This is a genomic window from Cystobacter fuscus (assembly GCF_002305875.1).
Taxonomy (GTDB): domain Bacteria; phylum Myxococcota; class Myxococcia; order Myxococcales; family Myxococcaceae; genus Cystobacter; species Cystobacter fuscus_A.
The window spans coordinates 6,199,441-6,311,201 of sequence record NZ_CP022098.1 but is presented as its reverse complement, the minus strand read 5'-3'; the positions used below and the strand labels follow the sequence as shown (position 1 = coordinate 6,311,201).

The 111,761-nt window shown below is 67.8% G+C and carries 108 protein-coding genes (2 of these 108 only partly in view); 46 read left to right on the top strand and 62 right to left on the bottom strand.

Going from position 1 to position 111,761, the window contains the following annotated elements; all coding sequences use genetic code 11:
• The 8 genes from rnc to CYFUS_RS25690 all read left to right on the top strand — a co-directional run.
• Positions 1 to 511, top strand: partial view of a ribonuclease III gene (gene rnc, locus CYFUS_RS25725; protein ID WP_095987633.1) — the 3' portion only. The gene continues 257 nt to the left of window position 1, outside the view; the window shows 511 of its 768 coding nt (coding positions 258-768); its start codon lies beyond the left edge, outside the window; the stop codon is at positions 509 to 511.
• Positions 512 to 691: 180 nt separating this feature from the next.
• Positions 692 to 1,633 (top strand): GTPase Era, encoded by a 942-nt coding sequence (gene era, locus CYFUS_RS25720; protein WP_095987632.1) that lies wholly within the window; start codon positions 692 to 694, stop codon positions 1,631 to 1,633.
• Positions 1,634 to 1,641: 8 nt separating this feature from the next.
• A complete protein-coding gene (gene der, locus CYFUS_RS25715) occupies positions 1,642 to 3,186 on the top strand; it encodes a ribosome biogenesis GTPase Der (RefSeq protein WP_095987631.1) in 1,545 nt (514 codons plus the stop codon).
• 78 nt (positions 3,187 to 3,264) lie between these two features.
• Positions 3,265 to 4,068, top strand: a complete 804-nt coding sequence (locus tag CYFUS_RS25710) for a tetratricopeptide repeat protein (RefSeq protein WP_332468287.1) — start codon at positions 3,265 to 3,267, stop codon at positions 4,066 to 4,068.
• A 40-nt stretch (positions 4,069 to 4,108) separates the two neighbouring features.
• Positions 4,109 to 5,239, top strand: coding sequence for a PQQ-binding-like beta-propeller repeat protein (locus tag CYFUS_RS25705; protein ID WP_232536791.1), 1,131 nt, complete (start codon positions 4,109 to 4,111; stop codon positions 5,237 to 5,239).
• Positions 5,236 to 5,667, top strand: coding sequence for a (deoxy)nucleoside triphosphate pyrophosphohydrolase (locus CYFUS_RS25700; protein WP_232536790.1), 432 nt, complete (start codon positions 5,236 to 5,238; stop codon positions 5,665 to 5,667). Before CYFUS_RS25705 ends, CYFUS_RS25700 begins: the two co-directional genes overlap by 4 nt.
• Positions 5,667 to 6,551 (top strand): ribonuclease H-like domain-containing protein, encoded by an 885-nt coding sequence (locus CYFUS_RS25695; RefSeq protein WP_095987629.1) that lies wholly within the window; start codon positions 5,667 to 5,669, stop codon positions 6,549 to 6,551. Before CYFUS_RS25700 ends, CYFUS_RS25695 begins: the two co-directional genes overlap by 1 nt.
• Before the next feature lie 139 nt (positions 6,552 to 6,690).
• Positions 6,691 to 7,821: a serine/threonine protein kinase gene (locus tag CYFUS_RS25690; RefSeq protein WP_095987628.1), complete on the top strand. Its 1,131-nt coding sequence runs from the start codon at positions 6,691 to 6,693 to the stop codon at positions 7,819 to 7,821.
• A gap of 9 nt (positions 7,822 to 7,830) precedes the next feature.
• Here the strand turns inward: CYFUS_RS25690 and CYFUS_RS25685 are convergent, their stop codons facing one another.
• On the bottom strand, positions 7,831 to 8,361 hold the full coding sequence (locus CYFUS_RS25685) for a hypothetical protein (RefSeq protein ID WP_332468286.1): 531 nt from the start codon (positions 8,359 to 8,361) through the stop codon (positions 7,831 to 7,833).
• Positions 8,362 to 8,680: 319 nt separating this feature from the next.
• Here CYFUS_RS25685 and CYFUS_RS25680 point away from each other — a divergent pair, with 319 nt between their 5' ends.
• Positions 8,681 to 10,765: a S46 family peptidase gene (locus CYFUS_RS25680; RefSeq protein ID WP_095987626.1), complete on the top strand. Its 2,085-nt coding sequence runs from the start codon at positions 8,681 to 8,683 to the stop codon at positions 10,763 to 10,765.
• A 116-nt stretch (positions 10,766 to 10,881) separates the two neighbouring features.
• On the opposite strand, the gene guaA is transcribed toward CYFUS_RS25680, so the two are convergent.
• The gene (gene guaA, locus CYFUS_RS25675; RefSeq protein ID WP_095987625.1) at positions 10,882 to 12,435 is read right to left on the bottom strand and encodes a glutamine-hydrolyzing GMP synthase; all 1,554 of its coding nucleotides are present in this window, start codon (positions 12,433 to 12,435) and stop codon (positions 10,882 to 10,884) included.
• A 96-nt stretch (positions 12,436 to 12,531) separates the two neighbouring features.
• Between guaA and CYFUS_RS25670 the strand changes: the two genes are divergently transcribed.
• Positions 12,532 to 13,131 carry a hypothetical protein gene (locus tag CYFUS_RS25670; RefSeq protein WP_095987624.1) on the top strand — a complete coding sequence of 200 codons (600 nt, stop codon included), beginning with the start codon at positions 12,532 to 12,534 and terminating at the stop codon, positions 13,129 to 13,131.
• A gap of 129 nt (positions 13,132 to 13,260) precedes the next feature.
• On the opposite strand, the gene CYFUS_RS25665 is transcribed toward CYFUS_RS25670, so the two are convergent.
• The 13 genes from CYFUS_RS25665 to CYFUS_RS25605 form a co-directional block, all read right to left on the bottom strand.
• Positions 13,261 to 14,013 carry a DedA family protein gene (locus CYFUS_RS25665; protein ID WP_232536789.1) on the bottom strand — a complete coding sequence of 251 codons (753 nt, stop codon included), beginning with the start codon at positions 14,011 to 14,013 and terminating at the stop codon, positions 13,261 to 13,263.
• 347 nt (positions 14,014 to 14,360) lie between these two features.
• Positions 14,361 to 14,816, bottom strand: a complete 456-nt coding sequence (locus tag CYFUS_RS25660) for a Crp/Fnr family transcriptional regulator (RefSeq protein WP_002621068.1) — start codon at positions 14,814 to 14,816, stop codon at positions 14,361 to 14,363.
• 41 nt (positions 14,817 to 14,857) lie between these two features.
• Complete coding sequence (locus CYFUS_RS25655) at positions 14,858 to 15,370, bottom strand: gamma carbonic anhydrase family protein (protein ID WP_071895914.1); 513 nt, start codon at positions 15,368 to 15,370, stop codon at positions 14,858 to 14,860.
• A gap of 32 nt (positions 15,371 to 15,402) precedes the next feature.
• The gene (miaB, locus tag CYFUS_RS25650) at positions 15,403 to 16,785 is read right to left on the bottom strand and encodes a tRNA (N6-isopentenyl adenosine(37)-C2)-methylthiotransferase MiaB (protein WP_095987623.1); all 1,383 of its coding nucleotides are present in this window, start codon (positions 16,783 to 16,785) and stop codon (positions 15,403 to 15,405) included.
• An 83-nt stretch (positions 16,786 to 16,868) separates the two neighbouring features.
• Positions 16,869 to 17,372, bottom strand: coding sequence for a hypothetical protein (locus CYFUS_RS25645; RefSeq protein WP_095987622.1), 504 nt, complete (start codon positions 17,370 to 17,372; stop codon positions 16,869 to 16,871).
• Positions 17,373 to 17,387: 15 nt separating this feature from the next.
• The gene (locus CYFUS_RS25640; RefSeq protein ID WP_095987621.1) at positions 17,388 to 18,785 is read right to left on the bottom strand and encodes a VWA domain-containing protein; all 1,398 of its coding nucleotides are present in this window, start codon (positions 18,783 to 18,785) and stop codon (positions 17,388 to 17,390) included.
• Positions 18,786 to 18,841: 56 nt separating this feature from the next.
• The gene (locus CYFUS_RS25635; RefSeq protein ID WP_095987620.1) at positions 18,842 to 19,636 is read right to left on the bottom strand and encodes a DUF3050 domain-containing protein; all 795 of its coding nucleotides are present in this window, start codon (positions 19,634 to 19,636) and stop codon (positions 18,842 to 18,844) included.
• 106 nt (positions 19,637 to 19,742) lie between these two features.
• Positions 19,743 to 20,831 carry a DUF2855 family protein gene (locus CYFUS_RS25630; RefSeq protein ID WP_198316064.1) on the bottom strand — a complete coding sequence of 363 codons (1,089 nt, stop codon included), beginning with the start codon at positions 20,829 to 20,831 and terminating at the stop codon, positions 19,743 to 19,745.
• 55 nt (positions 20,832 to 20,886) lie between these two features.
• Complete coding sequence (locus tag CYFUS_RS25625; protein WP_095987619.1) at positions 20,887 to 22,176, bottom strand: class I SAM-dependent RNA methyltransferase; 1,290 nt, start codon at positions 22,174 to 22,176, stop codon at positions 20,887 to 20,889.
• Between the two features lie 17 nt (positions 22,177 to 22,193).
• Complete coding sequence (locus tag CYFUS_RS25620; RefSeq protein ID WP_095987618.1) at positions 22,194 to 22,850, bottom strand: CoA transferase subunit B; 657 nt, start codon at positions 22,848 to 22,850, stop codon at positions 22,194 to 22,196.
• Positions 22,851 to 22,859: 9 nt separating this feature from the next.
• Positions 22,860 to 23,558 (bottom strand): CoA transferase subunit A, encoded by a 699-nt coding sequence (locus CYFUS_RS25615; RefSeq protein ID WP_095987617.1) that lies wholly within the window; start codon positions 23,556 to 23,558, stop codon positions 22,860 to 22,862.
• 95 nt (positions 23,559 to 23,653) lie between these two features.
• Positions 23,654 to 24,832, bottom strand: coding sequence for a thiolase family protein (locus tag CYFUS_RS25610; protein ID WP_095987616.1), 1,179 nt, complete (start codon positions 24,830 to 24,832; stop codon positions 23,654 to 23,656).
• A gap of 225 nt (positions 24,833 to 25,057) precedes the next feature.
• Positions 25,058 to 26,767, bottom strand: a complete 1,710-nt coding sequence (locus CYFUS_RS25605; protein WP_002621058.1) for a 30S ribosomal protein S1 — start codon at positions 26,765 to 26,767, stop codon at positions 25,058 to 25,060.
• Positions 26,768 to 27,223: 456 nt separating this feature from the next.
• On the opposite strand from CYFUS_RS25605, the gene CYFUS_RS25600 reads away from it, so the two are divergent.
• Positions 27,224 to 27,916 carry a TetR/AcrR family transcriptional regulator gene (locus CYFUS_RS25600; RefSeq protein ID WP_095987615.1) on the top strand — a complete coding sequence of 231 codons (693 nt, stop codon included), beginning with the start codon at positions 27,224 to 27,226 and terminating at the stop codon, positions 27,914 to 27,916.
• A 10-nt stretch (positions 27,917 to 27,926) separates the two neighbouring features.
• On the opposite strand, the gene CYFUS_RS25595 is transcribed toward CYFUS_RS25600, so the two are convergent.
• From CYFUS_RS25595 to sppA, 18 genes are all read right to left on the bottom strand, one after another.
• Positions 27,927 to 31,157, bottom strand: coding sequence for a lantibiotic dehydratase (locus CYFUS_RS25595; protein WP_095992222.1), 3,231 nt, complete (start codon positions 31,155 to 31,157; stop codon positions 27,927 to 27,929).
• 69 nt (positions 31,158 to 31,226) lie between these two features.
• On the bottom strand, positions 31,227 to 31,385 hold the full coding sequence (locus CYFUS_RS50920; protein WP_157758653.1) for a hypothetical protein: 159 nt from the start codon (positions 31,383 to 31,385) through the stop codon (positions 31,227 to 31,229).
• 142 nt (positions 31,386 to 31,527) lie between these two features.
• Positions 31,528 to 32,673, bottom strand: a complete 1,146-nt coding sequence (locus tag CYFUS_RS25590) for an acyl-CoA dehydrogenase family protein (protein WP_095987614.1) — start codon at positions 32,671 to 32,673, stop codon at positions 31,528 to 31,530.
• A gap of 10 nt (positions 32,674 to 32,683) precedes the next feature.
• Positions 32,684 to 33,175 (bottom strand): AgmX/PglI C-terminal domain-containing protein, encoded by a 492-nt coding sequence (locus tag CYFUS_RS25585; RefSeq protein ID WP_095987613.1) that lies wholly within the window; start codon positions 33,173 to 33,175, stop codon positions 32,684 to 32,686.
• A gap of 14 nt (positions 33,176 to 33,189) precedes the next feature.
• Complete coding sequence (locus CYFUS_RS25580) at positions 33,190 to 34,332, bottom strand: acyl-CoA dehydrogenase (protein WP_095987612.1); 1,143 nt, start codon at positions 34,330 to 34,332, stop codon at positions 33,190 to 33,192.
• A 101-nt stretch (positions 34,333 to 34,433) separates the two neighbouring features.
• Complete coding sequence (locus CYFUS_RS25575; protein ID WP_095987611.1) at positions 34,434 to 35,210, bottom strand: enoyl-CoA hydratase-related protein; 777 nt, start codon at positions 35,208 to 35,210, stop codon at positions 34,434 to 34,436.
• A gap of 14 nt (positions 35,211 to 35,224) precedes the next feature.
• Positions 35,225 to 36,073: a 3-hydroxyacyl-CoA dehydrogenase family protein gene (locus CYFUS_RS25570; protein ID WP_095987610.1), complete on the bottom strand. Its 849-nt coding sequence runs from the start codon at positions 36,071 to 36,073 to the stop codon at positions 35,225 to 35,227.
• Between the two features lie 65 nt (positions 36,074 to 36,138).
• Entirely contained in the window at positions 36,139 to 36,546 is a 408-nt protein-coding gene (locus tag CYFUS_RS25565; protein ID WP_095987609.1) for a hypothetical protein, read from the bottom strand.
• A gap of 5 nt (positions 36,547 to 36,551) precedes the next feature.
• Positions 36,552 to 37,019, bottom strand: a complete 468-nt coding sequence (locus CYFUS_RS25560) for a hypothetical protein (protein WP_095987608.1) — start codon at positions 37,017 to 37,019, stop codon at positions 36,552 to 36,554.
• Between the two features lie 31 nt (positions 37,020 to 37,050).
• Entirely contained in the window at positions 37,051 to 38,139 is a 1,089-nt protein-coding gene (locus CYFUS_RS25555; RefSeq protein ID WP_095987607.1) for an Mrp/NBP35 family ATP-binding protein, read from the bottom strand.
• Positions 38,140 to 38,266: 127 nt separating this feature from the next.
• Positions 38,267 to 38,893, bottom strand: a complete 627-nt coding sequence (locus CYFUS_RS25550; protein WP_232537828.1) for a hypothetical protein — start codon at positions 38,891 to 38,893, stop codon at positions 38,267 to 38,269.
• 954 nt (positions 38,894 to 39,847) lie between these two features.
• Positions 39,848 to 41,221 carry a GH1 family beta-glucosidase gene (locus CYFUS_RS25540; protein WP_095987604.1) on the bottom strand — a complete coding sequence of 458 codons (1,374 nt, stop codon included), beginning with the start codon at positions 41,219 to 41,221 and terminating at the stop codon, positions 39,848 to 39,850.
• Between the two features lie 42 nt (positions 41,222 to 41,263).
• A complete protein-coding gene (locus CYFUS_RS25535) occupies positions 41,264 to 42,289 on the bottom strand; it encodes an ABC transporter ATP-binding protein (protein ID WP_095987603.1) in 1,026 nt (341 codons plus the stop codon).
• On the bottom strand, positions 42,286 to 43,275 hold the full coding sequence (locus CYFUS_RS25530) for an ABC transporter ATP-binding protein (RefSeq protein WP_232536788.1): 990 nt from the start codon (positions 43,273 to 43,275) through the stop codon (positions 42,286 to 42,288). Before CYFUS_RS25530 ends, CYFUS_RS25535 begins: the two co-directional genes overlap by 4 nt.
• The gene (locus CYFUS_RS25525; protein WP_095987602.1) at positions 43,265 to 44,254 is read right to left on the bottom strand and encodes an ABC transporter permease; all 990 of its coding nucleotides are present in this window, start codon (positions 44,252 to 44,254) and stop codon (positions 43,265 to 43,267) included. Before CYFUS_RS25525 ends, CYFUS_RS25530 begins: the two co-directional genes overlap by 11 nt.
• Positions 44,255 to 44,279: 25 nt before the next feature.
• Positions 44,280 to 45,257 carry an ABC transporter permease gene (locus CYFUS_RS25520; RefSeq protein WP_095987601.1) on the bottom strand — a complete coding sequence of 326 codons (978 nt, stop codon included), beginning with the start codon at positions 45,255 to 45,257 and terminating at the stop codon, positions 44,280 to 44,282.
• A gap of 280 nt (positions 45,258 to 45,537) precedes the next feature.
• Entirely contained in the window at positions 45,538 to 46,068 is a 531-nt protein-coding gene (locus tag CYFUS_RS25515; RefSeq protein WP_198316061.1) for a zf-TFIIB domain-containing protein, read from the bottom strand.
• Between the two features lie 13 nt (positions 46,069 to 46,081).
• Positions 46,082 to 47,791 (bottom strand): signal peptide peptidase SppA, encoded by a 1,710-nt coding sequence (sppA, locus tag CYFUS_RS25510; protein WP_095987599.1) that lies wholly within the window; start codon positions 47,789 to 47,791, stop codon positions 46,082 to 46,084.
• Between the two features lie 81 nt (positions 47,792 to 47,872).
• Here sppA and CYFUS_RS25505 point away from each other — a divergent pair, with 81 nt between their 5' ends.
• Positions 47,873 to 48,232, top strand: a complete 360-nt coding sequence (locus CYFUS_RS25505) for a hypothetical protein (protein ID WP_232536787.1) — start codon at positions 47,873 to 47,875, stop codon at positions 48,230 to 48,232.
• Positions 48,233 to 48,241: 9 nt separating this feature from the next.
• Positions 48,242 to 48,550 (top strand): hypothetical protein, encoded by a 309-nt coding sequence (locus CYFUS_RS25500; RefSeq protein WP_095987598.1) that lies wholly within the window; start codon positions 48,242 to 48,244, stop codon positions 48,548 to 48,550.
• A 1-nt stretch (position 48,551) separates the two neighbouring features.
• Here CYFUS_RS25500 and CYFUS_RS52935 read toward each other — a convergent pair whose 3' ends face one another.
• The 3 genes from CYFUS_RS52935 to CYFUS_RS25490 are packed head-to-tail and all read right to left on the bottom strand — an operon-like array spanning position 48,552 to position 51,051.
• A complete protein-coding gene (locus CYFUS_RS52935; protein WP_232536786.1) occupies positions 48,552 to 48,920 on the bottom strand; it encodes a hypothetical protein in 369 nt (122 codons plus the stop codon).
• Positions 48,899 to 50,281, bottom strand: a complete 1,383-nt coding sequence (locus CYFUS_RS25495) for a putative ABC exporter domain-containing protein (protein WP_232536785.1) — start codon at positions 50,279 to 50,281, stop codon at positions 48,899 to 48,901. Before CYFUS_RS25495 ends, CYFUS_RS52935 begins: the two co-directional genes overlap by 22 nt.
• A complete protein-coding gene (locus CYFUS_RS25490; RefSeq protein ID WP_095987597.1) occupies positions 50,278 to 51,051 on the bottom strand; it encodes an ABC transporter ATP-binding protein in 774 nt (257 codons plus the stop codon). The genes CYFUS_RS25495 and CYFUS_RS25490 overlap by 4 nt, the downstream gene beginning before the upstream one ends.
• Before the next feature lie 134 nt (positions 51,052 to 51,185).
• On the opposite strand from CYFUS_RS25490, the gene nth reads away from it, so the two are divergent.
• Positions 51,186 to 51,848 (top strand): endonuclease III, encoded by a 663-nt coding sequence (gene nth, locus CYFUS_RS25485; RefSeq protein WP_232537827.1) that lies wholly within the window; start codon positions 51,186 to 51,188, stop codon positions 51,846 to 51,848.
• Positions 51,849 to 51,955: 107 nt separating this feature from the next.
• On the opposite strand, the gene CYFUS_RS25480 is transcribed toward nth, so the two are convergent.
• Positions 51,956 to 52,663 carry a glutamine amidotransferase-related protein gene (locus CYFUS_RS25480; RefSeq protein ID WP_095987596.1) on the bottom strand — a complete coding sequence of 236 codons (708 nt, stop codon included), beginning with the start codon at positions 52,661 to 52,663 and terminating at the stop codon, positions 51,956 to 51,958.
• Positions 52,664 to 52,791: 128 nt separating this feature from the next.
• Between CYFUS_RS25480 and CYFUS_RS25475 the strand changes: the two genes are divergently transcribed.
• Positions 52,792 to 53,244: a hypothetical protein gene (locus CYFUS_RS25475; RefSeq protein WP_095987595.1), complete on the top strand. Its 453-nt coding sequence runs from the start codon at positions 52,792 to 52,794 to the stop codon at positions 53,242 to 53,244.
• A 12-nt stretch (positions 53,245 to 53,256) separates the two neighbouring features.
• On the opposite strand, the gene CYFUS_RS25470 is transcribed toward CYFUS_RS25475, so the two are convergent.
• The 3 genes from CYFUS_RS25470 to CYFUS_RS51815 form a co-directional block, all read right to left on the bottom strand.
• On the bottom strand, positions 53,257 to 54,048 hold the full coding sequence (locus tag CYFUS_RS25470; RefSeq protein ID WP_095987594.1) for a hypothetical protein: 792 nt from the start codon (positions 54,046 to 54,048) through the stop codon (positions 53,257 to 53,259).
• Between the two features lie 11 nt (positions 54,049 to 54,059).
• Positions 54,060 to 55,316 carry a hypothetical protein gene (locus CYFUS_RS25465; protein WP_095987593.1) on the bottom strand — a complete coding sequence of 419 codons (1,257 nt, stop codon included), beginning with the start codon at positions 55,314 to 55,316 and terminating at the stop codon, positions 54,060 to 54,062.
• 71 nt (positions 55,317 to 55,387) lie between these two features.
• Positions 55,388 to 55,534, bottom strand: coding sequence for a hypothetical protein (locus CYFUS_RS51815; protein WP_198316058.1), 147 nt, complete (start codon positions 55,532 to 55,534; stop codon positions 55,388 to 55,390).
• Between the two features lie 350 nt (positions 55,535 to 55,884).
• Between CYFUS_RS51815 and CYFUS_RS25460 the strand changes: the two genes are divergently transcribed.
• From CYFUS_RS25460 to CYFUS_RS25445, 4 genes are read left to right on the top strand one after another with little or no spacing between them, the layout of a single operon-like run.
• Complete coding sequence (locus tag CYFUS_RS25460; RefSeq protein ID WP_232536784.1) at positions 55,885 to 57,156, top strand: cytochrome-c peroxidase; 1,272 nt, start codon at positions 55,885 to 55,887, stop codon at positions 57,154 to 57,156.
• Positions 57,157 to 57,159: 3 nt separating this feature from the next.
• Positions 57,160 to 58,278: a metallophosphoesterase family protein gene (locus CYFUS_RS25455; RefSeq protein WP_095987592.1), complete on the top strand. Its 1,119-nt coding sequence runs from the start codon at positions 57,160 to 57,162 to the stop codon at positions 58,276 to 58,278.
• Positions 58,279 to 58,289: 11 nt separating this feature from the next.
• Positions 58,290 to 59,075, top strand: coding sequence for a c-type cytochrome (locus CYFUS_RS52930; RefSeq protein ID WP_232536783.1), 786 nt, complete (start codon positions 58,290 to 58,292; stop codon positions 59,073 to 59,075).
• A gap of 36 nt (positions 59,076 to 59,111) precedes the next feature.
• Positions 59,112 to 59,801 (top strand): hypothetical protein, encoded by a 690-nt coding sequence (locus CYFUS_RS25445; RefSeq protein WP_157758652.1) that lies wholly within the window; start codon positions 59,112 to 59,114, stop codon positions 59,799 to 59,801.
• Between the two features lie 27 nt (positions 59,802 to 59,828).
• Here CYFUS_RS25445 and CYFUS_RS25440 read toward each other — a convergent pair whose 3' ends face one another.
• Together CYFUS_RS25440 and CYFUS_RS25435 are read right to left on the bottom strand one after the other, a co-directional pair.
• Positions 59,829 to 60,455 carry a pentapeptide repeat-containing protein gene (locus CYFUS_RS25440; RefSeq protein WP_095987590.1) on the bottom strand — a complete coding sequence of 209 codons (627 nt, stop codon included), beginning with the start codon at positions 60,453 to 60,455 and terminating at the stop codon, positions 59,829 to 59,831.
• 11 nt (positions 60,456 to 60,466) lie between these two features.
• Positions 60,467 to 62,146 carry a hypothetical protein gene (locus CYFUS_RS25435; protein ID WP_095987589.1) on the bottom strand — a complete coding sequence of 560 codons (1,680 nt, stop codon included), beginning with the start codon at positions 62,144 to 62,146 and terminating at the stop codon, positions 60,467 to 60,469.
• Positions 62,147 to 62,300: 154 nt separating this feature from the next.
• Between CYFUS_RS25435 and CYFUS_RS25430 the strand changes: the two genes are divergently transcribed.
• From CYFUS_RS25430 to CYFUS_RS25405, 4 genes are all read left to right on the top strand, one after another.
• Positions 62,301 to 63,242 (top strand): DUF2381 family protein, encoded by a 942-nt coding sequence (locus CYFUS_RS25430; RefSeq protein WP_332468437.1) that lies wholly within the window; start codon positions 62,301 to 62,303, stop codon positions 63,240 to 63,242.
• A gap of 576 nt (positions 63,243 to 63,818) precedes the next feature.
• A complete protein-coding gene (locus CYFUS_RS25420) occupies positions 63,819 to 64,070 on the top strand; it encodes a DUSAM domain-containing protein (RefSeq protein WP_095987586.1) in 252 nt (83 codons plus the stop codon).
• A gap of 284 nt (positions 64,071 to 64,354) precedes the next feature.
• Entirely contained in the window at positions 64,355 to 65,668 is a 1,314-nt protein-coding gene (locus tag CYFUS_RS25410) for a transposase (RefSeq protein WP_095987584.1), read from the top strand.
• Positions 65,669 to 65,705: 37 nt separating this feature from the next.
• Positions 65,706 to 66,260 carry a DUSAM domain-containing protein gene (locus CYFUS_RS25405; protein ID WP_198316056.1) on the top strand — a complete coding sequence of 185 codons (555 nt, stop codon included), beginning with the start codon at positions 65,706 to 65,708 and terminating at the stop codon, positions 66,258 to 66,260.
• Positions 66,261 to 66,335: 75 nt separating this feature from the next.
• Here CYFUS_RS25405 and CYFUS_RS25400 read toward each other — a convergent pair whose 3' ends face one another.
• Positions 66,336 to 66,968, bottom strand: coding sequence for a hypothetical protein (locus CYFUS_RS25400; RefSeq protein WP_095987582.1), 633 nt, complete (start codon positions 66,966 to 66,968; stop codon positions 66,336 to 66,338).
• Between the two features lie 11 nt (positions 66,969 to 66,979).
• Positions 66,980 to 67,315 carry a hypothetical protein gene (locus tag CYFUS_RS25395; RefSeq protein WP_232536782.1) on the bottom strand — a complete coding sequence of 112 codons (336 nt, stop codon included), beginning with the start codon at positions 67,313 to 67,315 and terminating at the stop codon, positions 66,980 to 66,982.
• A gap of 898 nt (positions 67,316 to 68,213) precedes the next feature.
• On the opposite strand from CYFUS_RS25395, the gene CYFUS_RS25390 reads away from it, so the two are divergent.
• Positions 68,214 to 69,035: a hypothetical protein gene (locus tag CYFUS_RS25390; RefSeq protein ID WP_095987581.1), complete on the top strand. Its 822-nt coding sequence runs from the start codon at positions 68,214 to 68,216 to the stop codon at positions 69,033 to 69,035.
• A 195-nt stretch (positions 69,036 to 69,230) separates the two neighbouring features.
• On the opposite strand, the gene CYFUS_RS25385 is transcribed toward CYFUS_RS25390, so the two are convergent.
• The gene (locus tag CYFUS_RS25385) at positions 69,231 to 69,821 is read right to left on the bottom strand and encodes a malonic semialdehyde reductase (protein ID WP_095987580.1); all 591 of its coding nucleotides are present in this window, start codon (positions 69,819 to 69,821) and stop codon (positions 69,231 to 69,233) included.
• 104 nt (positions 69,822 to 69,925) lie between these two features.
• Between CYFUS_RS25385 and CYFUS_RS25380 the strand changes: the two genes are divergently transcribed.
• From CYFUS_RS25380 to CYFUS_RS52925, 3 genes are all read left to right on the top strand, one after another.
• The gene (locus CYFUS_RS25380; protein ID WP_232536781.1) at positions 69,926 to 70,864 is read left to right on the top strand and encodes a LysR family transcriptional regulator; all 939 of its coding nucleotides are present in this window, start codon (positions 69,926 to 69,928) and stop codon (positions 70,862 to 70,864) included.
• Between the two features lie 123 nt (positions 70,865 to 70,987).
• Positions 70,988 to 71,413: a DUSAM domain-containing protein gene (locus tag CYFUS_RS25375; RefSeq protein WP_332468436.1), complete on the top strand. Its 426-nt coding sequence runs from the start codon at positions 70,988 to 70,990 to the stop codon at positions 71,411 to 71,413.
• Positions 71,414 to 71,696: 283 nt separating this feature from the next.
• The gene (locus tag CYFUS_RS52925; RefSeq protein WP_095987577.1) at positions 71,697 to 72,488 is read left to right on the top strand and encodes an IPT/TIG domain-containing protein; all 792 of its coding nucleotides are present in this window, start codon (positions 71,697 to 71,699) and stop codon (positions 72,486 to 72,488) included.
• 204 nt (positions 72,489 to 72,692) lie between these two features.
• Here the strand turns inward: CYFUS_RS52925 and CYFUS_RS25365 are convergent, their stop codons facing one another.
• The 3 genes from CYFUS_RS25365 to CYFUS_RS25355 all read right to left on the bottom strand — a co-directional run bounded on the left by CYFUS_RS25365 (position 72,693) and on the right by CYFUS_RS25355 (position 77,476).
• The gene (locus tag CYFUS_RS25365) at positions 72,693 to 72,869 is read right to left on the bottom strand and encodes a GNAT family N-acetyltransferase (RefSeq protein ID WP_269770278.1); all 177 of its coding nucleotides are present in this window, start codon (positions 72,867 to 72,869) and stop codon (positions 72,693 to 72,695) included.
• A gap of 56 nt (positions 72,870 to 72,925) precedes the next feature.
• Complete coding sequence (locus tag CYFUS_RS25360) at positions 72,926 to 76,327, bottom strand: Dauer Up-regulated (RefSeq protein ID WP_095987576.1); 3,402 nt, start codon at positions 76,325 to 76,327, stop codon at positions 72,926 to 72,928.
• Positions 76,328 to 76,576: 249 nt separating this feature from the next.
• Entirely contained in the window at positions 76,577 to 77,476 is a 900-nt protein-coding gene (locus tag CYFUS_RS25355; RefSeq protein ID WP_095987575.1) for a glycoside hydrolase family 16 protein, read from the bottom strand.
• A 234-nt stretch (positions 77,477 to 77,710) separates the two neighbouring features.
• Here CYFUS_RS25355 and CYFUS_RS25350 point away from each other — a divergent pair, with 234 nt between their 5' ends.
• Positions 77,711 to 79,069, top strand: a complete 1,359-nt coding sequence (locus CYFUS_RS25350) for a hypothetical protein (RefSeq protein WP_232536780.1) — start codon at positions 77,711 to 77,713, stop codon at positions 79,067 to 79,069.
• Between the two features lie 43 nt (positions 79,070 to 79,112).
• On the opposite strand, the gene CYFUS_RS25345 is transcribed toward CYFUS_RS25350, so the two are convergent.
• Positions 79,113 to 79,997 carry a LysR substrate-binding domain-containing protein gene (locus CYFUS_RS25345; protein WP_232536779.1) on the bottom strand — a complete coding sequence of 295 codons (885 nt, stop codon included), beginning with the start codon at positions 79,995 to 79,997 and terminating at the stop codon, positions 79,113 to 79,115.
• A 117-nt stretch (positions 79,998 to 80,114) separates the two neighbouring features.
• On the opposite strand from CYFUS_RS25345, the gene CYFUS_RS25340 reads away from it, so the two are divergent.
• The 4 genes from CYFUS_RS25340 (at position 80,115) to tcmP (ending at position 84,755) form a co-directional block, all read left to right on the top strand.
• On the top strand, positions 80,115 to 81,131 hold the full coding sequence (locus CYFUS_RS25340; RefSeq protein WP_095987573.1) for a zinc-binding alcohol dehydrogenase family protein: 1,017 nt from the start codon (positions 80,115 to 80,117) through the stop codon (positions 81,129 to 81,131).
• A 59-nt stretch (positions 81,132 to 81,190) separates the two neighbouring features.
• Positions 81,191 to 82,552, top strand: coding sequence for a hypothetical protein (locus CYFUS_RS25335; protein WP_198316054.1), 1,362 nt, complete (start codon positions 81,191 to 81,193; stop codon positions 82,550 to 82,552).
• Positions 82,553 to 82,745: 193 nt separating this feature from the next.
• The gene (locus CYFUS_RS25330) at positions 82,746 to 83,549 is read left to right on the top strand and encodes a DUF5131 family protein (RefSeq protein WP_095987572.1); all 804 of its coding nucleotides are present in this window, start codon (positions 82,746 to 82,748) and stop codon (positions 83,547 to 83,549) included.
• Between the two features lie 3 nt (positions 83,550 to 83,552).
• Complete coding sequence (tcmP, locus tag CYFUS_RS25325; RefSeq protein ID WP_095987571.1) at positions 83,553 to 84,755, top strand: three-Cys-motif partner protein TcmP; 1,203 nt, start codon at positions 83,553 to 83,555, stop codon at positions 84,753 to 84,755.
• Between the two features lie 244 nt (positions 84,756 to 84,999).
• Here the strand turns inward: tcmP and CYFUS_RS25320 are convergent, their stop codons facing one another.
• Together CYFUS_RS25320 and CYFUS_RS25315 are read right to left on the bottom strand one after the other, a co-directional pair.
• Positions 85,000 to 86,301, bottom strand: coding sequence for a transporter substrate-binding domain-containing protein (locus CYFUS_RS25320; RefSeq protein WP_095987570.1), 1,302 nt, complete (start codon positions 86,299 to 86,301; stop codon positions 85,000 to 85,002).
• A 96-nt stretch (positions 86,302 to 86,397) separates the two neighbouring features.
• Entirely contained in the window at positions 86,398 to 88,029 is a 1,632-nt protein-coding gene (locus CYFUS_RS25315) for a trypsin-like serine peptidase (protein ID WP_095987569.1), read from the bottom strand.
• Between the two features lie 242 nt (positions 88,030 to 88,271).
• Between CYFUS_RS25315 and CYFUS_RS25310 the strand changes: the two genes are divergently transcribed.
• The 3 genes from CYFUS_RS25310 to CYFUS_RS25300 all read left to right on the top strand — a co-directional run bounded on the left by CYFUS_RS25310 (position 88,272) and on the right by CYFUS_RS25300 (position 90,878).
• Complete coding sequence (locus CYFUS_RS25310) at positions 88,272 to 88,682, top strand: RidA family protein (RefSeq protein ID WP_095987568.1); 411 nt, start codon at positions 88,272 to 88,274, stop codon at positions 88,680 to 88,682.
• Between the two features lie 113 nt (positions 88,683 to 88,795).
• Positions 88,796 to 89,911 carry a mannan-binding protein gene (locus CYFUS_RS25305; RefSeq protein ID WP_095987567.1) on the top strand — a complete coding sequence of 372 codons (1,116 nt, stop codon included), beginning with the start codon at positions 88,796 to 88,798 and terminating at the stop codon, positions 89,909 to 89,911.
• A 43-nt stretch (positions 89,912 to 89,954) separates the two neighbouring features.
• Positions 89,955 to 90,878 carry a LysR family transcriptional regulator gene (locus tag CYFUS_RS25300; RefSeq protein ID WP_095987566.1) on the top strand — a complete coding sequence of 308 codons (924 nt, stop codon included), beginning with the start codon at positions 89,955 to 89,957 and terminating at the stop codon, positions 90,876 to 90,878.
• 16 nt (positions 90,879 to 90,894) lie between these two features.
• On the opposite strand, the gene CYFUS_RS25295 is transcribed toward CYFUS_RS25300, so the two are convergent.
• Complete coding sequence (locus CYFUS_RS25295; protein WP_095987565.1) at positions 90,895 to 91,785, bottom strand: alpha/beta fold hydrolase; 891 nt, start codon at positions 91,783 to 91,785, stop codon at positions 90,895 to 90,897.
• A gap of 149 nt (positions 91,786 to 91,934) precedes the next feature.
• Here CYFUS_RS25295 and CYFUS_RS25290 point away from each other — a divergent pair, with 149 nt between their 5' ends.
• Positions 91,935 to 92,414, top strand: coding sequence for a GNAT family N-acetyltransferase (locus CYFUS_RS25290; protein ID WP_095987564.1), 480 nt, complete (start codon positions 91,935 to 91,937; stop codon positions 92,412 to 92,414).
• Positions 92,415 to 92,422: 8 nt separating this feature from the next.
• Here the strand turns inward: CYFUS_RS25290 and CYFUS_RS25285 are convergent, their stop codons facing one another.
• Complete coding sequence (locus tag CYFUS_RS25285; RefSeq protein ID WP_232536778.1) at positions 92,423 to 92,833, bottom strand: YbaN family protein; 411 nt, start codon at positions 92,831 to 92,833, stop codon at positions 92,423 to 92,425.
• Positions 92,834 to 92,996: 163 nt separating this feature from the next.
• Between CYFUS_RS25285 and CYFUS_RS50915 the strand changes: the two genes are divergently transcribed.
• The 4 genes from CYFUS_RS50915 (at position 92,997) to CYFUS_RS25275 (ending at position 96,499) form a co-directional block, all read left to right on the top strand.
• Positions 92,997 to 93,158 carry a hypothetical protein gene (locus CYFUS_RS50915; RefSeq protein ID WP_157758648.1) on the top strand — a complete coding sequence of 54 codons (162 nt, stop codon included), beginning with the start codon at positions 92,997 to 92,999 and terminating at the stop codon, positions 93,156 to 93,158.
• Positions 93,159 to 93,493: 335 nt separating this feature from the next.
• Positions 93,494 to 93,655, top strand: a complete 162-nt coding sequence (locus CYFUS_RS50910; protein ID WP_157758647.1) for a hypothetical protein — start codon at positions 93,494 to 93,496, stop codon at positions 93,653 to 93,655.
• Between the two features lie 121 nt (positions 93,656 to 93,776).
• Positions 93,777 to 94,964, top strand: coding sequence for a hypothetical protein (locus CYFUS_RS25280; RefSeq protein ID WP_095987563.1), 1,188 nt, complete (start codon positions 93,777 to 93,779; stop codon positions 94,962 to 94,964).
• Between the two features lie 32 nt (positions 94,965 to 94,996).
• The gene (locus CYFUS_RS25275; protein ID WP_157758646.1) at positions 94,997 to 96,499 is read left to right on the top strand and encodes a hypothetical protein; all 1,503 of its coding nucleotides are present in this window, start codon (positions 94,997 to 94,999) and stop codon (positions 96,497 to 96,499) included.
• Here CYFUS_RS25275 and CYFUS_RS25270 read toward each other — a convergent pair.
• The 3 genes from CYFUS_RS25270 to CYFUS_RS25260 all read right to left on the bottom strand — a co-directional run bounded on the left by CYFUS_RS25270 (position 96,486) and on the right by CYFUS_RS25260 (position 100,341).
• Entirely contained in the window at positions 96,486 to 98,921 is a 2,436-nt protein-coding gene (locus tag CYFUS_RS25270; RefSeq protein WP_095987561.1) for a GxGYxYP domain-containing protein, read from the bottom strand. The two genes, CYFUS_RS25275 and CYFUS_RS25270, sit on opposite strands and share 14 nt — an antisense overlap.
• 178 nt (positions 98,922 to 99,099) lie before the next feature.
• Positions 99,100 to 99,558, bottom strand: a complete 459-nt coding sequence (locus CYFUS_RS25265) for an Imm26 family immunity protein (protein WP_095987560.1) — start codon at positions 99,556 to 99,558, stop codon at positions 99,100 to 99,102.
• 3 nt (positions 99,559 to 99,561) lie between these two features.
• A complete protein-coding gene (locus CYFUS_RS25260) occupies positions 99,562 to 100,341 on the bottom strand; it encodes a hypothetical protein (RefSeq protein ID WP_157758645.1) in 780 nt (259 codons plus the stop codon).
• 614 nt (positions 100,342 to 100,955) lie between these two features.
• On the opposite strand from CYFUS_RS25260, the gene CYFUS_RS25255 reads away from it, so the two are divergent.
• The 4 genes from CYFUS_RS25255 (at position 100,956) to CYFUS_RS25240 (ending at position 105,128) form a co-directional block, all read left to right on the top strand.
• A complete protein-coding gene (locus tag CYFUS_RS25255; RefSeq protein ID WP_095987558.1) occupies positions 100,956 to 102,260 on the top strand; it encodes a hypothetical protein in 1,305 nt (434 codons plus the stop codon).
• Positions 102,261 to 102,269: 9 nt separating this feature from the next.
• Positions 102,270 to 103,430 (top strand): hypothetical protein, encoded by a 1,161-nt coding sequence (locus CYFUS_RS25250; RefSeq protein ID WP_232536777.1) that lies wholly within the window; start codon positions 102,270 to 102,272, stop codon positions 103,428 to 103,430.
• Positions 103,431 to 103,515: 85 nt separating this feature from the next.
• Positions 103,516 to 103,968 (top strand): tetratricopeptide repeat protein, encoded by a 453-nt coding sequence (locus CYFUS_RS25245; RefSeq protein WP_198316053.1) that lies wholly within the window; start codon positions 103,516 to 103,518, stop codon positions 103,966 to 103,968.
• Between the two features lie 17 nt (positions 103,969 to 103,985).
• The gene (locus tag CYFUS_RS25240; RefSeq protein ID WP_095987555.1) at positions 103,986 to 105,128 is read left to right on the top strand and encodes a polysaccharide deacetylase family protein; all 1,143 of its coding nucleotides are present in this window, start codon (positions 103,986 to 103,988) and stop codon (positions 105,126 to 105,128) included.
• A 9-nt stretch (positions 105,129 to 105,137) separates the two neighbouring features.
• Here the strand turns inward: CYFUS_RS25240 and CYFUS_RS25235 are convergent, their stop codons facing one another.
• Positions 105,138 to 106,796 (bottom strand): methyl-accepting chemotaxis protein, encoded by a 1,659-nt coding sequence (locus tag CYFUS_RS25235; RefSeq protein ID WP_095987554.1) that lies wholly within the window; start codon positions 106,794 to 106,796, stop codon positions 105,138 to 105,140.
• A 270-nt stretch (positions 106,797 to 107,066) separates the two neighbouring features.
• On the opposite strand from CYFUS_RS25235, the gene CYFUS_RS52920 reads away from it, so the two are divergent.
• Both CYFUS_RS52920 and CYFUS_RS54350 read left to right on the top strand, forming a co-directional pair.
• Positions 107,067 to 107,351 (top strand): hypothetical protein, encoded by a 285-nt coding sequence (locus CYFUS_RS52920; protein ID WP_232536776.1) that lies wholly within the window; start codon positions 107,067 to 107,069, stop codon positions 107,349 to 107,351.
• Positions 107,243 to 107,551, top strand: a complete 309-nt coding sequence (locus CYFUS_RS54350) for a DnaA N-terminal domain-containing protein (RefSeq protein WP_332468284.1) — start codon at positions 107,243 to 107,245, stop codon at positions 107,549 to 107,551. Before CYFUS_RS52920 ends, CYFUS_RS54350 begins: the two co-directional genes overlap by 109 nt.
• 13 nt (positions 107,552 to 107,564) lie before the next feature.
• Here the strand turns inward: CYFUS_RS54350 and CYFUS_RS25225 are convergent, their stop codons facing one another.
• The 5 genes in view from CYFUS_RS25225 to CYFUS_RS25205 are tightly spaced (at most 38 nt apart) and all read right to left on the bottom strand, a layout consistent with a single transcriptional unit that may run on beyond the window.
• Entirely contained in the window at positions 107,565 to 107,783 is a 219-nt protein-coding gene (locus CYFUS_RS25225) for a hypothetical protein (RefSeq protein ID WP_095987553.1), read from the bottom strand.
• 30 nt (positions 107,784 to 107,813) lie between these two features.
• A complete protein-coding gene (locus tag CYFUS_RS25220) occupies positions 107,814 to 109,469 on the bottom strand; it encodes a sensor histidine kinase (protein WP_232536774.1) in 1,656 nt (551 codons plus the stop codon).
• Positions 109,444 to 110,139, bottom strand: a complete 696-nt coding sequence (locus tag CYFUS_RS25215) for a response regulator transcription factor (protein ID WP_095987552.1) — start codon at positions 110,137 to 110,139, stop codon at positions 109,444 to 109,446. Before CYFUS_RS25215 ends, CYFUS_RS25220 begins: the two co-directional genes overlap by 26 nt.
• On the bottom strand, positions 110,136 to 111,008 hold the full coding sequence (locus tag CYFUS_RS25210; protein ID WP_095987551.1) for an oxygenase MpaB family protein: 873 nt from the start codon (positions 111,006 to 111,008) through the stop codon (positions 110,136 to 110,138). The genes CYFUS_RS25215 and CYFUS_RS25210 overlap by 4 nt, the downstream gene beginning before the upstream one ends.
• A 38-nt stretch (positions 111,009 to 111,046) precedes the next feature.
• Positions 111,047 to 111,761 carry the 3' portion of a hypothetical protein gene (locus CYFUS_RS25205; protein WP_157758644.1) on the bottom strand. Its footprint extends 17 nt past the window's final position, so the window shows 715 of its 732 coding nt (coding positions 18-732); its start codon lies beyond the right edge, outside the window — the gene reads right to left on this strand; it ends in the stop codon at positions 111,047 to 111,049.

Here is a 111,761-nt window from a genome sequence, read left to right as displayed (position 1 = left end):
CAACGAGGATGGCCTGTCGCGCATCGCGCGCCGCCTGGCGCTGGGTGAGCTGCTGCTGCTCGGACGGGGTGAGGAGCTCAGTGGGGGCCGGGACAAGAGCTCGCTCCTGGCCAACGCGCTGGAGGCGATCTTCGCCGCGCTCTACCTCGAGGCGGGCCTGGCGCCGGTGATGGGGCTGGTGGATCGGCACTTCGCCGAGGCCCTGGATGGCGTGGCCCAGGCGCTCAGCCGGCTGGACTACAAGACGAAGCTGCAGGAGACGGCCCAGGAGCAGCTCAAGGTCACGCCCCGCTATCAGTGCATCTCGGAGGCGGGCCCCGACCACGAGAAGGTCTTCGAGGTGCAGGTGTCGCTGGGGCCGGACGTGTACGCGCGCGCCACGGGCCGTAGCAAGAAGGAGGCCGAGCAGAACGCCGCCCATGCCGCCCTGAAGTGGCTGGCACGGGGGGAAAAGCCGGAACCTCCGGATTCCCCGGCGAATTCCGGTCCGAAGGAGGACAGACCGGGTTGAAACTACTTGGTCCCACTGGACGAGACGAATAAGGTCGCGCGTCGGCCCACGTTCCACCGTTGGCTCGGATGCCCGGCCGCCCGCAATGACGCGCGGCGGGCCGTTGTTCTCGCGCTGTCCTGGGGAAATCCTCTCGTGAGAGGGGGTTTGCCTGATCACCTTCGACCTTCGACGCTTCAGATGCCTCCTCCCACCCACCGCAGCGGCTTCGCCGCGCTCATCGGCCGTCCCAATGTGGGCAAGAGCACGCTGCTCAATCAGCTGACGGGCGAGAAGCTCGCCATCGTCTCGCCCAAGCCGCAGACCACCCGCAACCGCATCCTGGGCGTGGTGACGCGACCGGAGGGCCAGGTGGCCTTCCTCGACACCCCGGGCATCCACCAGGCCAAGGGGGAGCTCAACCGGTACATGGTGGAGGTGGCCCTGCAGGCCGCGGACGAGGTGGACCTGGTCCTCTTCGTCATCGAGCCCACGGGCACGGAGAAGCAGGAGGTGAGTCCGGGCAACCGCCACATCCTCGAGCGGCTGCAGAAGACGGGCAAGCCCACCTTCCTCGTCATCAACAAGATCGACACCATTCCCAAGCCGGTGCTCCTGCCGCTCATCGACCTGTACCGCCGGGAGTTCCCCTTCGCCGAGGTGATTCCCATCTCCGCCAAGGAGGACGACGGGGTGGAGGGCCTGTTCCAGACGGTGCTGCGGCACATGCCCGAGGGTGAGCCCTTGTTTCCCGAGGACGTGCTCACGGACCAGGCGGAGAAGACGCTGGTGGCCGAGTACATCCGCGAGCAGGTGTTGCGGCATTGCCGCCAGGAGATTCCCTATTCCACGGCGGTGCTGGTGGACTTCTTCGACGAGTCCGAGCGCGAGCCGCCACCGGGCACGCCGCCGGGCAAGCTCGCGGGGCTCATCCGGATTTCGGGCTCCATCTACGTGGAGCGGGACAGTCAGAAGGCCATCATCATCGGCAAGCAGGGCCAGATGTTGAAGACGATCGGTACGGACGCGCGCAAGGCCATCCAGCGGCTCTTGGGGGCGCATGTGTACCTCTCGCTCCGGGTGCGCGTGGAGCCCCGGTGGAGCGAGCGGCCCGAGGGCCTCAAGAAGCTGGGTTACGAGTAGAAAGCCACATGAAGCCTCTGGTCGCCATCGTGGGACGCCCCAACGTGGGCAAGTCCACGCTCTTCAATCGCCTCGCCCGGCGCCGCATCGCCCTGGTGGAGGACATCCCCGGAGTCACCCGCGACCGGCATTACTGGGACGTGGAGTGCGAGGGCCGGTTCATCACCATCATCGACACGGGCGGCTTCGTGCCCGGGGAGAAGGACTCGCTCCTGCAGCAGGTGCGCGAGCAGGCGCAGCTCGCGGTGGAGGAGTGTGACGCCATCGTCTTCGTGACGGACGCGCGCGCGGGCCTGACCACGGCGGACCAGGAGGTGGCCGCCTACCTGCGCCAGAGCGGCAAGCCCGTGGTGGTGGCCGCCAACAAGCTCGACAGCGAGTCACAGCTCGTCCAGGCGCACGCCTCGGAGTTCTTCCGGCTGGGCCTGGGCGAGGTGTTCCCCATCTCCGCCGAGCATGGCCTGGGCGTGGGCACGATGATGGAGGCCGTCGTGGGCAAGCTGCCGCCCATGGACGACGAGGAACTGGCCGCCAAGGCCTTCGCCGAGACGGCGCTCGACGAGCCGGCGACGGAAGCCGACGAGGCGGCGTTCGGGTACGTGCCGGAAGGGGAGGAAGGCGAGGACGGGGAAGGGGACGAGGACGGGGAGGAGGGCGAGGCCCCGGCGGCGACCCCCCTCGGGGCGAAGCAGGAGGAGGACGAGGAGGAGGAGCGGCCCATCCGGATCGCCATCATCGGCCGGCCCAACGTGGGCAAGAGCACCCTGGTCAACGCGCTGCTCAAGGAGAAGCGCGTGGTGGCCAGCGAGGTGCCGGGGACGACGCGGGATCCCATCGACTCGGAGCTCAAGTACAAGGACCGGCAGGTCATCCTGACGGACACCGCGGGCATCCGGCGCAAGAAGACGATCGCCCACCGGCTGGAGAAGTTCTCGGTGGTGGCGGCGCTCAAGTCCATGGAGCGCAGCGACGTGGCGGTGCTGCTGATGGACGCCACCGAGCCCGCGGTGGACCAGGACGCCAAGCTGGCGGGCCTGGCCGAGGAGAAGGGCCGCGCGCTGGTCATCGTGGTGAACAAGTGGGATCTCATCAGCACGGATCAGCGCAAGCAGGAGATCTTCCGCGAGGAGCTCAAGTACGCGCTGAAGTTCGTGCACTACGCGCCCATTGTCTTCACCTCGGCGCTCACCGGCTCCAAGGTGGAGAAGGTGTTGGAGCTGGCGGTGGAACTGGCCGACCAGTTCCGCTACCGCTCGCCCACCCCCCAGCTCAACCGGCTGCTCAAGCACATCGAGGAGAGCCACCCGGCGCCCATCGTGGGGCGGGGGCCGCTGCGGGTGTACTACATGGCCCAGGTGGGCACGGCACCGCCCACCTTCGCCATCACCTGCAACCGGCCGGAAGGGGTGCCGGACATGTACCGGCGCTACATCACCAACCAGTTGCGCAAGACGTTCGACTTGCGCGTCCCCATCCGCCTGCTTTTCCGCGAGCGGCCGGGGCAAGAGAAGCGAGCGGCCCGCAAGAGGCCGAAGCAGACCGGGAAGCGATAGCCGGTCCGCGTTGACACTCCGGGTGCGCGCTCCGTAGATTGCGCGCCCTTCGACCCCCGAGCAGAGGTGCGCACCACCGTGGCCGAAAAGTCCGAGAAGATGACGAAGCAGGAGCTGACCGCGCAGGACGCCTTCCAGCTCTATGGCGCCGAGGCGAGTGACTGGCTGATGAAGCGGCAGCAACTCATCGGCGCCACGCTGGGCGTGCTGCTGGTGGGAGGGCTCATCGCCGCGACGGTGCATTACTTCTCCAGCCGCGGCGAGGAGAAGGCCTCCAAGCAACTGGGCCAGGCACTGACGGTGCTCGAGCGGCCGGTGGTGACCGGGGTGGATCTCCAACCGGCGGAGGCGGGGCAGGAGCCGCCCTTCAAGTCGGAGAAGGAGAAGGACGAGGCGATCGTCAAGGCGCTGAGCGACTTCCGCGCGGAGCACGGGAGTTCGGACGCGGCGGTGACGGCGGCGCTGCCCCTGGGCAAGGCGCAGTACCGGCTGGGCAACTACGACGGGGCGCTCGCCTCCTTCGACGAGTACATCGCCAAGGGCGAGAAGAACGAGCCGCTGATGGTGTCGGCGCGCGAGGGCCAGGGCTATGCCCACGAGGCCAAGGGGCAGCTCGACCAGGCGCTCGCGTCGTTCCAGGAGATGGCGAAGCTGGACGCGGGGGGCTTCCTGCAGGGCATGGGGCAGTACCACCAGGCGCGCATCCTCGTGGCCCAGGGCAAGAAGGACGAGGCGGCGCAGTTGCTGGCGGACCTGAAGTCGACCCAGACGAACACGGCGGCGGGACGGCTCGCCACCGAGCGGCTGGCGGTGCTCGCGGCCGAGGGCGTGAAGATTCCCGAGCCGAAGGCTGCTCCGGCCGCGACCCAGGACGCGGGGTAGACGCGGGCCCATGAGGATTTCGCGCTGGTGGAAGTCTTGGGTGGGTGGGCTCGGGGCGGTGGGCCTTCTGGGGGCCTGCCAGACGGTGCCGGTGTACGGCAACCCGGTGACCTCCGCCCCCGTGCAGCCGCCCCGTCACTACTTCTCGGTGGACTGGTGGAAGCCGCTGGTCGAGCCCACGCTGCTCGAGTACGCCCCGCGAGAGCAGGCCCGGCCCGCCTATGACGAGCAGAACGAGCGGGTGATCGCGCTCACCCGGGACGGGTATGTGCGCAGCCTCGGAGCCGGGGGCCAGGAGGCTTGGAGCTACCAGGTGGGCACGCTCTTCTACGCGGGCGCCACGGTGGACGACGGCACGGTGTACGTGCCGGGCACGGACGGCGGACTGCACGCCCTGGACGCGCGCACGGGTCAGTTGAAGTGGAGGTACGCGGCGGAAGAGGCACTGGCGACGGTCCCGGTGATCGCCGGCGATCTGGTGCTGGTGGCCTCGCAGAGCGACACGCTGTTCGCGGTGAAGCGCGCCACGGGAGAGCTCGCGTGGCTGTACCGGAGGGATCCTCCGGCGGGCTTCACCATCCACCGGACGTCCGCGCCGGCCGTGCGGGGTCAGACGGCCTGGGTGGGCTTCTCCGACGGCTCGCTCGTGTCGTTGGACCTGGCCGATGGCGGCGTGCGCTGGGACAAGTTGCTCGCACAGGCGGGCACCCGGCAGTTCATGGACGTGGACACCTCGCCCGTGCTGGATGCCTCGGGCCGGGTCTACGCCGCGTCGTACACCGGAGGCCTGTACGCCCTCGATGCCGAGACGGGCGACGTGGTGTGGACCACGGTGGCGCAGGGCATTACCTCGCTGATGATCCACGGAGACGTGGTGATCGCCACCGGGGATGACCGCCTGGATGCGTACCTGGCGGACAATGGGAAGCTCATCTGGTCGCGCACCCTGGAGGAAAGGGCCGGACTGGAGACGGTGTTGGTCAAGGGCATGCTCCTGGTGCCCGCCCAGCGCTCGCTGCTCTTCGTGGATCCCCGCACGGGCCACTCGCGCATCGCGTGGAACCCGGGCAAGGGGATCTCGGCCCCGCCGCGGGTGGTGGGGAGCAAGGCGTACGTGCTGTCCAACAACGGCTACCTGTACGCCCTGCGCCTGGATGGGAGGAGTGGTTGACCTCGGGGGCGGTGAAGAAGGCGGTCCGGGTGGTGGCCGCCCTCATCTCCCGGCCCGGGGATGACACCCGGTTCCTCGTCCAGCAGCGCCTGCCAGGGGGAAGCCGTGGGCTGCTCTGGGAGTTTCCAGGCGGCAAGGTGGAGCCCGGGGAGTCCGAGCCCGAAGCGCTCGTTCGCGAGTGCCGGGAGGAGCTGGATGTGACGCTCCACGTGGGAAGGCAGCTATGGGCGGGCAGACACGAGTACCCGGATCTGACGGTGGACCTGACGCTGTACGCGGCCCGGCTGGAGTCGGGGGAGCCGAAGGCCCTGGGAGCCCAGGCGCTGGCGTTCCTGACGCCGGAGCAGATGCGGACGCTGCCGTTCTGCGAGGCGGATCTCCCGCCCCTGGAGGCGCTGGTGGCGGGCAGGATGGGTCCGCTGCGCTGATGGTGCGACGCACCTTCCAGCTCATTCCCGGCGTGGGCCCCTGGAAGGAGAAGGATCTCTGGGCCCGTGGCATCCACACCTGGGAGGACTTTCCGGAGAGTGGCGTGGTGCTCGGGCAGAAGCTGGATGGACTGGCGCGCCAGCGTCTGGCCATGGCCCGTGAGGCCCTGGAGCGCGGGGATCTGGCGGCGCTGGCGGCCATGATTCCCCCTCGCGAACACTGGCGGCTGTACCCCGAGTTCGCGCGCGACGCGCTGTACTTCGACATCGAGACGAATGGAAACCAGGAGCAGGAGCCCACGGTGGTGGCCCTGTTCGACGCGGACGGCCTGCGCGTCTTCATCCTCGGACGCAACATGGACGAGCTGCCCGAGGCCATGGCGCAGCGGCGCTTGTGGGTGACGTTCAACGGCTCGTGCTTCGACGTGCCCGTGCTGCGGCAGTACTTCGGCAAGCGCTTTCCCACGCCCGAGGCACACATCGATCTGCGTTTCGTGTGCCGCCGGCTGGGCATGGGGGGCGGGCTGAAGGAGCTCGAGGACAAGCTGGGCTTGGGGCGGCCTCCCCATATGAAGGGCGTGAACGGGTGGGACGCGGTGCTGCTGTGGCGCGCCTACCTCGCCCGGGGCGACGTGGAAGCCCTGCGCTTCCTGGTGGAGTACAACCTCTATGACTCCTTCCAACTGCGCGCGTTGATGGACACGGCCTACAACCGCGCCCTGGACGATCTGAACATGGACGCCGTCGCGCGGCTGCCCGTGTTCGAGCGGGGCGAGGTCCTCTATGACGTGAGCCGGCTCATCCTGGAGCTCGGGCCCACGCAACGCGACCTGAAGGTGCTCGAGCGGGTGCGCGCCCAGGATCGGGATCTGCGCCAGGACTGAGGCCGACAGCTCGGGGAGGTCGGGCGGCCGTGTCAGTCCGGGCTGGTAGGGTGGTTGACGCTGGAGGTTCGGCGCTCGAGCCCTACCTCTGGCATTCCCCGGCGCGGCGTTGGCGTGCAGCACAAAGGAGAGCCCGAAGATGTCCATCGACAGGCCCGAGTCCTCGACCCCTCCCAAACTTCTCTTTTCCGTGGATGGAACCCGGTACGAACTCGTTCGGAAACTGGGACGCCGCCATTCAGGAGATCTGCTGTTGGCCCGGCGCCGCCACGCGATGGGACCGGCCGGATGCGTCGTTCTCAAGCGGTTGTCGCGCCCGGTCAGTGAGAAACAGAAGCAGCGCCTGGTACAGGAGGTCCAACTGGCGTACCGGCTCGACCATCCCGGCATCGCCAAGGTGTACCAGTGGATGTTGCATGGGGGACGGCCCTACGTGGTGATGGAGTACGTGGAGGGACATTCCCTCGAGACCGTGCTGAGCGTCGCGGCCATGCGGCAGCGGCCCATGTCCGAGGCCTTCGTCTGCCACGTGGCCTCCGAGATCGCGGATGCATTGCATTATGCGCATACCCGGACGGATGAGCGGGGACGGTTCCTGGGGATCGTCCACCGGGACATCCAGCCGGAGAACATTCGGGTGGGCATCAGTGGCGAGGTGAAGCTGGTGGATTTCGGAGTCGCGTACTCGCTGTTGCCAGGACGGGATGCCACCACGGCCTCGGTCTTGCGCGGGGACATCGCCTACGCGTCCCCCGAGCGCATGCGCATGGAGCAGGTGGATCACCGCTCGGATTTGTTCTCGTTGGGCCTGGTCATGCTGGAGCTGCTCACGGGCAAGCACCTGTTCGACCTGGAGGACGTGGAGCAGGCGGCACGCGCAGCGGGCCCTGTGACGGCGACCGTCCCCGTACGGGACGAGCTTCGCTGTGAGGAACCCAGCTGGGTGCCGGTGGCGGAGATGGCCGCGCGCATCGAGCGGTTTGGCCCCGCGGATGTGGAGCGAGCCACCCAAGGGCTCTCCGAGCCCCTGAGGGCCGTGGTGCACCGGGCCCTCCAGCGCGAGCCGTCCGCCCGTTATGCGTCGGGACTGGAACTGCGTGACGCGCTCCGGGCCTTGCTCGTGGTGAAGGGGCGGCCCTACGGACGGCCGGAAGCGGCGCGCGAGGTGCTGGTGGCCGTGAAGGAGGCGGAGTTGCTGCGCGAGTCCGCGGATGTCCTCGAAGCGGATGTCTTCCCGGAGCCCTCGCGCCGGACGACGATCGAACACTGACGTCAGGCCTCAGCGAGAGCGTCGTTTCTTCGCGGGTGGCGGCGGCGGTTTTTCCTTTTCCCCGGAGACCTGGAAGGGCATCCGGATGTCGGCGATCTCCCGGCCCTGGGCGTCGGTCATCGAGGAGCCAGTTTGCGCGTCGATGACCAGGACGTAGCCATGGCCGGACTTGAGCGGTGTGGGTAGGGAGATCCGGTAGAGCAATCCGTCGGAAGACTCCTCGGCAGTGTCATCCGAGACCAGGGCGCGATCGGCCTCATCGAACAAACGGACACGGTAGTTGCGCAGCACCTGCGAGCTGCGCAGTTCGAGCGCTGACGTGGGCTCCACGATCGGACGTCCTTCTTCCTCGCCAACCACGGGAATGGACTCCGTACCGGCATCCGCCAGGGTGTAGCGGAGCGTGAAGGTCGCAGGTCCAGGTTGTGCGAGTGCCGCGTCCGGCGGGGAGATGACGGCCGTGCCGGCATCCTCGGTGGGGGCGGAGGGCTTCGAACATCCGGCCAAGTCCAACGCGGCGACAGCGCCAACGACGCTCAAGGAGAGGAGTCGCATAGAGGCGGGAGACCCTATGTCCCCAAGCAGGACCCGAGAAGCGCGAACATGCACCGGGTACGGAGCCGCCCGCTGGCCCTAGGCGCACACCTATCGTTGGGTCTGATAAGATGCGTTATGTAAACTAAGCGATTGGGCCTGGCGGGCCTCGGGTCCGGCGCTCGCCAGGGCCCTCCCCACCTCCGCCCGTGGAATCAACGTCCTGCTCGTGTGTTCGGAGGCCCGGAATTTTCGGGCGCTTGACGGCGACCCTCGATTCCCGGAACAACTCCGCGCCCCTGCCGCCCCGACCGAAAGGAAACCCATGAAGCGCCTGCTTCTCACCGCCTCTTTGCTCGGCGTCGCTCCCGCGCTCGCCGACGAGGGCATGTGGACGTACAACAACTTCCCCTCCGCCACGGTCAAGGCGAAGTACGGCTTCGAGCCCTCCCAGGACTGGCTCGACACCGTCCGTTTGTCCTCGGCCCGCTTTGGCTACGGGTGCTCGGCGAGCTTCGTCTCCGCGGATGGCCTGGTGATGACGAACCATCACTGTGCTCGTGGCTGCATCCAGCAGCTGTCCACCGCCAAGAAGGATCTCATCGCCAACGGCTTCTACGCCAAGACGCCCGCCGAGGAGATTCAATGTCCGGCGCTGGAGATCAACCAGCTCCAGGAAATCACCGACGTCACCGAGCAGCTCAACACCGCCACCCGGGGTCTCACCGGCAAGGCCTACGCCGACAGCCTCAAGGCCGAGATGGCCAATCTGGAGAAGGCCTGCACCACGAGTGAAGAGGTCCGCTGCGACGTGGTGACCCTGTACCAGGGCGGCCGTTACAACCTCTACAAGTACCAGCGTTTCCAGGACGCGCGGCTCGTGTTCGCGCCCGAGCACACGATCGCCTTCTTCGGCGGCGATCCGGACAACTTCGAGTTCCCCCGGTACGACCTGGACGTGGCGTTCGTGCGCGTCTACGGCAAGGACGGCAAGCCCGCCCGGCCCAGCCACTACTTCAAGTGGTCCGAGCACGGCGCCAAGGAAGGCGAACTCACCTTCATCTCGGGCCACCCGGGTAGGACATCGCGTGGCCTCACCATCTCCCAGCTCGAGTTCCTCCGGGACGTGTCGCTGCCCCGACATCTCTTCCGGCTCTCGGAGCTTCGCGGACTCGTCACCGAGTACCAGAACCGCGGCGCCGAGCAGAAGCGCACCTCCAACAACCTGCTCTTCGGCGTGGAGAACGGCCTCAAGGCCGGCAAGGGCAAGCTCGAGCAGCTCGCCGACAAGAACTTCTTCGCCCAGAAGCTCGCCGCCGAGCAGGAGCTGCGCTCGAAGGTCAACGCGGATCCGAAGATGAAGGCCAGGTACGGCATGGCCTGGGACGAGATCGCCCGCGCCCAGCAGACCTACCGGAACATCTTCAAGGAGTACGAGGCCCAGGAAGGCGGCCCGAACTCGCAGTTGTTCAACCTGGCGCGCACCCTGGTGCGGGCCTCCGAGGAGCTGCCCAAGCCGGATGCCGAGCGGCTGCGGGGCTACAACGACGCCAGCCTGTCCACCCTCAAACTCCAGATGATGAGCAAGGCGCCCATCTACCCGGAGCTGGAGGTGGCCCAGCTGACGTTCTCGCTCACCAAGATGCGTGAGGACCTCGGGCCGGATCACCCCTTCGTGAAGAAGGTGCTCGGCAAGGAGTCTCCGCGGACCCTGGCCACCCGGCTCGTCAATGGCTCGAAGCTGGCCGACCTCAAGGTGCGCGAGCAGCTGTTCTCCGGTGGCAAGGCGGCCATCGCGGCCTCGAAGGATCCGATGATCCAGCTGGCGCTCCTGGTGGACCCCGATGCCCGCGCCATCCGCACCCGTTATGAGACCGAGGTCGAGGCCGTCGTCCGCAAGAACAGCGAGCTGGTGGCCCAGGCCCGCTTCGACATCTACGGCACCAAGATCTACCCGGACGCCACGGGCACCCTGCGCCTGTCCTTCGGCGCCGTGAAGGGCTACCCGGAGGACGGCAAGCAGGTGGCGCCCTTCACCTTCGTGAGCGGCACCTTCGAGCACGCCACCGGCGAGGATCCGTTCGCCCTGCCCAAGAGCTGGCTCGCCGCGCAGAAGCAGCTGTCGCCCAACACCCCGATGAACTTCGTCACCACCAACGACATCATCGGCGGCAACTCGGGCTCGCCCGTCATCAACCAGAACGCGGAGATCGTCGGCCTCGTCTTCGACGGCAACATCCAGTCGCTCGGCGGAGACTACGGTTACGACGAGACCGCCAACCGCGCCGTCTCCGTCCACAGCGACGCCCTCATCGAGGCGCTCCAGAAGGTCTACAAGGCCGATCGCATCGTCCAGGAGCTGCGCCCCGGCACCGCGTCCACCGGCAAGGGCGGCTCGGGGCCGCAGTAACCCCACTGCGTCCTCGCGGACAAAAGAAGACAAAAACAAAGGGGCTGCCCAGCGTGAACGGGCAGCCCCTTTTTGTTTTGTCCTCTTTGTTTTGTCCTCGTCTTTTGTCTTCCGCCCTACTCCCACTCGATCGTCGCGGGCGGTTTGGAGGACACGTCGTAGACGACGCGGTTGATGCCGCGCACCTCGTTGGTGATGCGCGTGGAGATGCGCTCGAGCACCGGGTACGGCAGCCGCGCCCAGTCCGCCGTCATGCCGTCCACGCTCGTCACCGCGCGCAGCACGCACGTGGACTCGTAGGTGCGCTCGTCGCCCATGACGCCCACGCTCTGCACCGGCAGCAGCACCGCGAACGCCTGCCACAGCTCCCGGTACAACCCCGCGTCCCGGATCTCCTGCTGGACGATGGCGTCCGCGCGGCGCACCAGCGCCAGACGCTCCTCGGTGATTTCCCCCAGCACCCGAATGGCCAGACCCGGCCCCGGGAACGGCTGCCGGGACACCATCTCCTCCGGCAACCCCAGCTCGCGGCCCAGCACGCGCACTTCGTCCTTGAACAGCTCGCGCAAGGGCTCCACCAGCTTGAGGTTCATCTTCTCCGGCAGGCCGCCCACGTTGTGGTGGCTCTTGATGGTGACGGAGGGCCCCTTGTACGACACGGACTCGATCACGTCCGGGTACAGCGTGCCCTGCGCGAGGAACTCCGCGCCCCGCACCTCCTGCGCCGCCTCCTCGAACACCGCGATGAACTCGCGGCCGATCGTCTTGCGCTTCTTCTCGGGATCCGTGACGCCCGCGAGCTTGCCGAGGAAGCGCTCGCGCGCGTCCACCGTCTTGAGCGGCACGTGGAAGCGGTCCACGAAGAGCGCCTCCACCTGCGCGCGCTCGTCCTGCCGGAGCAGTCCGTTGTCCACGAAGATGCACTGCAGCCGCGCGCCGATGGCCCGGTGCAACAGCAGCGCCGCCACCGAGCTGTCCACGCCACCCGACAGGCCACAGATGACCCGGCCGTGCTCGCCCACCTGCCGACGGATGGCCTCCTGCGCCTCCTCGATGAAGCCCTTCATCGTCCAGCTCCCGCTCACCTTGCAGTCGGTGAACAGGAAGGCGCGCAGCATCTCCTTGCCCGCGGGTGTGTGCACCACCTCGGGGTGGAACTGCAGCCCGTAGATGGGACGGGTGCGGTGCGCCGCCGCCGCGAAGGGCGAGTTGCCGCTGCGGCCAATGGACTCGAAGTCCGGCGGCAGCGCGTCCACCCGATCGCCATGGCTCATCCACACCTTCACCCGCTCGCCCACGCCGAACGCCGCCAGGGGCCCGCGCGACGTGAGCACCTCCACCTCCGCCGCCCCGTATTCGCGGTGCGCCGAGCGATCCACCCTGCCGCCCAACAGCTTGGACAACAATTGGAGCCCGTAGCAGATGCCCAGCACCGGCACCCCGGCTTCGAAGACGAAGGCGTCACACCGCGGCGAGCCCTCCGCCTCCACCGAGGCCGGGCCTCCCGACAGGATGATGCCGCGCGGGGCGAAGCGGCGGATCTCCTCGGCCGGCAGGTCCGGCCGGTGAATCTCACAATACACACCGAGCTCTCTCACCCGGCGCGCGATGAGCTGCGTGTACTGACTGCCGAAGTCGAGGATGAGAATCTTCTCTGCGTGGATGTCCACCACACTCTCCCTGGGATGCGCGCGTTGACGGATGCGGCCCTTACCGCTAGAAACTTTCGGAAATCAACCTTTAAGTCCCGCTCGAAGAGGTCCTGGATGCGCCTGCCCGCCGTTGCAACCGTCTTGTTGCTGTCCTCCGCCGGTTGCGTGAAGGAAATCTCCTCGGATGAGCGCCTGGATCGCGAGACGGAGTTCCTGCAGGCCCGTGGCACGCCGGACGCCGCCGAGCTGGGCAAGGTGCACTGCGACGACACGGGGGATGCCCTCAACCAGGCGCGCAACGTCAACCGCCCCGAGACCGATCGGGTGATCAGCTACATCGAGCTCTACAGCTCGCTGCTCAAGCGCAAGGCCACCTTCGATGCGGCGATGACGCGCAACCCGGACCTGAACTACACCGAGGGCAGCCAGAAGCTCGTGGCCGCCCGGGACAACTGCATCCAGCAGGCCGCGGACGTGAAGGTGGAGTTCGAGACCTACGTGCGCGAGCTCGTGAGCGTGCCCACCGTGCAGGAAATCAAGGGCGGCAACACCGTCACGGTGGCCCGGCTGGACTTCAACACCCTGCGCCAGGCCATCGACACGCTCAACCCCGAGGACAAGGAGCAGCTGCTCGCCCGGGTGCTCACCACCGAGAAGCAGGTGGCGCCCTCGGGCGGTGACGAAGAGCCCGCCCCGCGCAAGCGTGGCAAGTAGTCGCCGCGCCGCACGGCTCCCCTCCGCGCCCTACTCCACCCGGTAGTCGGGCGCGCTTCCGGTGTGATGCGCACGAACCGGGCCTTGGCACGCAGCTCGTCGATGAAAGGGGGCGCCTTCGCGCCCGGCTCAATCGCGGATGCGCAGGCCCTCGGTGCTCGAGGACTTCTCGAAAACGGAGGCGCTGGCCGAGGGAGCCTCGGACGCCATACCCGTGAGCAGGTGGGCCGACAGAGACGAGGGCTTCACGGCGGCCTTGAGTGCCTCGGCGCGCAGGGCGCCCAGACGCTTGCGCCACAGGAACGCACCCAGGCCCACCACCACGAGCCCGCCCACCACCACGAGCTGCCCTTCCTTCATCCGCTCGATGGCGTAGTCGAGCTTGTCGCCGAAGTGGAAGCCCAGCCACACGAAGAAGGGCGCGGACAGGAGCGCCGCGAGCCCATCCCAGAAGATGAAGCGGGCATAGGACATGCCCGCCGAGCCGGCGGTGAAGTACGTCACCGCGCGCACGCCAGGCAGGAAGCGGGCGATCATCACGATCTTCTGCCCGTGCAGGGCGAAGAGCCCCTCCACCCGGGCGCGCTTGTCGGGCGTGACGACGCGGGCCAGGAAGCCCGTGGGCGAACGGCCCACCTTCGAGCCCAACCGGCGGCCCGCCAGGAAGATGAGGCTGTCGCCCACCAGGATGCCGCCGAAGCCAATCAACATCATGCCGGCCAGGCTGGCCGCGCCCTTGTGGGCGAGGAAACCACCCAGGATGAGCGAGATGTCCTCGGGCAGGGGCACCCCCAGGCCACACGCCACCAGGATTCCGAACACGGTGACGTAGGCGAGGACGCCGTGAGTACTGCCCAGCAAGTTGGTGAGGAATTCTTGCACGCTCGTCTCTCTTCGCTTCCGTGGAGGCCCCGCCCGGACACTACCCGGCGCCGCCCTTGAAACGCCCACGCATCAACCACGCCTGCTTCGCGAAAACTCCGGGGCCGCCTCCAGGATAGCGCTCATGCCTGTCCGCTCGCTCTTCCATGGAGACGCCCTGCTTCCCTGCGTAGGAGCAACCAGGCACCCGCGCCAGGGAAAAGGACTCGATGAGGTAGGTCCAGGTGGCAACCCACCCTCCACCCTGTACGCCAGGAACTTCCCGTCACGCACACGCTCCGCTCCGCCCTCGGCGTTGGGGCATCGCCGCGGGCGGAAGGTAGCACGGAGCCACGACAAGGAGCGGATCACGGTTTGCCCACGAGCGACTTCATGGCGCCCTGGTTGTCGCGGACCTTCTGGCTGAAGTGGAGGATGACGCCCATCAGGAGCTTCACACAGGCCTGGGGCTTCTGGGTGGTGAGCTTCTGGAAGTCCGCGTGGCGGATCTCCACGGCGAGCACATCGGTGAGGGCGGTGGCGGTGCACAGCCGCTCTCCCTTCTGGATGAGGGCGAGCTCGCCCAGGGGCTCGCCCTCTCCCACCTCGGCGAGCGCCACCTCTCCGCCCGCGGGGCTCCTGGCGCTCAAGCGCACCGAGCCCTCGTGGACGATGAAGAGCGATTCTCCGGCACGCCCTTCCTGAAAGAGGGCCGAGCCCTTGGGAAAGGCCCGGGAGACCCCGATGGCGGCGAAAATCTGGATGCCGACGTCGGAAAAGTCCTTGAAGAGCGGGCAGGCCCTGAGTGCGGCTGCGACCTCCATGAGGGGGGGTCCTAGCACGCGGGGGAGCGCACGTCACTTCGTTAGCGGCTGGCGCGGTGCTCGCCGGCGGTCTCCACGTAGTGCCGGGCGGACTCGAGCAGGAAGGTGCGCTCCTCGGGGGTGAGCGGCCGCTTGACCTTGCCGGGCGAGCCCACCACGAGCGAGCCCGGGGGAATCTTCGTCCCGGGCGTCAGCAGCGTCCCCGCGCCGATGATGCAGTCCTCGCCGATCTCCACGTCGTCCATGACGATGGCGCCCATGCCCACCAGCACGCGGTGGCCCACCCGGCAGCCATGCAAAATCACCCGGTGCCCCACCGTCACGTCGTCCCCGATGACCGTCTCGGTCTGGCCGGTGACGTGGATCATCGTGAGATCCTGGATGTTGGTGCGCTGGCCAATGCGGATGCCGTTCACGTCTCCGCGCAGCACCGAGTTGAACCACACCGAGCTGTCCTCCCCCAGCTCCACGTCGCCGATGACCTGCGCCGACTCCTCGATGAAGCAGCTCGGGTGGATGCGCGGGGACTGATCACGAAAGCGGCGCAGGGCCATGGCGGAACACCTCGAGAGGGGGGAACGGGCTTTCAGGCGACGACGCAGGACTCGGCGGGCTGGGGCAGCTCGGCGGGCGGCATCACCGTGGGCGGGCTGAGCACCTCGAGCTGCTTGCCGGCGAGCTGGTTGGGCGTGGCGCTCTCCACCTTCACCTTCACGAAGGCACCCGCCGGAGCGTCCCCGTCGAAGTTCACCGTGCGGTTCTCCGCCGTGCGGCCAAAACGCTTGAGCGGGTTGTAGCGCGAGGGGCCCTCCACCAGCACCTCCACCTCCTGCCCCACCAGCGCCTGGGTGATCTCCCCGCTGATGCGCCGCTGGATCTTCTGCAGCCGCTCCAGCCGCTCGATCTTCACCTCGTGGGGCACCGGCCCCCACTCGTTCTCGCGCAGCGCCGCGCCCGTCTTCGGCCGGGGGCTGTAGATGAAGGAGAACTGGTTGTCGTAGCGCACCTGCTCGGTGAGCGCGAGCGTGAGGGCGAAGTCCTCCTCCGTCTCCCCGGGAAAGCCCACGATGATGTCCGTGGTCATCGCGATGCCCGGACGCGCCGCGCGCAGCTTGCCCAGCCGCTCGAGGTACTCCGCCACCGTGTAGTCGCGCCGCATCCGCTTGAGCACCGGATTGGAGCCGCTCTGCACCGGCAGGTGGAAGTGCGGGCAGATCTTCGGCTGGGTGCGGAACGCCTCGATCAGCTCGTCGGACAGGTCGTGCGGGTGGCTCGTGGTGAAGCGCACGCGCTCGATGCCGGGCACCTCCGCGCAGCGCAGGAGCAGCTGCGCGAAGCTCACCCCGCCCTGGTACGAGTTCACGTTCTGCCCGATGAGCGTCACCTCGCGCACGCCCACCTGGGCCAGGCTCGCCACCTCGGTGAGCACGTCCGGGAAGGGCCGGCTCACCTCGCGGCCGCGCGTGTGCGGCACCACGCAGAAGGAGCACACGTTGTCGCAGCCCTTCATCACCGTGACGAACTCCGTCACCTTGCCCCGGCTCGTCTCGGGGTCCGCGCGCGGGAAGACGTACTCCTCGGAGTCCACCCAGGCCGTCTCCACCACGCGCTCGCGCTCGCCCTTCACCCGGCCGATGATGTCCGGCAGCTTGGGGATGGAGTCCGGGCCGAAGACGAAGTCCAGGTAGGGCACCTTCTTGAGCAGCTTCTCCTTCTCCTGCTGCGCCACGCACCCGCCCACGCCCAGGAGCGTGCCGCGCGCGAGCTTCACCGTGCGGTAGCGGCCCAGCGCGGAGAGCATCTTGTCCTCGGCCTTCTCGCGGATGGAGCAGGTGTTGAGGATGATGAGGTCCGCCTCCTCCGCCACCGGCGTCGGGCGGTAGTCGAGCGAACCCAACACCTCGCCCATCCGCATCGAGTCGTTGACGTTCATCTGGCAGCCGAAGGTGTGGATGAAGTAGCGCTTCATGGGTCTTTCCGTATGAAGAACGGGCCCTTATCCGACGGGGCCCGGCGGATTGCAACACCCGGGCGGGCGGGCACGCGGGCGCTTCAGGCCCGGGTCAGTGCCCGCTGCATCCGGGCATGCAGGGCGACGAGGCGCTCCTCGTGGGGGGCGAGCAGCTCCAACGACTCCTGGCCATGGCGCCGGGCCAGGGGCTCCAGGTCCTCGATCCGACGCAGCTCGGTGCGCGCCTTGGCCGCCTTCTCCGCGGACGCGGCGTCCGCTTGGGTCTCCAGCTCCACGAGCCGGGTGCGCAGCCGGCGCGCCGTCCAGCGCTGGCCACAATAGGCGCGCAGCAGCACCGTGCCCAGCTCCACCCGCTTCACGTCCAGTCCCGAGGCCTCCAGGCCCGCCTGGTGGGCGTCGGCCACCGCTCCCGGGCCCCCCGAGGGGCCCTCGACCCGGGCGAGGAAGGCTTCCTGGTAGCGGATGAGCCCCTGGAGCTCCTCCTCGGTGAGGGGGTGGGCGGACAGCCGCAGCGTGCGCGAATCGATCGCCTCCATGGCACCGGAGGGGGTCGCGTCGAGGTCATCGAACATGGAAGGGGACATGGGGCCTTTCCTGGGTCAGACGGGGACGAGCTGCTCGGCGATGCGGGACAGCGCGGCCACGGAGTTGACCACCACGGCGTGGTGGCAGTGCTTCGAATAGGTGAGCATCTCGCTGTCGCCAAGGCCCCAGTTGTCGCGCCCCTCGGGACAGACCCAGAGCAGACGCTTGCACCTGCGCTTGAGCTCCTCGAGCGCCCAGGCATTGGCGGCGTTGTGGTTGTTGCGGCCGTCCCCGATGACCAACACCGTGGTGCGGCGCGTGATGCTCCCGAGCTGATGGCGCGTGAAGGTGGCCAGCGCCCGGCCATAGTCGGAGTTGGCGGTGAGCGAGACGGCTCCCCCCAGCGTGGCCAGATCGATCGCCCGATCCACGTCCCGCTCCTTGAAGTGCCGCGTCACCTCGCCCACGTCCGCCACGAAGACGAACGAGCGCACGCGCGCGAAGAGCGACTGGAGCGTGTGGGTGAAGAGCAACATCATCCGCGAGGCGTTGCGCACCGAGTCCGAGACGTCACAGAGGACGACGAGCTCGGGGCGCTCGGGGCGGCGGGAGCGGAACCAGGGCACCATCGGCACCCCACCCCACGGCAGGTTGTGGCGCAGGGTGCGGCTCACGTGGAGCGTGCCCTCGCGCCGCGAGCGCCGCTTGCGCATGAGCCGGGCCTTGAGCTTCTCCGCCAGGGCGCGGACCGCCGCCTGCATCTGCTTCACCTCGGCCTGGCTGAGCCGGTGCAACGGCTTGTCCTCCAGTCCGCCCGAGGGCTTGCCGATGCGCGCGTCCGCCTGGCGCTTCACCTCGCGCCGCGCCGCGTCCTCCACCTGGCGCAGGGCCCCGTCCATGTGGCGCGAGACGATCTCCACGCCGTCCGGCCCCAGGCCCTGCTCGCGCAGCGTGTCCGCGAAGGACTGGAGCTCCGAGCGGGCCCTCTCCAACCCCGCCGCCACCATCAGCCGCCGCGAGAAGAAGCCCATCTGCAGCGGACCCCTCATCCGGGAGAAGTCCAACTGGAGCTGGGCCGTGCGGAACAGCCGCGCCAGCACCGCCGGGTTCCCCTCGAGCACCGCCTGGGAGAGCGGGGACATTCCGGGAAGGCGCCGGTGCAGCTCGTCGAGCACCGTCCTCAACGACTCGCCCTCGAGCAGCCCCTGCTCCTGGAGCCGCCCGGCGAGCGACGGCTCGAGCGCCTCGAAGGGCCTGGACGTCCCCGAGAAGAAGAAGTCGAAGGCACGCTGGAACACGTCCCCGTCCTGCTCCCGCTTGATCAACGTGGTGCGCAAGACGGCGCGGAAGACGGCCTTGTCCTGGAGCCCCACCTCCGCGGCGGCCCGGGTCGCATCCGCTACCTCGGACGTGCTCACCCGCACACCGTTCTGGCGGAGGACCTCGGCGAACTCGACGATGCGGGCGTCCATCGGGGCTTTGTAACCTCCACCCCGCCCCACTTCCAGAGACCCGGAGGGCCCCGGGCTCACCCCACGTTCATCCGGCCTCTCGAGGGCACCGTGGCGTCCAGGGCTCCCAACACGCCGTCCCACAGCTCCGCCCGGGCGCGCAGGGCGGACAGGGCCGCCTCCCGTGCTTCCCTCCACCGCTCGGGGTCCTCTCCGCACAGCCGGCACAGGAGCTGCTCCGCCCGGACGCCATGCTCCTCGCCGTCGAGCTGGATGTGCCGCTCCAGGTACAGCCGCAGCGAGGCGCACCCGGTGCCCAGCGGCTTCACGGCCGTGAGGATGCGCTCGAAGACCGCGGGCAGCAGGGACTCCCGGCCGAGGAGGAAGGCCGCGGCCACCTGATGGGGGCGCAGCCGGGTCGTCGCCAGGGTGTGACTCACGAAGGCGCGTGCCGCCACGGGCGCGTGCTCCAACGCCCTCTCCAGCGAGTGACCGGAGCGCAGGGACTCGACGAAGCGCAGCACCGCGTCCTCGTCCGCGCCCACCTCGCGCATGGCCTCCCGGTACAGCTCGAAGTGGCTCTGGTACACCCCGGGCCGGACCTCGTCCGTCTCCTCGCCCAGGACGATCTCGTTGATCATCCGCGCGCACTCGATGTCCGCCGGGGGCGCCCAGGGAACCTCCACACACGTGAGCTGGCGCTGGAGCGTCTTGAGCAGGCTCATGAAGTCCCACACGGCGAACACGTGGGCGCCCATGAAGGTGTGCAGGGCGTTCAAGTCCGAGAGCCGCTCGTACACGGGATGCCGCAGGAGCGCCTGGCGCGGCGCGTCCGTGGCGGACAGGAGCCTGGAGAGAGGAGCTGGGTTCATGGCCGGGGCGTGTAGACGCCCACGCGGGGGCGGCGCTACCCACCCCGGGCCGGATGTCTCCTCAGACGTGCTGACGCGGAGAAGGTCTCCTTCTCGCGTGCGCGTTTCACCGGGAGGCGGGGTCCGGCCAGATGATGTGCCCGGCCTCGGGACGGGCCTGGCCCGTCACGACGTCGCGATAGACGGCCTTCAGTGCCTCGGGGCCCCGATGGTGTTCGATCCGCAGCCAGGAGCTGGCGGCCACGAAGGCCTTCATGGCCTCCGCCAGCCGGGACTCGAAGGTCTCCAGTCCCCAGTCCGTCACCCGCTTGCGCAGCCGATCCGGTGCGAAGAAGAAGGTGGGCGTGGGCCCCGGCAGGGGGTCGCCCTTCGCTGGGGGAGGCGTCCGCTGATGCGTGCCTCCCACGAGGGTGCTCTGGCGCAGCCCGTCCTTGAGCTGCCGATGGATGCCCCGCACCACGGCCGGGTCCCCGGCGAAGTCGACGAAGACCGCGGGCGTCTCGACCCACAGCCCGGCCATCGCGTCATAGGGGACGAGCTGCTGGTACAGGCCCAGGCCGCCGAGCAGGGCGAGGTTCTTGCGCGACGTGAGGCCCACCACCTTCATCCCGTGCCGCGAGAGCAACCACGCCAGGCCCATGGCGGTCTTGCTCGAGGCGCTCGACAGGATGACGGTCCGCGTCCCGGCATGCTCCGCCTCGTACAGCATGTCATCCAGCAGGAACGAGGTCGTGAAGAGCGGCCGCAGCAGCGCGCGATGATTGTCGAAGGACTCGTCCACCTCGACGCGCGTGTAGCGATTGTAGAAAGGCGACAGGCCCGCCCGGTGCGTCGCCGCATCCAGATAGCCACTGCCGGTGCGCTGCAGCCGGGCCACGAAGTGCGTCGACATGGGCACGAGGCCGAAGAACCTCAGTCCCACGGGGGCCTCCGGGGAGGAGGAGCGCGAGACCCGCGCGTAGCCCCAGGCGGGAATCCGGCCCCGCCAGTCGGGAGCGGTGGGAAAGCAGCGCCAGTAGCCCAGCGCCTCGCCCATCACCCCGTAGGTGATGTTGTTGGCCGTCAACGCGAAGCGCTCGACCGTGAGCACCGCCTCTCCCGGCGCGAGGGGCTGCTCCACCGGATCCGACGAGGGCTCGAGGAAGACCCGCTCCAGATTGTCTCGCGCGACCAGGAAGTCCCAACCCATCGACATGCAGACACACCCTTCTCTGATTGCTCGTGGGGAGCGTGAAGTCCGAAGGGTGACTCTACGCCGCCCGCTCGAAAGACATCACGGATTCCACGTGGTGCGTCTGGGGGAACATGTCCACCACCTGGAGCGCCCGGGGTGCATAGCCCGCCTGCGCGAGGGCCGCCGCGTCCCGCGCCAGCGCGCCGGGATCACACGCCACGTACACCACGCGCTTCACCCCCAGTGCGGTGAGCCACTTCGCGAGCCCCGGCGCACCGGTGCGGGGAGGATCCACCAGGGCCAGATCGAAGCGCTTGCCCTCGCGGATGAGCCCCTCGCACACCTTGCGGGAGTCCCCCTGGACGAAGCGTACGTTGGCCACCCCGCCCTCGCGCGCGCTGCGCTGGGCCAGGTCCACCGAGACCGAGGACGACTCCACCCCGAGCACACTCGCCGCGCTCGCCGCGAGCGGGAAGGTGAAGTTGCCATTGCCCGAGTACAGCTCCAGCACCGAGTCCGTCTCGCGCGGGGCCAGCTCGTGCACGGCCGCCGTGACGAGCCCCACGTTGGCCTCGCCATGCGCCTGGGAGAACGCGTCCGGACGCAGGAACAGCGGCACCTCGGGCACCAGCGGCGACAGCGAGCGCAGCACGGGCTTGCCGATGATCCGCGGCGAGCCTTCCTTCGGCACCAGCACCGCGCCCTCCAGCCGCAGCGCACGCACCGCGGCCTCGCACGCCTCGACGTACCGGGGCGCCACCTGCCCCTTGAGCAGCACCGCGAAGGCGGCCTTGCTCCCCTCGGCCAGCAGGTGCACCTCCTCGGCCTCGCGGGACAAGGGCTTGAGCAGCGGCCCGAGCTTGCCGGGCAACTCGGCGAGCGCCGGCATCAACGCGGGGCACACCTCCACCGGCACCCGGTCATGACTGCGCCGCCCGAAATACGTCAGCTCGTCCTTGAGTGGATGCAGCACCGCGCGCCGCCGGTAGCCGAAGTCCCACGGCGCCACGAGCAGCGGCCGCACGGCGAAGGCATCCCGCTTCAGGTGGCCCAGGTGCTCGAGCGCGGAGAGGACGATCTCCTGCTTCGCGGCGCGCTGGGCGGACTCGTTCAGCTCCAGCCAGTCACAGCCCCCGCACCGCGCGCTGATCGCGCAGGGCGAGGGCTTGCGATCGGGTGACGGCACCAGCACCTCGCCCACGAGGTGCCCGCGCATCACCTTTCCCTCCTGCTCCAGGCGCACGCGCACCCGGTCTCCGGGAAACGCCCCGGGCACGAAGACGGTGCGGCCCTCGTAGGAGGCCACACCCTCGCCCAGTTGCCCGAGGCGCTCGATGGTCAACTCGATGGGAGTGTCCGGCAGCACGGGAGCGGGGAGCGTCTTCAGATCTTCATCTCGCGAAGATCCGGAGCGGTCTTGAACGAGGCCTCGGTGAGCGAGCGCACCTGCTCCACCGTCACACCGGGGGCCACCTCGCGCAGCACGAGCCCCTCGGAGGTGACATCCAGGAAGGCGTACTCGGTGACGATGTGGTTGACGCACTTGAGGCCGGTGAGGGGCAGCGTGCACTGCTTGAGGATCTTCGACTTGCCCTCCTTGTTGGCGTGCTCCATGGCCACGAAGACGCGCTTGGCGCCCACCGCCAGATCCATGGCGCCCCCCGGGCCCTTCACCATCTTGCCGGGGATCATCCAGTTGGCCAGGTCACCCTGCTCGCTCACCTCCATGGCGCCGAGCACGGCCATGTCGATGTGGCCTCCGCGGATCATCCCGAAGGACAGCGCCGAGTCGAAGTAGGCGGCGCCCTTGACCACGGTCACCGTCTCCTTGCCGGCGTTGATGAGGTCCGGATCCTCTTCACCCTCCAGGGGCCAGGGGCCCATGCCGAGGATGCCGTTCTCCGAGTGGAGCATGATGTCCATGCCCTTCGGGACGTAGTTGGCCACCAGGGTCGGCATGCCGATTCCCAGGTTCACGTAATAGCCATCGCGCAGCTCCTGGGCGATGCGCTGGGCGATCTGCTCACGGTTCAGGGGCATGGCGTCCTCTCAAGCCTTCTTCTGCACGGTACGGCGCTCGATCCACTTCTGCAGGCCCTTGGCCTGGATGATGCGGTGCACGAAGATGCCGGGCAGGTGCACCTCATCCGGGCCGATCTCCCCGGCCGGCACGATGTGCTCGGCCTCGACGATCGTCGTCCTGCCCGCCATGCACATCATCGGCGAGAAGTTACGGGCGGTCTTGTTGAACACCAGGTTGCCCCAGGTGTCCGCCTTCCACGCGCGCACGATGGTGAAGTCCGCCTTGAGCGGCGTCTCCAGCACGTGCAGGCGCCCGTCGATCATCCGGGTCTCCTTGCCCTTGGACAGCTCGGTGCCCGCGCCCGACGGCGTGAAGAAGCCGCCGATGCCGCAGCCTCCGGCGCGGATGCGCTCGGCGAGCGTGCCCTGGGGGTTGAGCTCCACCTCCAGCTCCTTGGAGATGAACTGCCGCTCGAACTCCTTGTTCTCCCCCACGTAGCTGGCGACGATCTTCTTCACCTGCTTCGCGTTGAGGAGGATCCCCAACCCCAGCTCGGTGGTGCCGCAGTTGTTGGAGATGATGGTCAACCCCTTGGTGCCCTTGCGGTGGATGGCCGCGATCAGGTTCTCGGGATTGCCACACAGGCCGAAGCCGCCACTCATCAGCGTACAGCCATCCGGGATGTCGCGAACGGCCTCGTCCGCGCTCGGGATGATCTTGTTCATGAAACCCCTCCTTCATGAGAACGGGGCCAGGGCCTTGCTCACGTCGGGCCCCCGCCCCGCCCTCCTCTCCCCGTGGGAGAGCGAGTCCGTATGGATTAGCGCTCCACCATCAGCGCGATGCCCTCGCCGCCACCAATGCACAGCGACGCCACGCCCCGCTTCTTGTCCAGGTCCTTCATCTCGTGCAGCAGCGTCACCAGCACGCGCGCGCCCGAGGCGCCAATGGGGTGGCCGAGCACCACCGCGCCGCCGCGGGGATTGACCTTGGCGGGATCCAGGCCGAGCAGCTTGTTGTTGGCGATGGCCACCACGGCGAAGGCCTCGTTGATCTCCCACAGGTCCACGTCGCTGGCCTTGAGCTGGGCGCGCTTGAGCAGGGAGTTGATGGCGTCCGCGGGGGCGATGGTGAACTCCACCGGCTTGCGCGCGGCCCCGGCATAGCCGGTGATGCGGCCGAGCACCGTGCGGCCCTCGGCCTTGGCGCGCTCGGCGCTCATGAGCACCAGCGCCGCGGCGCCGTCGTTGATGGACGAGGCGTTGGCGGCCGTCACCGTGCCGTCCTTCTTGAACACGGGCTTGAGCGTGGGGATCTTCTCCGGCCGGGCGCTCTTGGGGCCGTCGTCCTCGCTCACCACCACGTCGCCGCCCTTGCCGCCGGGCACGGTGACGGGAACGATTTCACGCGTGAACAGGCCGGCCTTCTGGGCCTCGATGGCGCGCCGGGTGGACTCGAGCGCGTACTCGTCCTGGGCCGAGCGGGGAATGCCCTGGCTGGTCGAGCACTCCTCGGCGCAGCTACCCATGTGCACGTTGCCGTACACGTCCCACAGGCCGTCATGGATGAGCGCGTCCTTGAACTCCACGTGGCCCATGCGGGCGCCGCCGCGCAGGGCGTGGCTCAGGTAGGGCGCGTTGCTCATGGACTCCATGCCGCCGGCCACCACCACCTCGGCGTCACCGAGCGCGATGGCCTGGGCGCCGGCGATCACCGCCTTGAGGCCCGAGCCGCACACCTTGTTGAGGGTGACCGCGGGGACGCTCTCCGGGATGCCCGCGAAGATGGCGGCCTGACGCGCGGGAGCCTGCCCCACGCCCGCCTGGAGCACGCAGCCCATGATGGTCTCGCTCACCTGGTCGGGCGACACGCCCGAGCGCTCCAGGGCGGCCTTGATGGCGATCGCGCCGAGCTGCGGTGCGGTCAGTTTGGCGAGGGAGCCCTGAAACGTCCCAATGGGAGTTCGCGCCGCGCCCACGATGACCACTTCACGTGCCATGATCCGCCTCCGGGGAGAGTGCTGAGAAAAGCTGAAAAAGGACGAGGTTCAATAACCTCGGGCACGGCCCTTATCACCGTGCCTCCCGAGGGGGTCAAGCCCACTTCCCCCCTCTCCGTCATGACGCACGAGGTCAGCCTCGCACGAGTGCGTGAAAACAAACGGCCGGGCTCCCGCTGGGGAACCCGGCCGCCGTGCCATCCCTCGTGCGAGGGATGAAGCCGACTACTTCTTGAGCTTGCTCGCCATGACGTCGCCGAGGCGCGCCTTGGATCCCTCGGCCTGGCGGCGGAGGTACTCGCGGTAGTCCTCACCCTCGCCGATGAGGGCCTTCATCGACAGGGCGACCTTCCGGTCCTGGGTGTTGATGTCGATGATCTTCACCTCGACATCCTGGGCCTCCTGCACCACGTCACGCGGGTTCTCGACACGCTCCTCCTTCAGCTCGGAGACGTGCACGAGGCCCTCGATGCCGGGCTCGATCTCCACGAAGGCGCCGAAGTCCGTCACCTTGGTGACCTTGCCCTTCACGCGGCTGCCCACCGGGGTGCGCTCGCTGAGCGTGTCCCAGGGGTCCGGCTGGAGCTGCTTGATGCCCAGGCTGAAGCGCTCGTTCTCGACGTCGATGTTGAGCACCACCGCCTCGACCTCGTCGCCCTTCTTGAACATCTCGCCCGGGTGCTTGATGCGCTGGGTCCACGAGATGTCGGACACGTGCACCAGGCCGTCCACGCCCTCCTCGACGCCGACGAACACGCCGAAGTCGGTGACGTTGCGGATCTGACCCTTGATGACCGAGCCGATCGGGTACTTGTCCTCGAGCAGCGTCCAGGGGTTCTGCTCGATCTGCTTCATGCCGAGCGCGATGCGCTTGGCCTTGGGATCGATGTCGAGGACGACGGCCTCGACCTCCTGGCCGACCTCCAGCATCTTGCTCGGGTGCTTGAGGCGCTTGGTCCAGGACATCTCGGACACGTGCACCAGACCCTCGACGCCCTGCTCGATCTCGATGAACGCGCCGTAGTCGGTGATGGAGACGACCTTGCCCTTGACGCGCGTGCCGACCGGGTACTTCTCGTCGGCGCGGTGCCACGGATCCTCCTGGATCTGCTTCAGGCCCAGGCTGACGCGCTCCTGCGCGGGGTCGAACTTGAGGACGACGACGCGGACCTCATCGCCCACGTTGAACATCTCGGAGGGGTGACCGATGCGGCCCCACGACATGTCGGTGATGTGGAGCAGGCCGTCGATGCCGCCCAGGTCGATGAAGGCGCCGTAGTCGGTGAGGTTCTTGACCACGCCCTTGAGGACCGCACCCTCCTTGAGGTTCTTGAGGGTCTCCTTCTTCATCTCCTCGCGCTGCTTCTCGAGCAGCACGCGGCGGGAGAGCACGATGTTGCCGCGCTTCTTGTTGAACTTGATGACCTTGAACTCGAATTCCTTCGAGATGTACTGGTCGAGGTTGCGCACCGGGCGGATATCCACCTGGCTGCCGGGCAGGAACGCCTTGACGCCGATGTCGACCGAGAGGCCACCCTTCACGCGGCCCACGATGGTGCCCTTGACGATCTCATCGCGCTCGCACGCGGCGCTGATCTCGTCCCAGATACGCATCTTGTCGGCCTTCTCCTTGGAGAGGACGACCATGCCGGTGTCGTTCTCGCGGCTCTCCAGGAGGACCTCGACCGGGTCGCCCGCCTTGACGGAGACCTCGCCACGAGGGCTGGTGAACTCGGAGATCGGAACCTGGCCCTCGGACTTGTAGCCGATGTCGACGATGGCATAGTCCTTGGTCACCTGAACGACGGTGCCCTTGACGATCTCGCCTTCCTTGAGGATGCCTTCGCCCCCTCGCTCCTTGAGCGAGGCCTCGAACATCGCGGCAAAATCCTCGTCGCCGACCTCTCCGATCTGCTGGTTCACATTCTGCTGCATTTGGTAGGGAATCCTTGGGAAACGGTGCTACTGCCCCCGGTTGTTGGACGTCGGCCACTCGCGGGGAGCTACGAGTGGCCCGCGATCAGCACCACAGTGGAGCTGACTCGAAGCCGCGCACCCTAGACACCGGTTGGACCGGCAGTCAAGGGAGCACGCGGCCAGGCTTCTGGATCTGTCAATACCGTCGCGGCGCCAAGCGTCCTTCGTGACCCACGAAGAGGCTCATAAGGAGGTTTCGTGCCTTGGCGGGACTGTAGGTCCTGGTGGGTCTCGATGCATGCGGATCATTGGTCCCTGGTCGCAGGGCGATCAGCCGAGCGGCTCGGATCCAGAGCGGACCCCGGGTTTTTCGCGCGCATTCGCTGTCACGGCTGCCAACAAGCGTCGGCTCGTTGTCATCCCCGCCAATGAGGGACGCATGGCGGGAGGGGGCGGAAGGTAGGTTCGTGCGCGATGGCCACCAGGCGCCCCACCCGCCGCGAGAAGACTCCGCGTGCTCCCCGCTCCCCCTCCCCCGCGTCCTCGCGGCGCCGCTCCCCGGAGCAGGCGCGGGAGGCCATCCTCGAGGCGGCCGAGCCGCTGCTGAGTGAACGGGGGCCGGACGGGGTGGGACTGCAAGCGGTGGCGCGCGCCGCGGGGGTGAGCCATGCGCTCGTCACGCACTACTTCGGCACCTACGAGGCGCTGGTGCGCGAGGTGTTCCAGCGTCGGGCCCGGCTGCTGGCGGATGGCTTCTGGCAACGGATGCTCGAGTCCAGGGAGCCCCCCGACATCGGCCAGTGGTTGGAGCTCTTCTCGCCGATCCTCCAGGACGAGGGGAACGTCCGGCTGATGGCGTGGGCGCTGCTCACCGGGCGCGGCGAGCACCTGTCCCTGGACCAGGGTCCGCGCCGGGTGATGGATGTGCTGGAGGCGCAGGTGGGCCGGGTCGCTGCCGTGCAAGGGCAGCCGCCCCCCTCTCGCGAGGCCCTGGAGATGACGCTGCTCGTGGGACTGTGCGCGGCGCAGGGGTACACGCTCGCCCGGCACGTGCTGCTGCCGGGGCTCGGGCGAACCGAGGACGCTCAGGCCGACGCGCGCTTTCGCGCCGTGCTCGCCGCGCTCCTCGATGCCGCCCTCGGATTGGAACCTCCCCGAGGGCGCTGAAGGTCCTCGCTCAGGAGTCCTTCTTCATCCGCGCCAGACGGGAACGGTACAGCCGCACCAGGAAATCATGGAGGATGAGTTCCTGGGCGCGTTGATCCTCCGACAGCAGGCGGTTGACGTGCATGTGGAGGAAGCTCTCCGCCAGCCGTTCCACCGCGACGGTGAGACGGCCCTCCCGCTCGGTCTGGCGCAGTCGTTCCACCACGGGCCGCAGCCGCTCGCCGCGGCGCCGCAACGCCAGCAACCCCGGCCGCGCTGGACCGCGTACATCCGGGGAAGCCGCCATCAGGGCCTCCAATTCCCGGCTCTCCCGGCGGTAGCGCTGAGCAAGCTGCTCCTCGAAACGCTTGTCCACCCGGAACTCGGCATGGAAGGCCGCGCGGGCCCGCTCTTCCACACGCAACTTGTCCTCCAAGCTCAGTCCCAGGTCCTCCAGCAGCGCATCCATGCCCTTGAGGGCCATGCGCCAGCGCACTTCCGCCCCTTCATCCCCGGGGTAGGCCTGGAGCAATGCCAGCACGGCCTCGCTGTCGGCGCTGAAGATTTCCTCGGCCAGTTCGATGCCGACCGGTCCGCCATAGCGCTCCACTTCGCGCTCGTAGGTGTCGAGCTGCACACGCCAACCCGTCCCCTCCTCCAGACTGGCCTCGCACGCGGCGCGCAGCGCGGGCCACACCTCCGACTCCAGGCGCGCGGGCGTCCCGTGGAAGCGCAGCCGCAGGTGCACGTTCGGATCCTCGTAGCGCAGGAAGAACCAGCGATCCACCGCCCCCGAATCCAGCACATGGCGCAGGGTGTCTCCCAGCACGCCGCTCATCAACCGATCCAGCGTGGCCGAGCCGCCGTACAGCTTGAGATACAGCCACTCGGAGCCCGGAGGAAAGCGGCGGGGCACGGCGTGGGGAATGAGCGCCGATGAAGCGGAGCCCCTGGAGGAGGCCTGGCGGACGAAGGGCACCACCACCTCATGCACGTAGTGGCCATCCCCGCCCTCCACGCAGAGCGCGTCGGGACCCGGGAAGAGCTCCTCCAGTTGGAGGAAGGAGCGGTCCTTCACCAGATGCACGAACGTCTCCACGCTCAGGACATTGTCCAGATCCACGGGCAACCGGTTGTCCTCGTCCACCAGACGCACCCAGCGCGGCAGTCGGAGCCGAGCCCGCAGGTGCTGGACGGCGGCGAAGCGCTCGGCGCCCCGCGTCTTCCTCCACTGCCGCAGGGTCTCTTCGTCCACGCGCCACGTCGCCAGCGAGAGCACGGTTCGACCATGGACCACCCGAGGCAGGAAACGCGCCTGTCCCAGGGGACCCCATTGGAAGCGAAGCCCCATGCGGTGGGGGTTCTGCATCATGCACAAGAAGCGGTACACGCCCAGACCATAGGACGCGTAGTTGTGGGCGTTGCTCAGCCGGGGGATGACCTCCTTGCCCAGGCGCCGCGAGCGCAGGACGACGCGCTCCCCCTCCACGGAGACCCAGAGATCCGCCACGGAGATGCATTCGGCTCTCTCGGCGCCCGACTGCCCGAGGAAGGCGATGTCGTGGCGCCGCAGCTGGGGCCTGCAGATGACGTTGCCCATGCGGCCCTGCGGCAGATGGACGATCTCCGCGAAGACGGCGTCCGGCCGCAGGGCCTCCTCGGCGCGCAGGTGCTCGCGCACGCAGCGCTCCAGCTGTGGATCTCCGTGGCAGAAGCGTCCCAGGTACAGGGCACCCGAGGGACCATGAAGTTGCTCGAGGGTTACCTGGAACTCGCCCTGGTCCACCGCCTGGGCGGAGCGGGCCACCACCGTGCCCACCACCCCGAAGGCATCCGGCAGGGGGCTGGTCACCGGAGCCTTCATGGCCTCCAGATCCTCTGGAGTGAGCACCAGTTCCTGGAGCCCCGAGGCCCAGAGCGCCTCCAGTCGGCGCAGCAGGTACTGATGGCGGGACTCCCAACGGCTCCGCGCGCCGCCGCTCGCGTCCTCCCCGGGAAAGAGGAAGCCCGCCAGCAAGGGGCCGGTCCCCGTCCCCCGTCCCCGGGAGAGCGCGAAGCCGATGCCACCCTCCTCGTCCAGCGCCTCCATCAGCGGCACCGCGCGGTTCTCATAGCGCTCGAGGAAGAGGGTGCGGAAGCGGTTGAGCAGGTGTTCGTCGCCCTCGGGCGGAGTGATGGACTGGAGCACCTGGACGCCGCGCAGCATCTCCTCCACCACCTGCGCACCCAGGGTGGCCTCGGACACTGGCCGGAAGGTGTCCACCTGGAAGAGGCGGGGCAGCTCGATGGGAGTGGGCAGGACCTCCAGGCCACGTGCCAGCTCGCGATAGAGCTCGGGCGCATGCCCCGGGGCTCCGGCATCCATCCGGGACAGGGTCTCGTGGACGGCGGACAAGCACTGCCTCAGGGGGGCCAGACCGGGCACGTCCCGCGCGCCCTCGAGCAGGTAGGGCACGGGCTCGGGGCCAGTCAGAGGGGGCGCCCAGGTGGGAACCAGGAGCTGCTCGGCCACCAACGTCTCGAGGTAGGTCAGGGCCTCCTCGAGCGACACCTCGGGATCACTCGCCACCAGCCCGGCCGCCAGTGCCTCCAGCTTCGCGCCGTCCCGGGCCGCCTCCAGCGTGGCATCCAGATAGGGCGTGGGCTCCACGCCAACCAGGTGATAGGAGCGCTCGCGCCCGCGCACCCGCATCTCCAGATAGCGCCACCGTCCCGCGGCACGGTAGAGACTGGTGTTGGGCACGTAGAGCAAGGCATCGCGGACCTCGGGGAGGACGCGTACCTGCTCTACCAGGGCACAGACGTAGTCCATGTCCAGCCGGGTGTGGCGGCGAAGAGTGGAGCGCTCGGAGACACACAACCGGGTCCGTGAATCCATCCGGCCCACGGAGAGGCCCGCGAACAATCCGAAGGGGGTGGCGCGGCCCGCCATGCGCGCGAAATAGCGCACCAGGGAGCGCTCCACCTTCTGTCCGCGCTCCGACTCCGGCTCGGACGCCCACACGCCCAGGCTCTCGTCGAGCACCGGTGAGGCGAGGAAGAGGGCCTCGCGCACCACGGGATCCGCGACCCAGCGCATCAGCCGCTCACGCAGCACGCGCCGGTCCCGCTTCAGTGCATCTTCCAGGGTGATTCCAGAGACCGCGTCGGCCGACTCCACTCCCCGGGCCCACTCCACGAGGGCGTCAAAGGCAAGCAGGGGGGTGCGGAGGGCGAAGAATCCCGAAGCGGTAAAGCTCGGCAGTGGCCGGGATTCAGTCATGGACGCGGTCACGAGGGGCAACAGCCGAGGAGCAGGAGTGCTCACTCAGGCTGTTCCCACCACTTCAGCTCACCACGTCGGAGGACGAGACCACGTCGGAGGACGAGTAAAGCTCATCGCCTTCGCGCCTTCGCGCACCGAGACCTCGGAATCGGCGAGAGCGCGCAGCGTCTCCTTCTTGAGCGACAGCTTCGAGTCCGGCTTGGGCGTCTTCTTGTCGTGGTCCATGACTTCCTCCGGGAGAACAACGGGGAACTCAGGAAAGAGTAAAAAACCCTTCACACCCTGTCAACAGTTACAATACCGATGCAATGACTGACGAGGAGCCGTTCCCCGATGGGCTCGACGAGTGACGTGTCACCTCCGCGCTTCAGCCGAACAGCTTGAACGTCTCGCGGGCGATGACGAGGCGCTGCACCTCGCTGGTGCCCTCGTAGATGGTCTGCACGCGGGCGTCGCGGAAGTAGCGCTCCACGGGGAACTCGTCGATGTAGCCGTAGCCGCCGTGGATCTGCACCGCCTTGTCCACCGCGCGGTTGGACATCTCGCTGGCGAACAGCTTCGCCATGGACGCCTCGCGGGTGAACGGCTTGCCCTCCTCCTTGAGGGTCGCCGCGCGCAGCGTGAGCAGCTCCGCCGCCTGAAGCTCCGTGGCCATGTTCGCCATCATGAAGCTCAGGCCCTGGAACCCTCCAATCGCCTGGCCGAACGCCTTGCGGTCCTTCGCGTAGCGCACGCTCGCGTCCAGCGCCGCCCGGGCCACGCCACACGCCTGCGAGGCGATTCCAATCCGCCCACCGTCCAGGGCGATCATCGCCAGCTTGAAGCCATCCCCCTCCTTGCCCAGGAGGTTGTCCGCGGGAATGGCGCAGTCCTCGAAGGTGAGGCTCACCGTGTTGGACGCGCGCAGGCCCATCTTGTCCTCGTGCTTGCCCACGTGCAGCCCCGGCGTGCCGCCCTCCACGATGAAGGCGGAGATGCCCTTGCCCCCCTGCCCTCCCGTCTGCGCCCACACCACCATCACCCCCGCGAACTCACCCGAGGTGATCCACTGCTTGCTGCCGTTGAGCACCCACGTGTCCCCACGCCGCACCGCCGTGGTGCGCATGGCGCGCGGATCCGAGCCCGCGTGCGGCTCGGAGAGCGCGAACGAGCCCGCCACCGCCTCGCCCGACGTCAGCCGCGTCACGAACTTCTCGCGCTGCGCGTCGGTGCCGTACGTGTGGATGAGCTCGGCGCACATGTTGGTGACGGCCATGGTCACCGACGTCGACGCGCACGCCGCCGACATCTCCATCATCGCCAGCGAGTACGCCACGACGCCCGCCTCGGCGCCCCCATACTTCGCGGAGATGTTCACCCCCATGAGCCCCAGCGAGGCCAGCTCCCGGTACAGCTCCGTGGCGAAGGTCTCCTCCCGATCGAAGGTGCGCGCCTGGGGCGCCACCCGCTCGCGCGCGAACTTGCGCGCGGTGTCCCGGATGAGCGTCTGGGTCTCGGTGAGTTCGAGGTTCACGGGGGGCTTCCTACTTGATGGCCTTGAGGTTGAACGGGTACTCGATCGGGTGCTCTTTCTTGTCCGAGGGCTCGGGGAACGTGATGCTGGTGAGCACGTTCACCACGCACTCGTTGAGCCGCTCGTTCTTGATCGTCGTGCCCGCCTTGGCCACCTGGGCGTTGCGCACGAAGCCGTCGGGAGAAATGGTGAAGGTCGTCAGGATGCGGCCCTCCTCCACATTGCTGCCCTTCCTCGCGAGGATCTCCTCGTAGCACTCCTGGATGTCCCGCGAGTAGTAGTTCATCACCATGCGGATGGAGTCCGGGGTGAAGGGCAGCTTGGTGACGTCCGGCGGCTGCGGCCGGGCCGGCGGCGCGGCCTTCTTCCCCGAGCCACCCGGCTCGGCGGCCGGGGTTCCCGCGTCCGTGGCCACGGATGCGCTCTTCTTGCCCGCCGCGCCCTGCGCCAGCGCCAGGCCGGCCGACAACACCACCGCCATCGTGATCAACGGTCGCTTCATGGGTCGTCGACTCCCTAGTCCTTGAGCAGGTTGGCCGAGATGACGATGCGCTGGATCTCGCTCGTCCCCTCGTAGATTTCGGTGATGCGCGCGTCGCGCACGTGGCGCTCCACGTCCATCTCCTTCGAGTAGCCCATGCCGCCGTGCACCTGCAGGGCCTTGTTCGCCACGCGGCTGGCCATCTCGCTCGCGTAGAGCTTGGCCATGGCGCTCTCGGCGGAGTGGCGCACGCCCTGATCCTTGAGCAGCGCCGCGCGCAGCACCAGCAGGCGCGCCGCGTCGATCTCCGTGGCCATGTCGGCGATCATGAACTGGATGGCCTGGTGCTCGCGGATGGGCTTGCCGAAGCTCTTGCGCTCGCCCGAGTAGCGCACCGCCTCCTCGAAGGCCGCACGCGCAATGCCCAGCGCCTGCGCCGCGATGCCGATGCGCCCGCCGTCCAGCGTGCTCATCGCCACCTTGAAGCCATCGCCCTCCTTGCCCAGCATGTTCCGGGCCGGCACGCGCATGTCCTCGAAGAACATGCTGCACGAGTGCGCCGCGCTGATGCCCATCTTCTTGTCGGGCTCGGCCCGGATGAAGCCCGGGGTGTTGGTGGGCACCAGGAACGCGGTGATGCCCCGGTTGCCCGCTTCCTTGTTCGTCATCGTGAACAGCACGATGGCGTCGGCCTTGGGGCCGTTGGTGATCCAGTTCTTCGAGCCGTTGATGATGTACTCGTCACCCTTGCGCACCGCCGTGGTCTTCTGGGCGGCAGCGTCGCTGCCCGCCTCGGGCTCGGTGAGGCCGAAGCAGCCGAGCTTCTCGCCCCGGGCGAACGGCGTGAGGAACTCCTTCTTCTGCTCCTCGGTGCCGTAGCGCTTGACCGGATCGCAGTAGAGCGAGTTGTTCACGCTCATGATGACGCCCGTGGAGGCGCAGCCGCGGCTGATCTCCTCCATGGCCATGGCGTAGCAGACGTTGTCCAGGCCCGCGCCGCCGTACTCCTCGGGCACCGCCACGCCCATCAGGGACAGTTCCGCGAGCTTCTTCACCGCCTCGGTGGGCCACTGGTGGTGCTCGTCCCACTTGCGGGCGTTGGGGGTCAGCTCGCGCGCGGCGAACTCGCGGCATACCCGCTGGATCTCACGCTGGATGTCGCTCGGCTCGAAGTTCATGGCACTCCTGGGGAGAAAGACGCCGGGTACATAGTATGGGCCATGTGTCCCGGATACAGGGTTGGCTGAAAGGCGGGGCGCCCGAGCACCCGCCGGGCCGTCTACCGGCCGGAGAAGACCGCCGGGCGCTTCTCGAGGAAGGCCTTCATGCCTTCCTTCTGGTCCTCGGAGCCGAAGAGCACTCCGAACGCCTGGCTCTCCAGCTCGTTGGCCGTGCGGAGATCCTGATCGGCGCCCAGCTCGATGACGCGCTTGGCCTGGGAGAGGGCCATCGGGCCGTTCTTGATGAGCTTGGCCGCCACCGCCTTGCAGTGCGCGAGGAGCTGGTCGGCCGGGAGCACCTCGAGCACGAGGCCAATCTCCTTGGCCTTGGCCGCGTCCAGCCGGTCGGCGGTGAAGATGAGCTCCTTCGCGCGCATCTTGCCCACCGCGCGCGCCAGGCGCTGGGTGCCGCCAAAGCCCGGGATGACGCCGAGGGTGGCCTCGGGCAGCCCCAGCTTCGCCTTGTCCGACGCGTAGATGAGGTCGCACGCGAGCGCGAGCTCACACCCGCCGCCGAGCGCGAAGCCGTTCACCGCGGCGATCGTCGGGATGGTGAGCCGCTCGAGCAGGTGCATGACGCGGTGGCCGAGCGCGGAGAACTCCCGCGCCTGTGCCGAGCCGATGGTGGCCATCTCCGCGATGTCCGCCCCCGCCACGAAGGCCTTGTCGCCCCCGCCGGTGACGATGAGCGCGCGCACCTGCGAGGGCAGGAGCAGCAGCGCCGACTCCATCTCGAGGAACGTCTGGGTGTTGAGGGCGTTGAGCGCCTTGGGGCGGTCGATGGTGAGGACGGCGACGGCGCCCTCGGTGTCCAGCCGGATGTTCTCGTAGGCCATGGTGTTGTCCCGTCCTAGTACTTGTAGAAACCGCGGCCGCTCTTCTTGCCGTACCAGCCCGCGTCCACGTACTGACGCAGCAGGGGGCTCGGGCGGTACTTGTCGTCGCCCAGGCCCTCGTGGAGCACCTCGGCGATGTAGAGCACGGTGTCCAGGCCGATGAAGTCCGCGAGCTGCAGCGGGCCCATGGGCTGGTTGGTGCCCAGCTTCATCGCCGTGTCGATGTCCTCCACCGAGCCCACACCCTCCATCAGCGCGAAGCACGCCTCGTTGAGCATGGGGATGAGGATGCGGTTGACGATGAAGCCCGGGAAGTCCTTGGACACCACCGTCGTCTTGCCCATCTTCTCCGCGAGCGCCCGCGTCGTCTGGTACGTCTCCTCGGAGGTGGCCGCGCCCCGGATGATCTCCACCAGCTGCATGATCGGCACCGGGTTCATGAAGTGCATGCCGATGACGTTCTCGGGGCGCTTGGTCGCCGCGGCGATGCGGGTGATGGAGATGGACGAGGTGTTGGTGGCGATGATGCCCCCCGGCTTCACCACGCCGTCCAGCTCCACGAAGATGCGGCGCTTGAGCTCCTCGTTCTCCGTCACCGCCTCGACGGCGAAGTCCACGTCCCGCACCTCGGTGGCGCGCTCGGCGGTGGCCAGGTTCGCGTACGCCGCCTGGAGCCGGGCCTCGTCCAGCTTGCCCTTCTCCGCGAGCTTCTTGAGGCCCGCGCGGATGCGATCGGCCCCCTTGGCGAGACCCTCCTTCGACACATCCACCAGCGTGACGCGCAGGCCCGCCTGCAACGCCACCTGGGCGATGCCCGACCCCATCTGTCCTGCCCCGACGACGACGACGTGCTCCGTTGCCATGGCGTTCGCGACCTCTTTCGAGCGGTTTGGAACCGGGCGGGCTATAGCCCCCGCCCCCCCACCGGTCAACGACTCCCGGCCATCCTCAGGTTCCGCTCCACCCGGAGATCCTCGGTTCCAAGTGTCAGGCGCTCCACTCGGGGCGGCAGGGACGGTCCGTGCTGTCCCCGGGGAAACACCCAGACCTCGTACGTCCCGGCGGCCAGTTCCGCCTTCACGGTGAGTGACGCCGGGGGGCCGCTCGGGAAGGTGAGCATCACGCGCTTGAGCAGGTCGCCCTCCGCGTCCTTCACCTGCACGTCGAGCGCGCGGACGTCACTCCAACCCGGGCCCTCCAGCCGCCACACCAGCTCGCGCTCGGGCACGTCCGAGCCCTTCCACCACCACAGGCCCAGCGCCAGCAGCAGCAGCAACGGCAGCCGCCGCACGAGGGGATGCCGACGCCAGTCCCTCCGCCCCGCCTCGTCCTCCACCCGCCCTACTCCTTCTTCACGGCGGCCTTCTTGCCGCCGCGGCGCGTGCCCAGCTCGGAGATGGCGATCTTGGTGCGCAGGGGCTCGGCCTGCTCCTTGTCGTCCTTGTCCGCGGGCACCAGGCGGATCTGCGCCTTCACCTCGATGGTCATCCCCGACAGGAGCTTGAGCACCTCGTCGCGCAGCTTCTCCGACTGGAGGAAGCGCCGCAGCTCCTCGGAGACGACCCGACCCACCTCGTCCTTCGTCTTCTCCGCCTGCCCGAGCACGTAGCCGAGCACCTCCTTGGGCAGCTTGAGCTGGCCGGCCATCGCGCGCAGCCCCTCCTCCGTCATGAAGAGGGCGCCCAGCCCCGCCACGGCCACCTTGCGCATGAACTCGGGCACGAAACTCGCGCGAGACCCCTCTCCCCGCTCCTGCCCTTCGTCGAGCAGCGGATCGAAGTCCTTGTCGGGTTCCTTGCCGGTCGTCATCGGGGGGCCTCGTGGGGGGACGGGGAGGCGACTAGCGTACCACCGGGAGCTTCACCGCCACGCGCATGTTCTCGGTGGAGACGCGGCCGGCGATGTTGCGCGCCATCGTCCGGAAGGCCAGGGCCTCGGGGCTGTCCGGCGCGCTGAGCACCACGGGCACGCCCGCGTCACCCGACTCGCGGATCTTCAAGTCCAGGGGAATCTCTCCCAGGAAGGGGATGCTGAACATCTGCGCCGCCTTCTGGCCGCCACCCCGGTTGAAGATGTGCGTGGCGTGCGAGCAGTTCGGGCAGATGAACTGGCTCATGTTCTCCACGATGCCCAGCACGGGAATGTGAACCTTGTCGAACATCTGCTTGGCACGCACCACGTCCGCGAGTGCCACGTCCTGCGGCGTCGTCACCAGCACCGCGCCCGCGGCCCGCACCGACTGGGACAGCGTCAGCGCCACGTCGCCCGTGCCCGGGGGCAGGTCCAGGATGAGGTAGTCCAGCTCGCCCCAGCGCACGTCGCGGATGAGCTGCATCAGCGCCCCGTGCAGCATGGGCCCACGCCAGATGAGCGCCTGCTCCGCCTCCACGAGGAAGCCGATCGACATCACCTTGAGGCCGTGCTTCTCCATGGGCAGCAGCGTCTTGCCGTCCGGGCTCGTGGGCTTCTCGGTGATGCCCGTCATCAGGGGCACCGACGGGCCGTAGAAGTCCGCGTCGAGCAGGCCCACCGTGGCGCCATCGCGCGCCAGGGCCGTGGCCAGGTTCACCGACACCGTGCTCTTGCCCACCCCACCCTTGCCCGCGCCCACCAGGATGACGTTCTTCACCTGGGGCAGCAGCGCCTGGCCCTGGGGACCGCCCATGCCGGCGGGCGCCGAGCGCACCTGCGCGCCCCACTCGATGTCGAACGTCTTGAGGCCCGGCACCTGCTTGAGCGCCGCTTCCGCGTCCGCCTGGATCTTCCCCTTCATCGGGCAGGCGGGCGTGGTCAGCTCGATCTTCAGCTTCGCCTTGTCGCCCTCCACGCGGACGTCCTTGACCATCCCGGCCTTCACGAGGTCGATGTGCAGCTCGGGATCCATCACCTTCGACATCGCCGCGAGGATGTCGCGCTCGGAAACGCTCATCTGGAGTACCTGAATCCTTGTGGAACCCCGAGGGCGGGGGACGGCCCTCGGATGGGGCGCGCAATAGCCAGCGGGCCCGGTGGTGTCAACCTCCTCTAATCTTCCACCGGCCCGGATGCACGCCGCCTCATTCGAGCGCCTCCACCCGGTACTCGCCCGCTTCCCGCGTGAGCCGCACCGCCCGTTGCTCTCCCAGGGGGAACGCCGCCCCCTCCTCCGTCACCTCCACCGGGCCCTTCACCGAGAGTCGCGCCCGGCGCACCCGTTCGGCCGCCAGGGGCTCGCGCTGGAAGTCCTCCCGCAGCCGCTCCGGGGTGTACCGGGCCCGCAGAGAGGAGGACAGGAGCGACCAGGCGGTCTCCCAGTCGGCGGCCTCCGTCGCGTCGAGGAACCGCGACAGACAGGCCCGGGGCGCGTCCTGGGGGGACTCCTCGACGACCCGCCAGCCATCCTTCGACTCGATGAGGGACAGCGAGGGGCCCTGGGCCCGGAGCGCGGGAAGGGCCGCGAGCACCTGGGCGATCCGGGCGCGCCGTGCCTCCGTGTCCGCGTAGTGCGTGAGGAACGTGGCGCGCTCCTCGGGGGAGAGGCTCGTCAGGGCGGAAGCGGCCTCCAGCCGGTTCTCCTCCAGGGCCCGGACATAGGCCGTGGCCACCTCGCGGGGGCCCGGAGCATGGGCACAGCCCACGAGGGACGACACCAGCGCGAGGCCGACGGTGAGCGGAAAGCAGCGGAGGGGAAGCTGGCGGAGCATGGGCACGAGGGACCTCCGAGGTTAGCGGAAACCCCCGTGCCGCGCCGCTGGAGAGACGACGCCCGAGCTCAAGGGGAAAGACCCCCACGACGCGCGACGCAGCGCGGCCATGTAGGGCCGCCCGGTTCAAGGCCCCTCGAAGTGGGTTGCGGTGCCTGCTTCGCCAGGTGTCTTTTGTCGGTTCTGTCCAGAATGAAGGACTCGAACATGACAGATGCCATCTTCCCCCATCTGCCACCCGGGACGGATCTCTCGGACCCAAGGCAGTTGCGTCTGAGCGCGGCCCTGCCAGAACTGCCGACCAACGAGGAGCCGCCCCCTCACTGCCCCATCTGTGGTTCAGCTCCGATCGCGCCCGAGAACTCGGGGATGGACTTTCCGGAAGGCACGGTGGTCTACGCCTGCCTGGGCGCCTACGCCCCTCCAGAGCCGGAGGAGCAGGAGAAGCCCAGGGGGTGGGAGGCTGTTCCCCCTTGTTGGAACGTGTCCGCCGAGAGGGCGCTAGAACTCGTGGGCAGTTGGTGCCTCCGCCATCCAGAGTGGGTCCCCGTCGGTAGGCTGTTGCAAGGGGTGAGCAACCGACCCGCCCCCAAGTTGCCCGAGTCTGGAATCGGAGTGTGGTTGCGGTTACGAGAGCTGAAGGCGGAGCGACTCCCTGGCTCCTGCCCCATCTGCGGGTCGGGCGCGGCGCACCAGGACGACTCCTTTACCCGTTATGAATGCGGTGCATTGTTCGGCTTGACGAGTCGCGTCCCCGACGCTCAGGGGAATCTTGTTCCGGAGCAATGGGACGGAGAGTTGCCCTGTGGGAAGCCCTCCCTCCTCCAACTCCTGACGGTGCTCGGCAAGAGATTTCCCCCCAACAGCTGGGCCGCGGATACCTGCAGGAGAGCCCTTCAACTCGTCCGTGCATGAAGGATGGGCCCAGCGTCTTCTCGGGCGCTTGACGGCATCTCAGGGCACCTGCACGCCGTTGGCCTTGATGACGTCCCGGTACCAGAGCGCGCTGTCCTTGGGGATGCGCTGCTGGGTCTTGTAGTCCACCCAGACGATGCCGAAGCGCTGCAGGTAGCCGCGATCCCACTCGAAGTTGTCCATGAAGGACCAGACGAAGTAGCCGGCCAGCGGCGCGCCCGCGTCCATGGCCTTGCGGGCCGCGAGGAAGTGGTCGCGCAGGAAGTTGAGCCGCTTCACGTCGGGCACCCGGCCCTGGGCATCCGGCGGGGTCGAGAAGCTTGCCCCGTTCTCCGTCACGTACAACTTGCGCGGCCCGTAGTCGACGTGCAGCCGCGTGAGCAGCTTGCGCAGGCTGTCCGGGTGGACCTCCCAGCCCATCTCCGTCCACTCCGACTCGGGCGCGAGGTGCACCGTGCGCGGGTGGTTCCTCTCCTCGGACACCTTGTCGCTGCGCAGCACCGCGCGGTTGTAGTAGTTGACGCCCAGGAAGTCGGTGTCCACCGCGATCGCCTCGAGGTCCCCCGGCTGCACCACCGTGAAGCCCTCGGACGGCAGGTGTCCGGCCTTGATGTAGTCCGCGATCATGTCCGCCGGGTAGTGACGCCCGTACAGCGGATCCAGGAACCAGCGGTTGAAGTAGCCGTCGTGGTGGCGGAACGCGTCGTAGTCGGCGGCGCTCGGCGAGGCGGGCTCCGCGGGCGACAGGTTCAGCGTGATGCCCACCTGGGCGCCCGGGCTCGCGGCGCGGATGACGGGCACCGCCCAGCCGTGCGACAGCAGCACGTGGTGGCTCGCCGCGAGTGCCAGCCGGAAGTCCTTGATGCCCGGCGCGTGCAGGCCCTTCTCGTGGCTGAGCAGGCTGATGCACCAGGGCTCGTTGTGGGTGATCCAGTTCTTCACCCGATCCCCGAGCGCGCGCGCGACGACTTCCGTGTACTCGACGAACGCCTCGGCGGTGGAGCGCCGGGGCCAGCCGCCCTGATCCTGCAGCGTCTGGGGGAGATCCCAGTGGTAGAGCGTCACGAACGGGGTGATGCCCGCCTCGAGCAACCCGTCCACCAGGCGGTTGTAGAAGTCGAGCCCCTTCTGATTCACCTTGCCCCGGCCCGTGGGCAGGATGCGCGGCCACGCCACCGAGAAGCGGTAGGCCTGCATCCCCAGGCTCTTCATCAGGGCGATGTCCTCGCGATAGCGGTGATAGTGATCACACGCCACGTCGCCGTTCGTCCCGTCACCCACCTTGCCGGGCGTCTTGGAGAAGCGATCCCAGATCGACTCGCCCCGCCCGTCCTCCGTCGCGGCGCCTTCGATCTGGTACGACGAGGTGGCGGTACCCCAGAGGAAATCCTTCGGGAAGCTGATGAGTGACATACGTGTGCTGGAGCCTCTTGAACGAGGGAAGAAGGAGGGGCGCTACGCCTCGGCGGTCTTCTCCGGAGCGGCCGCGGTGCCCTGGCCGTGGAGGTGGCAGCTCACCCAACGGTTCGCGTCCAGTTGTGTTCTGCCCGGCATCTGCTCGCGGCAGACGGGCAGGACGTGGGGGCAGCGCGCGGCGAACGGGCAGCCCGGAGGCGGATCGATGAGCACGGGCGCGCCCGGCTTGCCCTTGAACTCCCCCGTCATGGGATTGGTCGGATCCGGCACCGCCGACAACAGCAACTGGGTGTAGGGGTGCGCCGGGCGCTGCATCAACTCCTCGCTCGGAGCGCTCTCCACCAGGTGCCCCGCGTACAGCACCATGGTGCGGTCCGCGAAGTAGCGCGCGCTCGCGAGGTCGTGCGTGATGTACAGGTAGGAGATGCCCCGCTCCTCCTTGAGGCGCTCCATCAGGTTGAGCACGCCCACCCGGATGGAGACGTCCAACATGGAGATGGGCTCGTCGGCCAGGATGACGGAGGGCTCGGGCGCCAGGGCACGCGCGATCGCCACGCGCTGGCGCTGTCCACCCGAGAGCTGGTGCGGATGCTTCTCCGCGACCTCCGCGGCCGGGTTGAGGTCGACCGTCGTGAGCAGCTCGTGCACGCGCGCCCGGAGCTCCTCGTCGGTTCTCGCCTTGTTGTGCAGCATCAGCGGCCGCTCGAGGTGGTAGCCGAGCGTGTGCACCGGGTTCAACGAGCCGAACGGATCCTGGAAGATCATCTGCACGAGCGAGCGGTAGTCACGCGACGCGTGCTTCGGCTCCTCGGCGAGGACGTCCCGTCCCTTGAAGACGATCTTCCCGCCCGACACGGGCATGAGCCGCGCGATCAACCGCGCGATGGTGCTCTTGCCACTGCCCGACTCCCCCACCAGCGCGATGACCTCGCGCTCATGGAGGGAGAAGGAGATGTCGTTGAGGGCGCGCAGGCGCTTCGGTTTGAAGCCACCGCCCACGTTGAAGTACTTGGTGAGGTTCTTGACCTCGAGGAGCGGCTGACGCTCGGGAGCGGGGGTCGTCATGGGGCGTGGAGGTGGCAGACGCTGAGGTGGTGGGAGCCGAACGTGCTCACCTTGGGCTCTTCGGTCCGGCAGTGAGCCATCACCTGCGGGCAGCGGGGGTTGAAGCGGCAGCCCGGGGGAGGAACGCGCATGTCCGGCGGCGAGCCCGGAATGCCCACGAGCTTGCCACGCGGCCCACGCAGCGAGGGCGCGGAGCTCAACAGCCCCTTGGTGTACGGGTGCTTGGGCGTGTGGAACAGCTCGCTCGAGGTGGCCGTCTCCACCACCCGCCCCGCGTAGAGGATGGCGATGCGCGTGGAGAACTCGAGCAGCAGCGACAGGTCGTGCGTGATGAACAGGATGGAGAAGCCCAGCTTGTTCTTCAGCTCGGTGATCTGCTGGAGGATCTCCTTCTGCACCACCACGTCGAGCGCCGTCGTGGGCTCGTCCATGATCATCAGCGGCGGATCCAACGCGAGCGCGATGGCGATCACCACGCGCTGGCGCATGCCGCCCGAGAGCTGGTGCGGGTAGCTCGACAGGCGCGAGCTGTCGATGCCCACGAGCTTGAGCAGCGAGGCGGCCTTCTCCATCGCCTGGGCCTGCTTCATCGGCACGTGCGCCTGGATGGCGTCCGCGATCTGCTCGCCGATCGAGAGGATCGGGTTGAGGGCGTTCATCGCGCTCTGGAACACGAACGACATCTTGCTCCAGCGGAACTGGCGCAGCTGCTCGTTGTTCATCGCGAGCACGTCCTGGCCGTCGAAGAGCACCTCGCCGCCGGTGATCATCGCGGGCGGGCGCAACAGCCGCAGCAACGCCTGGGCCGCGGTGGACTTGCCACTGCCCGACTCGCCCGCGAGCCCGAGCACCTCGCCGCGGCCGATCTCGAAGGACACCCCGTCCACGGCGCACACGGGCCCGGAGGGCGTCATGTACTCCACGCGCAGATCCCTCACCGAGAGCAGTGGCTGCGCGGGGGCAGTCGCGATTGCGTTAGCGGCCATGACGCTTCACCACCGGGGTCGACAGACCCTCTTCCAGTTTGTTGAGCTTGAGCATGCGCGTCCAACCGCGATCCGTGCGCAGCCGGGGGTTGGTCATCTCGTCGATCGCGAAGTTGATGAGCACGAGCGCGAAGCCGACGAGCGCCACACACACGCCCGTGGGCACCACCGTCCACCACGCGCCCGTCAAGAGCGCCGCGTTGTTGCTCGCCCAGTACAGGTTCGTCCCCCAGGTGACCACGCCCACGTCGCCGATGCCCAGGAACTCCAGGCCCACCTGGGCGCCAATGGCGTAGATGGTCGCGGAGATGAAGCCGCTCATCAGCAGCGACGTCATGTTGGGGAGGATCTCCCGGAAGATGATGCGCAGGTGGCCCTCGCCACTCACGAGCGCGGCGGACACGAAGTCCTTCTCGCGCAACGCCAGCATCTGCGAGCGCAGCACGCGCGCGTTCCAGGCCCACCCGGTGACCACCAGCACCACGCCGATGGTGACGGGCCCGGGCCGCAGGTAGGCCGCGATGACCACGGCCATGGGCATGCCGGGGATGATGAGGAACACGTTGGTGAGCAGCGACAGGGCGCTGTCCACCCAGCCTCCGAAGTAGCCCGCCGTCATGCCGATGATGGCGCCAATCACCATCACCGTCAGGCCCACGATGAAGCCCACCGTGAGCGACGTGCGCGCGCCCGCCACCGTCTGCGCGAGCACGTCCTGGCCCTGCCCCGTCGTCCCCAAGGGGAACTCGGCCGAGGGCGCCTCGTGCGGCGCCCCCACGAACGCGCCCGGGTCATGCGACACGAGCAGGGGCCCGAAGAGCGCCATCGCGATGAAGAAGAGCACCAGGCCCACCCCCACCGACGCCTTGCGGTTGCCCAGCAACTGCCAGAGCAGTCCCGTGCGCGGACTCCTCCGGGCCACCGGCTTCACGCCACCCGCCTCGCCCATTTGCGCAACACTTTGATTCGCGACTTGCATTGTAGGCTCCCGCCCTCGACTCCCGTTAGCGCGCACGCGTCCGGGGATCGAGCCATACATAGAGGATGTCCACGAGGAGATTGGCGCCCAGCACCGCCAGGGTGATCGTCAGGAAGATGCCCTGCATGAGCGGGTAGTCCTGGTTGCGCACCGCCTGGATGAGCAGGTAGCCCTGCCCGGGGTACGAGAACACGATCTCGGTGAGCAGCGAGCCGGACAGCACGAAGCCGATCGCCATGCCGAACCCGGTGATGTTGGGCAGCAGGGCGTTGCGCGCGGCGTAGTGGAACATGATGCGCCCCTGCGACAGGCCCTTGGCGTTGGCCAGCGAGATGTAGTCCTCGGCCAGCACACCCACCATCGTGCTGCGCATGCCGAGCATCCACCCGCCCAGCGAGGCGACGACGATCGACGTGGCGGGCAGCACCATGTGCTCGGCGACGCTCGCGATGAACTCACCGCTCAGCGACGGCGCGATCATGTCGCTGTAGGCGTGGCGCAGCGGGAAGGCGCCCAGCGAGTAGCCCAGCCCGTAGAGCACCACCATCGCCAGCCAGAAGTAGGGAAAGGCGCCCAGGAAGCTGAGCAGCGGGGGCAGCGTCGAGTCGAGCCAGCCCCCGCGCCGCCAAGTGGCGATCACCCCAAGCAGCGAGCCCAGCGCGAAGCTGATCATCACCGCGGTGCCCGACAGCAGCAGCGTCCACCCCAACCCCGTGCCGATGACCTCCGTCACCGACGCCGGGAAATAAGCCACGGAGATGCCCAGATCTCCCTGGAACATATGGGACAGATATGTGAAGTATTGCTGCAGCAGCGGCTCGTTGGTGAAACCAAACGCGGCGCGCAGGGCCTCGATGGCCTCGGGCTGGAGTTGACCCGCGAAGCGCGCGAACATCGCCGACGCGGGGTCTCCCGGCATCATCCGGGGGATGATGAAATTGAGCGTGAGCGAGGCCCACGCGGCGAGGGCATAGAGCCCCAGGTTCTTCAATAGATGACGCACGGCGCTTGACTCTCCGCGATGAAGATGTCTCGGGCTTGAGCCCGCTCCGGGACGGAGCGGGTGGGTCTGCTGGGGCTGTGGGGGATCCGCTTCACGAGGGAGTGCCCTTTCGGACCTCCTTCACGCATCGTTGATTACCACGAATCTCCAGCGGAAAAAGCCCTCCAATCGATTTCCGCAAACGTTTCGATTCCCCCAGAGGGTGTTGCGGCGCGTCAATTGCTGCAATGCGTCGAGCAAAGTGTCTGCATTTGAACGGCGACGCGCTCCGAGGCGCCTTCTACCGCTGCCGGGGGACGGCGCCCGGAGGCCGGCAGCGGGAACAATAGACATCTCCCTCATACACGAACATGTCTGACTGAATCGTGTCAGCGCATGCCGAGCATGTCTGGATGGAAGTCTTCCCCGCGCTGGCGGGAGCCGCCTGGAGATCCGTCACGCCCTCCAGCCGCGCGTAGCCGCCCGCGTCCAACCAGAGCCCCTCGCAGTGCGGGCAGACCTCCACGGGGCCGGCGCGCGTCACCACCCGGGCGAGCCGCTGGCCACAGTCCGGACAGGCCAGGGGGGCGCTGGCGCAGGTGGCGCACGTGCCGCGCTCCGGGGGAATCAGGTGGCCCTTCTTCCGGCAGCGCGAGGGGGCCCGGCGCGCCGCTCCGAGGAAGGCCCGCAGGGGAGGACGATCCGGCACGCGCGCCCACGCCCCCCGGGGAAACCACAGCCCGTGGCACTGGACGCACGTGCCCACCTCCACGTGGGAGACACGCAGGGGCCGAAGCTGCTCGTTCGCGCACAGGGGACAGGGTCGCGCCATGCGAGGCACGAGGCTACTCGAAGCGCTCCCCTCTTCCGAAGCCCTCCAGGCTCCACGCCGTCGGGCAGAAGGCATACGTGCCCGTCTGGGCGCCGCCCCCCAACAACAGCCGCAGCAGCGAGAAGCGCCGGCCGCCACCTCCGAACGTCTTCAGCTCGAAGGGCCCCGGCACCTTCGCCAGCTCCATGGCCCGCGCGCACGCCTCCTCGAAGCCGCCCTCCGTCCGGTCCACCAGCCCCGCCGCGCGCGCCCGCTGCCCGCTGTACACCCGCCCCTCCGCCAGCGCGTGGATCTCCTCCGTGGTGCGCCCCCGCGCCCGGGCCACCCGCTCCAGGAAGGCCTGGTAGGTCTCCTCCATCTCCGCCTCCATCAGCTCCCGCTCGCGCTCGGTGAAGCCGCGCGAGGAGGAGAACATGCCCGCGCTCTCGCCCCGGGTGATGAGCGTGCGGTGCACCCCCAGCTTCGCCAGCAGCCCGGAGACGTCGAACTTCCCTCCGAACACGCCAATGGAGCCCACGATGGCGTGCGGCGTGGCCCAGATCTCCCGCGCGCCCAGCGCCGCCATGTAGCCGCCGCTGGCCGCCACCCGGTCCACGAAGGCGATGACGGGCTTCTTCCGGGCCACCCGCTGCACCGCCTCCAGGATGATCTCCGAGGCCACCGCCGAGCCCCCCGAGCTCGCCACGTACAACACCACCGCGCGCGAGCGCCGATCCCTCCCCGCCGCGCGCAGCGCCTTCACCACCGTCTCCGAGCCCGACAGCTCCGGACCCACGCCCGTGCCGCCCTTGCCCGTGACGATCATCCCCGACACCGGCACCACCGCGAGCCGGGGCTTGCGCTTCAGCTTCCGCCACCGCACCGGCGGCCACGGCAGCCGCGCCCGGTACAGCTCCATGGACTCCACCCCCTCCCCCTCCTCGTCCTCGCCGGTGCTCAGGCCCAGCCGTTTCGGCAGGTCCATCTCGTCGCACAGCCCGTCGACGAGCCCCTCGGCCGCCGCGCGCCGGGCACTGTAGGGCCCCACGTCGATCCACCGCCGCACCTCCTCGGGCGTGCGGCGCCGGCCCCTCGCCACGGTATCCACCAGCTCCCCGTAGCGCTCATCCAGGAAGGCCTCCAGCGTGCGCCGCTGGATGTCCGACACCTGGGGGTGCGTGAAGAGCTCGGGCGCCGTCTTGTACTCGCCGCGCCGGAAGAAGTGCGCCTGGATGCCCAGCCGGCCCAGGCCCTCGCCCAGCGCGGTGGCCTCCGCCGCGTAGCCCACCAGCTCCAGCCGCCCCGCGGGGCTGAGCAGCACCTCGTCCGCCGAGCACATCACCTGATAGCCCAGGCTGTCCGTGCTCACCGCCCAGGCCACCACCCGCTTGCCCGCCGCCCGGAAGTCCGCGAGCAGCTTCACCAGCACGTCCCGCTTGGCCGGCGGCACCGCCAGCTCGCCCATCTCCAGGAGGATGCCCTTGATCGCCGGATCCCTCGCCAGGAGGGCGAGGTCCTCGCGCAGGCGCTCCAGGGACGTCACCGTGGCGGGCTCCGGACGCCCCTGGGTACCGAGCAGACCCAGGCGGGGCGCGCGCCCCGGCTCGCGGTAGGCGGGGTCTCCCGACAACCGGAAGCGCACGTAGGAGGGGCGACTCCGGGCCCCCAACAGGCGCAGCGGCAGGCCCAGCAGGGCACGGAGCAACAACAACAGGTTGACCAGGGGAACGAAGAGCAGGCGCACGGCAGCCGCGCCTAGTGGAGCCCGGGAGGCGAAGCAAGCCCTGTTCTTGGCTGCTGTCAGGTCGTGATAGGCTGCCCGCCCATGCACTTGTCCCGCTTCTCGCGTCTGTTGGCCGTCCTCGTGCTCGTCTCGGGAGGCGCCGCCCTCTCCCAGCCCCAGCAGCGCCGGCAGCTCAACTCCTACCAGGACACGGAGATGACCCTGGAGGAGCGCAACGCCGCGCGCGCCCGGCCGAAGTCCAACATCAACGCCTACACCAAGGACATCAAGGTCAAGGAAGAGCCCATTCCCTGGAAGGCCATCGGACTGGCCGTCATCGCCTTCGCCGTCACCGCGCCCTTCGCCTGGCGCGCCTACAAGGGCACCACCCGCGACATCGCCGCGGCCAACACCTTCGGCGTCTCCAGCAGCCGCGGGAGCGAGGACGCCAGCGAGCAGTAGTCCCGCGCCATGCCCGGCCCCCGCTCCAAGACGTGCGCCGCTTGCGGGCGCGTCATCGCCCCGGTCGAGCTGTACTATCGCTTCACCCTCGTGCTCGAGGGGGAGCAGGACGTGATCGGCACCGCCGCGCGGCCGGGCACCCCGGACGCGGAGGATGAGCTCGCCACGTTGCTCAAGCGGCTCGAGAACGGCTCCGAGTCCCCCCAGGAGCTGGAGGAGCAGGTGCACTGGGAACGAGGCGGCAGCGTGTGCGGGGCCTGCCGCGCGGTGGTGGTGCGCACGTTGTCCGCGCCCCCGGACGTGGCCGGGCCCCACTGACTCAGGACGTCACGCCCGTGCCTTCCACCGACACGTCGAGCTGATCGAAGGCATGGCCCAGGGCCACGATGCCCAGGGCCACCTCGGTCACCAGCACCAGCGCCGCGGTGAAGCCCGCGAAGGGCAGTGCCCACACCCCGGCGTCCAGGAGCTGGTACAGCCCGAAGCCCACCACCGCCGCCAGGAACGCCGCGGGCAGCATCCCCACGAGCAACACCACCATCGTGCCCACCAGCGTCAACAGCCGCTGGCCGATGGCCTCCAGCCCCCGCGCCCGCTCGCCCTCGGGCGGCAGCCAGGCCGGAAAGAGCACCACCGCCGCGTTCTGCACGAAGAGCCCACCCAGCGTCACCGCGGGCAGGAGCCACACCGCCCCAGCCCCAGCGCCACCCACAGCTCGTCCCACCCCTCCGCGCGCCACACCGAGCCGCCCACCGCCACCGCCAGCAGCCCCACCTGCGCGACTCCGAGCACCAGCGCGGGCGCGGCCAGCTCCGCGGCCACCACCTGCCGGCCCGTGAGCGGCAGCGCGCGCAGCTGCTCCAACCGGGGGAGATCCATCCGCAGATCCATCCGCACGGCCGACGGGCCGAAGAAGCACAGCAGCACCGCGAAGCCCCCACACAGGGGCGACAGGAAGCCGCTGAGCTGGGCGAGCGCCTCGCCCGGGCTCTCGCCCGAGGCCGCCACGGCCACCCCCCCACCCAGCAGCGCCGCGACGACGAGCCGTCCCACGCTCCCCGTCCGTCTGCCGGCGATGAGGTTCTTCCAGAGGATCGCCACCTCCGGCCGGCCCACCGCCGCGAGCCGGAAGGGCGGCGCGCTCGCCCGCGGGGGCATGCTCCGGCCCCCGCGCTGGGCCAGCTGCTCCCGGATCCGGGCCCGCTCCTCGGCGCGCCCCACCACCGACTCCTCGAAGGGCACCGCCGCCTTCATCACCCACGCGTAGTGCACGGCGAGCAGGCCGAGCCCCAGTGGCAGGCGCCGCAGGAAGGCGCCCACGTCCTGTGCGAGCGGCAGGGCCACCAGCGCGCGCCCCGGCCACAGCGCCGGCGACGTGCTCAACGCGAGCACCCACTGCCGCAACATCAGGGGATTCCACCCCTCCTCCGGAAAGGGATGGTGGCTCAACGCCTCCATGGCCGCGCCAATCAGCACGGCGCACACGGCCGTGAGCAGCACCCAGCGCACCACCGTGCCGGACGTGCCGCGCCGGGCGAGCCGCGTGCGCATGAAGGAGGCCGCCGTCACGTGCAGGCTCACCGTGGCGAGCGTCACCGTGGTGCCCAGGAAGAAGAGCACGGGGTGCGGCGTGAGCACGCGGCTGACGAACACGGTGGCGGCGAGCGCTCCCACGGCCGCGCCCCCGAGCCCCCGCGCGAGCTTGAAGTGCAGCAGCTCCCGCCTCGACACGGGCGCGGGGAAGAGGTGCTGGACTTCCGTCTCGCTGAAGGACAGCGCGGGCCGATCGGGCCCCAGCGCCCAGGCCGACAGCAGCGTGCCCAGCATGGCCGTGCCGAGCATGAACTCGCTGAAGAGCCGGGCCATGGGGGACACCACGCCCCACTCCTGCTGGTAGCCCAGGCGCCGCAGGAACAGCGAATAGACATACAGCGCGCCGACCAATGCCCCCACGAGGTACTTCGGCTGGCGCAGCCGCCGTACCTGGTGCAGCACGCGGTTGCGCGCCGAGGCCGCCCAGAGGAACACCACCGCGCGCGCGAAGCTCATGTCGCCTCGCGCTCCGGCCCGGGCGCCGCGCTGGTGATGCGGATGAAGAGCTCCTCCAGGGACGCGCCCGCGGCCTCGGGCCCGCTCAGCCGCGCGCGGATCTCCGGCAGCGACCCCAGCGCCACCACCCGCCCCCCGGCGATGATGAGCAGGCGGTGGCACAGCTCCTCCACCAGCGGCAACAGGTGCGAGGAGAGCACCAGCGCCGTGCCCTCCTCCGCGCGCCGGCGCAGCGAGGCCTTCATCCGGCGGATGGCCAGGGGATCCAACCCCGTGAGCGGCTCGTCCAGGATGATGAGCCGCGGCGTGTGCAGGAAGCCGCACGCGATGGACAGCTTCTGCTTCATCCCGCGCGACAGCTCGCCCGGCAGGGCCTTCTCCTTGCCCGTGAGCTCCATCTCGTCCAGCAGCGCCCGGGCGCGCGGCTCCCAGTCCTCCACGCCATACAACCGGGCCACGAAGTTCAGGTGCTCCCAGACGGTGAGGTACTCGAAGAGGCGCGGCTCGTCCGGCAGGAACGCCAGGGAGCGCTTGGCCTCCACCGGATGCTGCGCCAAGTCATACCCCGCCACCGTGATGCGTCCGGCCGACGGAGGCAGGATGCCCGCCAGGCAGCGCAGCGTGGTCGTCTTCCCCGCGCCATTGGGCCCCACCAGGCCGAGCACTTCGCCCGGAGCGAGCTGGAACGTCACGCCCTGTACCGCCTTCACCTCGCCGTAGGTCTTCTCCAGCCCACCGACCCGCAGCACCGGCGCCGTCACCTCGCTCATAGGGGTGACAAAATACGCGCCCCCCCAGGGGGTTTCCACTGCGGGCGGCGGGCTCGAACCATTAGGGTACGTCCCCCCTTCGGAGCAAAGCTGCCCGGTGCGCACGAGCTGGTGAGCCCTTTTCCATGACGCCCATGACACCCATGACGCCCGCGAAGACCGTGAAGACACTGCTCACCCGCCTCCACACCGCGTACCCGGAGGCCCGCTACGAGCTGAACTGGACGACGCCGTATGAGCTGCTCGTGGCCACCGTGCTCGCCGCGCAGTGCACGGACGAGCGCGTCAACCGCGTGACGGCCACCCTCTTCCAGAAATACCCCGGAGGCCCCCAGGCGCTCGCCGACGCGGCGACGGCCGAGCTCGAGGAGGACCTGCGCCCCACGGGCTTCTACAAGCAGAAGACGAAGGCGGTGCAGGCACTCAGCCGCGCACTGCTCGCGGACTTCGGCGGCGAAGTGCCCCGCACCGTCGAGCAGCTCACCACCCTGCCGGGCGTGGCGCGCAAGACGGCCAACGTCGTGCTCAACACCGCCTTCAACCTGCCCTCGGGCATCATCGTCGACACCCACGTGGTGCGCGTGAGCCAGCGGCTCGGACTCACCAAGAAGAAGAAGCCCGAGGAGATTGAACAGGAGCTGATGAAGCTCGTCCCCAAGGAGGAGTGGACCTTCCTCGGGCCCGCCACCGTCCTGCACGGCCGCTACACCTGCATGGCGCGCAAGCCCAAGTGCGACGCCTGCCCCATGGCCGACTTCTGTCCGAAGCTCGGGGTGGAGGAGGCGCCGCCCGGGTAGCACGCGCCTACGGCTGGGGGAGGACGCCCTCGATTTCCCGCACCTCGTCCGCCGAGATGTTGTTGCGCTCGCAGAACGGGAGGATGTCCTTCTCGAGGCGAGGCACTTCAGCGGGCGGCGCGGGCCACCCGGGCGAAGTGGTGGGCGAGCCGCTCGAGCCACTCCCGGTTCTCGCCCTCCGCCGCGCGCAGCTTCGGAAGCTGGGCGCGCAGCTCGTCCACGTTCTTTTCGTACAACTCCACCAGCTCCTCCGCGCCCTGGGTGAGCCAGCGATCGAGCTCGTCCGCGGTGAGCTCCAGGTGGAACTGGAGTCCATACGAGTCACCGAGCCGGAAGGCCTGCTGGGTGTAGCGATCCGTCGAGGCCAGGAGCGTGGCGCCCGGCACCGGCTTGAAGGTGTCCTGGTGCCAGTGCGCCACGGTGGCTCGCGGGCGCACGCCACCGAGCACCGGATCCGCCAGGCCCTCCTTCGTCCAGCGCACCGGGGCCACCCCCACCTCCAGGCCGTTCTTTCCCACGAAGACCTCGGAGCCCGCCGCGGCCGCCAGCAGTTGCGCGCCCAGGCACAGGCCCAGCACGGGCCGCGAGAACGCGAGCCGCTCGGTCAACAGCGCGAGCTCCTCCGAGAGGAAGGGGTGACGCTCGGCCTCGTAGACACCCATGGGGCCTCCAAGCACCACCACCAGCTCCGCCTCCACGTCCTCGCGCTTGACGCTCCGGAAGCGCTTGACGAGCGTGAACCCCGCCGCCTCCAGCGCTGGACCGAGCATTCCCGGGCCCTCGTGCTCCTCGTGCTGCATGACCACCGCGCGCATGGCTCTCCCCCTCGATGGATGGGCAAGGTCGTCCGTGCAATCTACCCATTTGGCGCTACAGTGGGGGGCTGGTTTCCCCCGAACCCACCCGAGTCCCCTCACGAGATCCGTCCCCCGCCGGAGCTGTCATGAGTGCCCGCCTCACCTTCGATGATTCGCTCTGGCCCCTGGTCATCTTCCGCCCCACGGGCGTGATGACGAACGCCCAGTTCGAGGAGTTCCTCACCCGCTCCGCGTCCTACCTGGAGCGGGGCGAGCCGTACGTCAGCATCACCGACGCGCGCCAGACGGGAATGCCCCCGCGCGATCAGTCCCGGAGGCTATCGGAGTGGCTCGACGCGAACGCGGACCGGCTGCGCGAGCGCGTGCTCTGCAACGCCATCGTCGTGACCTCCGCGGCCGTGCGCCTGTCGATGAGCCTCGTCTTCCACCTCAAGCCCCAACCAATGCCCCACCGGGCCATGTCCGACATGGAGTCGGCCCTCGAGTACGCGCTCGACAAGCTCCGGGAGGCGGGGCGCGTCGCCGACGCCGAGCGCATCCAGCGGCACTTCGCCACGTCCAACACCCACGTGGGCTGACGCCCGTCCACCTCAGTCTCCCGGCGCCTCGTCCGGTGCCCGCGCGCAGTCCTCGTGACGCAGCGGCTTCTTCACCTGCTTCGTCACCAGCTCGCCCCTGGGCGCGGAGAAGGTCCAGGTGCGGGCGTGCAGCTCGGCGCGCGGCCCCGTGTCGCACGTCGGGTCCGTCAGCCACTCCTCCAGCACCACTTCGTTGCGGCCCCCCTTCAGGCGCTTCGCCTCCGACGAGATACCTTCCTCCGGAGGCTCGACCACCGTCGTCGTGACATCCTCCTTGCCCAGCAGCCCGAGCACGAGCAGCCAGCCGTGCCGCGCCCCCGCGCCCTCCCCTTCGATGGAGCGGAAGAGGGTCGCCACGAGGCTGCCCCCCTTGGCCCACACCCGGGCGCTCCCTCCCAGCGACCAGCCCGGCACCATCGCCGGACACGCGCGCGGCTCCCCCTCCTCCCACATCACCCAGCGCGTGGTCGCCAGCGGCTCCAGGGCCTTGAACACCTTCGCCATCTCCGCGCCCGAGGCCCGATCACACACGCCCAGCACCACGGCATGGGTGCCGGGCCGCAAGCCGGGGACCTCCGAGCCCTCGATGATTCGGGGGAAGCCGGGCCCGAGCTCCACCACGCGCGCCCAGCTCTCCGCGCGCTCCTGGTAGGACGACAGGACGGACTCCGCCTCCTCGCGCGTGCGGCCGCCTCCCCACATCAGCAGCGTCCGCTCGCCGAGCGAGCCGATCGGCGGAAGCTCGGGCTGGGCCGCGGCCCGCGGGGACAACAGCCACACGACGACGAGGAACAGGAGGCGCATGCGGCCGGGCATCATACGGCCCGCGCGGACCCCAGGGGATGGTCCGCGAGCGCGCTCGGGGACCAGGCCAGTTGCTCGACCCGGAGCCCGGGCAGGGCGCGGAACAGCAACCAGTCCCCGCTGCCCGCGAGCGGCCCCTTCACCAGGTGCCCGGTGTCGAGCACCTGCCGGCCAATGGGCGTGGAGGAGTCCTCGAGCGCGAGCTGGAAGCGCACCCGCTCGTGCCGCCCATCCTCCAGCACCACGCCGCCCTCCACGCACACGCTGTCGTCGCGCAGGAACACCCGCGAGGCCTCCTCCACCCGGCCATAGGAGTTGTCCGCGAGGATGAGCTCGAAGCGCCCCTCGCGCAGCACCGAGGGACAATCCCCGCTCGGGGTATGCCCCACCACGAGCCGGTGGATGCCCTCGTGGGCGAGCGCCGCGATGAGGCCGGCGGAAGGCAGGCCGGGATGGTTGTTCGCGTCGGCCATGCGCCCGTACACCACGCTCGCGGGGTTGACGCGCTGGCCCGGAATGGGGGCCTGGTAGGCGATGAGCGGCTCCCAGCCCGGAACGCCGCCCTCCAGACGGCCCTCGGCGAACGCCGCGAGCTGCTCGGCATACCAGCCGTTGAGCGCCTCCCGCCACGCATCCACCCCCTCCACCCGGCCCCGCGAGGGCACGAAGCCAAGGCTCTCCTCGCGCACGCCGCCGTGCACGAACAAGGTGTTGCCGATGCGGTGGGCCAACTGGCACACGGTGAGGTAGTCGCGCAGCACGCCCCCGGGACCCAGGTCCTCGAGGAAGCTGTCCACCACGTCCTCCTCGCTCACGGCGCTGTCTTCCCGGGCCAGCTCGGCCTGGCGGAACTCGAAGGCCCCGCGCGCGCCCATGGTGTTCGCGAAAATCCACCGCAGGAGCTCGGGCCGGGGCGCGCGGCGCATGTCCTCGGGCGTGCGCGCCAGGGGGTGTCCGTTCAACTCGCGCACCAGGCGCAGCTTGTTGATGTCCCGGTTGCCCGCCAGCAGCACCACCTGCGTGGGAAACTCGCGCCAGGCGTTGAGCAGCGTGCGCACCACCCGGCGCCCGTCGGGACCCCGGTCGAGCGCGTCGCCGCCATAGACGAAGGTGGCGCCCGGCCGGACGACGAGCCGCCCCCCATGCTCGAGCGACACGTGGGGGTTGTCCCGGCAGAAACTGGCCAGCTTCTCCCAGAGCCCCTCCACGTCCGTGAGGTAGGCAACGGGATGAGCGGCGGGGGATTTCTCTGGCAGGGAACTCGCCATGTGGGGAGCGTGCCCTGCCGCGAGGGCTTCGTCACCCCTCTTCGTGGGGGCAACGAAGCCCCATGTCCGCTCTACGGGCAGGGCGTTCCGCAGATGATCTTTCCGGTGACGGGATCCTTCCAGCACGGCGGCTGGCAGTCATCCGCCTGCACGGACGAGGAAGCAAAGCCCATTCCCAGGGCGAGCACGGCGGCGGCGAGGGCGATGATGCGCTTCATGAGGAAGCTCCTGGAGTGGAGGGGTTCACTGCTCTTCCCATTCTACCCAGGGAAACCGGGATGTTGTCGGAAAAATGCCAACACCGCGCGGCGTCACGCGAGGTCCCGGTTCAGGGAAACCTCGCGTGTACCCCCTGGAATTGTTGTCTGGCGAAAACCAGGACCGTGGGAATTGACCTCCCGAAGACAATCAACTGTCCAAGGGAACAGGGGCGAGGCCCGCGCACATGCGGAAATAAAAGGACTTGTTACCCAGACTCCGGGCCGAGACGACACGGACCCCGGAGCGAGGGCGCCCCTTCCCTCCCCGAACGATGCACGCGATCCGATTCATCCCGAGCGAGGTGTTCATGAAAGCACTCACGTGTGTGGCGGTGCTCGCGCTGGGCGGCACCGTCCTGGCGCAACCCCCACCACCCCCGAAGTCGTTTCCCCTGGGCGTCTCCCCGGTGCTGTACGAGCTCTCCGTGCCTCCGGAGCGGCGACCCACCGCGTCACAGATCGCCCTGGGCGAGAAGCTCTTCAATGACAAACGCCTGTCCGCGGACGACTCGGTGAGTTGCGCGACGTGTCATGACCCCAAACGCGCCTTCACGGATGGGCTCCCCCGGTCCGAGGGCATCAAGAAGCAGAGGGGCCAGCGCAACAGCCCCACGGTGCTCAACGCCCTCTTCAACGCCACCCAGTTCTGGGACGGGCGCGCGGGCTCGCTCGAGGATCAGGCGCTGCTGCCCATCATCAACCCCATCGAGATGGGCATGCCCGACGTGGAGGCCGTGGTGGCCAAGGTGAAGGGGCTGCCCGAGTACCCGCCCGAGTTCCAGAAGGTGTTCGGCCGCGAGCCCACCTCCGAGGATCTCGCCACGGCCATCGCCGCGTTCGAGCGCACGCAGTTCTCCGGCAACGCCCGCTTCGACCGCTTCCTGGCGGGTGACTCCAAGGCGCTCAGCGCGGCGGAGAAGCGCGGGTGGGCGCTCTTCAACGGCAAGGCGCGCTGCAACAGCTGCCACGCGGGCAACGCCGTGTCCCCCCTGTTCTCCGACCAGAAGTTCCACAACATCGGCATCGCCGCGCACCAGCACGACTTCACCCAGCTCGCCGCCGAGGCCCTGCGCGTGGTGCGCACCGGAGACGCCAGGCAGATCGACGAGCTGGCCATCCAGACCAACCTGTCGGAGATGGGCCGCTTCCTCGTCACCAAGAACGAGAACGACATCGGCAGCTTCAAGACGCCCACCCTGCGCAACGTGGGCGTCACCGGCCCCTACATGCACGACGGCTCGCTCGCCACCCTGTGGGACGTGATGGACCACTACAACAAGGGCGGCATCCCCAACCCCTTCCTCGATGGAGGCATGCAGCGGCTGGGCCTCACCGAGCCGGAGATCGACGACCTGGTGGCCTTCCTCTTCGCGCTCACGTCGGAGGACCTCGCGGCGCTGGAGAAGAAGGAGCTGGCGAGCCAGCGCGCCCGGAAGAACAAACGCCCCGAGCGCGATACCGCCGTGGCCCTGGGCAAGAAGGGCAACCTCGGCGACCTCGGGCCCAACCCGGATCTCTCCATCTCCAACCCCGCCGATCGCGGCTTCTATGGGCCCGTGGGCCCGTCCTCGGAGAAGTGACCCATGAAGCACATCAAGAGCATCGAGACGAAACACCACGAGGAGCGCGACGCCTTCTTCGAGGGCCTGCGCCGGTTGGATCGCCGCGGCTTCATGAAGCTCGCCGGCCTGTCCGCGGGCATCGTGGCCGCCAAGAGCCTCATCACCCCGCACAGCTTCCAGCTCGTCAGCGTGGCCGACGCGGCCCCCTCGGCCCGGCCCCGCTTCACCTTCGCGTACATCTCCGACACGCACCTGTACAAGAAGGAGCTCAACGATCGCTTCGTGCGCTCCATCCTGCGCGCGGTGGATGACGTGAACCGGTTGGATCCCCAGCCGGACTTCGTCCTCTTCGGCGGAGACCTGGCGCAGCTGGGCAAGAAGGAGGAGCTGGACCTGGGCCGGGAGATCCTCAAGTCGGTCAAGGCCCCCGTGCGCATGATGGTGGGCGAGCACGACTGGTTCCTCGACATGGGCGAGCACTGGCGCACCAACTTCGGCGAGCCCCAGTACTCGTTCGATCACAAGGGCGTGCACTTCGTCACGCTCCTGAGCGTGAACGAGAAGGACTTCTGGACCGAGCGCGGCATGACGCCCGAGGAGCGCATGCAGACGGTGGCGGGGCTCGACAACGGCGTGCAGTCGCGCTTCGAGGTGGGCGCGGCGGGCCGCGAGTGGCTCAAGCAGGACCTGGCCCGCGTGGACAAGAAGACGCCCCTCATCGTCTTCAGCCACTCGCCGCTCTACAAATACTACCGGCCGTGGAACTTCTGGACCGAGGACGCGGACGAGATCCAGGCACTGCTCAAGCCCTTCGAGAACGTGACGGTCATCCACGGCCACACGCACCAGATGCTCAGCAACCAGATCGGCAACATCCAGTTCCACGGGATGCTGTCCACCGCGTGGCCGTGGCCCTACGCGCCCGAGGGGCTGCCCTCGCTCACGGTGCAGATGAACCGCGCGGATCCCTTCAGCAACTTCGACGGGTGCGGCGACGGCCGCTTCGACGTGACCGCCGAGGGGCTGGCGGACAAGCTCTACAACCTCTGGGACCGGGATCCCGTCACGGTCCGCTCCAGCTACCTCGCGTCCAAGGGCAAGAAGGACCGCCCGGCCGCGACGAAACTGCCGTCCTACTAGGAGCCCACACCATGAACGCACGCAAGACATCCGGCATCGTGGCGCTCGGCGCCCTCGGTCTGCTGTCGCTCGGAGCCGCGTCCGCGAAGGACGCGTCCACCCCGGGCACCTCCCCCGCTCCCGCGACACATCAGGTTCCCCGCTCGGCGGAGGGCAACGTGGTGATCGCCCTGTGCGACGGCGAGACGACGCTCGAGGTCAAGGGCGTGAAGGATCCGGCGCAAATCGACAAGAAGCAGGCCCAGGACATCTCCGATCAACTCATGGCCGAGTGGCATCGCAAGAACCCCCAGGCGAACTGGGATCCGGTGCCCCCTCGCGTGGCCCTGGCCCAGCCGCCCACGCCCCCGCCGGCCGCGAAGTCTGACGTGAAGAAGCAGGGGGAGAGCGCCGCCTCGGACGCGGCCGCGGTCGCCAGGCAGAAGGGCGACCAGGAACAGGCGGGCCATACGTACGGAGCCTTCGGCGCCCGGGACGAGGCGCTGTGGAAGGCCTCGGCCGAGCAGATGGTGAAGGAGGGGCACCGGGTGTTCCATGACTCCAAGGAGCTGGGCAGCACCGTGGCCATCTCCTGTGACATGTGCCACCCGGACGGGGCGAACACGCACCCGGAGACCTATCCGAAATACCAGGTGCAGCTCGGCCGTGTGGCGCTGCTGCGCGACATGGTGAACTGGTGCATCGAGAACCCCGTGCGCGGCAAGCCACTCGCCGAGGATGACCCGAGGATGAAGGCCATGGAGGCCTATATCTTCGCCCAGCGCAAGGGCGTGAAGCTGGAGTACGGCAAGCACTGAGCGGCGGGGAGCGTGCCGCCTCTGTGGGGGGTGACCATGGCTTGGAACGAGGTGCTGGAAGGCTCGGGGGTGTGGGTCCACGCGTATGAGGTCCGGCACTTCGGGCCCACCAACGCGTTCGCCGTCCAGCTCCACCCGGGAGAACTCGCGGTGGTCAGCCCGCCGCCGGTTCTGTCGGACGCGGACCACGCCGCGCTCGGGGTCCACGGCCGGGTCACGGCGATTGTCGCCCCCCACTCCGGGCATGATCTGGGTCTGCCCGCGTGGCAGGCCCGTTATCCCGAGGCCCGCTCCTACGCGCCCTCGGCGGCGCTCGCCGCCCTGACCCGGCCCGGCCTGAAGTCCTTCACGGACCTCTCGGGCCTGCCCACCCCTCCCGAGGTCATCTTCCGCGAGCTGCTCGGATCCAAGAATGGAGGCACCCTGGTGCGCGTGCTCCGGGGAGCGCGGCCCGTGCTCTATATCGACGAGCTGCTGGGCAACCAGGCCGCGCCTCCACCCCACCCCTTCTGGAAGTTCGCCTTCTGGGTGAGCGGCAGCGCTCCGGGGTTGCGCATCAATCGCATCTTCAAGACGGTATTGTGCACCGAGCCCGGGCGGATCGCGCGGACCCTGCTGGAGGCCTTGGAGGGTGAGCCCATCCTCGTGCCCGCCCACGGGGCGCCGCTGCGCCGGGCCGAGGATGTCATCCGCGCCCGGGCCCTGCTTCAATCAATTGCATCATGAGAGGAAATCAAGATCCTCATAGCCCAGTTAGTAGGCGATGCAGTCGAACTTCTCGATGACGGACCTGAACGCTTCCTCGGTGGTCTTGCGGCGCCTGGCGAGGGCCGGGGCGTAGAACGTTACGGCCGTTGTGCGGGGAGGATCCCTGTATTGTCCCTCCACGATGATCGGTCGAAAACCTCCCGGCCACAGGACGCTATTGAGTTCGCGGGCTCGCCCAATGGGGTCCAAAATGGTGAAGCAGGGCCACTTCGGGAAGCGGATGGCGGCAGGGTCGCAGCCCATGATGCGGCAGCCATCCAGGCGGGCCTCGGTGAAGTCGCAGTCCTCGATGGAGCCGTGTCCCGCCTTCTCTGAGTAGTCAGGCCAGTGCCCGAAGTCGCAGCCCGACAGGCGTCCCTTGAACCGACACCCCGTCAAGGAGGCGAACACCCACTGTTGGTGGTTTTTCAGTTCCTGCTTCACCTCGAAGGTGCAGTCGATGAACCGCGTGCCTTCGTCGAAGAGCAGATTTCTGCCGGAGACCTTGAGGACCAGGGCGCATTTCCTGAAGGTGACATTGGAGCCAAGGAAATAGAGCGACCCCTTGTCCGTCAGCTCCAGCCGCTCGTTTTCAATCTCTCGGTCCTCGTAGAAGACCTTGTTGTAGAGCATCCGTCAGCCTTTCAGAAGGTGATCATCCGGAAGAACTCGCCCGCCATGCGTCGGCCATGCCGCGCCAGGTTCGAGTCCGTGCCAGAGAGAATCTCGTACTTGTAGCCCCCAGGGACTTCCACATCGACCCCCTTGTTCCGGCTGAAGTTGTAGAGATGTTTGAACTGCTTGCTGACTTCGTCCTCCACGAAGCGTCCCCGAGCCTCTCGCTCCAGCAGTCGCGCCAGCCAGTATTCGCCCTGCTTCAGAGCCTCGTCGATGGCGTCTCGCTCATTGCGCGAGAGCCTGTGGGGCCCCCACTTCCTGGCGGCCTGGGTGACGGCCTCCTGGAGCGTGTTGCCCACCTTGTCCTCGGCGGGAATGTCGGCGGCTGATTTTCCGCGAGGAAGGTGCCAGCGCTGCCCATCGCTGAGTTCCACCTGCCGGTTGCCGCCCCGGTGGCGAATGACGGTTTCGGCGGAGCGGCCCCCAGGGGCCTGCCCTGCTCCACGGCCCTGCCCCTTCTTGAGCATCACCACGGCGATGGGGCCCTGCGGGGAGGTGGCCACCGTGTCCACCGCCGCCACCGCCTGGGCCAGGGCGCCCTCCGTCGCGAGCGCCGCCTCCGTCACCTCCAGGCGCCCCATGACAGCGGCGCCGCCCTGGGCCTCGAACTGCTTCCCCGCGAGGTTGAAGCGCGGAAGCGACTTCACCCGCGGCAACACCTGCCCCAGCGTATGCCCACCGAGCGTGGCCACGGCGAGAATCATGGCCCGGGCCGCGTCCTCGCCCAGCACCTTGCCGAAGTCCTCGCCTGCCGCGTGCAACTCCTCGAAGGTGGTGGCGTGGTGCGCCGTGTCCGCCATGCGGGCCCAGCCATCCATCAGCCCGTACAGCGTCTCGAGGCCCACGTAGCCCATCAGCAGGAGGGTCATGCCGGCAGCCAGTGCCTTGCTCGTGGGCTCGGGCACCACCCACATCATGCAGTAGAGCGCTACCGTCCAGACGACCGTGGAAACGAGCATCCGCACGTCCAGCAGCTCGTGCACCAGGGCCCCGCGCGTCTCATCGAGGACGTGGCCGAAAGCCAGCGCCAGGGCGAACGCCCGCCGGTCGTCGGTGCGCAGATAGGGCCCGTCGTCCAGAAGACCCAGGCAGTCACCGCCTCCTCGGGACACGCACCACTGGAGGTACCTGGCCCTCAGGGCTTCATCCGCCTCGGAGGTGAGCACCACCGGGCCCTCCTGGCGCTCGGGTACCAGGGTGTAGGCCTGGTCACGGTACACCTCCAGCAGCCAGTCTCCCTGGCTGTCCACGGTCTCAACGCCCTGGGGTGGCGGCAGCAGGTGGAGCAGTTCCCGGGCTGCCGCTTGTGGAGTCTTCGTCCCCAGCCGCACGTCGCGCGAGAGGCGCAGGAAGGCTCGTTGGAACTCGGCCTTGGGGATGGGCACCGCCCGGGTGGCGACGGCGCCGGGTTGCAGGAAGTCCACGTCGTACACGGTGGCGGACTCGAGGCCAGGCTCCGCCATAGCGGCCACATGCTCCTGGGGCGCCGGTGGGGGCGTCAGCGAGGTGGAGCCGTGGGCCACGAAGTTGCCCCGTGGGGTGTCCGTGGCACATGCCAACTGGGAGAGGACGAGGAGAGCCCAGGTGCTAACGCAGGGGCCCAGCCGCGCGCCCATGGGGCGAGCGCCAGGAAGACGGGTGGACACGGCGCACCTCCGGAAGCGACGCAGCCAACAACCGTCGCTCCGGAACTACACGAAAATGCGGTTGTGCCCGTCAAGAACTGAGCCGGGCATAGGTCCTCGTGGAGTCGGTCGAGCCCACTTTTAAGGTTCGACCGTGCTATACTACCTGCTTCCAATGATGACGTACTTGGTCCACTGGATGCGAACGCTCGGCCTGCTCACGCTGCTGGCCGGGTCCATGACGGCAAGAGCCCGACCCAACCTGCCCCATCTTCGAGAAGCTCCGGTGTACAGGAGCATCCATCTCATGGAGAGTTCCGAGTCCGCGCCACCGGAGGTGTACGTGTCGCGAGAAGGGGTGACGACGCTTCGATTCGAGCAGCCCTGTGATCCGAGCAAGACCAGGCTCTTGGCATGGGAAGGTCACTTCGAGCCCCTTCTCGTTGGCGGAAGATCCGTGGTCATTGTTCCGCTCAAGGATCTAACTCCGGGAGACCGTTTCTTGCTGATGGTCACGCTCATGGATGGCACGGAACTGTCCTTCACCGTCATAAACAGCAAGACCTCCTGGGATGGCCAGGTGGATGTCTACGCGGATGCGAATTCTCCCGAGACCATCCGGGTGCTGCTCGAAGAGAATCAGAGGCTTCAAGACGAAAACCGCCGTCATCATGAGCAAGGGACATCGATTGATCATGCCCTCGCAGCTCTCATTGCGAGGAATGAGGTTTCGATGACCCCGTTCAAGGAATTGGAAAAGACGCTGTTGCATGAGGACGGAGCAGAAATCCTGATCTCTTTGCTCATGACGAAAGAGAAGATGCCGAAGAGGAAGGTAGCCATGGTCTTCACTGTGACGAACAAGGATCCCGAGAGGCCGTGGGAATTGATGGACGCTCGCCTCTCGGCGCTGGCTACTCAGGAGGCCAAGGCATTTGCCCTGCGAGAATTCCCAGACTCAATCGCTCCGGGTAGAACAGGCCGTATTGTCATGGTCATCGACTTGTCTGAATTGGACCCCAAGAAGGACGGCGACCAACTGGTGTTCGAGCTTTTCAGAAACGGCGGGCGTCAGCAGAGTCGCGTCGTCATGAATTACAACGGCCTACTGCGCTGACCTGCGTACCCATTTCCTGCTTTGTGGATACAGCCGGGAAGGTTAAGACACCTCCATGCGTCCTACGACAGCAGTACTATTCTCGACAATCACCCTCGCCGCATACCTCTGTCTCGGCTGCGCGGGCTCAGGTGTTTCGCGCAGACCGGATGGGAGCCCCGGACCGCAGAAATGCCCAGACAAGGCGCTCGAAGCCATGCGGTACCTACAACTCCGGCCTGGGGACAGTTCAACTGCCGAAATCGATGCGAACCAAAGCAGCCAGAGCCCTATCTCGCTCAATGATGGCCCCGTTGAGAGTTACTTGACCGAAGACCTTGGGCCGTTTCCTCCTGTGACTCGTTTGTACGGGCAAATCTGGACCGGTGGGCCCAACGTGGTCATCCGGTATTATGAAGCGCGTCCTCCAGACGGTGAGCCGGTGCCCATCTGCGCCGTCGCCCGATTGGGTCACGGTGGACTTTTGAAGAAACCGGGTTCACTTCCTGGAAACGCCGTACTCGAATTTTCTCGTGCAGGGATTTACATCGTCGACAACTTTCGTTGAGCGCGCATCTGAACGTACGAGCCCTCACCGTGACGGACCAAGAACAGCTTGTTTGGCGGCGACTCGAGCAACTGGAGCAGCGTTTACTGAATCAGGGCGAGGCGCTCGAACTGAGTGAGGAGACCCGTGCCCTGCTGAGTGGAGGCGCCCGACTCGTGAATCCTAGCCCCGAGGATACGGAGGACGCCCTGCGTGGTGTCTCGACGGCGACCACCCTCCTGCGGGAGATCGGTCGTCGTATCCGGGACGGCTCCGTGCGCTTAGGCACTGTAAAAGAATAAATTGACCACCTTCATTCAGCGGCCTACTCGGAGGCCAATCATAGACATTGGCAACATTATTTATTTACGGCGCCTTAGTTCGAGTTTCGCACTTTTGATGCGCTGAGAGAGGAAGAGAAGAAGGGGCTGAAGAGTGGGCTGCTCCTCATGCGAGCTGGCGGCAGGAGGGCGAGCAGGAGGGGCGAGAGGCGCCGCAGGACGTTAGAAGTCATCCACTGCAAGCTGATGGCGGAGGTGGGGAGCGTCGAGTCGAGCTGGCTGTCCCCTCTCGCCAAGGGGACACCATGTTCTTGCCGGATTCCTTCCTCCAATTGCTCCTGGCGCTGGGCGCCACCATGAACGCGCCCACGCGGGCCTCGTGGGTGACGGTGGTCAAAGGCTGGCTGTTCGCTGGACGCCGCACTCTGACGGGGGTCCTGGTGGCCGCTGGAGCCGTGGGCGACAAGCACCACTCGGCCTATTACCGGGTTTTCGCCACCGCCCGCTGGAGCCTGGATGCATTGGGCCTGGCGCTCTTCGCCCTGGCCAGGCCCTTGCTTGAACCGGGCGCAGTGCCCCTCACTCTGGACGATACCCTGGCGCGCAAGCGGGGCGTGAAGATGTTTGGCACGGGCATGCACCATGACCCGTTGGCCAGCAGTCGCCAGTGCGCTGTCCTCAGCTGGGGGCACTCGTGGGTCGTGCTGGCCGTGCGCGTGCAACTGCCTTGTGTTCCAGGCCGCTATTTCAGCCTGCCGCTCCTCTTCCGCCTTTATCTCAATCGCAAATCCGCAGCGCGCTGGCGCCTGACTTATCGCACGCGGCCCCAGCTGGCTGTCGAAATGCTCAAGTGCTTGAGCAAGGGAGTGCCCGAGCGACGCTTTCACGTGTATGCCGACTCGGCCTACGGCGGACAGAGTGTTCTGGCCCATCTCCCTGACCGGTTTGACCTCACCAGCCGAATGCCATTGGATGCCCGGTTGCACGCCCCTGTCCCCGCGCGCCGGACGACGACTCGGGGTCGGCCTCGCCGGCGTGGGCCTCGCTTGCCCAACCCGGAACAAATGTTGGAAAAGCAGAAGGCGCGGCACCTGACGCTGCGACTGTATGGACGTCAAGACAAGGTGCGTGTCGTCGAGGGGCTGGTGTATTGGTACAGCGTTCCCAACCGTCTGCTCAAGGTCGTCGTCGTCGAGCCCCTGACGGGAAATCGACCCGTGCAAGCTTTCTACTCCACCGTCTCCACACAGACGGCGGAGGAGGTGTTGCAGGGGTACGCCGGACGATGGTCCATTGAGGAAGCCTTCCAAGGAAGCAAGAGCCACCTGGGTTTCGAGGAGCCGCAGGGTTGGAGCCGCTTGGCGGTGCGGAGAACCGCTCCTATGGCCATGCTGCTCTACAGCCTGACCGTGCTGTGGTTCGCCAGAGAAGGGCACACCCACTACGAGCCTCCCTTCCGCCCCTGGTACCGCCACAAGGTGCGCCCTTCCTTCGCCGACATGCTCACCACCTTGCGCTACGCCTGTTTGCGCTCGGCATTTTCTGCGACCCCGCGCGATGAGCAGGGTCAACAAAAACCGCTCCTCCTCCTCCCGGGCTCCTCCCAAGCGGCGGCTTGAGCCTCGCCAGAAAGTGCGAAACTCGAACTTAGGGAAGGTGGATTCCCAAGTCGATGCCCTGCGCGACAATGGCGACTTCGCTGACGCGCGGAAGGTGATCGAGGATGCTCTCACGGCCGAGGTCGTTCCCCACTACCAGGAACAGCTCGAGATCCGGCTCGATTATCTGGCGACATTCGAGACGATCTTCCTGACCGGGCAGGTCGAACAGGACTTTCACCCGTGGGGACAGATCCGAGCTTTGGCACTTCGGGTTCAGCGAGGCAAAACGCTGGAACTTCGCGACGATCTGCGCGACTTCCTGCGGCGGACCGCTCCTACCGTGGCCATCAGCGAGACCGAAACGGAAGAGTCGCTCAGGATCGTGGGGGGCACCGAGGCACTCCTGGCGGTGATGTTGAAGCGCATGGACGACGGAAAGCAGCGGCTTTCACAAGCTCTTCACCGGATGATCCGTTGTCAGGAAGCAGGAGATCTCGAAGGGGCACGTCATCAACTGCGAACGGTGCTGGCCGTGGAGATTGTCCCGCAGTACCGCCGCATGGCCGAGGAGAACCTGAGGAGCCTGGACGTACTGCCCTCGGCGTCGTGACCTTATTGGCGGAGACTTCGTCTCCGCGGCAGTACGACTCTCCGGGAGGTGTCGCGCGACTTCGGCATGGCCCAGTCAGTAGACGATGCAGTCGAACTGCTCGATGACGGCCCTGAACGCTTCCGCTGTGGTCTTGCGGCGCCTGGCGAGGGCCGGGGCGTAGAACGTCACGGCCGTTGTGCGGGGAGGATCCCTGTACTGCCCCTCCACGATGATCGGGCGAAAACCTCCAGGCCATTGGATGCTGTTGAGTTCACGGGCTCGCCCGATGGGGTCCAAGAAGGTGAAGCAGGGCCACTTGGGGAATCGGATGGTGGCAGGGTCACAGCCCATGATGCGGCAAGCATCCATCTGGGCCTCGGTGAAGTCGCAGTCCTCGATGGAGCCATGCTGATACCACGGCAGGCTCATGTATTCAGGCCAGTGGCCGAAGTCACACCCTGTCAGCCGCCCCTTGAACCGGCAGCCCTTGAGCGACGCGGCCACCCAGCTTTGGTAGTTCTTCAACTCCTGCTTCACCTCGAAGGTGCAGTCGATGAAGCGAGGCTGCTTGAGGCTCAGGCGCCGAGCGGACACCTTCAGCACGAGGGTGCAGTTCCTCAGCGTCAGGTTGGGGCCCAAGATGTAGTTCGCCTTCGTGTTCGCCAGCTCCAACCGCTCGTTTTCGATTTCCCGGTCGTTGAAGACGACGTTACCGAGCGAATCCATCGCCGCCCCTTTCAGAAGATGAGCATCCGGAAGAACTCGCCCGCCATGCGCCTGCCATGCCGCGCCATATTCGACGCCGTTCCGGAGAGGATCTCGTACTTGCGACCGTTCGCCGGGTCAACCACGTCGACGCCCTTGCTCAGGCTGAAGTCGTAGAGGTGCTCGAACTGCGTTTTCACCTTCAGTTGTACGTAGCGCCCACGAGCCTCTCGCTCGAGCAGTCGCGCCAGCCAGTATTCGCCCTGTTTCAAGGCCTCGTCGATGGCGTCTCTCTCGGCTCGCGAGAGCTTGTTGGGTCCCCACTCGTTCGCGGCCTCGGTGACGGCCTCCTGGAGCAGGTCGCCCACCTTGTCCTCGGCGGGAATGTCTGCGGACGAGCCTGCTCATGTTGGGGGTCCCGGAACCGCGCGCGAAGGTCCTGGTCGAGCGCCGACCATGACGGACCGGCGTTCCTGCTCGAGGCTGCCGGAGCAGGCGGCGTGTGCAGTGCCCCCGGGAAGGGGTGTACCTCAGTTCGCGACGGCCCTCGCGCGGCGCGCAGGATCGGTGAGGCGGGTCAGGCCCGCTCTGGTCGTACCAGGCGGCGGGTTCGATTCCCGCCGCCTCCGCTAGAAGTTGCCCGCCGCCTTGAGTCGAACTCACTCCTAATGAGGAGGCGCGGATCGCCCTGGGGGACCAAATTGGTTCTTGTCGGACCAAATTTGGACCAAATCCGTCGGCGTATAGGCGGGATAGCGTATAGGCGGGAGAGAAGCCATGTGGAGGGTGAGGGCTGGAGCGGAGAGGCCGAGAAGGACCGCTGCCGGGGCTAGCAAGGCCGCGCGCCGCGCCAGTACACGGGACGGTGCAACCCCTTGGGGCACACCCCTGCCCAGGCCGCCCTCGCTTGAGGAGAGAGGCAGGGGAGTTGGGGCGTGTTGACAGCGGCTGCGCCAGGTTGAGCACCACGCCCGCTGGGGTGGTCCCCGGGCCGGGGCCCGCTTCAGAGCCTGCGTGGGAAGTGCCAGGTGCTCCAATATCGAGCGCACCCCAGCGGGGGCCGTCACATCCGCCAGCACCTTTCGCCTACCGAGCACCTGGTGGGTGGGCAGGGGAGCAACCGTGGACGCTCCAGGCATGTGACTGCGAGTGTGGCCTACCGGCTCCGAAGGTGTGTTACCACCCTCCCCGAGAACAGGGTCGGCGTCCACCTGCACCCCGTCCGGGGGCACCCAGGGGCGCTGACCTCCGACAAGAAGAGGACCCATGAAGAACGATTGGACGCGGGCCGCGACGCGGGGACCCATGCTGCTGCTCATCGCCAGCTGCCTTGCCGCTGGACCCGTGCTCGCGCAGGTCTCACCCCAGAACTGGCAATTCAAGGTGAGCACCACCAACAAGGTGACGTGGGTGGAGTCGAAGGCGTATGGCTCGTGGCAACCCCAGAGGACACCCAGCCTGGCGAAGGCCCTCATCTCGACGGGCCCTGGGGTCGTGCAGCCCCCGGGCAAGAGCACCCACTTCCTCCAGTTGGATCTCCTGTCCGTGAACTATTTCGGCTCGGGAGGCCACATCGGGGTGATGGCGCGAGGAGACCTCTACACCCCGTCGCCGGTCTACCAGTCCACCCCCTATCCCTTCCGAGGCCAGGGCGTGATCCTCGGGGACGTCTCTGGCTACCCCACGCACTTCCACCCAGGCGTGGGATATGGCTTGCAGTGCGGTGCCCCTCCCGTGACCAACACGATCGCCATCGAAGCCGCCGGAGACCACACCTTCGGCTACTGGCCGCCCAACTGCGTCTTCGGGTTCGACAGCTACGGCCCGGCGATCCAGAACGGCAAGCAATACCGGGTGACGATCGCGGCCACGTACCATGACGACGGAGGGGGACTCGGGCATTACACCACCTCCTGGTCTCTGTGGGATCTCGACACCTGGACGTATCTCGGCTCACGTCAGGTCTCCTACACCTACGAGAAGCAGCTGCTGAACGGCCAGCCCGTGGGCGGCTGGTTCATCGGGGAGCTCTCCTTCCACGACAATTGGGTCTTCTATCTCAACAACGTCTCGGACTGGTGGCAGTAGAGCACCCCGGTGGTGTGTGTCTGGCCTTCGTTTGAGCTCGTGAGGAGAGAGCCGATGTCGAAGCTTGGAGTCGTGCGCGTGGTGGTGACGGGCGTGATGGTGACGGGCCGGCTCGGAATGTGACGCCGCGTCCCTTGCTGTGCCCCTCTCTTGCACAAGCGGCCTGAGCCGAGGTCCAAAATGGCGAAAGTCGAGTCAGATGATCCGGCAGGACTCCTCGAAGCTCAGCCGCGGTCCGCGCGGGTGGAGCTTCGACTCATCGCCATACCCCAGCGTGCAGATGAAGTTCGACTTCCAGGTCGTCCCCTGGAAGAAGCGCTGGTCCACCAAGGTGTTGTCGAAGCCCGACATGGGGCACACGTCGAGCCCCAGCGCGCGGGCCGCGAACATCATGTACGCCCCTTGCAGCGAGCTGTTCCGGAAGGCCGTCGCCTCGCTCAAGCGAGCGTCATTGGCGAAGAGCGCCGTGGCGTCGTAGGCGGGGAAGAGCCTCTTCGAGTGGTCGAAGAAGCGCTCGTCGAAGGCGACGATCACGGTCACCGGGGCGGTCCGGATCTGCTCGATGTTGGAGCCCATGACGCACGGAACGAGTTTTTCCTTCTCCGCCTCGCTCCGCACGAACAGCAGCCGGGCGGGCATCGAGTTGACCGAGGTCGGTCCCCATTTCATCAGCTCGTAGATGGCCTCCAGCGTGTCCTGGGTGACGGGTTGGTTCGTCCAGTGGTGGTACGATCTGGCGTGGGTGAAGAGTTGTTTCACGGACTCGGGCGAGATGGGCGGGCGCATGTCGTGCTCCTTCGAACAGGCTCACCGCGAAGATGCCCTCGGGACGCCGGTCTTGATAAGGCCGGTGAATCCGGACAGATTCTCCGTCCGGGCGGACAATGGGCATGGACCTCAATGCGGCGCTTGTCTTCGTGCACGTCGTGAACAGTGGCAGCTTCACGGGCGCCGCGCGCGCGCTCGGCATTCCCGTCTCCACCGTGAGCGACCGGGTCGCCGCGCTCGAGGCCTCCTTCGGCAGCAGCCTGCTCACGCGGACGACGCGCACCCTCAAGTTGACCGACGTGGGGCGCGAGTTCTTCACGAAGGCCGAAGCCGCGGTGAATGCACTTCTCCGCGCGGGCGAGGAGGCCTCCCAGGCGCAGAAGAGCCCGACCGGCGTCTTGAGAATGACGGGACCGAATGATTTCGCGACCCGGGAGATCGCGGAGTCGATCGCCGAATACCGCGCGAGATTTCCGGGCGTCCGGGTCGAGACCCATTTCAGCAATCGCGCTGTCGACTTGATCGCGGAGGGGTTCGACATCGCGATTCGCGGCGGCCACCTCGACGACTCGAGCCTCATCGCGAAGCGAGTCGGCGCGGGATGCCAGGTGCTGGTGGCGAGTCCGGCCTACCTGCGCGGTGCTCCCGCGCTCGACGCTCCGAGAGAGCTCTCCCGGCACCCGCGCATCGGCTTCCTGCCGAGTCCGAGGAATGGCGCGGAGCCGCTGTGGGTGCTCCAGACCGCCGAGGGCAAGACAACCCGCGTGAAGCCGGAGCTCACGAACACCTCGACGTCGTTCGCGCTGCTCATCGCTTTGGCAAAGGCCGGCGAGGGCATCGCGCTTCTTCCGGAGAACTTGATACAGGACGAACTCGAGGAGGGCGCGCTGCTCCGGGTCCTTCCCGAATGGTCCACGGCGCGCGCGCCCGTCCACCTCGTCTATCTCCGCCATCGCTTCGCGTCGCCGAAGATCCAGCAGATGCTTCCCATCCTGGAGCGGCGGCTGCGAGCGCTGCTCACCCCGCGGCCCGAGCGGAGGGGAAGGCTCCCCTCGGAGTGACGCGGGTGGCCACGGTTCAATCCGCCCGGTGAGCCGCGTGACGACCGGATCGGCCAGCACGACGACTTCCTCGCAGTTTCTCGCTGGCTACAAGTCGTCTGACACCTTTTCCGGCTCGACTATCTGGCGACATTCGAGACGATCTTCCTGACCGGGCAGGTCGAACAGGACTTTCACCCATGGGGGCAGATCCGAGCCCTGGCTCTCCGGGTTCAACAGGGCCAATCGCTGGAACTCCGCGATGACCTGCGCGACTTCCTGCGGCGAACCGCGCCTACCGTGGCCATCAGTGAAGCCGAAACGGAAGAGTCGCTCAGGACCGTGGGGGGCACCGAGGCACTCCTGGCGGTGATGTTGAAGCGCATGGACGACGGAAAGCAGCGGCTTTCACAAGCTCTTCACCGGATGATCCGTTGTCAGGAAGCAGGAGATCTCGAAGAGGCACGTCATCAACTGCGAGCAGTGCTGGCCGTGGAGATTGTCCCGCAGTACCGCCGCATGGCCGAGGAGAACCTGAGGAGCCTGGACGTACTGCCCTCGGCGTCGTGACCTTATTGGCGGAGACTTCGCCTCCGCGGCAGTACGACTCTCCGGGAGCGGAGTGTGCGCCATGAGCAAGCAACACCACCGTAACCTTGACCGCTCGGCAGGGTTTGCACTGGCAAAAAATCGTAAACCGGGTATTCATCTGCTTACTCGCGTAGCAGCCTGCCTGAAGTACCGGTTCTCGAAGCCGTTTTGAACGAAGCCTTTTTGCTGTAAGAGTGGGCGCCAGCGATTGCGCTTCCATGCGCGTCACAAATCCACACATCAAGAGAAACAAGAACAATTCATGATGAAAGCCTTCCGGAGTAGGACGTTGGGGGTTCACCTGCGCATGTCGTCCATGGCCATCCGCTTGGGGGTACTGACCGGCCTGATAGCGGGACTGACGATCTCGGCACAGGCGCAGGCGCAGACGACCCCTAGTCGGATGCACATCACGGACTTGGAGGTGGATTACGACCTGGACCAGATGACCATCCATGGCCGCAACTTCGTCACTTCCACCGGACTCGCGCCCAGCGTTTACCTCATGGATATTGGGGTGCAAGTCAAGACCTATACCCCTTACACTGTCGTCGTCGCCCTACCTCCGGTACTCATGCGCTCCGGCTCTTACCGGCTAACGATGTCGACCGGCTCCAATGTAGAACAGAATGACTCCTTCGATGTGACTCTGGGCGCGGTGGGACCCAAGGGCGAGAAGGGTGAGAAGGGCGACACCGGTCCGCAGGGGGTGCAGGGCATTCCGGGCCCGCAGGGTCCCAAGGGTGACACCGGTCCGCAGGGGGTGCAGGGCATTCCGGGCCCGCAGGGTCCCAAGGGCGACACCGGTCCGCAGGGTCTCAAGGGCGACACTGGTGCTCAAGGGCTTCAGGGCATCCCCGGCCCTGGCGCGAGAGTATTCAGTACGCCTTTTTCTACTCTCACGTCGGTGGTCTCTAGTTGTACTCCAACCGCAGTCATGGACCTAGCGTGTAGGTCAGCAGTCCACCGGTATTGCGCACGGAATGGATATGCGACGGGTTTCGGTCCTTTCGAACACGGCGCCGGAAACGTGGCGTTCGCCTGTGTGAAGTAAGACCGCGTCTAGTAAAAATGCGTTTGTTACGAACGTTCATCAACTGTTGAGGAGATTGATGACGTGAGTCGCATGGGGCGGTAAAGTCGCCTTCCGGCTCCAGTACTCCTCGCCAATAGAAGGGCCCGGACTCGCGAGACGATTCCGGGCCCTTCGCCTTTTCCTCAGCCTCCTGGGGCCTCGCATTCTTCTTCGCGGATGTTCCTAGGGACGTTGGAGCGGACGGCGAGCGGCGCGCATGCGGTGGAGCACCTGATATCCGAGCCCTCGGTACAGCCGCACTGCGGGTTCGTTCTCCGCTCGGGCGACGAGGTGCATCACCTTCACCTCGTCCCAGGAGAACATCCACCGCAGTGCCGCCGCCACCAGCTTCCTCCCCAGTCCCCGGCTCTGGGAGTGGAGGCGGCGGTTTCGATTCCCGCCGCTTCCACTAGAAGTCAGATGCCCGGAATGACGTCGCGGATCCTGTCCCCGAGGAAGTCCGTCACGGAGTCGAAGGCGTCGCCGGCCAGCTTGCCCACGTCGCCGCCCAGGTCCGCCAAGCCCTCCAGCGCGTCCTTCGCCACGCCCACGCCCGCGCGCGCCAGGTTGTCGAGGTGGCCCACCGCCGCCTCCGCGAGCTGCCCGCCCACGCCAGCCAGATCCTTCAGCGCATCCACGCCCGCGTCGCCCAGGTCGGCCAGGGCCCCCATCACTTCCTTGCCTCCCTCGGTCAGGTTGTCCTTCCAGGCCTTGGCGACCTCCTTGAAGGACTCCACGCCATCCTTGAGCAGATCCCTGGCGAACTTCTTCGCCCAGTCCGCGCGCCGATCGACGAAGTCCTTCACGGCGGTGGCCGCGGCCTTGGCCGCCTCGCCTCCCTTGCGCGCCAGATCCGACAGCGTCTGGCCCGCCCAGTCGCGCACCTTCGCGGCCGCCTCGCCCGGGTGCTCCGCCACGTAGCGCAGCGTGTCCACCGCGGCCTCGCCCGCCTGGGCCAGGCCGCGCACGACGTCCTCGGCCACCGCCAGGCCCTGCTCGCCCAGCGCGCGCACCGAGTCCCACGCCTTCTTCGCCAGCTCGCCGCCCTTGGCCAGCGTGTCGGAGAGGAACCGCTTCGCGTTCTCCGCGGCCTCGCCCGGGTGGCTGGCCGTCCACGCCAGCAGCTCCAGGCCCTTCTCGCCCAGCTCCTTCGCCTTGTTCACCGTGGAGCTGACGAGATCCCTCGCGCCGTTGATGAGCTCCTGGGCCTTCTCCTTCGCGGCGCCGGTCAGCTTCTCCCAGCCAGCCTTCAGGCCCTCGAGCGTGTCCACGGCCTTCTTGTAGAGATCCTTGCCGAACTTCGTCGTCAGATCGATGCCCGAGTTGACGATGCTCTGGATGCCGTCGAGCGCCTTCTTCGCGGCCTCGCCCGGGTTCTCGGCGATGTACTTCAGCGTCTCCAGGCCCTTGCTGCCCAGCTCCTTGGCCTCGGAGATGACGTTGTCGAGGACCTTCTGGGCCTCCTTCGCGATCTCGCCTCCCTTGGCGATGGCGGCGTTGAAGGCCTCACTGGCCTGCCGCGCCACCGCCTCGCCGTAGCGCGAGGGGTTGCGCACCACGTCCGCCATCTTGTGGATGAAGCCCGCGGTCAGCTTCAGGCCGTCACCCGTGGCCTCCGCCGCCGATACACCCGCGAACTCGGCCAGCTTCACGGCGCCCTTGGCGCCCGTCTCCACGCCCCACTGCGCCAGCTCGGCGGCGCCCTCGGGGCCATAGTAGGCGGCCAGCTGCGCCATGCCCGCCGGGCCCTGCGCCGCGGCTCCGGCCAGGTTGACGGCCTTCATCCACCCCGGGGCCTCGTAGTTCTCGGGGTCCGCCTCGTACTTCGCCTTCTCCTGGTCGAAGCCGATGTCCATCGCCAGCTCGGCCGCGCCCAGCACCACGCTCGTGCCCACGTCCACGGCCACGCCCGCGCCCCCGGTGAACACACCGGCGACGTCCAGCGCGATGCCCAGGCCCGCGTCCACGACATTCAACGTGGCGGCGGTGTGCGCGAAGTAGCCCAGGTCGTTGTTCTTGCCGTGCAGCTCCAGCGCTTCCTTCTCGTACTTCACCGCGTCGATGGCGTTGGGCACCGCGCCCGCCACCGGGATGGCCTTCGCCAGGTTCTTGAAGACCTTGCCGGCCACCTCGGCGGTGATCTCCACGCCCATCTTGCCCAGCGCCTTGTCCAGCACCTTCAGGCCCTGGCCCACGACCTTGCTGCCCACCTTGTCCACCAGCGGCCCCAGGCCCTTGAGGGTCGTGTTGAGGGCGTCGGCGCCCACCCCATCGGTGAAGCGCAGCAGCGACTTGAGCGCCGCCCCGTCCATGTCCTTCACGGCGTTGGCCAGCACCTTGCCCGCGTCGTCATCCAGCCTGGTGGCGAGCTGGGAGAGCTGCCCGGCTACCTTCGGATCGGAGAGCGCCTCGTTGAGCACCGAGTGCTCCAGGCCGCCCAGCGCGCCCACCAGCCGCTTGCCCGCTGCGGCATCCAGCGAGTCGAGCTGTCCCACCAGGTTGTCGAGCGCCTTCGGATCGGTGACGCCCCCGAGGACGGACTCGAGTGAGTCGGGGCCCCCCAGCTTCGTGGCGGCGGCCTTCAGCTTGTCCAGCTGCGCGGGCGACAGCTTCGAGGCCAGCGCCGGATCCAACCCCTTCACGGCGACCTCGGCCAGACGCGCGCCCTGCTGGGCCACCTCGTCGGCCTGGGAGACGCCCGCGTTGCGCAGCATCTGGGCGAACCCGGTGACGTTCTTCTTCAGATCGGGCAGCTCGGCGGCGAGCTGCGCGGCGGCCACGGCCTTGTCCTGCACGGAGGCCTTGGGATCGAACAGGGTGATGGCGGCGCCGGCCGCGCGCAGCGGACCGTCCAGCTTGCGCAAGTCATTGGCGAGATCGGGGAACTGCTCGCCCGCGAAGTCCTTGAGCGCCTTGCCCAGCGCGAGCGTGGCCTTGGCCTTGTCCACGCCGGAGGAATTGGGGTCCGCCCACGTCGACACGGCGCCGATGAGCTTCTCCGCCGAGGGCAGGCCCTTGAGCGTGGTGTCCAGCACGCCCTTGAGATCGGCCGGCTTGAGGATGTCACCGGCGGCCTTGGCCAGCGTGAGGCTGGCCTTGGCCTTGTCCACCGCGGACTTGTCCGGGTTGCTCAGGGTACCCAGCGCGCCCAGGGCCTCGGAGTTGGTGGCCAGCTTCGCCAGCTTCGAGTCCTTCACGCCCAGCCGCTCCAGCGCGTTGGGCACCGTCTGCGGGAACTGCGAGGCCAGCTCCCCGAGCGCCGTGGCCTTCTCCGAGAAGGAGCCGGTGGCCAGCTTGTTGAGCGAGTCGTATGCCTTCTTGATCTCCTCCTTGCCCTTGCCCTGCAGCTCCGGGAAGAGCTTGGGCAGATCCTTCGGATTCTCGGGCAGCGCCGAGGCGCGCTCCGGCTCCGTCGAGGGCTCCGACGACGGCTCGACGCCCCTGGCCCGGGCGCCGCGCGCGGTGGGGGCGCCAGACGTGGTGGCCAGCTGGCGGACCGTGGTGGACGAGGTGGAACCCGTGGCCGCGGGGGTACCGATGGCCGTGACCGGGGACTCGCCGCTCAGCCGGTTCTGGGCCCGGTTGTCGCCCGCGGAGAACTGGTTGCGGTTGAAGAGCTGGGTCTGGGGCTTCTGGGTCTGGAGCTGGGGCTGCTGGGACTCCGCCTGCTGACGGGCGGCGGCCTTCGCGGCGGCCTCGGCGGCGGCCTTCTCCGCGGCGCGACGGGCGGCTTCCTCGGCGGCGCGACGAGCGGCGGCCTCGGCGGCGGCACGACGGGCGGCGGCCTCGGCGGCGCCAGAGTCAACGGGGCGGGACATGGGGGAGACTCCTACCGTTCAGGAAATGAGGCGGGTTTTCCCGATTATCGGCAAAACCGATGGCGGGTTGCGAGCCCCCCCCTCTTCCCCTCGACGGCAGAGCGAGCGGGCTGGCATTCCGCCTTCAATCCCGCACGGGAACGGAGGAGATGACGGAGCGCGTCATGGGCCCTCCCCCGGTCCGCGAAGCGGGAGCCGCGCCGGGCAGGTCCGATGAGCGGACCCGGGCCCGGGGACTCCCTTTTCGAACTACTGCCACTGGTAGACGCGCACCCAGTCGACTTCCATCGTCTGGGGCGTGTTGCGGATGAGGTCCACCGTGGACTGCGGCACGCCAGGGTACGGGTAGGTGGCTCCGTTCACGCCCTGCGGATAGCTCCCTCCGACGGCCAGGTTGAGGATGATGTAGAAAGGCTTGTCATACACCCAGTTGCCGTACCGGGTGACCTCGGACTTGAGCGTGGTCTTCACCAGCACGCCGTCGATGTACCACTTGACGTCCGAGGGGGAGAACTCGGTGCGGTACACGTGGAAGTTGGCGACGGAGGAGTTGGGATAGAAGCGGCTGTTGATGGGCGTATTGCCCGAGTAGCCCGGGCCGTGCAGGGCACCCGAGATCCAGTCGCTGTAGCCGACGTTCTCCATGATGTCGAGCTCACCGCACGCCGGCCAGCCCACCGTATTGATGTCATGGCCGAGCAGCCAGAACGCCGGCCAGAGGCCCGCGCCCACGGGCAGCTTGATGCGCGACTCGATGCGGGTATGGCCGAACTGCCGCTTGCCGGCGCTCTCCAGACGGCCCGAGGTGAAGGGATAGCCGTTGTTGGATTGGAGGCGGGCGGTGATTTTGAGCGTGCCGTTGCTCACCGACACGTTCTGGGACGAGGTGGTGTATTGCTGCTGCTCGTTGTTGACGTGGACGTTGGTGACGTACGACCAGTTGGAGGTGTTCACGCTGGTGCCGTCGAACTCGTCGCTCCAGATCTGCACCCAGCCGGCCAGGGGCGCCTCCTGCTTCGTGGCCGCCTCCTCGATGGGTTGCTCGGCACCGGCCCCACATCCAGCGGAGACCAGCAATGCGCCTCCCAGACTCCATGCCAGCAAATGCTTGAACCCACTCAGACGCTTCGAATTGGAGATCATGTTCATGTCGGAATTTCCCCTCACCCCGGCGCATCACTGTTGGCGTGGCGCCCGTGAGAGAAAACCTGTTTAACATGACTCCAAGTAAAGTTCCTAATAAATGATTTCCCCGGAATGACTGACGCATCGGGTCAACGCGGGTGCACCCAGGGACTCTGGACGGATGCACCGTGCAGATCCAAACAGTGGGGCTGCCGCCAATAATGGGGCGAACGCAGCATCCAATCGAGGGGGAGAGCCGTGCGACGCTTCTTCAAACCGGTCGTGGTGATGTCCGCCGTATTCGTGCTCGGGAGCCAGTCTGGCTGTAGGGGCTCCGATGAGAATCTCGAGGAGGGGCTCACGCCCGAGCAGCTCCAGGCGCGTTGGACCTCCGAGCACGCGGGCCGTCCGGTTGGACACGCGGCCTCCTTCGAGTTGTCCGGGAGCCCGCTGATCCTCACCACGGAAGGCACCGCGCGCGTCGACGCCCCCAGCACCCTGGTGACGGGTGCCAGCTTCCCGGACAAAAAGTACTACGTCTTCTTCTCCGAGGCCCAGGTCGGCGCGCAGACGGGACTGTTGCTGCTGGAGGGTGAGCGGATCTCCGTCACCGCGGGCACGCTGGGGGCCGTGGCGCTCTCCAAGGCGACGGCACGCACGCACCGGGAGGATGGAAGCGCGGCGCCCGCCGTCGAGCTGAAGACCCGGATGGACTCCAACGTGAGCGATCCCCAGGTCACGTTCCCGGAGGACTGGAGCCTGGCCCAGAAGGCCCTGTTCTTCTCCGATCCCGTGGCCATCCAACCCAGCGGCCTGAGCCTGTCTGGTTTCACCCGGGGCGTGCTGGTCACCGCGAGCGGCTCCACGGCGATCTCCGGAAGCGTGAAGGTGGACTCCGCGAAACACATGTACTGGTACACCACCTCGTTCATCGAGAACCAGGCGAGCGTGATCGAGTCCCCCCGGTTCGCGCTCGGTGGCGCGCCTCAAGCCGGGGCGCTCGCGTCCTCGGAGCTCTCCCCTCCCCCGCCACTGCCCGGCGGGCTCGTGGGCGTGCAGGGCCGCGTGCTGCTGCAACCCGGGAGCGCCCGCAGCGAGGGCTCCTTCCAGCTCACCCAGGCCATGACGGACTCGGGCCTGCTCGTTCCGGCCGAGGTGCAGGTGGCCTTCGACGAGAAGAAGGTCCTCAAGGTCCCCCAGCACGGGCGTGAGCTGCTCACGGTCGTCTACCGGGAGAAGACGATGCGCGGGGACGCGGTGCTCGCCGATCTCCAGGTCACCGGCGGCGGCAAGGAGGCGGTGCGCGTCGCGATCGACGAGCCGGAGACGCTGGTGGGAGAGCTCTGGGATGCGGTGGGCGATGCGGGGATCGCCGGCCCCGTCCTCGCCATTCCCATCGCCATCGTCACGCCCTTCGTCGCCATTGGCGAGTGGATCTCCTGCCTGTTCTCCACCTGCCCCGTGGCCTATCCCCTGTGGATGAAGGCGGGCACCGTGTCGCGCTTCCACGTCATCGTGCAGGGTGACCTGCCCCCCGGCACCTATGACGCGGAGGTGACGCTGACCGGCCGCAACTACCCCGCCATCACCATCCCCGTGCACTTCACCATCGAGTGAGCCGGGGCGATGGGTGCCCTGATACCTCCGGGCACCTCGTTCGTCAGTGATCGAGCGACGGGCGGCCCCCCGACCGCAGGCTCTCGTCGATGAAGCGCAAGAGGGGCGCCATCAGGTGACCGCGCTCCGGGCTCTCTCCGAAGAGGTTGAGCTGGATGCCCTCGAGCTCCGGGAAGCCCTCGTCGACGGACAGGGCCCGCAGGCCCTCGGTCACGCAGCACTCCGGGAGCACGGCGACACCCAGGCCCGCGCGCACCGCCGCGGTGACGCCCATGATGCTCTCGCTCGTGTAGAGCACCCGCCAGGCCCGCCCGAGTGCCTCCAGTGCCTCGAAGCCCCGCGCGCGGAAGATGCACGACGGTGGCAGCGTGCAGATGGGCACGGGCGCCGCCGCGTCGATCCGGAAGTCGCGCGCGCAGACCCAGAGCAGCCGCTCCCGGCGCAACAGCCGCCCCCCCTGCTGCCCCGGGTTGGCGCACAGGGCGATCACCACGTCGAGCTCCCCGCGCTGCTGCGCCTCGAACAGCGTGTCGTTGAGGCCTACCTTCACCTGGATGTGCACGCGGGGATGGCTCTGGGAGAAGCGCGACAGGATGCCGGGCAGGTGCTGCGGCACGAAATACTCCGCGACGCCCAGGCGCAGTTCCCCCGCGTTGTCCGGCTCGGCGAAGCGCTGCACCGTCTCGTCATTCAACTTGAGGATCTGCCGCGCGTAGCTCAGCAGCAGCTCGCCGTCGGCCGTCAGCGAAGGCAGGCGGCTGCCGCGGTCGAACACCCGCCGCTCCAGCAGCTCCTCCAGCCGCTTGATGCGGATGCTCATCGCCGCCTGCGTCCGCCCGAGCTTCGCCCCCGCCGCCGTGAACCCCCCCGCGTCCACCACCATCACGAAGGAGCGGAGCAGATCCATGTCCAGGTCCGTGTACCCCATGCGCTCCATATTCAGGATTTATGGAGCGCATATCAACTATCAATCACGCATATTCTTCGAGGGGTTTATCTAGCTACTCGCGAACGCGGCCACCCGAGAGCCGCCGAGGAGAAGCCCATGAAAGCCGTCGCCTACCGCCAGTCGCTGCCCATCACCCACGCCGAGAGCCTGATCGATGTGAACGTTGCCGCCCCGGCGGCCCCCACCGGGAGGGATCTGCTGGTGCGGGTGGAGGCCATCTCGGTGAACCCGGTGGACGTGAAGATCCGCGCGCGGGTGGACCCGAAGGGTGAGAACAAGCAGCTCGGCTGGGATGCCGCGGGCACGGTGGTGGCCGTGGGCCCCGAGGTGAAGTTGTTCAAGGTGGGCGACGCCGTGTACTACGCCGGCTCGTTGGATCGCCCGGGCGCCAACGCGGAGCAGCACCTGGTGGACGAGCGGATCGTGGGCCACAAGCCCCGCTCGCTCGACTTCGCCGAGGCAGCCGCCCTGCCCCTCACCGCCATCACCGCGTGGGAGATGCTGTTCGATCGCCTGCGGGTGGCGCGCGGAGAGGGCTCGAAGGGGGGTTCGGTGCTGGTGCTCGGGGGCGCGGGCGGCGTGGGCTCCATCGCCATCCAACTGGCGCGGCGGCTCACGGGGCTGACCGTCATCGCCACGGCGTCCCGTCCGGAGACCCAGACCTGGGTGCGCGAGCTGGGCGCGCACCACGTGGTGGATCACCGCGAGCCCTGGGCCGCGAAGGTGAAGCAGATCGTCCCGGAAGGGGTGGATTACGTGCTCGCGCTCACCCACACCGAGCAGCACTTCGATGAGATCGTCGAGGTGCTCAAGCCCCAGGGCGCGCTCTCGTTGATCGACGATCCGGACGCACCCCTGCCCATCAACAAGCTCAAGGGCAAGAGCATCTCGCTGCACTGGGAGTTCATGTTCACCCGCTCGCGCTTCCAGACGCCGGACATGATCGCCCAGCACCAGCTGCTCGACGAAGTGGCCCAGCTCGTGGACGCGGGCCAGGTGCGCAGCACGCTCAAGACGAACCTGGGCACCATCAACGCGGCCCACCTCAAGCAGGCCCACGAGCTCATCGAGAGCGGCCGAGCCCTGGGCAAGGTGGTGCTCAGCGGCTTCTGACCGTGGCTTCCCGAGGCGCCCGAACAGTGGACAGGGGCCTCGTGATACCGTCCCGCCTGATGGCTGCCCCACTCGCGTCCGCCTCGCCCGCCGTGTCTCCGTTCTGGAATGTCCGCGGACGGTCCCACGCCGCCGCGCTGTCCCTCGTGCTCCTGGCGGTCCTGGGGGGCTGCCGCAAGTCGGACGCCGAACGGGCCGCCGAGGAGCGCGCCAGAATCGAGGAGAAGATCCGCGATTCCTACACGCTGGTGCCCTACCGGGCCCTCAAGCTGACCATCCGCGCCGAGGGGCAACCCCACGCGCCCAAGGAGATCGCCGCGCTCTGGAAGGCCCTCGAGGCGACGCGGGCGCTGCCCGACAAGGCCGTCACACAGGAGGAAGCCCGTCAGATCGCCAAGCAGTATCTGGACCTGGGGGTCGCCTTCTACAAGGCGAAGAAGACCCTCGAGAAGCGGGACGAGGACGAGTTTCCCCTGCTGTGGACCCGCTGGAACCCGGACGAGCCTCCCCTCTTCCTGGGGTACGACATCGGGCAGGAGCACGCCTTGCTGGCCGCCGTCTGGCTCCTGCTCGACAGCGCGGACCGGGGCAACCGGGTCCCGGCCACCGACCTGGTGTTCTACGAGCTGTCACGCGCCACGCCCCAGCCGACGTGGGATCCGACGTTCCGTGTCCTCATCCACGCCAACCGAGGCCTCGCGTTCTGCGAGGCGAAGTACCACTACGCGGCCGAGGAAGAGCTGAACGCCTTCTTGTCCGAGGCGGAGGCCCTGCCTCCGGCGGCCTTCCCCGGCTACCGGGGCATGGAGCCCGAGCAGACGCGTGAGGCACTGCTGGCCGCCGGCTACTTCCTGCGCGCGTGGAACCGCATGGCGCTCGACCGTGAGCGCGCCGCGGAGGACGACATCGAGCGCGCACTGCACTCGCTGGAGAAGCTGGGCGTGGAGAACGAGCTGACGTGGTGGGGCTGGGCCTTCATCCACTTCCGGCGCGAGCGCTACGAGGAGTCCGCGGAGTCCCTCGACAAGCTGGCCGCCAGCCCGTACGTCGGCCAGAAGGAGCGCGAGGAGATTCATGCCTGTGCGGAGGAGCTGCGCGGGCATGGAGATCGGCTGCCCATCTTCCTCCAGACCCGCGCCGCCATCATCCTGGGGCAGGCGCTCATCGCCCGCGCGGGCGGGCCGGAGGGAATCCTCGTCACCGTGCTCGGCCCCGAGCGCGCGAAGGAGATCTACTCGCCCCTGGCCTGGCTGGATCGGGTGCGCCAGGGCATGGGCGAGGTCTCACCGGAGCAGGTGGCGAGCGGCGCGGGGGACGCGCTCGACACGATCCGCGAGGTGGGCGGCAAGGGATGGCAGGAGCTCAAGTGGAAGCTGAAGGCCGCCATCTCCCGTGGCACCGCGGACTCCGGCCCGAAGTAGCCCCGCAGCAGGCTACTGAGACGGAGGAGGCGTCCGAGGCCGTGGACCCGTCGAGTCGCCACGCTCCACAAGGCCCAATGAGGCCGCCGCTGCATTGCCTCGGGGATAGAGCTTCCCAAGCCAAATCCGGGGATCACACCCCTGAGCGGGAATGATAGTCTGAACACCGGTTCAGACCTCACGGACGGGACACATGGCAGCGACCTCGAAGATCGAGTGGACGGACGCAACGTGGAACCCTGTTCGCGGCTGCTCCAAAATCTCCCCGGGATGCAAGCACTGCTACGCCGAGACCTTCGCCGAACGGTTCCGAGGTGTGCCCGACCACCCCTACGGGCAGGGCTTCGACCTACGTCTCGTGCCTGAGAAGCTCGCTGAGCCCTTGCGATGGGCGACGCCAAGGAAGGTCTTCGTCAACTCGATGAGCGACCTGTTTCACAAGGACGTTCCCGACAACTACATCGTATCAGTGGTCCGGGTCATGACGGTGGCGAACTGGCACACCTACCAAGTGCTCACCAAGCGCTCGGAGCGGATGCGTGACCTGCTGAGGACCAAACTGCGCTTCGCAGCGGATCACTCGCACATCTGGTGGGGAGTCAGCGTGGAGGATCGACGCTATGGCCTACCGCGAGTCGAGCATCTGCGCTCCGCCCCAGCACGTGTTCGCTTCCTCTCTGTTGAACCTCTGCTCGAAGACCTTGGTCAATTCGAGTTGAGCGGGATCCACTGGGTGATTGTCGGGGGCGAGAGTGGGGCTGGTGCCCGACCCTTGCAGAGGGCGTGGGTCACCTCCGTGAGGGACCAGTGCCGCCGCGCGCAGGTTCCGTTCTTCTTCAAGCAGTGGGGGGGGGTCCAAAAGAGCCGAACTGGCCGTGAGCTGGATGGCCAGACATACGATGCACTTCCTGATGTACCCACGGTTGCCTCGGTGATGGAGCGCCAGCGACGATTGGAGGCAATCGCAAATGTTGAATACGAGGGGAAGGTGGTGTGAGGGATGAGCGATGCCGAGAAGGGGGGAGCTAATGCTCAAGCGCTCTACGATGGCCGTGATCAGACGTGGGTCAAGCACTTCATCCTGAGGAAGTACCTCGAGCGATTTGCGCACATTGTTGGCTCGAAGTGGAATCCCATCACGTACGTGGACGGCTTTTCGGGCCCGTGGAACACGCAGTCGTCGGCGTTCGAAGACAGCTCCTTCGCCATTGCCCTTGAGGAGTTGCGGAAGGCGCGCAACACGCTTCGGGCTCGTGACATCGAGCTGGGTATCCGCTGCTTCTTCATCGAGAAGAATCGGGCCGCGTACCAGCACCTCGACAGTTTCGCGAAGGCCACCACAGACGCCGAGGTCCGCACGCAGAACTGCGACTTTGAGGAGGCCATCCCGGAGATTCGCCGCTTCATCGAGGCTGGAGGCAAGAAGGGCTTCCCCTTTATCTTCATCGACCCCAAGGGATGGTCCGGCTTCGCGATGGATAAGATTCGCCAGCTTCTTGAGCTTGAGCCCGGAGAGGTGCTGATCAACTTCATGACCCAGCACATCCGACGGTTCATCAACTCCCCGCAGGAGGTGCATCGCGAGTCCTTCGAGCGCCTCTTCGGAAGAGGCGAGATTCAAGAGGAGATCATCGGGCTGACCAAGCAGGACCGTGAGGATCGGCTCGTGGGCGCCTACGTCCAGAACGTCAAGCGTACGGGTCGGTTCAAGCACGTTTGCACGGCGGTGGTGCTGAATCCGCTGAGAGCCACCACGCACTTCCATCTCATCTACGCAACCCGCGATCTCAAAGGAGTCGAAGTCTTCAAGAACGCCGAGCGGAGCGCGATGAATGAGATGGAGGCGCGCCGTGCTGAGGCTCAGCGGCGCGACCGCATGGAGCGGTCCGGCCAGGGTGAGTTGGTCCTTTTCGGACAGCGCGAGGACCCAAAGTCGGACCACTACGAGCAACTCCGTGACCGCTACGTCACGAAGGCTCGCGATAGAGTTCGCAGGATGCTCGAGAAAAATGGGCGCGTTCTGTACGACGACGCATGGGGATTCGCACTCGCTGCGCCGCTCACGTGGGAGCAAGACGTGAAGGGATGGCTCGAAGACTGGAAGAAGGAGGGTTTCCTCACCATTGAGGGACTAGGTGAGCGGGAGCGCGTTCCGAAACTGGGCCACGGAGTCCACCTTGTCTGGCGCGCTCGCCAGCGCTGACTGGCCGAAGTGGGAACAGAACCTGCGCAAGGGGATGGAGCGCAGGGGCCTGGCGGGACGGCCTCGGTGCCGTAATCCGCCGATGTGTTCGGGCCCATCCTTCTCTACTAAGCCATCCCAACTAAATCCGTTCAGGCGAAGCAGCGCCGAAGCCCGATTTCTCGGCCTCGGCGGTGGTTGCCCCTGACAGAACTTACTTAGGTTGGCTTGGGTCCGCGCGCCCCCTGCCCTTCCCCTCCAGGACTCAACGGCCCGTGCCGAGCTCCACCAGCGCATCGGCGAGGCGGTCCATCTCCGCGCCCTCGAGCCCGGTGGACGCGAGCTCCTCGCGTGCCTTGCGCCGCACGGCCTCTCGGTCCAGTCCACCGGGAACGCGCGGCACGAGGGTGCTGATGCGCGCGCTGATCCGCGCGAGCGCCGGCCGCAGCTCGCCATCGAGGGAGTTCACGGGGGCCTCCGCGCTGTCGGGGGCACGGAGTTGGATTTGCTTGGCCGCGTCCATCTGCGCCTGGAAGAACGCGGTGATGGCCTCGTCCCTGGGCGCCGCGAGGCCCAGGGCCGCCGCGGCCTCGTGGACCTCCTTCCGGGCGGTGTCCAGCACCCGTGCCTCCTGCGCGAGCACCTCGATGGGCTGGCCCGCGCGGCGCTTGGCCGTGGCCACCCGGGGCATCAGCGCCAGCCGCTCGGCCGTCGCGGCGAGCAGCGCGTCCACCGGCGTCGCGGTGGGCCCGGTGGCGCCGGGGCCCAGGTGCCGGGCGCGGATCCGCTCGAGCGCTCCGCTCGCCTCCTGTTGCAGGAGCCACATGTCCAGATCGGCGGCCAGATCGGCCCGCGAGGGCTCCACGTAGAGCGCCACCACGTCCCGGGTGAACGGGCCCACCCGCTCGATGCCGGAGAGGCCCTCGGCCCAGCGGGGACCCTCGAAGGTATTGGTGAGCGCCGCGTCGGCCTCTCCATTGGCCAGCGCCTCGCGCACCGCCGCGTTGTTGGGAATGGCGACGATGTTCGCGTGGTGGAAGTGGGCGCGCGCCACGCGCTCCAGGTGTCCGCCCCGGTTCACGGCCAGGCGGAACTCGGGCCGGTCGAGCACGCGCAGGAGCGCGAGCGGCTCCTCGGGGGGACTCGCGGGCGGAGGAGCCCAGGCCGGGCGCCGCAGGAGCAGCAAGGCCCCGTTGCGAGCCACCGGAACGGTGTAGCGCCCGGTCAGCGAGCGATCGGGCCGGACGGTGATGCCACTGGTCGCCACGTCGAAGCGGTGGGCGCCGAGGTCCGCCACCAGCTCCGGCCAGCGGAAGCGCACCCATTCGAGGCGGTAGCCGCGGTCGGACGCATAGGCTTGCATGAGCTCGGCATCGAAACCGGACGCCTGCCCGTCGTGCAGGGTGCTGAAGGGCGGGTAGTCGCTGCTCGTTCCCACGCGCAGGACGCGGGGCTCGCTCGAGGGCGGGAGGGTCCGGGGCTGGACCGCGCACGCCGCGAGCAGGGCCAGCACGGTGCCCGCGAGGAGACGGAGTTGTCGGACCTTGGGAGGAGAAGAAGAACGCATTCCCCGAGTCTGCCCCAGAGTCACGCCTCCCGGGTGAGCGGAGAGTGGCTCGCCCCCGACGACCTCATCGGGGGCGAGCACCGTGTCCTCACGTCATCAGTAGATGACGTAGGAGGCCGTACCGCTGCAGCTCGTGTCGCGGAAGCAGCCGACACGGATTTGATGCGGCATGTTCTGGCCCACGACGTTCACGCGGTAGACGACGTGCGAGAGGCTCCCGCAGGTGCCGAAGGCGTCGTCGTTCTCGGCCGCCACCATGCCCGACGACTCGTGCACCCGCACGATGGTGTCACCGACGCCCGAGGCGCCCTCCAGGCCGCAGGTGCCCACATCGATGACCTGGCCATACGACAGCGTCACGTTCTGGTTGGCGGTGTTGCGCGAGCCGCTGCTGGTGTTGGTGAGGTTGAAGGAGAACGTGCCCCGGACGAGGTTGGCGTTCGGGGTCACCTTCCACACCACGACGCCACCGCAGAGATCGCTGTTGGTGCAGCCGGCGCGAATGGTGTAGTCGCCCGAGGCCCCCACCCTGTGCTTGAAGTAACACGAGCTGGCGGCGATCTCGGTGCCCTGTGCATCGGAGAGGCGCAGCGAGGTGTCACCGGCGGCGAAGGCGCCCGGCAGGGTGCAGGTGCCCACTTCCACCACATCACCCGCGGAGAGACTGATCACCTTGTCCGTCGTGTTCTGTTGGGCATTGTTGGTCTCGCCCGTGAAGTAGGTGAACGAGGTGGCCGGGCGGTTCTGGGGCGGCATGTCGGCGCACAGCCGCGGGCTGGCGTTGTTGGTCGCGGCGCACAAGGTGCGGATGGCGTTGTAGACGTAGGTGCTATGCTCGCCGGTGCAGCCCGTCTCGGGGCACGTGTTCACCACGTTGCAGGTCCCGTTGGCGACATAGTCCGCGTCACCGCGCACGGCGATGCTCGCCACCGTGTAGTTGTCCATCTCGTACACGGCCGAGCCCGAGTTGCCCGCGAAGGTGTCCGTGGTGGACACCAGGAAGTCCAGCGACTCCGCGTTCGCGTCGCGCACCGTGCCACCGGAGGCGATCTTGAAGGGGATGGCGCTGCTGCTGCCGATGACGGCCAGCTTCTGCCCGACGGCCAGCGGGGTGTTGCCCTTGCGGACCGGGGCCGGGGTGAAGCGCGGCGTGGCCGGCCGGTCCAGGCGCAGGATGGAGTAGTCCATGTACCAGCTCAGCTCATGCGCCACGATGGCGGTGCAGCGGAAGATGTCCTGCGTGGTGACCTGCTGCAGCGCTCCCTCCGCGGTCCGGTAGAAGTTGAAGACGAAGCGGGTGTTGGCGCACTCGTCGGGGGTGGGGACACAGTGGGCCGCGGTGAGCACCAGGTCATCGTCGATGAGCGTGCCGGAGCAGAAGGCCGCCCGCGGGTCATCCCGGAAGCGCTCGGTGGTGCAGAGGTTGCGGCCTTCGCCCAGCGTCTGGCCGGTGAAGACGACGTGGTTGGGATCCGTCGCGTCGATGAGCGGGGGGTGCATCAGCGCCACGGTGGACTGCTGTGCCCGCGCGCGCAGCGTGGCGTCCGGGTGGGCGTAGACGTCCAGCCGGTCGTCCGTGCCATAGACCACCTCGCTCTTCTTCTCTCCGAGCGCGCCCTTCTCCGCTTCCAGCCCATTCGCCGGGCCGCAGCCCGCCGCGAGCGTGAGCGTACACATCACCGCGCCCACGAAGGGGCGCACCAGGAACCCGTGCTTGAAATGTTTCATGGGGGATGTCTTTCTTGTTTTCTCGGGGGGCAAGAAAGCCTGCCTTGGCAGGCAAGCGCAAGTTGAATACCCCAGAAAAGCCGTATTCGTAAGAAGAATTGAACGTCGTGTGGGGATGTTTGAACTTTCTATGATGGCTTTGCATTGTCGCTCCCGCGTCGCTGGAAAGGGGAACTCCGCTCGTCAATGGACTCGGTATACGAGTCCGGCAATCACCCCACACCGTCCACTGGAGAGCACCCATGCCCGTCACCCTGATCAACCCCGATGGAATCCCGAATACCGACGCGTTCCGATACCGACAGGTGGCGATTGCCACCGGCACCCGGCAGGTGCACATCGCAGGGCAGGTCGCGTATGACGCGAATGGACAGCTCGTCGCACGGGGTGACCTGGCTGGACAGGTGGCGCAGGCCTACCGCAACGTCGCCATCGCCCTCGCGGCCGCCGGGGCGACGTTCAACGACGTCGTCCGACTGACGTTCTATGTGGTCGACTGGAAGCGCGAGATGATATCCGACTTCCTCGCCGGCATCGATCAGGTCGCCGAGGAGCTGAAGATCATGCCGGCGCCGGCCTCGCTGATCGGGGTCTCCATGCTCTTCGAGCCGGGCGTCCTCGTCGAGATCGAAGCCACCGCGGTCGTGGGCTGACCCACGGGGGGTGGACCTGGCCGTGTACGTGGCGGACGCTGATTCACGTCAGGGGCATGGATCCACCGGCCCCTGGCGCGATAAGCCTACGCGCTCATGCCAGGAGAAAGACCATGAAGAGGCGGTTCGGCGCGCTGTCACTCGCGGTGGCGGCGACGCTCTTCTTCGGACAGCAGGCCGAGGCCAGCTCGCACGACGTGGAGACGGAGCTCCTCCGTGACGACTCCGAGGCCCAGGACAAGTGCCCCTCGGCCTGCTCCACCCAGAGTGAGTACTGGACGGGTCAGTGGCGGACGGCGGCCCCCGAGAAGACGTCCAGCTGCCACTGTGCCCTGCCCCCTTTCGAGCACCTCGTCATCGACGCGGGCTCTTCAGGCACCCGGCTCCTGCTCTACGAGGTGGCGCGGGGTCCCCAGGGATGCCAGGTCACTCCCTCCAAGAAGCAGGAACAGAAGAAGGATTCCACGCTCAGCGCCCTGGCGGACATGGACGTGAAGAAGGCGGAACAGGAGCTGGGTGAACGGATCACCGCCCTGGCGCCGACCCGCGTGGTGCTGCTGGGGACAGGGGGCTTCCGCCAGAAGGGAATGCAGGGGGAGCGCAAGATGCGGGAGCTGCGCGGGCGCCTCGCCAGACACGTCCAACAGGTGGAGATCATCTCGGGAAAGACGGAGGGCGAGCTGGCCTGGCTGGCCACGCGTCCCGCGGAGAAGACTCCCTTCTCCACCCTGGAGATCGGAGGCGTTTCGGTGCAGTTCGCCACCGGCGAAACGGGTGGCGACATTCAAAGCGTCAGTGATGATGCCGTGGGCATCCACGTCCTCTCCGAGGAGCTGGGCAAGGACAAGGCGAACTGCCTGAAGGAAGAGGAGAACTTCACCCGCTGCATGGCCGCCGTCGGGCAGCGGCTGGAATCCTCGCAGCTCGTGCGCAAGGCATCCAAGCTGATCCCGGAAGGACAACACCGCCCGGTGTATATCATTGGGAAGGAGCTGGATGCGTTGTTCCAGCCGGGCAAGGAGCTGAGCCTGGCGAACCTGGAAGGGATCGGGAAGAAAACGTGCAAGGACGCGCGCACGGGTGATGACAAGGCGAAGGCACGCTGCTTCAACCTGGCGTATCTGTCGGCCCTGTTGAAGGCGGTGAAGGTCGAGTCCATTCGCAAGGGGGCCGACTCCTGGACTCGCGCGGCCGCGGTGCATGCCGACTACTTCCCGAATTGCCGCTGACTCCTGCCTGCTCCGGCCTCCGTTTCCCGCGAGGTAGAGGATCATGGACCGTATCGACGCCATGCGCGTGTTCGTCTCCGCGCTCGACGAGGGCAGCCTGGCCGGCGCGGGCCGCGTCCTCGGACGTTCGCCAGCCGCCGTCACGCGCGCCATCACCTTCCTCGAGAACCACGTGGGGGTGCAGCTGCTGCACCGCACCACGCGCTCGATCCGCCTCAGCGAAGCCGGCGAGCGCTACGCGGCCGCGTGCCGCCGCATCCTGACCGACCTCGAGGAAGCCGACATGCTCGCGGCGGGCGAGCGCGGCGCGCCCCGGGGCCTGCTCTCCATCACCGCGCCCCTCGTCAGCGGAGCCCGCATCCTCCGCCCCATCCTCGACGCCTTTCTCGATCAGCACCCCACGGTGAAGGCCCGCCTGCTGCTGCTCGATCGCACCGTGAGCCTCGTGGATGAAGGACTCGACGTGGGCTTGCGCATCGCGCACCTGCCCGACTCCACCCTCATCGCCACGCGCGTGGGTGAAGTCCGCAAGGTGCTCTGTGCCTCGCCCGCCTATCTCGATTCGGCCGCGCCCATCGAATCCACGGCCGATCTCGTGCACCAGCGCTGCATCCAGATGACCGCGTTCGGACAGGAGTCCTGGAACTTCCCCCCGGTGAGTGGCTCGAGCGGGACCCGGCACGTGACGATCGAACCGAGGCTCGTGGTCAACACGGTGGAGGCGGCGGTGGAGTCCGCGCTGGAGGGCCGCGGCATCACGCGCGTCCTCTCGTATCAGATCGCCGACGAGGTGGCCGCGGGCAGGCTCCGGATCATCCTGGCCGGGGACGAGCCCGCGCCGCTCCCGGTGCATCTCATCACCCCGGAGGGGCGGCTGTCCGTGCCGAAGGTCCGCGCCTTCTTCGACTTCGCGGCCCCCCACCTCAAGGCGGAGTTCGCCCGCCGGCAGCGCGCCTGCGCGGACTGAGGGACGAAGGCCCGGCTCAGGCCGGCAGATGGCGCGCCAGGAAGTCGCGCATCAACGGCACGATCTCGTCGGCCTTGTCCTCGAGGGCGAAGTGCCCGGTGTCGAGCAGGTGGAGCTCGGCGTTGGGCAGATCGCGCAGGAAGGCCTTCGCGCCCTCGGGCGGGAAGATGCTGTCGTTGGCGCCCCAGGCGATCAACGTGGGCGGCTGGTACGTCCGGAAGAACTCATGGAACTTCGGATAGAGCGCCACGTTGTTCCGGTAGTCGTAGATGAGATCCAGTTGGATCTCGATGCTGCCCGGCCGGTCCAGGAAGAGCTGATCATGAAGCCAGGCCGCCGGATCGAGGCGGGACACGTCCTTGACGCCATTGACGTACTGGGACCGGGTGCCCTCGAGTGTCATGAAGGGCCGCACCACGTCGCGACGCTCGGGTGAATTGTCGGCCCACAGCGCCTTGATGGGATCCCAGAACGCCTGGAGGCCCTCTTCATAGGCGTTGCCATTCTGGGTGATGAGCGCCGTCACCCGCTCGGGATGCCTGAGCGCGAGCCGGAAGCCCGTCGGCGCGCCATAATCCATCACATAGAGCGCATAACGCCTCGCACCGAGCTGCTCGAGCAGGCCATCGACGATCTCCGCGTAGCGCGCGAAGCTGTACGTGAACGCCTCGCGCGAGGGCATCGCCGACAGGCCAAAGCCGGGAAGATCGGGTGCGATCACATGGTAGCGATCCGCGAGCGCGGGGATCAGATTGCGGTACATGTGCGACGAGCTGGGGTAGCCGTGCAGCAGCACGACCACGGGCGCATCGGCCGGACCCGCCTCGCGATAGAAGATCTCCAAGCCCTCGACCTTCGTGGTCCGATGGTGGGTGACGGGAAGGCGGGTCGACGGGGTAGCGGACATTTCGATTCTCCGGGGTGGTGTTGACGAGGACTGATCTATTTCCCCTTCCCTCGCGGAAGAATGCGCTTCTCTTTCAAGTCAGTCTTTCGCTCCACGCAAGAATCACCGCCGAAGCTGTCGCCCAGGCTCATCGATGTGAGGCCCCGCCCATGGATCAGACCTCCCCCGCCATCGTCGTGCGCGACTACCGCCCCACGGACGTGGACGCCCTGATGGCCCTGTTCCGCACCGCGGTGCTCCAGGTGGCACGGCGCGACTACACCGAGGCCCAGGTACGGGCCTGGGCCGAGCGGATGGACCGGGAGCGTTGGCTCGAGCGCCTGGCGGCCAGGCCGACCTTCGTCGCCGAGGTGGGCGGACAGATCGCCGGCTTCAGCGACCTGGAGCCCGATGGCCACATCGACATGCTGTTCGTCCACGCGGACCATCAGGGACGGGGCGTCGCCTCCGCGCTGTTCGAGCACATCCTGGCCCGCGCGAAGGTGGCGGGCCTCGAGCGCCTCTACACCGAGGCCAGCCTCACCGCCCGGCCGTTCTTCGAGCGCCGCGGCTTCACGGTCCTCGCGGCACAGGACGTGCCCGTCGCCGGGGAGGTGCTGCGCAACTTCCGGATGGAGCGAGCCCTCTAGCCGAGCGCTCAGCCGGGTGGACGGCTGGGGCGACTGAGAATGTACGCCGCCCCGACGAGCATCAGCGACCCGGAGAGGGCCAGCACGGGCCACTTCACACGCAGGACGAAGGCCATGAGCGCGAAGCTCACCCCCATGGCGGAGATCGCGCTCGCCTTCACCTTCACCGGCACGGTGCCGTACTGGTTCCACTCCTGGAGCCGAGACCCGAAGTGCGGATGCGTGTACAGCCAGTGATGGAAGCGGGGCGAGCTGCGCGAGAACGCCCACAACGCCAGGAGCAGGAAGGGCGTCGCGGGAAGCAGCGGCAGGAACGCGCCGAGCATCCCCAGGCCGACACAGATGAACCCGATCGCCGTGAAGAAGGGCCGGAAGCGCTGGTTCCGCTCTTCATCGACGCTCGGGGAACGTGGCTCCATCGTCGGTTCGTCTGGCACCCCCCCACGTATACACCACGAAGAAGAGGGCGGAGCACCTGGCCGGCCATCACAAATGTCCCGTCCTCCATCCATCGTAGCGGAGTGGCCGCGATGGCGCCGCGCTCACTCCTCACCCAAGCGCCAGAGCCGTAGGAGTCCAGCCATGAATCGCAAGATGGAGCAGACCGAGTCGCAGGACACGAAGCACTCGACGGAGCAGCAGACCCTGGAGAGCAAGCAGCTGACCCTGGAGGATCTGGCCCTGGTCTCGGGCGGTAAGATCGTGCTCGAGGACAGCTGCAAGAACAGGATCGAGGTGGGTTGAGCCCCCTCGCACCGGGGGAGGCACGTCGCATGGCGGCCTCCCCCGGGCCGGTTCCCCCTCTGTCATTGGCACCCAAACGGGGTGGTGGCGCCTGAGCGTGCCGCCACCCCGTGGCATTTCCATCCCCATGCCCGGCGCCGCGTTCCTGGTGCGTCTCGAGGGTCGTGCCTGGTTGGCGACGGGGAAGGCAAATGCCTCGGCATCAGCGGCTTCTTCCGGCGCGTCACCTTCGAGCCATCACAAACAGCCAGCCTCTATTCCATCGTGATGAGTGGCCGCGATGGCGCCGTGGTCACTCACCGGTACCCATGCGCCAGAGCGGTAGGGAGTCGGTCATGAATCAGAAGACGGAGCAGACGCAGTCGCAGGACGTGAAGCACCCGACGGAGCAGGAGGCTCTGGAGGGCAAGCAGTTGACCCTGGAGGATCTGGCCCTGGTCTCGGGCGGCAGGATCCTCCTCGAGGACAACAAGGGGAACCGGGTCGAAGTGGGTTGAGCCCCCTGGCACCGGGGGAGGGGCTTCGTCTGATGAGCCCCTTCCCCGCGGGCCAGTTCCCCTCCATCACCCTCGAGGAGCGGCGGCGCCTGACCGCGCCGCCGCCCCGCGGCAGGTCCTCATGCTCAGCGCTGCTCCCGTCTTCACTCCTTCCGAGCCCCATCCCGAGTCTCTCGTGCGGCTCCCCATCGTGCGCCGGATGCTCTCGGATCCGTTGGTGCGGTTCGTGCCGCGCGCCATCGACCAGCGGTGGTACTACGAGCGCATCGTTCCGGTGTCCCTGGCGGGCTTCAACCCCTTCCTGCGGAGCGTCTTCTACGCGAACAACTCGGCCCTCTCGTACTGGCTCGCCGCTCCGCACCGCTCCGCCCGGGACTTCAACGACAACGACAACCTCGTCCGGGAGGTGCTGTTCGCCGCGCACGACTACCTGCACTGCTGGTCCGCGGAGGTCATCGCCGTGCTCGCCCCCTGGGTCCGGTTCGATACCGGCCCCATCCTCCGCGACAACATCGAGGACTTCGTCTTCTGTCATCTGCTGACGGAGGCCGCCGCGGTCGCGCTCGACTACTGGTACCTCTCGACCTTCGACCTCGTCGAGCGGATACCGGTGGGCACCACGATCACCACCCTCACGGTCAGCTATCACGAGCGCAACGTCTCCGAATACCGCCGGTTCTGCCCGGCCTGGGACGCGCAGCGCCCCGACTTCTTCGGCCAACTCGCCCGGTTCTATTGCTCGGGCGTCTTCAATGGTTTCAGTGTGCAGGACCTGCGCAGGAGCCCGCAGATCCGCAAGTGGCTCGCGCACGAGCTGAGCTATGGCGCCACCCAGCGCGAGTACGCCCGGCTCTGGCTGTCCTTCCTGGCCGCCGAGGAGATTGTCTATGAACCCCAGAAGCTGGCCGCTCCGGTCTCCTTCCAGGAGAAGTGGAAGCAGCAGCTGATGCACGACCTGGGACTCGTGATGTTCACCAAGATCAAGGAGGACTCGGACAGCGGGCTCGTGTTCGGCGCGCGGAATGAGCCTCCCGCGAGCCCGAGGGAGCGCCAGCCCGACTTCCGCTTCGTGAACGCCAACGTCGTCCCGCTTCCGCCAGAAGCCGTGCCCTCCCCCGAGAGCTCGCGCTACCACGCCCTGCAGCGCGTCTCGGCCATGGACTTCGACAGCGTGTCCCAGGAGACCCGGCGGGCCATCGCGCGTGCATTCCAGCGCGAGGAGCACGGAGAAGTGTCGCGGCTCATCGAGCAGGCGGAGCGCATTGCCCCCGTGGGAGCCGAGCCACGGGATTTGTTCGTCCTCAATTAGCGGACCGCCCGGAGCCCCCGGAGGAGTAGACCTTGTCTTCGAACCACCCGAGCCCTTCCAGCCACCCGGCGGACCCCTGGATGGTCCCCGTTCCGGTCGCGCCCGCGGGATTCACTCCGTTACACGCGCGCCATGCCCGGTGCGCCGTCCAGGTCGACCTGGGCCGCATCGGCCCCTTCGGATTCTCGGCGCCGCCGCGGCGGGAAGCGGAACTCTTGTACGCGGACCTCCAGACCAACGCGGACAACAACGTGGCCCGCCGGCTGGGAGCGGGCCGGGCGGGTGTCCACGCCGGCAAGTACCTGAAGGGCGTGGGTCGCACCCTGCTCGCGGCGAACTGGAGCGACCCCGAGGACAGCTACCACAACAGCGGGCACCTGCTGCCCTCCGCCGCCGCGAGGGAGTACCTCGCGAGCTGTTATCTGGAGGGGCTCCAGGCGGGCGAGACCCTCGTGCGGTGCGAGGGGTTGCTCCTCGCGCCGTTGCCACCGGAGGCCGAGCGCTACGTCGCGTCGCTCCTTCCCGGCTGGGAGCCGCACCACCTCGCCCCAGCGGATCGACGGCTTCAGGCCATCACCGTCAAGGAGGCGGGGTTCGCGCGCATGTCCAACTTCACCTGGGCGCTTTCGCAATGGCGGTGCGGCGCCCCGTTCCTCATCGAGCTGTTCTCGAGGATGGCTCGGTACCTGGGGGGCCCCTCCCAGCCGGAACCGCGCCCTGGCGACCTCACCCCGGAAGTGATTGCACGACACCTGGAGCACGCCACCGAACGGCTGGTCCGCCATTTCGAGCGGTTCTTCCACGCGGGCGTCTACTGGGGCTCCTTCCACAACAACTTCACTGCGGATGGCCGGTTCCTGGATTTGGAGACACCCGTCATCTTTGGAGGCCCCTTCCTCGGTGTGCTCGCCACGCCGGGCAAGCTGCCCGAGTCGCTGGACCCGGGGGATTCCCGACCAGTCGTCGGGTGTGAGGTGCTGCGCTGCTTGCGGCAGGTCCGCACCTTCCTCGCCTTCCTGGTGGATCGGCTGGAGTGGCTCGGCCGGAGCGCACCGGACGCGGGCGAGCTGGAGCGCCGCTTCCTCCGGGACACGGCCGAGGCCCTGCGCGCGCGGTTTCCGCCCTCGCACTGGCTCCATGACGCGGGAGCACTCGGGGAGAGGCTGACCACGAGCCTCGCCTCGGTGCTCGCCCTGCCGCCCGGAGCCGAGGCGGAGCTGGGGGCGTTGGTGGAAACTCAGTGTCGGATGATGCTGAACGAGACGCCCAGGCACACGAACTCCGTCAGGCTCGTGCCGGTGGACATGCTGCTCGCCCATCCGGAGCCAGCGCTCCCGGTGGTGGCCGGCGTCCCCCACTTCCTCGAGGACTTCGTGGGACAGACGCCCGTGGGCCGGGCGTTCAACGAGTCCCTCCGTCAGGTGGACGGGGCCGAGGATGTCACCACCGCCCTGCGGGCGATCCGCGCGGCGGAGACAACCCTGCGCGGCTTCGCCCCGGCCGACACGACGTGTTCCATGCTCAGTGGAGCGTGATTTTGTCGACGGTGATCGTCGCGGTCTTGGGGAAGTGGACCCGGTATTCGAGGACGCGGTTGAGCACCGTCTGGGGGAAGCTCAGGCGGAAGTCCTGGTACTGGTGGGCGGCGGCGAACTGTTGCGACGTCAGGTCCATGCTGGCCAGAACGGTCCCCGTGGTGTTGTCCCTCACGTCCACGGTCGCGACCACCTGGGCACCGAGCGAGTTGTTGTCCGTCTTCACCCGGAACGTCACCTTGCGGTTTCCAACCGGCACCTGGGCGTCATAGGGGCCGTAGACCATGTGCCCGGCCGCGTCGAGCGAGGGTGAGGCCTGCCAGCCGTCGCCGCTCGAGCGTCCGGCGTGATGCGCCACCACGGCCCCTTCCGCCTCGTACTGGCCGAGGCGGGTCGTCGTGGTGACCTTGTCGATGTTGATGGCCGCCTGGTCCTTGTAGTCGGCCCGGAACTCGAGCTGATGGCCAGCGACGTTCTCATAGGTCAGGCTGAAGTCCTGATAGACACCAGAGGCCTTGAACTGGTGGCGGTAGACGTCGAACGACGTCAACACCTGCGCCGTGGTGGCATCCCGGATGTCGAGCGTCACGACGTGGTCGTTGTTGCCGGTATTGACGTCGATCTTCATCTTGAACGTGGTGGAGAGCGGCCCGGCCGGGAAGGTCGAGACATAGGGGCCGTAGAGCATCATGCCGGCGTTGTCCTGGGAGACGTTCGCCGTCCAGCCATTGTCGCTCGAGCGGCCGACCGTGTGAGAGAAGGGCGAGGCGGCATAGCTCGTCGTCTCCGCCTCGTACGTCTTCACCACCGTGGAGGGGTCCGTGGGCAGGAGGTAGGACTCGCGCATGAGCTGGAAGTAGTTGTCCGGCCGCACGAAGACGAGGTTGCCGTTGCCCTTGAAGGCGTTCACCACGTTGACGAAGCTCTGGACGCTGTTGCCCTCCCACGGATTGGCCTGGATGCTGACGAACCGGGGAGACGTGCCGTTCCAGCCGGAGATGGCTTTGTTGATCTCCGAGATCATCGAGCTCTCCGTCGGGCAGTACGTGGCATTGAGGCCCTGGCTCGGCATGACGTTGTTGTACACCGTGATGCCGCCGCCCGCGTTCTGCGCGGTCAACCCCAGCAGGGCCGGCGCGTTGTACGCGAAGGAGTTGCCCACGTTCGTGTTCGTGGCGCCGTCGATCTTGTTCCACACGGTGAGGACCTTCAACCCCGAGCGGTTCATGTAATCGCCGGTCAGCGACACGTAGTTGTCCAGGTGGGACGCGTTCCCCCAGTAGTTGGGATAGGTGTAGCCCAGTCCGGTGGGGCCCGAGATGAGGTTGTCATTGGGCGTGGCGGTGGCGTACAGGTAGTTCAGCACGCCGGGCATGGCATCCAGCATGGCGGGCGAGATGGTCCACCCGATGGGCACCTGTCCCCGGGCGGGGCTGTCCCAGAACTTCTTGAAGAGATGCTCCACGTACTGCAGGTTGTCCCCATCGCTCAGGATGAGCGTGATGTAGATCTTGTTGTTCAGGGTGGGCTTGTTGGGAACGGGTTTGACGTTCACCGTCCGGGACGTCCCGCCGAACACCGTCAGGTTCGAGGCGAAGTCACTGGCCACCGTGGAGATGCCGTACTCGGAGACGCGCTGGACGCCCGAGGCCTCTTCCGGCCACCAGCCCATGTAGATGCCCCCGCTGCCGTAGGGCATGGCCACCAGGAACTTCCTGAGCAGCGAATCCTCCGCGGCGACCCGGGGATCCAGCCACACGACGGCCATCTTCGTGGCGGTGGCGTAGTCCCGCAGGAAGCCCTTGATGTCCGGCGCGAGCCCGATGATCACCCGGTGCGTCACCTGGGACCAGTAGTTGTCATACAGGTACTGGTAGACCTGGAGCTTCGTGGTGAACCGGCCGCGCAGATCCACCAGGATGGGCAGGTTGTAGGGAGCGGACGTCAGCCGGGCGACCAGTGCCGGGGAAGCGACGACGCCATTGCCCAGACCCGCGATGGTGGTGGCCAGGTTCAGCGTGTCGGGCACCGCGGTGTCGTAGACGACGATACCCGCGACCTCGCTCCTGTACTTGCTCAAGAGGCTCCAGTTGTCGGCGACGTCCGTGTAGCCGAGCCCCAGGGAATTGAGCCAACCGTACTTGCCATCCTGGCCGCGCACGGCGGTGTCGTACGTGAAGATGCGGGGTTGGGTCCTGTTGACGAGCCCCTTGAGAGTCGTGAAGAGCGCCGCCTCGTCGGCATTGGCGGCGGTCAGGTCCATCACGTCCAGCGTCGCCGCGGGCGCGGTGAAGGACGGGAGCACCTGATTCGCGGGCCAGGTGAGTCCAGCCGCCAGGGCCACCGCGGGGCGGCACATCCCCCAGGCCGACAAGGTCATGGCGAAGACAGGCGCCCACCGGGCCCATCGGTCGATCTTCATGAGTCACTCTCTCCCGATTCCGACAGCGTTGACGCACACCGAAGAAGGCGGGCCACGCGATGACGATCAGTGAGGAGTAGCGGCGGAGGCCCACCGCTTGATACACCTCTCCACCCATCAAATCAAGATTAATGAGAAAATCACCAAGGTAACGGAGAGTCGCTCAAGGCGACCCGGCTCAGTGCAAACGTACTTTCAGGTGCTCCTCATCGGCATTGGGCCGTCCCAGGAAGGTGTCCAGCAGGCGTTCCTCAACTGACTCCTGCTCCCAGACCGCCGCCCGCTCAACCCCCACGCATTCCTGGGGCTCGGCGGCTCTCTCATGGCCAGCGGTGTCGAAGATGTTACAGCGCCGGAAGTCCCCCAGGTCCTGCATGAACTGAACGACAGGCTGGGTCAATTGCTCCTCAAGATCCCTCCGCCCAATGACCTCCCACGCATTCAGGGCCAGATGGCGGATGGCAATTCTGAAGAGGATGGAGCTTGACGCAATCCTGTCCAGATCAGAGTCCGGACTTGTAGTTCTGTAGTTATAGAAAGCCGCGTACGGGGACTCGAGCAGCCTTGCATAGGCAAAAGAGCCATCGGCGAGGACGATCCTGACGAATGATCCTGTTGTGTGCTTCTGTTTGCGCATTTCTCAAGTTCCAGTGTAGGGATGGAGTTGGCCCCATTGTTTCGTCGCGGCGTCGTGGAACAACCTGCCCAGCGGATTGTCTTTTGCCACGCCGCGCTGGACGTTTTCAGTTCGATATGGCGGATGAGTGTCGGATTGGGCGCCCCCAAGGGAATCGATCAATTGCTGTTCTCTTCCACGGATTCGCCAGTAGGCAACGTCGGTATATCTGTTCTCATAGCCGATGGAGGTTCCGACATCGAACTGGTCCAACAAGGCCGGCCGGAATCTAGAGACCTCCGGCTCATCGTTTTCGTCGATGTGGTGGTTTGAATCTCGTGCGTTGATGGCTGCCACTGCCTGCGGGCGAAGAGGCTTGTTCAAGTCGACCACCATGCTGGTGCGCCCTGCGTAGTAGCGTCCGGTCTGGGGATTGTACTTCGTGTAGGTCGCATAGATGCGGCCCCAACTCGTCTTATCCCCACCTTCATGCGCTTCTGGACTTCGCCGAGGAGTGGGAAGCGCATGCGGCTCGGATAAAGGCTTGACATCAAACGTGGGCGTAGATTCTCCCGGGGCCACCGTGGCTTTGGGGGCGTAGCAGCCTTGGAACCAGCCTTGAAGATCGCCGAAGTGCGTGCCGTAAAACGTGTCTGCGATGTCGATCGGCGTCTGCATCCCGTTCAAGGCCGCCTTGACGGTCAAGCAGACCAGGACAACGCTACTGCCTGCCACAACTACAGCACCGCCTGCCACGAAGGCATTTCCCGTCGCAGTGGCAGTTCCTGCTTCCGCTGCGGTCATGGCGCCTTGTGGCACGAACCGGAGCACGGCACGCGGAATGCCCTGACTCAAGCCCCCGTTGGAAGTGCCCTGGGCAGGCGCATTCCCATACATCCCAGAGTAACGAAACGTGTGCTGACTGGTAGTGGGGCGGAAGCCTCGCGTTGCACTACCACAACCCACGAGGAATAGGAGCAGCAGCAGGGCTACCAGGGGTCGCGTCATGAATCCACGCGGAGCACTCAAGACAGGTTCTTGCGGGGCCTGGGGGGGCGCATTGAGGAGGAAGTCCGGTCTCGCCCCCCGGGTCTCGTAGCCCGTGCCAATCGTCTGCACGAAGCCCACGGACGAGGCCCCGAGCACGTCCCGATCGATGACGCCACCCTCCGTCATGATCGCCTCGACCCTCTCCAGGTCCAGCGGCTGGCTCGTCCCCGGAAGACCACCTCGTGGGCCGTCAGCTTCGCGGCGAGGCGCTCGGCGAATGGACGGTCATCGGAGCTCCGGCTGAGGAAGGCGATGCGCATGGCCGGCAGCCTATCCCCGGCGCCGCCACGAATTCTGCACGAACATTCCTCGGCGGGTGCACGGCTCCCCCATCCGGGTTGCACGCCGGAGGTCCACTCTCCGGCTCCATGATCCTCGACACGCCACCTCCTTCTCCTCCTCCGCGACCGGCCCCGAGCCTCGTCCGACGCGCCGGCGCGTGGCTCATCCGTCACCACGTCCTCGGCAGCCTCGCCATCGTCCTCTTCGCCACCACCGTCATCTCCAGCCAGATGGTGGACCGGACGGACTTCGCCAGCTCGGAGCTGGAGCGGGGCGTCATGGAGCGCTGGGGTGCTCCCGTCGTGCAGCCCGCGCCCTCGCTGCGCTACGTGCAGAGCGGCACCCTCTTCACCGAGCTCAAGCCCCTGCCCTTCGCTCAACAGCACGTGCAGGTGCAGGCGGGGATGAACTACCGCAAGCGCGGCCTGCGCTACTTCTCCGGCTTCGACTTCACCCTCTCGGCCGACTACGCCGCCGTCAACCGCGAGGGTCATGACATCGACGTGGCCTTCATCTTCCCCATCGAGGTGGACAAGTCCCAGGTGCTCCTGTCCGACTTGAGCTTCCTCGTGGATGGGGCCGAGGCGGACCTGGACCTGGGCGAGTCCGGCAACCGGCTCGTCTGGACGGGCCGCATCCCCCAGGGCGCCACACGCCGCTTCTCCATCCGCTACCACGCCCGGGGCCTCGACTCCTTCCAGTACAAGCTGGATCCCTCCCTGCCCGCCCACGACGTGCGCCTGCAACTGAACGTGACGGGAGGCGAGAACTACGACTATCCGCCCCAGGTCCTCGCCGCCAGCAAGGTGGAGGCCGGCCGCGGCACGGTGGCGCTCGAGTGGGCCTTCCAGTCGCTCGAGTCCGGGGTGAGCCTGGGCGTCATCCTCCCCTCGGTGGAGGCCTATGACGAGCTCATCTCCACCATGGCCCGCCGTGCCTGGGTGCCCTTCCTCGGGCTGATGGCGCTGCTGGCCGCCTTCAGCCTCCACCACCGGCGGCCCCTCGCCATCTACGAGGCCTACCTCCTCGCCGCCGTGTATGGCTTCTACTTCGTGCTGCTCGCCTACCTCGCCGCCTTCATGAACTTCTACGTGGCCTACGTGCTGGCCACCGGAGGAATGGGCGCCGCCGTGGTGCTCTACGCCCGGCGCCTCTACCCCCACGAGCGCACCTCCCGGCTGGCCGCCGTCTGGGCCGCCACCCTCGTGGTGCCCACCACCGCCGTCATCCTCCAGGGCTACACCGGCCTCGTCTACACCCTGGAGATCCTCGCCGCGCTGCTCGGACTCATGGCCCTGTCCACCCGCGCCGAAGTGCGCGCCCTGCTGTCGGATCTCCCCCCGGGCGGCGAGCCGCCGCGCGCCCCCTCCTCTCCCCAGGAAGTGATGTGACCCATGTGGATGCCTGCTCTCGTACTCGGGTTGTTGTTGACCACGACGGATGCTCCGCCCTCGGGCTCGGCGACGGTGCCCCTTCCGGAGTTGATCAAGCTCTACGGGCAGAAGGAGCACGAAGCCGCGCCCCCCGAGCCTCCCGCGCGCGCCCTGGTGGTGAAGAGTCAGCTCAAGGGACGTCTCACCGCGGAGGCCATGCTGGTAGAGGCGCACTTCGAGGTGGAGGTACTCGCCGATGAAAGCTGGACGCAGGTGAAGCTGCTGCGGCTCGACGCGGACACGTACCTGACCGCGCTGCCCTCTCTGGAGGGCGCCACCGTGGCGGCCCTGGACGAGCACCTGACGTTGGTGACGCGGCGGTCCGGCCGCCATGTCTTCGACGTGAGCTTCACCCTGCGGCCCACGGCGGCGGGCCCGGAGCGTCAGGCTCAACTGCGCTTCGGCCCCCACGTCACGCCAGTGCCGCTGCGGTTGGAGGCGGATGCCACGGCCTTCACCCTGACGGAGCCGGCGCTCGCCTCGAGCGAGGAGGTGGAGGTGTATCCCCGCCAGGGCGTGCTGCGGGTGGGCTGGCGCACCACCGTGGCGCCGAAGGTGGCGCGCCAGGTGATCCGTCCTCCACTGGAGCCGAGCATCCCCGAGGCCCACGCCACCTGGGTGTCCACGCTCGAGGGCAAGGCCAGTCTGCGGGTGCGCTACGCACTGCGGCTGGATCGTGAGCAACCCCTGGAGCTGACGCTGCCCGAGGGCCACCACCTCGAGCGGGTGTTGCTCGACTCCGCGCCGCTCGTGCCCGAGGAGAAGGAGGGCCGGTTGCTCGTGAAGGTGGCTCCGACACGGGTGGGCGAGACGGAGGCCACGATGGAGGTGGTGCTGACGCGGGATCTGGGCGTCTTCCACCTGTCCGGCCGGTTGAAGCTGGCGCTGCCCCGGGTGTCCTGGCCGGTGGCGACGCTCCAGGCGCGGGCGCACTTCCCCGCCGTCTTCAACTACCGGCGCGAGGGCGGCAGCATGGAGCCCGACGAGGCGAAGGCCGAGGACGCTCCGGACACGTCGACGTCCCTGCCCGGCAAGGTGCTCCACTTCCGCCAGTACCTCGTGGCGGCCTCGGCGCCCACGCTGGAATTGGGCTACTCGGTGGACATCTCCCAGAGCTACTTCCGCTGAGGCCGTGGGCCCGTGAGGCTCCCCGGACACGAGGATGCGGACCGGGGACCACGCCTCATGCCCTCCTCCCAAGACCGGTGAGAAGGTGGGCGACTTCCTCCGGCGCCTGCGCGGAGAGGAGCTCAAGTCCGCGCCGACCGTGACGAGCGCGCAGCTCTCGCTCGCCGACACGCTCAACAAGAAGGGCGAGGCCGCCTACCACGCGAAGAAGCTGGACGAGGCGGTGTCGCTCTACCTGGAGGCCATCGCCAACAACCCCGAGCACGGGCAGGCGTACAGCAACCTCGGGCTCGCGTACCAGAAGCTCAACCGTAACGCCGAGGCCCTGTGGGCCAACCGCAAGGCCATTGCCCTGGCCTCCGGGCCCAACACCGACACGGTGAAGGCCAGCTCCTATTTCAACATCGCCCGCGTCTACGAGAACGATGGCCTGTGGGCCGAGGCGCTCGACAGCTACCAGTCCGCGCTCGGCCACAAGGATCATCCCGCCTACCGCGGTGGCATCGAGAAGATGAAGCAGAAGCTCGGCCAGAACTGACCCCGGACTCCCCACCCATGAACTTCCGCTCCCTGTCCCTCGCCCTCCCTCTCCTCGTGCTGCTGTCCGGTGCCTCCTCCCGGGCCGCGGGTCCCAAGGAGGTCGCGGTCGCGGATCGCTCCCTCTGGCCCCGGCCGCTGCGCTCCTCCCAGGACTTCGATCTCGCCTCGCGCGCGGAGAACCTCGTGTTCGCCCAGGTGCTCGGTGAGCTGGAGGCCCGCGCGGAAGGGTTTCCGGCGCTGCTCGGCGTCAAGCAGGTGCATGACGAGTCGGTGCGTCGCTGGCTCGAGGGCGTGAAGGACACCGTGGCGCGCAACCTGCGCGCGGCCCGGGCGGCCTGTGGCACTCCCTCCGAGCCGGGCTGTGGCGTGGAGGAGCCCACCGCGGAGAACGTCGTGCGGCTGGGCGGCGCGTTCGTGGCGGGCCTCGGCCCCGAGTATCGAGCCTGGCTGGCGATGGACTCGCGCTTCTACACCCTCTATGTGAAAGAGCAGCTGCGGCTGGCGGCCCTGTTCCCCTCCCCGACCAGTGAGATCCTCCCGCTCGGGTCCGGAGAAGTCACCGGCTCGGACTGGCCGGACCGGCAGTTCCTGCTGACCTTCGACGATGGCCCCACGCCCGCGGGCAAGGGCACGGACCGCCTGGTGGCGCTGCTCAACGCGCGGGAGGCCAGGGGCGTCTTCTTCGTGCTCGGCGACGCGCTCGAGACGCGCCTGGGCAGGACGAGCGCGGCGTCACTCCAGGCGCTGTACCAGGGGCAGTGCGTCGGCTCCCACGGGCAGCGGCACGTGTCGCACCAGAAGCTGGCCACGTGGAAGGAGTCGGTGGAGGGCTCGCGCGAGCGCATTTCCACCCTGGGTCTGGCGGGCACCCGCAAGGTCCTCTTCCGGCCGCCCTATGGGCAGCGCTCGCCGGAGTTGACCCGGTGGTTGTCGGGCCAGGGCGGCGAGGTGATGCTCTGGAACATCGACTCCCAGGACTGGAACGCCACCGTCGCGCCCGGGCCCACCACGGACCGGGTCGTCACCCTGATGCTGTTGTGGCGGCGCGGCATCGTCCTCTTCCACGACGTGCACGACAAGGTGCACGAGGCGGTGCCCCGGCTGCTGGACTTCGCCCGGGACACGGGCCTCACCTGGAAGGACTGCGCGGCGCTGTGAGAGCCCCGCTCACGCGGCGCGCTCGTACTCGACCAGCAGACCCTTGAGCTTCTGGCCCATGGCGTTGAGGTCCTGCATGGCGTGCTCGGTCTGCCGGGTGCTGCTGAGCATCTGCTGGGTGGCCTGACTCACGTCGCGCATGGCCTGGCGGATCTGCCCGATGCCGGTGGCCTGCTGGGCGGCGGAAGCGGAGATCTGCGCCGCGGTGAGCGACGCCTGGCCGAGCAGATCGCCCAGCGTCTGGATGGTGCTGCCCGCCTGCGACACCACGCGCGTGGCGGCGGTCACGCTCTTGGTGCCCTCCTCCGTGGTCATCACCGCGCCCTGGGTGGCCTTCTGGATCTGCCCCAGAATCTGCCGCACCTGGGTGGTGGACTTCTTGGACTGGTCCGCGAGCGCCTTCACCTCGGCGGCCACCACGGCGAAGCCCCGGCCGTGTTCACCCGCGCGGCTGGCCTCGATGGAGGCGTTGAGGGCGAGCATGTGCGTCTGCTCGGAGATCTCGTTGACGGTGGTGATGATGTCGCCGATGGCCTGGGCCTGCTCGGCCAGGGAGAGGATGCGCGAGGCGATGGACTCCACCTGCTCGCGCACGGTGGACATGGCCACCACCGCGTCCTCCACCATGCGCCGACCGTTGCGGCCCACCTCCTCCGCATGGCGCGCCGACTCGCTCACCCCCCGCGCGCGTCCCGCCGCCTCCTCGGACGTCTGGGCGATCTCCTCGACGGTGCTCACCGTCTCGGCCACCGCGCTGCCCTGCTCCTGGGAGCTGGCCACCTGCTGCGTGGTGCTCACCAGGACCTGCGACGTGGTGGCCGCGAGCTGGTTGACGAACTCGGCCACCGTCCGCAGGGTGTGCTCGCGCTGCCGGGCCTGCTCGGCGAGCTGGGCCTCGGCGGCCTTGCGGCGCTCGGCCATGTCATTGAAGGCGCGCGCCAGCTCTCCGGTCTCGTCGCTGTTGTTCACCTCGATGCGGTGCTCGAGGTCGCCACGGCCCAGCTGCACGGTGCCCTTCACCAGCTTGTCCAGCGGGCCGGTGATGCTCCGGGTGATGATCCAACTGCCCAGGCCCACGATGAGCAGGCCCAGCAACGTGCCCGAGGCCAGCACCCAGATGCTGCGCCAGGCGCTCTCCCGGGCCTGGCTCTCGAACTCCGACCAGCGCAGATCCTCGAACTTCAACATCTCACCGAGTCCCCGGCGCACCTCGTCCATCAACTGCCGGCCCCGGCCCGAGCTCTCGCGGACGGCCCGCGCCACGGCATCCATGCCTCCGGACTGTTCGCGCAACTGGCGCGTGCGATCCAGGGTGGCGAGCCGCTCGCGGATGATGGGCTCGAGCCGATCCAGGCGCGCCAGTTGATCGGGAGAGCCAGTCAGGTCGCGGCGCAAGAGGAGGAGATCCTCGTCCAGCCGCTGAAGGGCCCGCTGGTAGGGCTCCAGGTAGATCGGATCTCCGGTGATGACGAAGCCGCGCTGGCTCGTCTCGGCGTCCACGATGAGCGAGAGGACCATGGTCATGCGGCGGCCCTGATCGCGGCTGTCCACCAGGCCCTCGGTGGTCTCCTGTAGCTGCCGGGCGCCCTGGAACGCCACCAGCGCCACGATCAGCAGCACCAGCAGCGACAGGCCAAAGCCCAGGGCGATCTTCTTTCCAATGCTCATGAGGCCCCTTCCTAACAGGAGACAACCTGTAGCGGGCTGTCGCGCCCGCTACCGCCCACGAGACCAGGCGACACTTGGAGCGCGCGGATCCGCTGATCCTGGAGGGCCAGAAACCCCGGGGGGTAGACGACCGGGCGGGGGCGCCTCAGATCGCGAACGTGGATCACCCGGCGATCAGCGTCCTCCCCGAGCGTGCCCCGCCAGGGGATCAGCTCTGTGCACCCGGAGGCAGAGCGGTGGACGCGCGGCGGTTCCACGGGAGGCGAGGACATGGCCGGATTGGACTGGGTACAGGTCGACGTGGGCTTTCCCATGAGCCTCGAGGCGGTGTGGTGCGAGGCCCTGGAAGGCGCGGTCCGGTGGACGGGCACTCCCGGCGCGTTCTGGGACGCGTTGCTGCGCGCGCGGATCCTCGTCCGGGAGGGGGACTCGGTCCGCCTCACGCTGTGCGATCGCTACGTGCAAGTCCTCGAAAAGAGGCAGAAGGAAGCCGAGCGCGCCGGTGGAACGAGTGCCTCGGGTGGCTGCGGGACAACGGCAAGCGTTACGCGCTGACGTGGCTGGCCCAGGCGCGCGCGGTGGACGTGGAGGACGGGCACCTGGTGCTCGCGGCCCCCGACGCCTACTTCCATCAATGGGTGGAGGAGAACTATGGCCCCCTGGTGGAGGGACTCGTGAAGGAGACGGGGCTCGCGGGGGTGCGCTGGCGGCTCGCTGGTTCCCCGGACGCCGGGCGGCAGGCGACAGGGGCGTAGCCGGGGGCCCGCGTCAGCCGCCGGTGTTCTTGATCACCGTCATTGCCTGCTCGTGATCGCTCTTGAACAGGCGGGTGAGGAGATCGCAGATCTTCATCTCCATCGCCATCTTCATCTGGGCCTCCAGGAACGGACGCATCTCCGCCGGAGCCTGGGCGAGCATGTCGCGCTCGGCACGGGTCTCGAGAAGGAAGCCCGTCTGCACCTCGACTGGAATACCTGGAACACTCATGCGTGCACCCTCTCCGCCCAGGGCATTGTCTTATCGTATCAGCGCGCCAGAAGTTGCTCCGGAATTCCAGGAAGTGCCCTCCACCACGGCGAAAGCGGCTCCCTTGCCCTCCGCGGGAAGCAGCTCCAGCCGGGCCCCGAAGGCGCGCAACATGGACTGGGCGATGGTCAGCCCGAGCCCCGTGCCCCCCCGCTCCCGGGCCGTCGTGAAGAAGGCATCGAAGACGCGTGCCCGGTTGGCCTCGGAGATGCCCCGGCCGTCGTCGCGCACCACCACCCGGCCCCCCTCGGGCCCGCCTTCCGCCTCCAGCCGCACTCGCACCCCCTCGCCTCCGTGCTGGGCCGCGTTGGTGATGAGCTGCCAGAGGAGATCCTCCAGCACCTCGGCGGGCAGACCCAGGACGACTCCCGGAGGCACGGGGCCCACCTCCACCGCGAGCCCCTCGGCCCGGCCCCGGGCGGCGAGCGCCTCGAGCACGGGGGCGACTTGCGTGCGCGAGGGCCGGGCCACGAGGGAGTCCGCGCGCGCGAGCTCCAGCAGCCGCTGCACCAGCCGGGTGAGGCGCCGGGCATCGGCGTCGATGTTGGAGAGGAAGCGCTCGCGCTGGGCGGCGGACATGCCCTCGGCGCTGTCGCGCAAGAGCTCCACCGCGCCCTGGATGGCGGCCAGCGGCGTCTTGAACTCGTGCGACACGTTGGCCGCGAAGGAGCGGATGTACTGGTTGCGATCCCGGAGCGCGGTGGCCATGCCCGCGAGGGACTCGGACAGTTCGGCGAGCTCGCGCACCACCGGGTGGGAGATGGGCGCGAAGCCCTCGGGAGCGCCGGTGGCGATGTCGCGTGTCTGCCGCACGAGGGCCCGGACGGGACGGACCACCAGCGCCGCGCCGGCCAGGGACATGAGTGTCACCACCCCCAGGAGCACCAGCCCGATGGCGGTGAGATTCCAGCGGTCCGCGTAGACGGCCTTGACGAGCGTCATCGGCGTGCGCGAGAGCACCACCGCGCCCCAGATCCGATCCCCTTCCCGCACGGGCAGCACCACCAACACCCGCACGACGTTGTCCCGGCTCGCGGATGCCAGGGGCGCGTCACCGGTGAAGGACAGGCGCATCCGCAACACCGCGCGGTACTCCCCCCGCAGGGCCTCTTGAACCTCCTGCCGGCCGATGAGGGTGGCGCCCAGGTCCGACTCCGAGGCGGAGCTGGCGACGATCACCCCCTGGAGGTCCACCACGCGGATGCCCGCCAGGGTGGAGCGGTTCACCTCCTGGAGCAGCGCGGAGAGGGGCTCGGCGGCCTCGCGGGCGTGGGGCTCGGCGGGGAGGATGGACCGGGGCGGGGGTGCCTCCACGGGGGGCAGCACCTCGTCCGAGGCCCGGAGGGACGGAAAGATGGGCCGCAGCGACGAGCCCGCGATGGGCACGGACGGACCGGGCGACAAGGCCATCAACCCGTAGCCGGGCTCCACGCGCTCGCGCAGCCGGGAGCGGTACAGCTCCGCGACGACGACACCCTGGGTGATGAGCTCGGACTCCGTCTGGCGGATGAGCTGATCATCGTAGATGCGCACGAACAGCAGGCCGAGCAGCGCGAGCACGAAGGCCCCCAGGCCCACCGCCGCGAACACCAGCCACAGGCGCGGGCGGGAGCGCCCGCCGTCAGGGGATCGCGAGCCGATAGCCAAGGCCGTGCACCGTCTGGATGACCTCGCCCCCGGCCTCGGCGAACTTGCGCCGGATGTGCCGTACGTGGCTGTCGATGGTCCGATCACTCACCACCACGTCCTCGTAGACGCGGGTCATCAGCTCGTCGCGGGTGAACGCCTTGCCGGGGGCGCGCAGGAGCGCGGCGAGCAGGTGGAACTCGGTGACGGTGAGCACCACCTCGTGCTCGTTCCACCAGGCGCGCCACAGATCCACGTCCAGGCGCAGGGGGCCGCGCTGCAAGACCGGCGAGGGGGCCGCAGGCGGAGGGCTCGCGAGGGCGCGGGAGCGCCGCAGCACGGCCTTCACCCGCGCCACCAGCTCCCGGGGGCTGAAGGGCTTGGTGAGGTAGTCGTCGCCGCCCAGCTCGAGACCGAGGATGCGGTCCACCTCGTCATCGCGCGAGGAGAGGAACACGATGGGGCAGTCGTGGGAGCGGCGCACCTCGCGGCACATCTCCAGGCCGTCCATCTCCGGCATCATGATGTCCAGGACGATGAGCGCGGGCACCGAGCGGCGCACGAACTCCAGACCCTCGCGGCCGTCGCGGGCCTGCTCGACGTGGAAGCCCGCCTGCGTGAGGGCGAACCCCACCACCTCGCGCAGGTGCGGATCATCGTCGACCACCAGGATGGAGGCGCGCTCCGTCATGGATTCTCCTCGCTCGGGGGTGGAACCCCCTCGGGCCCGAGCCGCTCGATCTGGTAGCCGTGGGGATAGGTGGGATGGGGAGCCTGGGTGGCGAGGAAGGGCCGCTTGCGCTCGGGCGTGAGGCGCAGCAGCCGCGCGCGGGTCTTCATGGCCCCCATCACCGTCTGTCGCAGCCAGGAGGGGGGTTCGGGGAAACCGAAGGCCCGCAGGAGCGGGGGATCCATCAGCGCATGCACCGCGGGAGCACCATATCCGTGCAACGACTTGGGCAGGAACCAGCCGAGGAACAGGTCGCGGGTGGCCTCGCCCACGCGGCGGCTCTCGTCGGTGTAGCGGAAGTGCTCGCGCTCGTACTGGAGGTTGAAGCGCTCGAGCTCCTCGAGAGTGGCGGGGATGCCGCGGATGTTCATCCGCCGCCCCACCTGCTTGAAGAAGTGGAAGCCGGCGAGCCGCTCGTGGTCCGTGTAGGGCCGCCAGCCGAAACGCTCCATCCACCGGATGGGCTCCAGGACGAAGGTGGAGAGGACGTAGAGGTAGTCGTCGTTGGAGATGTCGAAGCGGTGGTGGAGCTGGTTCATGCGCCGGATGGCGCGGCGGCCCCGCTCGCTGTCGTAGCCGGACTCGAGGAACTCGGCGATGAGCAGATCCGTGTCGTCGTAGCGCTTCTGGGTGCGGCGGGTGAACTCGCCCGTGGAGTCGAGCAGCTTGCCGATGCTCGGCACGGCGTAGGTGCGGAACAGGGCGAACTCCAGCGCCTTGCGGCTGTCCCAGACGAAGTCGTGGTACCAGCTCAGGAAGAGGATCCGGTGATCATCCTTCTCGGGGTCGAGCCGTTGGATCTGATCGAGGATGGTGCGTTTGAAGAGCATGGGGACGGGTCCGGGCCCGAGCCTACCATCCGAACACGTCAGAACTCCTCCCGGGCCTGGGCCAGGGAGAACTCCGCGTGGGAGGGAAGGACCGGCCCCTTCCTCTCCACCAGCCAGGCGGGGGCGCCCTCTGGCAGGTAGAAGTCCTCCTCGAAGGGCGACAGCCCCAGGTGACGCAGGTACTCCTTGAGCATGTCGAAGGTGAACCGGTCCTTCACCCGGCGGGCCTGATACTGCTCCACCTTCTCGAAGGGAAAGGGCTCGCCGGACTGGTCGAAGACCCACTCGCCTCCGTCATTGGACGCGCTCACGACTCGCACGTAGTTGAGCCACTCCGTGCGATGCGGGCCGTACACCTCGAGCATCACGGCACCAAAGCGGCCCTTGTCCTTGCGAATGGTATTGGGCACGGCGACCACACGCAGGCCCCGGCAGCCCAGCGTCCGGGCCATGTAGCGCATGGGGCTCGAAGCGTCGGTCCCCCCCCACCCGTTCTCGACATACGCTGTCCAGGGGCTGCGTGTCGGTAAGAAGAGGTACCGCTGCGTCTCCGGAAGGGTGATGGGCAGCAGGGCGGAGAGAGATTGATCCAAGGTTCCTGAAACTGGGCGCACCTCCACGGCGATGCCACGGGGTGCCTGCAGTCCTGCCTGCCACGCCGCGAAGGCGCGAGCGGCGTGCTCCGCACCCGTCTCCAGGAATCCCAGCTCCGATGTGACAGGCGCCCAGCGGTCCTCCAGTAGCAGTCCCTTC

Bases quoted from the DNA above. Each gene is read 5' to 3' on its own strand.
- CYFUS_RS25270 (WP_095987561.1), bottom strand. From the start codon at position 98,921: ATGAAGATCGACCGATGGGCCCGGTGGGCGCCTGTCTTCGCCATGACC.
- CYFUS_RS25400 (WP_095987582.1), bottom strand. From the start codon at position 66,968: ATGGATTCGCTCGGTAACGTCGTCTTCAACGACCGGGAAATCGAAAAC.
- CYFUS_RS25355 (WP_095987575.1), bottom strand. From the start codon at position 77,476: ATGAACATGATCTCCAATTCGAAGCGTCTGAGTGGGTTCAAGCATTTG.
- CYFUS_RS25695 (WP_095987629.1), top strand. From the start codon at position 5,667: ATGGTGCGACGCACCTTCCAGCTCATTCCCGGCGTGGGCCCCTGGAAG.
- CYFUS_RS25445 (WP_157758652.1), top strand. From the start codon at position 59,112: ATGGCTTGGAACGAGGTGCTGGAAGGCTCGGGGGTGTGGGTCCACGCG.
- CYFUS_RS25305 (WP_095987567.1), top strand. From the start codon at position 88,796: ATGAAGAGGCGGTTCGGCGCGCTGTCACTCGCGGTGGCGGCGACGCTC.
- CYFUS_RS25635 (WP_095987620.1), bottom strand. From the start codon at position 19,636: ATGAACCCAGCTCCTCTCTCCAGGCTCCTGTCCGCCACGGACGCGCCG.
- CYFUS_RS25540 (WP_095987604.1), bottom strand. From the start codon at position 41,221: ATGTCACTCATCAGCTTCCCGAAGGATTTCCTCTGGGGTACCGCCACC.
- CYFUS_RS25530 (WP_232536788.1), bottom strand. From the start codon at position 43,275: ATGGCCGCTAACGCAATCGCGACTGCCCCCGCGCAGCCACTGCTCTCG.
- CYFUS_RS25605 (WP_002621058.1), bottom strand. From the start codon at position 26,767: ATGCAGCAGAATGTGAACCAGCAGATCGGAGAGGTCGGCGACGAGGAT.
- CYFUS_RS25340 (WP_095987573.1), top strand. From the start codon at position 80,115: ATGAAAGCCGTCGCCTACCGCCAGTCGCTGCCCATCACCCACGCCGAG.
- CYFUS_RS50910 (WP_157758647.1), top strand. From the start codon at position 93,494: ATGAATCAGAAGACGGAGCAGACGCAGTCGCAGGACGTGAAGCACCCG.
- CYFUS_RS25290 (WP_095987564.1), top strand. From the start codon at position 91,935: ATGGATCAGACCTCCCCCGCCATCGTCGTGCGCGACTACCGCCCCACG.
- CYFUS_RS25500 (WP_095987598.1), top strand. From the start codon at position 48,242: ATGCCCGGCCCCCGCTCCAAGACGTGCGCCGCTTGCGGGCGCGTCATC.
- CYFUS_RS25630 (WP_198316064.1), bottom strand. From the start codon at position 20,831: ATGTCGATGGGTTGGGACTTCCTGGTCGCGCGAGACAATCTGGAGCGG.
- CYFUS_RS25380 (WP_232536781.1), top strand. From the start codon at position 69,926: ATGGACCTCAATGCGGCGCTTGTCTTCGTGCACGTCGTGAACAGTGGC.
- CYFUS_RS25585 (WP_095987613.1), bottom strand. From the start codon at position 33,175: ATGAAGCGACCGTTGATCACGATGGCGGTGGTGTTGTCGGCCGGCCTG.
- tcmP (WP_095987571.1), top strand. From the start codon at position 83,553: ATGAGCGATGCCGAGAAGGGGGGAGCTAATGCTCAAGCGCTCTACGAT.
- CYFUS_RS25600 (WP_095987615.1), top strand. From the start codon at position 27,224: ATGGCCACCAGGCGCCCCACCCGCCGCGAGAAGACTCCGCGTGCTCCC.
- CYFUS_RS25470 (WP_095987594.1), bottom strand. From the start codon at position 54,048: ATGCGCCTCCTGTTCCTCGTCGTCGTGTGGCTGTTGTCCCCGCGGGCC.
- CYFUS_RS25690 (WP_095987628.1), top strand. From the start codon at position 6,691: ATGTCCATCGACAGGCCCGAGTCCTCGACCCCTCCCAAACTTCTCTTT.
- CYFUS_RS25335 (WP_198316054.1), top strand. From the start codon at position 81,191: ATGGCTGCCCCACTCGCGTCCGCCTCGCCCGCCGTGTCTCCGTTCTGG.
- CYFUS_RS25680 (WP_095987626.1), top strand. From the start codon at position 8,681: ATGAAGCGCCTGCTTCTCACCGCCTCTTTGCTCGGCGTCGCTCCCGCG.
- CYFUS_RS25310 (WP_095987568.1), top strand. From the start codon at position 88,272: ATGCCCGTCACCCTGATCAACCCCGATGGAATCCCGAATACCGACGCG.
- CYFUS_RS25240 (WP_095987555.1), top strand. From the start codon at position 103,986: ATGAACTTCCGCTCCCTGTCCCTCGCCCTCCCTCTCCTCGTGCTGCTG.
- CYFUS_RS52920 (WP_232536776.1), top strand. From the start codon at position 107,067: ATGGCCGGATTGGACTGGGTACAGGTCGACGTGGGCTTTCCCATGAGC.
- CYFUS_RS25610 (WP_095987616.1), bottom strand. From the start codon at position 24,832: ATGGCACGTGAAGTGGTCATCGTGGGCGCGGCGCGAACTCCCATTGGG.
- CYFUS_RS25505 (WP_232536787.1), top strand. From the start codon at position 47,873: ATGCACTTGTCCCGCTTCTCGCGTCTGTTGGCCGTCCTCGTGCTCGTC.
- CYFUS_RS25225 (WP_095987553.1), bottom strand. From the start codon at position 107,783: ATGAGTGTTCCAGGTATTCCAGTCGAGGTGCAGACGGGCTTCCTTCTC.
- CYFUS_RS25455 (WP_095987592.1), top strand. From the start codon at position 57,160: ATGAAGCACATCAAGAGCATCGAGACGAAACACCACGAGGAGCGCGAC.
- CYFUS_RS25660 (WP_002621068.1), bottom strand. From the start codon at position 14,816: ATGGAGGTCGCAGCCGCACTCAGGGCCTGCCCGCTCTTCAAGGACTTT.
- CYFUS_RS25615 (WP_095987617.1), bottom strand. From the start codon at position 23,558: ATGAACAAGATCATCCCGAGCGCGGACGAGGCCGTTCGCGACATCCCG.
- CYFUS_RS51815 (WP_198316058.1), bottom strand. From the start codon at position 55,534: ATGAAGCGCATCATCGCCCTCGCCGCCGCCGTGCTCGCCCTGGGAATG.
- CYFUS_RS25430 (WP_332468437.1), top strand. From the start codon at position 62,301: ATGATGACGTACTTGGTCCACTGGATGCGAACGCTCGGCCTGCTCACG.
- CYFUS_RS25460 (WP_232536784.1), top strand. From the start codon at position 55,885: ATGAAAGCACTCACGTGTGTGGCGGTGCTCGCGCTGGGCGGCACCGTC.
- CYFUS_RS25640 (WP_095987621.1), bottom strand. From the start codon at position 18,785: ATGGACGCCCGCATCGTCGAGTTCGCCGAGGTCCTCCGCCAGAACGGT.
- CYFUS_RS25495 (WP_232536785.1), bottom strand. From the start codon at position 50,281: ATGAGCTTCGCGCGCGCGGTGGTGTTCCTCTGGGCGGCCTCGGCGCGC.
- CYFUS_RS25330 (WP_095987572.1), top strand. From the start codon at position 82,746: ATGGCAGCGACCTCGAAGATCGAGTGGACGGACGCAACGTGGAACCCT.
- CYFUS_RS25390 (WP_095987581.1), top strand. From the start codon at position 68,214: ATGAAGAACGATTGGACGCGGGCCGCGACGCGGGGACCCATGCTGCTG.
- CYFUS_RS25210 (WP_095987551.1), bottom strand. From the start codon at position 111,008: ATGCTCTTCAAACGCACCATCCTCGATCAGATCCAACGGCTCGACCCC.
- CYFUS_RS25315 (WP_095987569.1), bottom strand. From the start codon at position 88,029: ATGAAACATTTCAAGCACGGGTTCCTGGTGCGCCCCTTCGTGGGCGCG.
- CYFUS_RS25670 (WP_095987624.1), top strand. From the start codon at position 12,532: ATGCGCCTGCCCGCCGTTGCAACCGTCTTGTTGCTGTCCTCCGCCGGT.
- CYFUS_RS25490 (WP_095987597.1), bottom strand. From the start codon at position 51,051: ATGAGCGAGGTGACGGCGCCGGTGCTGCGGGTCGGTGGGCTGGAGAAG.
- CYFUS_RS25410 (WP_095987584.1), top strand. From the start codon at position 64,355: ATGTTCTTGCCGGATTCCTTCCTCCAATTGCTCCTGGCGCTGGGCGCC.
- CYFUS_RS25515 (WP_198316061.1), bottom strand. From the start codon at position 46,068: ATGGCGCGACCCTGTCCCCTGTGCGCGAACGAGCAGCTTCGGCCCCTG.
- CYFUS_RS25550 (WP_232537828.1), bottom strand. From the start codon at position 38,893: ATGCTCCGCCAGCTTCCCCTCCGCTGCTTTCCGCTCACCGTCGGCCTC.
- nth (WP_232537827.1), top strand. From the start codon at position 51,186: ATGACACCCATGACGCCCGCGAAGACCGTGAAGACACTGCTCACCCGC.
- CYFUS_RS25560 (WP_095987608.1), bottom strand. From the start codon at position 37,019: ATGACGACCGGCAAGGAACCCGACAAGGACTTCGATCCGCTGCTCGAC.
- CYFUS_RS25285 (WP_232536778.1), bottom strand. From the start codon at position 92,833: ATGGAGCCACGTTCCCCGAGCGTCGATGAAGAGCGGAACCAGCGCTTC.
- CYFUS_RS25620 (WP_095987618.1), bottom strand. From the start codon at position 22,850: ATGCCCCTGAACCGTGAGCAGATCGCCCAGCGCATCGCCCAGGAGCTG.
- CYFUS_RS25320 (WP_095987570.1), bottom strand. From the start codon at position 86,301: ATGCGTTCTTCTTCTCCTCCCAAGGTCCGACAACTCCGTCTCCTCGCG.
- CYFUS_RS50920 (WP_157758653.1), bottom strand. From the start codon at position 31,385: ATGGACCACGACAAGAAGACGCCCAAGCCGGACTCGAAGCTGTCGCTC.
- CYFUS_RS50915 (WP_157758648.1), top strand. From the start codon at position 92,997: ATGAATCGCAAGATGGAGCAGACCGAGTCGCAGGACACGAAGCACTCG.
- miaB (WP_095987623.1), bottom strand. From the start codon at position 16,785: ATGAAGCGCTACTTCATCCACACCTTCGGCTGCCAGATGAACGTCAAC.
- der (WP_095987631.1), top strand. From the start codon at position 1,642: ATGAAGCCTCTGGTCGCCATCGTGGGACGCCCCAACGTGGGCAAGTCC.
- CYFUS_RS25525 (WP_095987602.1), bottom strand. From the start codon at position 44,254: ATGCAAGTCGCGAATCAAAGTGTTGCGCAAATGGGCGAGGCGGGTGGC.
- CYFUS_RS25300 (WP_095987566.1), top strand. From the start codon at position 89,955: ATGGACCGTATCGACGCCATGCGCGTGTTCGTCTCCGCGCTCGACGAG.
- CYFUS_RS25575 (WP_095987611.1), bottom strand. From the start codon at position 35,210: ATGGCCTACGAGAACATCCGGCTGGACACCGAGGGCGCCGTCGCCGTC.
- CYFUS_RS25580 (WP_095987612.1), bottom strand. From the start codon at position 34,332: ATGAACTTCGAGCCGAGCGACATCCAGCGTGAGATCCAGCGGGTATGC.
- CYFUS_RS25555 (WP_095987607.1), bottom strand. From the start codon at position 38,139: ATGAGCGTTTCCGAGCGCGACATCCTCGCGGCGATGTCGAAGGTGATG.
- CYFUS_RS25215 (WP_095987552.1), bottom strand. From the start codon at position 110,139: ATGACGGAGCGCGCCTCCATCCTGGTGGTCGACGATGATCCGCACCTG.
- CYFUS_RS25570 (WP_095987610.1), bottom strand. From the start codon at position 36,073: ATGGCAACGGAGCACGTCGTCGTCGTCGGGGCAGGACAGATGGGGTCG.
- CYFUS_RS52930 (WP_232536783.1), top strand. From the start codon at position 58,290: ATGAACGCACGCAAGACATCCGGCATCGTGGCGCTCGGCGCCCTCGGT.
- CYFUS_RS25250 (WP_232536777.1), top strand. From the start codon at position 102,270: ATGCCTGCTCTCGTACTCGGGTTGTTGTTGACCACGACGGATGCTCCG.
- CYFUS_RS25235 (WP_095987554.1), bottom strand. From the start codon at position 106,796: ATGAGCATTGGAAAGAAGATCGCCCTGGGCTTTGGCCTGTCGCTGCTG.
- CYFUS_RS25265 (WP_095987560.1), bottom strand. From the start codon at position 99,558: ATGCGCAAACAGAAGCACACAACAGGATCATTCGTCAGGATCGTCCTC.
- CYFUS_RS25480 (WP_095987596.1), bottom strand. From the start codon at position 52,663: ATGCGCGCGGTGGTCATGCAGCACGAGGAGCACGAGGGCCCGGGAATG.
- CYFUS_RS25385 (WP_095987580.1), bottom strand. From the start codon at position 69,821: ATGCGCCCGCCCATCTCGCCCGAGTCCGTGAAACAACTCTTCACCCAC.
- CYFUS_RS25280 (WP_095987563.1), top strand. From the start codon at position 93,777: ATGCTCAGCGCTGCTCCCGTCTTCACTCCTTCCGAGCCCCATCCCGAG.
- CYFUS_RS25465 (WP_095987593.1), bottom strand. From the start codon at position 55,316: ATGGCGAGTTCCCTGCCAGAGAAATCCCCCGCCGCTCATCCCGTTGCC.
- CYFUS_RS25535 (WP_095987603.1), bottom strand. From the start codon at position 42,289: ATGACGACCCCCGCTCCCGAGCGTCAGCCGCTCCTCGAGGTCAAGAAC.
- CYFUS_RS25655 (WP_071895914.1), bottom strand. From the start codon at position 15,370: ATGGCCCTGCGCCGCTTTCGTGATCAGTCCCCGCGCATCCACCCGAGC.
- era (WP_095987632.1), top strand. From the start codon at position 692: ATGCCTCCTCCCACCCACCGCAGCGGCTTCGCCGCGCTCATCGGCCGT.
- CYFUS_RS52925 (WP_095987577.1), top strand. From the start codon at position 71,697: ATGATGAAAGCCTTCCGGAGTAGGACGTTGGGGGTTCACCTGCGCATG.
- CYFUS_RS25440 (WP_095987590.1), bottom strand. From the start codon at position 60,455: ATGCTCTACAACAAGGTCTTCTACGAGGACCGAGAGATTGAAAACGAG.
- CYFUS_RS25295 (WP_095987565.1), bottom strand. From the start codon at position 91,785: ATGTCCGCTACCCCGTCGACCCGCCTTCCCGTCACCCACCATCGGACC.
- CYFUS_RS25645 (WP_095987622.1), bottom strand. From the start codon at position 17,372: ATGTCCCCTTCCATGTTCGATGACCTCGACGCGACCCCCTCCGGTGCC.
- CYFUS_RS25595 (WP_095992222.1), bottom strand. From the start codon at position 31,157: ATGACTGAATCCCGGCCACTGCCGAGCTTTACCGCTTCGGGATTCTTC.
- CYFUS_RS25345 (WP_232536779.1), bottom strand. From the start codon at position 79,997: ATGGGGTACACGGACCTGGACATGGATCTGCTCCGCTCCTTCGTGATG.
- CYFUS_RS25260 (WP_157758645.1), bottom strand. From the start codon at position 100,341: ATGACCGCAGCGGAAGCAGGAACTGCCACTGCGACGGGAAATGCCTTC.
- CYFUS_RS25360 (WP_095987576.1), bottom strand. From the start codon at position 76,327: ATGTCCCGCCCCGTTGACTCTGGCGCCGCCGAGGCCGCCGCCCGTCGT.
- CYFUS_RS25475 (WP_095987595.1), top strand. From the start codon at position 52,792: ATGAGTGCCCGCCTCACCTTCGATGATTCGCTCTGGCCCCTGGTCATC.
- CYFUS_RS25255 (WP_095987558.1), top strand. From the start codon at position 100,956: ATGATCCTCGACACGCCACCTCCTTCTCCTCCTCCGCGACCGGCCCCG.